The 111,603-nt window shown below is 71.1% G+C and carries 109 protein-coding genes and 3 pseudogenes (1 of these 112 running past the window's edge); 52 read left to right on the forward strand and 60 right to left on the reverse strand.

The genetic code is table 11. The features are described 5' to 3' along the window. Positions 1-218 precede the first annotated feature (218 nt). Both ACPXBU_RS17835 and ACPXBU_RS17840 read right to left on the reverse strand, forming a co-directional pair. Positions 219-3,224, reverse strand: a complete 3,006-nt coding sequence (locus tag ACPXBU_RS17835; RefSeq protein ID WP_425758875.1) for a UPF0182 family protein — start codon at positions 3,222-3,224, stop codon at positions 219-221. Positions 3,225-3,320: 96 nt separating this feature from the next. After that, on the reverse strand, positions 3,321-4,334 hold the full coding sequence (locus ACPXBU_RS17840; RefSeq protein WP_393372037.1) for a YlbL family protein: 1,014 nt from the start codon (positions 4,332-4,334) through the stop codon (positions 3,321-3,323). A 115-nt stretch (positions 4,335-4,449) separates the two neighbouring features. Here ACPXBU_RS17840 and ACPXBU_RS17845 point away from each other — a divergent pair, with 115 nt between their 5' ends. Next, complete coding sequence (locus tag ACPXBU_RS17845; protein ID WP_393372039.1) at positions 4,450-5,766, forward strand: zinc-dependent metalloprotease; 1,317 nt, start codon at positions 4,450-4,452, stop codon at positions 5,764-5,766. A gap of 134 nt (positions 5,767-5,900) precedes the next feature. Here ACPXBU_RS17845 and ACPXBU_RS17850 read toward each other — a convergent pair whose 3' ends face one another. Together ACPXBU_RS17850 and ACPXBU_RS17855 are read right to left on the reverse strand one after the other, a co-directional pair. Then, positions 5,901-6,509, reverse strand: a complete 609-nt coding sequence (locus ACPXBU_RS17850; protein WP_425758876.1) for a hypothetical protein — start codon at positions 6,507-6,509, stop codon at positions 5,901-5,903. A 340-nt stretch (positions 6,510-6,849) separates the two neighbouring features. Next, positions 6,850-7,380, reverse strand: a complete 531-nt coding sequence (locus ACPXBU_RS17855) for a M48 family metallopeptidase (protein ID WP_425758877.1) — start codon at positions 7,378-7,380, stop codon at positions 6,850-6,852. A 512-nt stretch (positions 7,381-7,892) separates the two neighbouring features. On the opposite strand from ACPXBU_RS17855, the gene ACPXBU_RS17860 reads away from it, so the two are divergent. The 3 genes from ACPXBU_RS17860 (at position 7,893) to ACPXBU_RS17870 (ending at position 10,734) form a co-directional block, all read left to right on the forward strand. Then, positions 7,893-8,063 carry a DUF5679 domain-containing protein gene (locus ACPXBU_RS17860; protein WP_167457767.1) on the forward strand — a complete coding sequence of 57 codons (171 nt, stop codon included), beginning with the start codon at positions 7,893-7,895 and terminating at the stop codon, positions 8,061-8,063. A gap of 215 nt (positions 8,064-8,278) precedes the next feature. Continuing rightward, on the forward strand, positions 8,279-9,391 hold the full coding sequence (locus ACPXBU_RS17865; RefSeq protein ID WP_393372045.1) for a TOMM precursor leader peptide-binding protein: 1,113 nt from the start codon (positions 8,279-8,281) through the stop codon (positions 9,389-9,391). Further along, positions 9,388-10,734 carry an ABC1 kinase family protein gene (locus tag ACPXBU_RS17870; RefSeq protein WP_425758878.1) on the forward strand — a complete coding sequence of 449 codons (1,347 nt, stop codon included), beginning with the start codon at positions 9,388-9,390 and terminating at the stop codon, positions 10,732-10,734. The genes ACPXBU_RS17865 and ACPXBU_RS17870 overlap by 4 nt, the downstream gene beginning before the upstream one ends. Positions 10,735-11,029: 295 nt before the next feature. Here ACPXBU_RS17870 and ACPXBU_RS17875 read toward each other — a convergent pair whose 3' ends face one another. From ACPXBU_RS17875 to ACPXBU_RS17885, 3 genes are all read right to left on the reverse strand, one after another. Then, a complete protein-coding gene (locus tag ACPXBU_RS17875; protein WP_328420094.1) occupies positions 11,030-11,395 on the reverse strand; it encodes a WhiB family transcriptional regulator in 366 nt (121 codons plus the stop codon). A 129-nt stretch (positions 11,396-11,524) separates the two neighbouring features. After that, positions 11,525-11,773 carry a hypothetical protein gene (locus ACPXBU_RS17880; protein WP_393372050.1) on the reverse strand — a complete coding sequence of 83 codons (249 nt, stop codon included), beginning with the start codon at positions 11,771-11,773 and terminating at the stop codon, positions 11,525-11,527. A 122-nt stretch (positions 11,774-11,895) separates the two neighbouring features. Continuing rightward, positions 11,896-14,058, reverse strand: coding sequence for an ATP-dependent DNA helicase UvrD2 (locus ACPXBU_RS17885; RefSeq protein WP_425758879.1), 2,163 nt, complete (start codon positions 14,056-14,058; stop codon positions 11,896-11,898). Between the two features lie 92 nt (positions 14,059-14,150). On the opposite strand from ACPXBU_RS17885, the gene ACPXBU_RS17890 reads away from it, so the two are divergent. Next, positions 14,151-14,393 (forward strand): mycoredoxin, encoded by a 243-nt coding sequence (locus ACPXBU_RS17890; RefSeq protein WP_357066605.1) that lies wholly within the window; start codon positions 14,151-14,153, stop codon positions 14,391-14,393. A gap of 66 nt (positions 14,394-14,459) precedes the next feature. Here the strand turns inward: ACPXBU_RS17890 and ACPXBU_RS17895 are convergent, their stop codons facing one another. Beyond that, positions 14,460-15,755 carry an MFS transporter gene (locus ACPXBU_RS17895; RefSeq protein ID WP_425758880.1) on the reverse strand — a complete coding sequence of 432 codons (1,296 nt, stop codon included), beginning with the start codon at positions 15,753-15,755 and terminating at the stop codon, positions 14,460-14,462. A gap of 217 nt (positions 15,756-15,972) precedes the next feature. Here ACPXBU_RS17895 and ACPXBU_RS17900 point away from each other — a divergent pair, with 217 nt between their 5' ends. The 3 genes from ACPXBU_RS17900 (at position 15,973) to ACPXBU_RS17910 (ending at position 17,752) form a co-directional block, all read left to right on the forward strand. Beyond that, the gene (locus tag ACPXBU_RS17900; protein WP_425758881.1) at positions 15,973-16,953 is read left to right on the forward strand and encodes a helix-turn-helix domain-containing protein; all 981 of its coding nucleotides are present in this window, start codon (positions 15,973-15,975) and stop codon (positions 16,951-16,953) included. Positions 16,954-17,027: 74 nt separating this feature from the next. Then, a complete protein-coding gene (locus tag ACPXBU_RS17905; protein WP_393372060.1) occupies positions 17,028-17,267 on the forward strand; it encodes a DUF397 domain-containing protein in 240 nt (79 codons plus the stop codon). A gap of 209 nt (positions 17,268-17,476) precedes the next feature. Next, positions 17,477-17,752, forward strand: coding sequence for a hypothetical protein (locus ACPXBU_RS17910; RefSeq protein ID WP_393372062.1), 276 nt, complete (start codon positions 17,477-17,479; stop codon positions 17,750-17,752). A 127-nt stretch (positions 17,753-17,879) separates the two neighbouring features. Here ACPXBU_RS17910 and nudC read toward each other — a convergent pair whose 3' ends face one another. The 4 genes from nudC to ACPXBU_RS17930 all read right to left on the reverse strand — a co-directional run bounded on the left by nudC (position 17,880) and on the right by ACPXBU_RS17930 (position 22,813). After that, complete coding sequence (nudC, locus tag ACPXBU_RS17915; RefSeq protein ID WP_425758882.1) at positions 17,880-18,839, reverse strand: NAD(+) diphosphatase; 960 nt, start codon at positions 18,837-18,839, stop codon at positions 17,880-17,882. Between the two features lie 132 nt (positions 18,840-18,971). Then, the gene (locus ACPXBU_RS17920) at positions 18,972-20,321 is read right to left on the reverse strand and encodes a M16 family metallopeptidase (protein ID WP_425758883.1); all 1,350 of its coding nucleotides are present in this window, start codon (positions 20,319-20,321) and stop codon (positions 18,972-18,974) included. Positions 20,322-20,376: 55 nt separating this feature from the next. Beyond that, positions 20,377-21,687: a M16 family metallopeptidase gene (locus tag ACPXBU_RS17925; RefSeq protein WP_393372070.1), complete on the reverse strand. Its 1,311-nt coding sequence runs from the start codon at positions 21,685-21,687 to the stop codon at positions 20,377-20,379. Between the two features lie 10 nt (positions 21,688-21,697). Next, a complete protein-coding gene (locus tag ACPXBU_RS17930) occupies positions 21,698-22,813 on the reverse strand; it encodes an LLM class flavin-dependent oxidoreductase (RefSeq protein WP_393372071.1) in 1,116 nt (371 codons plus the stop codon). Positions 22,814-22,984: 171 nt separating this feature from the next. Between ACPXBU_RS17930 and ACPXBU_RS17935 the strand changes: the two genes are divergently transcribed. From ACPXBU_RS17935 to ACPXBU_RS17950, 4 genes are read left to right on the forward strand one after another with little or no spacing between them, the layout of a single operon-like run. Further along, a complete protein-coding gene (locus ACPXBU_RS17935; protein ID WP_393372074.1) occupies positions 22,985-24,052 on the forward strand; it encodes an ABC transporter substrate-binding protein in 1,068 nt (355 codons plus the stop codon). Then, positions 24,049-24,828 (forward strand): ABC transporter ATP-binding protein, encoded by a 780-nt coding sequence (locus ACPXBU_RS17940; RefSeq protein ID WP_393372077.1) that lies wholly within the window; start codon positions 24,049-24,051, stop codon positions 24,826-24,828. Before ACPXBU_RS17935 ends, ACPXBU_RS17940 begins: the two co-directional genes overlap by 4 nt. Further along, positions 24,818-25,702, forward strand: a complete 885-nt coding sequence (locus tag ACPXBU_RS17945; protein ID WP_425758884.1) for an ABC transporter permease — start codon at positions 24,818-24,820, stop codon at positions 25,700-25,702. Before ACPXBU_RS17940 ends, ACPXBU_RS17945 begins: the two co-directional genes overlap by 11 nt. 3 nt (positions 25,703-25,705) lie before the next feature. Further along, positions 25,706-26,134 carry an RrF2 family transcriptional regulator gene (locus tag ACPXBU_RS17950; protein WP_393372080.1) on the forward strand — a complete coding sequence of 143 codons (429 nt, stop codon included), beginning with the start codon at positions 25,706-25,708 and terminating at the stop codon, positions 26,132-26,134. A gap of 81 nt (positions 26,135-26,215) precedes the next feature. Here ACPXBU_RS17950 and ACPXBU_RS17955 read toward each other — a convergent pair whose 3' ends face one another. The 7 genes from ACPXBU_RS17955 to ACPXBU_RS17985 form a co-directional block, all read right to left on the reverse strand. Then, the gene (locus ACPXBU_RS17955) at positions 26,216-26,416 is read right to left on the reverse strand and encodes a hypothetical protein (protein WP_425758885.1); all 201 of its coding nucleotides are present in this window, start codon (positions 26,414-26,416) and stop codon (positions 26,216-26,218) included. Positions 26,417-26,827: 411 nt separating this feature from the next. Continuing rightward, on the reverse strand, positions 26,828-28,141 hold the full coding sequence (locus ACPXBU_RS17960) for a DEAD/DEAH box helicase (RefSeq protein ID WP_393372085.1): 1,314 nt from the start codon (positions 28,139-28,141) through the stop codon (positions 26,828-26,830). A gap of 223 nt (positions 28,142-28,364) precedes the next feature. Next, entirely contained in the window at positions 28,365-28,568 is a 204-nt protein-coding gene (cspE, locus tag ACPXBU_RS17965) for a transcription antiterminator/RNA stability regulator CspE (RefSeq protein ID WP_007464836.1), read from the reverse strand. Between the two features lie 226 nt (positions 28,569-28,794). After that, positions 28,795-32,166 carry an ATP-dependent helicase gene (locus ACPXBU_RS17970; RefSeq protein ID WP_425758886.1) on the reverse strand — a complete coding sequence of 1,124 codons (3,372 nt, stop codon included), beginning with the start codon at positions 32,164-32,166 and terminating at the stop codon, positions 28,795-28,797. Positions 32,167-32,175: 9 nt separating this feature from the next. Next, positions 32,176-35,844: an ATP-dependent helicase gene (locus tag ACPXBU_RS17975; RefSeq protein ID WP_425758887.1), complete on the reverse strand. Its 3,669-nt coding sequence runs from the start codon at positions 35,842-35,844 to the stop codon at positions 32,176-32,178. Between the two features lie 198 nt (positions 35,845-36,042). Beyond that, the gene (locus tag ACPXBU_RS17980) at positions 36,043-36,588 is read right to left on the reverse strand and encodes a TIGR00730 family Rossman fold protein (protein WP_425758888.1); all 546 of its coding nucleotides are present in this window, start codon (positions 36,586-36,588) and stop codon (positions 36,043-36,045) included. Further along, entirely contained in the window at positions 36,588-37,454 is an 867-nt protein-coding gene (locus ACPXBU_RS17985; protein ID WP_393372094.1) for a TIGR00730 family Rossman fold protein, read from the reverse strand. Before ACPXBU_RS17985 ends, ACPXBU_RS17980 begins: the two co-directional genes overlap by 1 nt. A gap of 153 nt (positions 37,455-37,607) precedes the next feature. Here ACPXBU_RS17985 and ACPXBU_RS17990 point away from each other — a divergent pair, with 153 nt between their 5' ends. Further along, positions 37,608-37,784, forward strand: a complete 177-nt coding sequence (locus ACPXBU_RS17990; RefSeq protein ID WP_393372096.1) for a hypothetical protein — start codon at positions 37,608-37,610, stop codon at positions 37,782-37,784. 21 nt (positions 37,785-37,805) lie between these two features. Here the strand turns inward: ACPXBU_RS17990 and dapE are convergent, their stop codons facing one another. Next, positions 37,806-38,879 (reverse strand): succinyl-diaminopimelate desuccinylase, encoded by a 1,074-nt coding sequence (dapE, locus tag ACPXBU_RS17995; RefSeq protein WP_393372099.1) that lies wholly within the window; start codon positions 38,877-38,879, stop codon positions 37,806-37,808. A 78-nt stretch (positions 38,880-38,957) separates the two neighbouring features. Here dapE and dapD point away from each other — a divergent pair, with 78 nt between their 5' ends. Beyond that, positions 38,958-39,917, forward strand: coding sequence for a 2,3,4,5-tetrahydropyridine-2,6-dicarboxylate N-succinyltransferase (gene dapD / locus ACPXBU_RS18000; RefSeq protein ID WP_393372102.1), 960 nt, complete (start codon positions 38,958-38,960; stop codon positions 39,915-39,917). A 50-nt stretch (positions 39,918-39,967) separates the two neighbouring features. Here dapD and ACPXBU_RS18005 read toward each other — a convergent pair whose 3' ends face one another. Continuing rightward, positions 39,968-43,276, reverse strand: a complete 3,309-nt coding sequence (locus ACPXBU_RS18005) for a S8 family serine peptidase (RefSeq protein WP_425758889.1) — start codon at positions 43,274-43,276, stop codon at positions 39,968-39,970. Between the two features lie 160 nt (positions 43,277-43,436). Between ACPXBU_RS18005 and ACPXBU_RS18010 the strand changes: the two genes are divergently transcribed. Continuing rightward, complete coding sequence (locus ACPXBU_RS18010) at positions 43,437-43,994, forward strand: sugar O-acetyltransferase (RefSeq protein ID WP_425758891.1); 558 nt, start codon at positions 43,437-43,439, stop codon at positions 43,992-43,994. 70 nt (positions 43,995-44,064) lie between these two features. Here ACPXBU_RS18010 and ACPXBU_RS18015 read toward each other — a convergent pair whose 3' ends face one another. The 5 genes from ACPXBU_RS18015 to fdxA form a co-directional block, all read right to left on the reverse strand. Further along, positions 44,065-44,712, reverse strand: a complete 648-nt coding sequence (locus ACPXBU_RS18015; RefSeq protein WP_393372111.1) for a nucleoside/nucleotide kinase family protein — start codon at positions 44,710-44,712, stop codon at positions 44,065-44,067. After that, positions 44,712-45,362 (reverse strand): SIMPL domain-containing protein, encoded by a 651-nt coding sequence (locus ACPXBU_RS18020; protein WP_393372113.1) that lies wholly within the window; start codon positions 45,360-45,362, stop codon positions 44,712-44,714. Before ACPXBU_RS18020 ends, ACPXBU_RS18015 begins: the two co-directional genes overlap by 1 nt. 10 nt (positions 45,363-45,372) lie before the next feature. Then, positions 45,373-46,386, reverse strand: a complete 1,014-nt coding sequence (locus ACPXBU_RS18025) for a prephenate dehydrogenase (protein WP_425758893.1) — start codon at positions 46,384-46,386, stop codon at positions 45,373-45,375. 239 nt (positions 46,387-46,625) lie between these two features. Beyond that, positions 46,626-47,735 (reverse strand): succinyldiaminopimelate transaminase, encoded by a 1,110-nt coding sequence (dapC, locus tag ACPXBU_RS18030; RefSeq protein WP_393372431.1) that lies wholly within the window; start codon positions 47,733-47,735, stop codon positions 46,626-46,628. Beyond that, positions 47,732-48,058 carry a ferredoxin gene (gene fdxA, locus ACPXBU_RS18035; RefSeq protein WP_091422126.1) on the reverse strand — a complete coding sequence of 109 codons (327 nt, stop codon included), beginning with the start codon at positions 48,056-48,058 and terminating at the stop codon, positions 47,732-47,734. Before fdxA ends, dapC begins: the two co-directional genes overlap by 4 nt. A 79-nt stretch (positions 48,059-48,137) precedes the next feature. Here fdxA and ACPXBU_RS18040 point away from each other — a divergent pair, with 79 nt between their 5' ends. After that, positions 48,138-49,340, forward strand: a complete 1,203-nt coding sequence (locus ACPXBU_RS18040) for a GNAT family N-acetyltransferase (RefSeq protein WP_425758894.1) — start codon at positions 48,138-48,140, stop codon at positions 49,338-49,340. A 511-nt stretch (positions 49,341-49,851) separates the two neighbouring features. Here the strand turns inward: ACPXBU_RS18040 and ACPXBU_RS18045 are convergent. The 3 genes from ACPXBU_RS18045 to mshB form a co-directional block, all read right to left on the reverse strand. Then, positions 49,852-50,316 (reverse strand): hypothetical protein, encoded by a 465-nt coding sequence (locus ACPXBU_RS18045; RefSeq protein ID WP_425758895.1) that lies wholly within the window; start codon positions 50,314-50,316, stop codon positions 49,852-49,854. 65 nt (positions 50,317-50,381) lie between these two features. Beyond that, positions 50,382-50,831, reverse strand: a complete 450-nt coding sequence (locus ACPXBU_RS18050) for a hypothetical protein (protein ID WP_425758896.1) — start codon at positions 50,829-50,831, stop codon at positions 50,382-50,384. Positions 50,832-50,845: 14 nt separating this feature from the next. Then, on the reverse strand, positions 50,846-51,928 hold the full coding sequence (gene mshB, locus ACPXBU_RS18055) for an N-acetyl-1-D-myo-inositol-2-amino-2-deoxy-alpha-D-glucopyranoside deacetylase (RefSeq protein WP_425758897.1): 1,083 nt from the start codon (positions 51,926-51,928) through the stop codon (positions 50,846-50,848). 86 nt (positions 51,929-52,014) lie between these two features. On the opposite strand from mshB, the gene ACPXBU_RS18060 reads away from it, so the two are divergent. From ACPXBU_RS18060 to ACPXBU_RS18070, 3 genes are all read left to right on the forward strand, one after another. Then, on the forward strand, positions 52,015-54,159 hold the full coding sequence (locus tag ACPXBU_RS18060; protein ID WP_425758898.1) for a prolyl oligopeptidase family serine peptidase: 2,145 nt from the start codon (positions 52,015-52,017) through the stop codon (positions 54,157-54,159). A gap of 127 nt (positions 54,160-54,286) precedes the next feature. Then, positions 54,287-55,207 carry an alpha/beta fold hydrolase gene (locus ACPXBU_RS18065; RefSeq protein ID WP_425758899.1) on the forward strand — a complete coding sequence of 307 codons (921 nt, stop codon included), beginning with the start codon at positions 54,287-54,289 and terminating at the stop codon, positions 55,205-55,207. A gap of 51 nt (positions 55,208-55,258) precedes the next feature. Further along, positions 55,259-55,471: a DUF1737 domain-containing protein gene (locus ACPXBU_RS18070; protein WP_425758900.1), complete on the forward strand. Its 213-nt coding sequence runs from the start codon at positions 55,259-55,261 to the stop codon at positions 55,469-55,471. 23 nt (positions 55,472-55,494) lie between these two features. On the opposite strand, the pseudogene ACPXBU_RS18075 reads toward ACPXBU_RS18070, so the two are convergent. After that, positions 55,495-55,653 (reverse strand): annotated as a pseudogene (locus ACPXBU_RS18075) (nuclear transport factor 2 family protein); the annotation flags it as partial. Positions 55,654-55,680: 27 nt separating this feature from the next. Next, a complete protein-coding gene (locus ACPXBU_RS18080) occupies positions 55,681-56,520 on the reverse strand; it encodes an NAD(P)H-binding protein (protein ID WP_425758901.1) in 840 nt (279 codons plus the stop codon). Positions 56,521-56,628: 108 nt separating this feature from the next. Here ACPXBU_RS18080 and ACPXBU_RS18085 point away from each other — a divergent pair, with 108 nt between their 5' ends. Next, entirely contained in the window at positions 56,629-56,991 is a 363-nt protein-coding gene (locus ACPXBU_RS18085; RefSeq protein ID WP_425758903.1) for a winged helix-turn-helix transcriptional regulator, read from the forward strand. Positions 56,992-57,875: 884 nt separating this feature from the next. Then, positions 57,876-58,343 carry a nuclear transport factor 2 family protein gene (locus ACPXBU_RS18090; RefSeq protein WP_425758904.1) on the forward strand — a complete coding sequence of 156 codons (468 nt, stop codon included), beginning with the start codon at positions 57,876-57,878 and terminating at the stop codon, positions 58,341-58,343. Between the two features lie 11 nt (positions 58,344-58,354). On the opposite strand, the gene ACPXBU_RS18095 is transcribed toward ACPXBU_RS18090, so the two are convergent. The 11 genes and pseudogenes from ACPXBU_RS18095 to ACPXBU_RS18145 all read right to left on the reverse strand — a co-directional run bounded on the left by ACPXBU_RS18095 (position 58,355) and on the right by ACPXBU_RS18145 (position 67,760). Continuing rightward, positions 58,355-58,894, reverse strand: a complete 540-nt coding sequence (locus ACPXBU_RS18095) for a GNAT family N-acetyltransferase (protein WP_425758905.1) — start codon at positions 58,892-58,894, stop codon at positions 58,355-58,357. Positions 58,895-58,943: 49 nt separating this feature from the next. Next, on the reverse strand, positions 58,944-59,078 hold the full coding sequence (locus tag ACPXBU_RS18100) for a hypothetical protein (RefSeq protein ID WP_425758906.1): 135 nt from the start codon (positions 59,076-59,078) through the stop codon (positions 58,944-58,946). Positions 59,079-59,118: 40 nt separating this feature from the next. Next, positions 59,119-60,074 (reverse strand): annotated as a pseudogene (locus ACPXBU_RS18105) (helix-turn-helix domain-containing protein). A gap of 378 nt (positions 60,075-60,452) precedes the next feature. Then, complete coding sequence (locus ACPXBU_RS18110; RefSeq protein WP_425758907.1) at positions 60,453-60,833, reverse strand: VOC family protein; 381 nt, start codon at positions 60,831-60,833, stop codon at positions 60,453-60,455. Continuing rightward, positions 60,833-61,357 carry an SRPBCC domain-containing protein gene (locus tag ACPXBU_RS18115; protein ID WP_425758908.1) on the reverse strand — a complete coding sequence of 175 codons (525 nt, stop codon included), beginning with the start codon at positions 61,355-61,357 and terminating at the stop codon, positions 60,833-60,835. The genes ACPXBU_RS18110 and ACPXBU_RS18115 overlap by 1 nt, the downstream gene beginning before the upstream one ends. Next, positions 61,354-61,671, reverse strand: coding sequence for an ArsR/SmtB family transcription factor (locus tag ACPXBU_RS18120; protein ID WP_393372167.1), 318 nt, complete (start codon positions 61,669-61,671; stop codon positions 61,354-61,356). The genes ACPXBU_RS18115 and ACPXBU_RS18120 overlap by 4 nt, the downstream gene beginning before the upstream one ends. A gap of 139 nt (positions 61,672-61,810) precedes the next feature. After that, positions 61,811-63,553, reverse strand: coding sequence for an ABC transporter substrate-binding protein (locus ACPXBU_RS18125; RefSeq protein ID WP_425758909.1), 1,743 nt, complete (start codon positions 63,551-63,553; stop codon positions 61,811-61,813). Between the two features lie 155 nt (positions 63,554-63,708). Continuing rightward, on the reverse strand, positions 63,709-64,695 hold the full coding sequence (locus ACPXBU_RS18130; RefSeq protein ID WP_393372172.1) for an ABC transporter permease: 987 nt from the start codon (positions 64,693-64,695) through the stop codon (positions 63,709-63,711). 10 nt (positions 64,696-64,705) lie between these two features. Continuing rightward, positions 64,706-65,713 carry an ABC transporter permease gene (locus tag ACPXBU_RS18135; protein WP_393372174.1) on the reverse strand — a complete coding sequence of 336 codons (1,008 nt, stop codon included), beginning with the start codon at positions 65,711-65,713 and terminating at the stop codon, positions 64,706-64,708. Continuing rightward, a complete protein-coding gene (locus ACPXBU_RS18140; protein WP_425758910.1) occupies positions 65,710-66,720 on the reverse strand; it encodes an ABC transporter ATP-binding protein in 1,011 nt (336 codons plus the stop codon). The genes ACPXBU_RS18135 and ACPXBU_RS18140 overlap by 4 nt, the downstream gene beginning before the upstream one ends. Continuing rightward, positions 66,717-67,760: an ABC transporter ATP-binding protein gene (locus ACPXBU_RS18145; protein WP_393372178.1), complete on the reverse strand. Its 1,044-nt coding sequence runs from the start codon at positions 67,758-67,760 to the stop codon at positions 66,717-66,719. Before ACPXBU_RS18145 ends, ACPXBU_RS18140 begins: the two co-directional genes overlap by 4 nt. 518 nt (positions 67,761-68,278) lie before the next feature. Here ACPXBU_RS18145 and ACPXBU_RS18150 point away from each other — a divergent pair. The 6 genes from ACPXBU_RS18150 to ACPXBU_RS18175 all read left to right on the forward strand — a co-directional run bounded on the left by ACPXBU_RS18150 (position 68,279) and on the right by ACPXBU_RS18175 (position 75,876). Continuing rightward, complete coding sequence (locus tag ACPXBU_RS18150) at positions 68,279-68,866, forward strand: Uma2 family endonuclease (protein ID WP_425758911.1); 588 nt, start codon at positions 68,279-68,281, stop codon at positions 68,864-68,866. Further along, positions 68,863-70,299 (forward strand): TldD/PmbA family protein, encoded by a 1,437-nt coding sequence (locus ACPXBU_RS18155; protein WP_393372182.1) that lies wholly within the window; start codon positions 68,863-68,865, stop codon positions 70,297-70,299. Before ACPXBU_RS18150 ends, ACPXBU_RS18155 begins: the two co-directional genes overlap by 4 nt. 120 nt (positions 70,300-70,419) lie before the next feature. Beyond that, complete coding sequence (locus ACPXBU_RS18160; protein ID WP_393372183.1) at positions 70,420-71,826, forward strand: TldD/PmbA family protein; 1,407 nt, start codon at positions 70,420-70,422, stop codon at positions 71,824-71,826. 241 nt (positions 71,827-72,067) lie between these two features. Further along, on the forward strand, positions 72,068-72,874 hold the full coding sequence (locus ACPXBU_RS18165; protein WP_425758912.1) for a hypothetical protein: 807 nt from the start codon (positions 72,068-72,070) through the stop codon (positions 72,872-72,874). A gap of 12 nt (positions 72,875-72,886) precedes the next feature. After that, positions 72,887-74,815, forward strand: a complete 1,929-nt coding sequence (locus ACPXBU_RS18170; protein WP_393372189.1) for a fumarate reductase/succinate dehydrogenase flavoprotein subunit — start codon at positions 72,887-72,889, stop codon at positions 74,813-74,815. Next, positions 74,812-75,876 (forward strand): succinate dehydrogenase/fumarate reductase iron-sulfur subunit, encoded by a 1,065-nt coding sequence (locus tag ACPXBU_RS18175; RefSeq protein WP_393372191.1) that lies wholly within the window; start codon positions 74,812-74,814, stop codon positions 75,874-75,876. The genes ACPXBU_RS18170 and ACPXBU_RS18175 overlap by 4 nt, the downstream gene beginning before the upstream one ends. 139 nt (positions 75,877-76,015) lie before the next feature. Here the strand turns inward: ACPXBU_RS18175 and ACPXBU_RS18180 are convergent, their stop codons facing one another. Next, positions 76,016-76,456 (reverse strand): (deoxy)nucleoside triphosphate pyrophosphohydrolase, encoded by a 441-nt coding sequence (locus ACPXBU_RS18180; RefSeq protein WP_425758913.1) that lies wholly within the window; start codon positions 76,454-76,456, stop codon positions 76,016-76,018. Between the two features lie 183 nt (positions 76,457-76,639). Here ACPXBU_RS18180 and ACPXBU_RS18185 point away from each other — a divergent pair, with 183 nt between their 5' ends. The 4 genes from ACPXBU_RS18185 to ACPXBU_RS18200 all read left to right on the forward strand — a co-directional run bounded on the left by ACPXBU_RS18185 (position 76,640) and on the right by ACPXBU_RS18200 (position 79,758). Next, the gene (locus ACPXBU_RS18185) at positions 76,640-76,948 is read left to right on the forward strand and encodes a 4a-hydroxytetrahydrobiopterin dehydratase (protein WP_357246897.1); all 309 of its coding nucleotides are present in this window, start codon (positions 76,640-76,642) and stop codon (positions 76,946-76,948) included. A gap of 51 nt (positions 76,949-76,999) precedes the next feature. Then, a complete protein-coding gene (locus tag ACPXBU_RS18190; RefSeq protein ID WP_355050625.1) occupies positions 77,000-77,362 on the forward strand; it encodes a PH domain-containing protein in 363 nt (120 codons plus the stop codon). A 235-nt stretch (positions 77,363-77,597) separates the two neighbouring features. Further along, entirely contained in the window at positions 77,598-78,329 is a 732-nt protein-coding gene (locus ACPXBU_RS18195) for a class I SAM-dependent DNA methyltransferase (RefSeq protein ID WP_425758914.1), read from the forward strand. A 169-nt stretch (positions 78,330-78,498) separates the two neighbouring features. Next, positions 78,499-79,758 carry an MFS transporter gene (locus ACPXBU_RS18200; protein WP_425758916.1) on the forward strand — a complete coding sequence of 420 codons (1,260 nt, stop codon included), beginning with the start codon at positions 78,499-78,501 and terminating at the stop codon, positions 79,756-79,758. On the opposite strand, the gene ACPXBU_RS18205 is transcribed toward ACPXBU_RS18200, so the two are convergent. The 3 genes from ACPXBU_RS18205 to ACPXBU_RS18215 are packed head-to-tail and all read right to left on the reverse strand — an operon-like array spanning position 79,742 to position 80,993. Continuing rightward, positions 79,742-80,185 (reverse strand): SRPBCC family protein, encoded by a 444-nt coding sequence (locus ACPXBU_RS18205; RefSeq protein ID WP_425758917.1) that lies wholly within the window; start codon positions 80,183-80,185, stop codon positions 79,742-79,744. The genes ACPXBU_RS18200 and ACPXBU_RS18205 overlap by 17 nt on opposite strands. A 2-nt stretch (positions 80,186-80,187) precedes the next feature. Then, on the reverse strand, positions 80,188-80,538 hold the full coding sequence (locus tag ACPXBU_RS18210; protein WP_425758918.1) for an ArsR/SmtB family transcription factor: 351 nt from the start codon (positions 80,536-80,538) through the stop codon (positions 80,188-80,190). Beyond that, a complete protein-coding gene (locus ACPXBU_RS18215) occupies positions 80,535-80,993 on the reverse strand; it encodes an SRPBCC domain-containing protein (RefSeq protein WP_425758919.1) in 459 nt (152 codons plus the stop codon). The genes ACPXBU_RS18210 and ACPXBU_RS18215 overlap by 4 nt, the downstream gene beginning before the upstream one ends. 116 nt (positions 80,994-81,109) lie before the next feature. On the opposite strand from ACPXBU_RS18215, the gene ACPXBU_RS18220 reads away from it, so the two are divergent. After that, a complete protein-coding gene (locus ACPXBU_RS18220; protein WP_425758921.1) occupies positions 81,110-81,484 on the forward strand; it encodes a VOC family protein in 375 nt (124 codons plus the stop codon). A gap of 5 nt (positions 81,485-81,489) precedes the next feature. Here ACPXBU_RS18220 and ACPXBU_RS18225 read toward each other — a convergent pair whose 3' ends face one another. After that, positions 81,490-82,266, reverse strand: a complete 777-nt coding sequence (locus tag ACPXBU_RS18225) for an SDR family oxidoreductase (RefSeq protein WP_425758922.1) — start codon at positions 82,264-82,266, stop codon at positions 81,490-81,492. On the opposite strand from ACPXBU_RS18225, the gene ACPXBU_RS18230 reads away from it, so the two are divergent. Next, complete coding sequence (locus tag ACPXBU_RS18230; RefSeq protein ID WP_425758923.1) at positions 82,169-82,579, forward strand: winged helix-turn-helix transcriptional regulator; 411 nt, start codon at positions 82,169-82,171, stop codon at positions 82,577-82,579. The two genes, ACPXBU_RS18225 and ACPXBU_RS18230, sit on opposite strands and share 98 nt — an antisense overlap. Positions 82,580-82,590: 11 nt before the next feature. On the opposite strand, the gene ACPXBU_RS18235 is transcribed toward ACPXBU_RS18230, so the two are convergent. Beyond that, positions 82,591-83,781, reverse strand: a complete 1,191-nt coding sequence (locus tag ACPXBU_RS18235) for a helix-turn-helix domain-containing protein (protein ID WP_425758924.1) — start codon at positions 83,779-83,781, stop codon at positions 82,591-82,593. Then, on the reverse strand, positions 83,771-83,932 hold the full coding sequence (locus tag ACPXBU_RS18240) for a hypothetical protein (protein ID WP_393372216.1): 162 nt from the start codon (positions 83,930-83,932) through the stop codon (positions 83,771-83,773). The genes ACPXBU_RS18235 and ACPXBU_RS18240 overlap by 11 nt, the downstream gene beginning before the upstream one ends. Before the next feature lie 112 nt (positions 83,933-84,044). Here ACPXBU_RS18240 and ACPXBU_RS18245 point away from each other — a divergent pair, with 112 nt between their 5' ends. Both ACPXBU_RS18245 and ACPXBU_RS18250 read left to right on the forward strand, forming a co-directional pair. Continuing rightward, positions 84,045-85,124, forward strand: coding sequence for a helix-turn-helix domain-containing protein (locus ACPXBU_RS18245; RefSeq protein ID WP_425758925.1), 1,080 nt, complete (start codon positions 84,045-84,047; stop codon positions 85,122-85,124). Positions 85,125-85,180: 56 nt separating this feature from the next. Beyond that, entirely contained in the window at positions 85,181-85,987 is an 807-nt protein-coding gene (locus ACPXBU_RS18250) for a hypothetical protein (RefSeq protein WP_425758927.1), read from the forward strand. Positions 85,988-86,001: 14 nt separating this feature from the next. Here ACPXBU_RS18250 and ACPXBU_RS18255 read toward each other — a convergent pair whose 3' ends face one another. Both ACPXBU_RS18255 and ACPXBU_RS18260 read right to left on the reverse strand, forming a co-directional pair. Then, complete coding sequence (locus ACPXBU_RS18255; protein WP_425758928.1) at positions 86,002-86,382, reverse strand: hypothetical protein; 381 nt, start codon at positions 86,380-86,382, stop codon at positions 86,002-86,004. Between the two features lie 86 nt (positions 86,383-86,468). Then, a complete protein-coding gene (locus ACPXBU_RS18260) occupies positions 86,469-87,239 on the reverse strand; it encodes a class I SAM-dependent methyltransferase (protein ID WP_393372227.1) in 771 nt (256 codons plus the stop codon). A gap of 84 nt (positions 87,240-87,323) precedes the next feature. Here ACPXBU_RS18260 and ACPXBU_RS18265 point away from each other — a divergent pair, with 84 nt between their 5' ends. Together ACPXBU_RS18265 and ACPXBU_RS18270 are read left to right on the forward strand one after the other, a co-directional pair. Continuing rightward, positions 87,324-87,986, forward strand: coding sequence for a phosphotransferase (locus tag ACPXBU_RS18265; protein ID WP_425758929.1), 663 nt, complete (start codon positions 87,324-87,326; stop codon positions 87,984-87,986). Further along, positions 87,983-88,435: a hypothetical protein gene (locus tag ACPXBU_RS18270; protein WP_425758930.1), complete on the forward strand. Its 453-nt coding sequence runs from the start codon at positions 87,983-87,985 to the stop codon at positions 88,433-88,435. The genes ACPXBU_RS18265 and ACPXBU_RS18270 overlap by 4 nt, the downstream gene beginning before the upstream one ends. 22 nt (positions 88,436-88,457) lie before the next feature. Here the strand turns inward: ACPXBU_RS18270 and ACPXBU_RS18275 are convergent, their stop codons facing one another. Further along, positions 88,458-88,589: a hypothetical protein gene (locus tag ACPXBU_RS18275; protein WP_393372235.1), complete on the reverse strand. Its 132-nt coding sequence runs from the start codon at positions 88,587-88,589 to the stop codon at positions 88,458-88,460. Then, complete coding sequence (locus ACPXBU_RS18280; RefSeq protein WP_393372238.1) at positions 88,586-89,494, reverse strand: hypothetical protein; 909 nt, start codon at positions 89,492-89,494, stop codon at positions 88,586-88,588. The genes ACPXBU_RS18275 and ACPXBU_RS18280 overlap by 4 nt, the downstream gene beginning before the upstream one ends. Positions 89,495-89,638: 144 nt before the next feature. Here ACPXBU_RS18280 and ACPXBU_RS18285 point away from each other — a divergent pair, with 144 nt between their 5' ends. Beyond that, positions 89,639-90,823: a sensor histidine kinase gene (locus tag ACPXBU_RS18285; protein WP_425758931.1), complete on the forward strand. Its 1,185-nt coding sequence runs from the start codon at positions 89,639-89,641 to the stop codon at positions 90,821-90,823. Beyond that, the gene (locus ACPXBU_RS18290) at positions 90,807-91,466 is read left to right on the forward strand and encodes a response regulator (RefSeq protein WP_425758932.1); all 660 of its coding nucleotides are present in this window, start codon (positions 90,807-90,809) and stop codon (positions 91,464-91,466) included. The genes ACPXBU_RS18285 and ACPXBU_RS18290 overlap by 17 nt, the downstream gene beginning before the upstream one ends. 246 nt (positions 91,467-91,712) lie before the next feature. Here the strand turns inward: ACPXBU_RS18290 and ACPXBU_RS18295 are convergent, their stop codons facing one another. Beyond that, on the reverse strand, positions 91,713-91,937 hold the full coding sequence (locus ACPXBU_RS18295; protein WP_425758933.1) for a hypothetical protein: 225 nt from the start codon (positions 91,935-91,937) through the stop codon (positions 91,713-91,715). A 247-nt stretch (positions 91,938-92,184) separates the two neighbouring features. On the opposite strand from ACPXBU_RS18295, the gene ACPXBU_RS18300 reads away from it, so the two are divergent. After that, entirely contained in the window at positions 92,185-92,493 is a 309-nt protein-coding gene (locus tag ACPXBU_RS18300; RefSeq protein WP_425758934.1) for a hypothetical protein, read from the forward strand. Positions 92,494-93,123: 630 nt separating this feature from the next. Here ACPXBU_RS18300 and ACPXBU_RS18305 read toward each other — a convergent pair. Then, positions 93,124-93,447 (reverse strand): annotated as a pseudogene (locus ACPXBU_RS18305) (IS110 family transposase); the annotation flags it as partial. Positions 93,448-93,597: 150 nt separating this feature from the next. Here ACPXBU_RS18305 and ACPXBU_RS18310 point away from each other — a divergent pair. The 3 genes from ACPXBU_RS18310 to ACPXBU_RS18320 all read left to right on the forward strand — a co-directional run bounded on the left by ACPXBU_RS18310 (position 93,598) and on the right by ACPXBU_RS18320 (position 95,478). Continuing rightward, positions 93,598-93,939, forward strand: a complete 342-nt coding sequence (locus ACPXBU_RS18310) for a hypothetical protein (RefSeq protein WP_425758935.1) — start codon at positions 93,598-93,600, stop codon at positions 93,937-93,939. Between the two features lie 177 nt (positions 93,940-94,116). Then, on the forward strand, positions 94,117-94,653 hold the full coding sequence (locus ACPXBU_RS18315; RefSeq protein WP_425758936.1) for a hypothetical protein: 537 nt from the start codon (positions 94,117-94,119) through the stop codon (positions 94,651-94,653). Between the two features lie 249 nt (positions 94,654-94,902). After that, on the forward strand, positions 94,903-95,478 hold the full coding sequence (locus tag ACPXBU_RS18320) for an SLATT domain-containing protein (protein WP_425758937.1): 576 nt from the start codon (positions 94,903-94,905) through the stop codon (positions 95,476-95,478). A 103-nt stretch (positions 95,479-95,581) separates the two neighbouring features. On the opposite strand, the gene ychF is transcribed toward ACPXBU_RS18320, so the two are convergent. Further along, positions 95,582-96,667 carry a redox-regulated ATPase YchF gene (ychF, locus tag ACPXBU_RS18325; protein WP_393372250.1) on the reverse strand — a complete coding sequence of 362 codons (1,086 nt, stop codon included), beginning with the start codon at positions 96,665-96,667 and terminating at the stop codon, positions 95,582-95,584. A gap of 96 nt (positions 96,668-96,763) precedes the next feature. On the opposite strand from ychF, the gene ACPXBU_RS18330 reads away from it, so the two are divergent. Continuing rightward, positions 96,764-97,333: an exonuclease gene (locus ACPXBU_RS18330; RefSeq protein WP_425758938.1), complete on the forward strand. Its 570-nt coding sequence runs from the start codon at positions 96,764-96,766 to the stop codon at positions 97,331-97,333. Positions 97,334-97,391: 58 nt separating this feature from the next. On the opposite strand, the gene ACPXBU_RS18335 is transcribed toward ACPXBU_RS18330, so the two are convergent. Both ACPXBU_RS18335 and ACPXBU_RS18340 read right to left on the reverse strand, forming a co-directional pair. Then, positions 97,392-98,126, reverse strand: a complete 735-nt coding sequence (locus ACPXBU_RS18335; protein WP_425758939.1) for a Type 1 glutamine amidotransferase-like domain-containing protein — start codon at positions 98,124-98,126, stop codon at positions 97,392-97,394. Between the two features lie 93 nt (positions 98,127-98,219). Beyond that, positions 98,220-98,726, reverse strand: coding sequence for a hypothetical protein (locus ACPXBU_RS18340; protein ID WP_425758940.1), 507 nt, complete (start codon positions 98,724-98,726; stop codon positions 98,220-98,222). 140 nt (positions 98,727-98,866) lie between these two features. Here ACPXBU_RS18340 and ACPXBU_RS18345 point away from each other — a divergent pair, with 140 nt between their 5' ends. The 8 genes from ACPXBU_RS18345 (at position 98,867) to valS (ending at position 110,222) form a co-directional block, all read left to right on the forward strand. Beyond that, positions 98,867-99,376: a SigE family RNA polymerase sigma factor gene (locus ACPXBU_RS18345; RefSeq protein WP_425758941.1), complete on the forward strand. Its 510-nt coding sequence runs from the start codon at positions 98,867-98,869 to the stop codon at positions 99,374-99,376. Next, positions 99,373-99,912 (forward strand): hypothetical protein, encoded by a 540-nt coding sequence (locus tag ACPXBU_RS18350; RefSeq protein ID WP_425758942.1) that lies wholly within the window; start codon positions 99,373-99,375, stop codon positions 99,910-99,912. Before ACPXBU_RS18345 ends, ACPXBU_RS18350 begins: the two co-directional genes overlap by 4 nt. 310 nt (positions 99,913-100,222) lie before the next feature. Beyond that, the gene (locus tag ACPXBU_RS18355; protein ID WP_425758943.1) at positions 100,223-101,674 is read left to right on the forward strand and encodes an FAD-binding oxidoreductase; all 1,452 of its coding nucleotides are present in this window, start codon (positions 100,223-100,225) and stop codon (positions 101,672-101,674) included. A gap of 79 nt (positions 101,675-101,753) precedes the next feature. Continuing rightward, the gene (locus ACPXBU_RS18360) at positions 101,754-103,283 is read left to right on the forward strand and encodes a DNA-3-methyladenine glycosylase 2 family protein (RefSeq protein ID WP_425758945.1); all 1,530 of its coding nucleotides are present in this window, start codon (positions 101,754-101,756) and stop codon (positions 103,281-103,283) included. Beyond that, the gene (locus tag ACPXBU_RS18365) at positions 103,280-103,789 is read left to right on the forward strand and encodes a methylated-DNA--[protein]-cysteine S-methyltransferase (protein ID WP_425758946.1); all 510 of its coding nucleotides are present in this window, start codon (positions 103,280-103,282) and stop codon (positions 103,787-103,789) included. The genes ACPXBU_RS18360 and ACPXBU_RS18365 overlap by 4 nt, the downstream gene beginning before the upstream one ends. A 36-nt stretch (positions 103,790-103,825) precedes the next feature. After that, a complete protein-coding gene (locus ACPXBU_RS18370) occupies positions 103,826-105,682 on the forward strand; it encodes an ABC transporter ATP-binding protein (RefSeq protein WP_425758947.1) in 1,857 nt (618 codons plus the stop codon). After that, positions 105,679-107,559: an ABC transporter ATP-binding protein gene (locus ACPXBU_RS18375; protein ID WP_425758948.1), complete on the forward strand. Its 1,881-nt coding sequence runs from the start codon at positions 105,679-105,681 to the stop codon at positions 107,557-107,559. Before ACPXBU_RS18370 ends, ACPXBU_RS18375 begins: the two co-directional genes overlap by 4 nt. A 56-nt stretch (positions 107,560-107,615) precedes the next feature. Next, entirely contained in the window at positions 107,616-110,222 is a 2,607-nt protein-coding gene (gene valS, locus ACPXBU_RS18380) for a valine--tRNA ligase (RefSeq protein ID WP_425758949.1), read from the forward strand. 48 nt (positions 110,223-110,270) lie between these two features. Here valS and ACPXBU_RS18385 read toward each other — a convergent pair whose 3' ends face one another. Both ACPXBU_RS18385 and ACPXBU_RS18390 read right to left on the reverse strand, forming a co-directional pair. Further along, entirely contained in the window at positions 110,271-110,915 is a 645-nt protein-coding gene (locus ACPXBU_RS18385) for a hypothetical protein (RefSeq protein ID WP_393372280.1), read from the reverse strand. Positions 110,916-111,008: 93 nt separating this feature from the next. Further along, a protein-coding gene (locus tag ACPXBU_RS18390; protein ID WP_393372283.1) for an ABC transporter permease subunit crosses the window boundary here: on the reverse strand, positions 111,009-111,603 show its 3' portion. 116 nt of this gene lie beyond the right edge of the window; only the last 595 of its 711 coding nucleotides appear in the window; the start codon falls outside the window, past its right edge — the gene reads right to left on this strand; its stop codon occupies positions 111,009-111,011.

The raw sequence follows: 111,603 nt of genomic DNA on the forward strand, positions 1-111,603 counted from the left end.
GGCTCGCTAACCGTAGCGCACCACCCCCGCGCCCCGCAAAACGACATCCGAATCCGCCGGATCGCGGTCCGGCACATCGAGGTCAACCAGGCCATCCTTCGAGGCGGCAACCGCCCGGTGCCACTCGGGTAGCCGGCGGAACGACGGCGGAGCCCCCGTCGCCAGGACCGGGATGGTCCGACGACGGGGGCTCCGAGAGGCGCTCCGGGCGAGTGCGGTCAGCCGCCCGCGCTCGGGCTGCCACTCGGCGACGGCGGGGCGCTGCCACTGGGTGCTCCGGCGGCCTGCTGCGCCTGTTGGAACGCGGTAAGCGCCTCGTCGAGCGTCTTGAGCGCGCGGCCGTACCGCTCGAAGTCACCCGAGGTCTGCGCGGCCCGTACCTCGGTGATCGCGGTCTGCACCCGGTCCGCGGCGACGGCCAGGTCACCTGTCGGCGGCGGATTGCTCGGCGTCGGCGTCGGCGTGGCGGTCCCGCTGGGCCCCGGCGTCGGGGTTGTCGGCGTCGTCGGGTTACCCCCGGTCGTCGGGGGCGGCGACGTGCCCTGCCCGGCCTTCTTCCCCTGCTCGACCAGTTGCTTGATGCCGTCGTTGATGTTGTCGGCGAGCGCCACGAAGGAGCCACCGTCGCCGTAGGAGAGCAACACCTTCTGCAACAGCGGGTACGCGTCCTGCTGGTTGCTCTTCACGTAGACCGGCTCGACGTAGAGCATGCCGTCGGCGAAGGGCAGCGAGAGCAGGTTGCCGTACTGCACCTGCGCCTGGTTGCTGGAGAGCAGGTTGAGCTGCTGGCGGATGTTGGCGTTGTTCGTCATCTGCTGGTGCACCTGCACCGGGCCGGAGATCCGGGTCTGATCCGGCAACTCCAGCACCTCCAGCCGGGGCTGCCCGCCGACGTACGACCCGGAGATCAGCGCGGCCAGGTTCTGCCGGCCGTTCGGGGTGACCGCCGCGGTGAGCTGGAACCGGGGGCTCTCCTGCCCGGGGAACTGGGTGAACAGGTAGTACGGGGGCTGCTTCTGACCGCTGTCCGGAGCGTCCGGCACCGTCGGCACCTGCCAGAAGTCCTGTGCGGAGTAGAAGTCGCCCGGGTTCGTCACGTGGAACTTGGTGAGCAGGTTGCGCTGCACCTTGAACATGTCCGCCGGGTAGCGCAGGTGCTCGGTCAGCTCGACCGGGATGTCCGCCTTCGGCAGCACCAGGTCACCACCGAACGCCTTGTTCCAGGCCTTGAGCACCGGATCGGTGTCGTCGTACTCGTAGAGCTTCACGGTGCCGTCGTACGCGTCGACGGTGGCCTTCACCGAGTTGCGCATGTAGTTGACGTTCTCCCGGGCCAGCTGGAAGGTGCCCCGGTTGGTCAACTCGTCGGTGGTCTCGGTCTGCAGGTTGACCCGCTCGGCGTACGGGTAGGTGGCCGCCGTGGTGTAGCCGTCGACGATCCACTGCACCCGACCGTCGACCACCGCCGGGTACGGGTCGCCGTCCAGCGTCAGGAACGGCGCGACCTTCTCCACCCGGTCCCGCGGGTTACGCACGTAGAGCAGCCGGGAGTCCTTGTTGACCGCCTCGGAGAGCAGGAAGTTGGACTCCTGCTCCTTGATGGCGTACAGCAGCCGCCGGGTGAAGGACCCGATCTTGACGCCGCCCTCGCCGGTGTAGGTGTAGGACTCGCCGCCGCCCTCGCCGACCGGCCTGTCGAACTCGGCCTTCTTGTTCGGGTCGGCCTGACCGACGATCGCGTAGTCGTCGGCCGCCATCCGCTCGCCGTAGTAGATGCGCGGCTGCTTGGCCGGGATCTGCTCGGTCTGCGAGGAGCACGCCTCCTGCGTCTTCTCCCCGAGGAAGCCGGAGACGAAGAACGGCTGCCCACCACAGACCACCTGGTTGGCCGGGGCGGCGACCAGCCCGTACCCGTGGGTGTAGACGGTGTGCCGGTTGATCCAGGTGTTCTGCTGGTCGGTCAGCTCGCCGTAGTTGATCTCCCGGACGCCGACCACGTAGTCGGAGACCTTGCCGTTCACCCCGTACCTGTCGATGTCCAGCTTGGGGCCGAAGTCGTAGAAGCCACGCACCTGCTGAAGCTGGGTGTACGTCTCGCTGACCAACTGCGGGTCGAGCAACCGCACGTTCGACACCACCGAGGTGTCGGTGGCCAGGTTGCCCGGTGGGGTGAGGTTGTTCGCCGCGTACGGGGTCGTCTGGGTGGCCCCCAACCCGAACGCCGCCCGCGTCGCGTCGATACTGCGCTGGATGTACGGCGCTTCCTTGTCCTTGGCGCTCGGCTTGACCTCGAAGGTCTGCACCGCCCAGGGATAGATGCCGCCGATGGCCACCGCGGACACACCGAGCAGCGCCAGCGAGATCCCCGGCCAGACCAGGTTCCGCATCCAGGCGTTGGAGAACACGACGATCGCGATCGCCACCACGATCGAGATGTAGGCCAGGATCTCCTTCGCCGGCAGCAGCGCGTTGACGTCGGCGTAGCCGGCGCCGTACAACTTGGCGCCCTCGTTGTACTCCAGCAGCATGGCCCGCCGGTCCAGCACGTACGCGATGGCCTTCAACAGCACGAAGACCGCGACCAGGCTGCTCAGGTGCGCGCGGGCCGCGTTGCTCATCCGGTCCCCGACGCCCTGTAGGCGGACCCCGCCGAAGAGGTAGTGCACCGCCAGCGCGCCGATCACGGCCAGCACCACAGCGGTGAAGGCGACCCCGAGCAGGTAACGCCAGAACGGCAACTGGAAGACGTAGAAGCCGATGTCCACCCCGAACTCCGGGTCCTTGACCCCGAAGTCACCGCCGTTGCGGAAGAGCAGCCACTGGGTCCACCGGTTCTGTGCGGAGAGGCCGGCGAAGAGCCCGACCACCGCGGCGGTAAGCGCGATCCAGGTGCCCAGTCGCGGGCTGAGCGCCATCCGATAACGCTCGAGCGTCGCCTGCTCCACCGAGTGCGGACGCAGTCGCGGGCGCAACCGATGGGCAAGCCACAGGTTGCCACCGACGACCACCGCCATGCCGAGACCGACGGCGAGGAAGAGCAACAGTCGGGTCACCAGCACACCTGTGAAGACCTCGGTGTAGCGGACCTCGTCGAACCAGAGCCAGTCCGTCCATGCTTGGACACCCCAGCCGAGCAGGGTGAAGAGCACGAACACCCCGACCAGGACAGCGATGGTGACGCGCCCGCGCCGGCTCATCCTGGGAAGGGGGCTGCTGCTACGCATGACCACTGTTGGCTCCGCACGCTCGATGTGATCGGCTCCGACCAGGCACCCAGAGTACGGGGTGTTCCTGAGCGTGTCGGGGCACGGTCACACCGGTCAGCAACGGGTTGGCTGACCCCCTGCGCGCAACGTCTCCAACGCGGTCATCGCCTCGTCCAGGGAGCCCACCCGCAGCAGCGGCAAACCGGGCTGCGGATTGCGGACGGCCTCGGCGCAGTTGTCCGCCGGCACCAGAAAGACCTTCGCGCCGGCACGCTTCGCGCCGACCAACTTCTGGGCGATCCCGCCGATCGGGCCGACGGTGCCCTCGTCGTCGATGGTGCCGGTGCCGGCGATGATCTGGCCGCCGGTGAGATCGGCCGGGGTCAGCTTGTCGACGATCCCCAGGGCGAACATCAGACCGGCGCTCGGCCCACCGATGTCCCCCAGGTCGATGCCGAGGGTGAACGGGTGCGGCTGCTGCTGATCGATCTCCACACCGATCCGCGGTCGGCCGTCCTGCTCACGACTCGTCACCGTCGCCGTGGCCGGCGCGCCGTCGCGGGTGTAGGCGATCGCCAACGCCGTACCCGCCGGCTTGGCCCGGACCAGTTCGGTGACCTTCGCGGCCACCGGCACCGGCTGACCGTCGACGGAGGTGATCACGTCGCCGGCCTTCAGCGCCCCGGCCGCCGGACCGTCCCCCGCCACCGTCTTGATCACGACCTGCACCGGGAAGCCCAACTCCCGCAGCGCGGCCGTCTCCGCGCTCGTCTGCGACGCCTTGAAGTCCTCCGCGTTGCGCTGCTCGACCTGCTCGGTCGACTCCCCCGGCGGGTAGACAAGCTCTCGCGGCACCACCGCCTCGTCGTCGGAGAACCAGCCCGCGATCGCCCCCCGCAACCGCACCGTGGGCTGCACCCCCACCGTGGTCAGCCGCAACTGGCCGGCGGAGGTCGAGGTCTCCCGCCCGGAGACCTGGATGACCTCCTTGCCGTCGGCCGTGCCGAGGGTGTTGACCGTCGGACCGGGGCCGAGCACCACGTACGGGATCGGCACCCGCAGCACCCCGATGCTCAGCAGGGCGGTGAACAGGGCACCGAGCAGGACCGTCAGGCCACGACGTCTCATGCCGCAGAGCGTACCGACCGGCCGGACGCCTCCTGTCGGATGCGCCACGCGACTTCGCCCTCAGCGCAACGCCAGCGACGGCGACCTGGGGCGCGGTCCGCGTACCGTAGACGTCGTGCCTGATATTCCGTTCGGTTTCGCGCTCCCGGGTGGGCAACCACCAGACCCCAACGATCCCGCGCAGATGCAGCAGTTCATGTCGCAGTTGCAGCACCTGCTCTCCGCGCCGGGCAGCGGTCCGGTCAACTGGGACCTGGCCCGGCAGGTAGCGGCCAGCCAGCTCGCGGCCGCCGGCGACCCGGCGGTGTCACCGTTCGAGCGCAACGCGGTCGAGGAAGCGCTGCGCCTGGCCGACCTGTGGTTGGAGCCGGCCTCGTCCTGGCCGTCGGGCATCCAGTCACCGGTGGCCTGGAACCGCAACGAGTGGATCTTCAAGACACTCGACGTGTGGCGCAAGCTCTGCGACCCGGTCGCCAGCCGGATGGTCGGCGCCATGGGCGACCTGGTCCCACCGGAGGCGCGCGCCCAGCTCGGCCCGATGCAGTCGATGGTGGCCACCCTCGGCGGCGCGCTCTTCGGCGGCCAGCTCGGCCAGGCGCTCGGCTCGCTCGCCGCGGAGGTGCTCTCCGCCGGCGACATCGGGCTGCCGCTCGGCCCGGCCGGCACGGCCGCCCTCATCCCGGCCAACATCCGGGCGTACGGCGAGGGCCTGGAACTTCCCGAGGACGAGGTCCGCCTCTACGTGGCGCTGCGCGAGGCCGCCCACCAGCGGCTGTTCCAGCACGTCCCGTGGCTGCGCGGGCATGTGCTCAGCGCGGTCGAGATGTACGCCTCGGGCATCCGCGTCAACCGGGAGGCGATCGAGGAGGCCATGGGCCGGGTCGACCCGACCGACCCGGAGTCGATGCAGGCGATCGCCCTGGAGGGCATCTTCACCCCGGAGGACACTCCGGCACAGAAGGCCTCCCTGGCCCGACTGGAGACCGCACTCGCCCTGGTCGAGGGCTGGGTCTGCCACGTCGTGGACAGCGCCGCCAGCGACCGGCTGCCCAACGTCGTCCGGCTGGGCGAGGCGTTCCGCCGCCGCCGGGCCGCCGGTGGCCCCGCCGAGCAGACCTTCGCCGCACTCGTCGGCCTGGAGCTGCGCCCACGTCGACTCCGCGAGGCCGCCGCACTCTGGGCCGCGCTCACCGAGCACCGCGGCATCGAAGGCCGAGACGCCGTCTGGGGCCACCCGGACCTGCTCCCCTCGGACGACGACTTCGCCGACCCGGTCGCCTTCGCGATGAACGACATGGACCTGAGCGAGCTGGACACCTTCGACTTCACCGCTCCTGGTGGGGCCGAGGAGAAGGCCCCGGGTCAATTGGGCCAGTCAGGTCAGCCCGGTCCGTCCGACGAGACCGACGGCGAGGACGACGCCAAGTCCTGACGTCCACGCGACGACGGCTCACCCGGGATGCCCGCGAGATCGACAGCGGGCACCCGGGTGCCCGGCGCGGGTCTGGTGTCGGGGCAGACTGACGGTGTCGGGGCAGGCTGACGGTGTCAGGGCAGGCTGACGGTTCAGCCGGGTCGGCCCGACCCGGACAGGAGGGCGCGGGTCGCCTCCCACCCCTCGAAGGCGGGATCCAGCGTGGCCAGGTCAGCCGGGCCGCGCAGTCGGCGCCAGCCCGTGGTGACCGCCACGTCACCCGGGCGCGGGGCGTTGGCGCGCGCCTCGGCCGGCGTCGCCGTGTCCAGGCCCAGCGTCGGTAGCCAGCCCGGCGCGGGCAGTCGTACCGCGACCCCGAGCAGACCCGGACCGCCACCCTCGACCGGCGCCACCGCGACCGGCCGCGTGGTGAGTGGGCGGAGCAGCTTGCCGACGGTCAGTGCGGGCAGATCAGGCACGTCACTGACCAGCACGGCGGCCTGGTCGTACCCCTCCAGCGCGGCGAACACGGCGTTCGGCGTGGGCTCGGCCACCTCGTACACCGCCGTGCCGGGCCACACCAGCGCATCGGCCAGTGCCCGGTCGGCCGGGGTCACCGCGACCGCGACCTCCACCTCGTTGAGCGTGGCGAGCAGGTCGATGACGTCTTCCGCGAGAGCTGCTCGCCATTCGGCCAGGTCGACACCCGGCGGCGACCAGTGCACCGGCCCGAGCAACGCCACCACCACCCGTCGCGCCATGCCCCGACCCTAGCGCCCCGCGGCGCCGAGCTATCCGCCCGTCCCGCAGTGGCCGGCCGCCCCGCACGCCCGCCCGTCCCGCACGGCCGCCCGTCCCGCACGGCCACCCGTCCCGCACGGCCACCCGTCCCGCACGGCCACCCGTCCCGCAGTGGCCGGCCGCCCCGCACGCCCGCCCGTCCCGCACGGCCGGGCATTCCGCACGGCCACCCGTCCCGCACGGCCGGCCGTTCCGCACGGCCGCCCGTACCCGGCTCGATCGACTCGGCTTTGTGAAAAGCGCGGTGTCCGGGTGGCATCGACAGCGCGGGTTCCAGGAAGCCGAGTCGATCTAGGCCGGTCAGGTGGAGAGCGGGGCGCCGGAGGCGGCGGCGACACCTTCGAGGTAGCCGCGGGCGCGTTCGGCTTTGGGGTAGCGGCCGACCAACGACCAGAACCGGGCGTTGTGGCTGGGCACGATCAGGTGTGCCAGCTCGTGCAGCAGCACGTAGTCGATCACCCAGTCGGGCATCTCCTGGACGCGGTGCGAGATCCGGATGCTGCGGTCGGCTGGTGTGCACGAGCCCCATCGGCCGTTCTGGTTGGTGACCCATCGGACGCTCGCCGGCACGGCCTTCGTGCCGTACCCGGGGAGGTAGAGGTCGATGAGCCGGGTGGCGCGGGCCAGCAGCTCGGCGTCGGAGCGGGCCAGGCGCCCCTCCCGGGCGGCGAGCCGGGCGAGCATCCGGTCGACCCACTCGCTCTCCTCGGCCCGGGAGAACTGGTCCGGGATGAGAACGACGACTCGCTCACCGTCACGGTACGCGGACACCGTGCGTCGCCGACGCTGGCTGCGCCGCACCTCGACGACCGGCTTGCGCGTCCCCGCCATCACTGGCCCGCGCAGCCTCGGCTACGTGTCACGAAGGAAAGCTAATGCGTACTGACCAGGGGTCCGCAAGGGTCAACCACCCGACACACGCCCGGAAAGTGGTGATTGGTCGCTAGGCGTCCCGAAAATTTCTTGGCCGCGACGTCACCGCACCATCTCGTCACCCTTCGTGAACACCGATGGCGCCGGTACGCGGCACCTCCCCACCGTAGGTGATCACGATGCCGAATGCCCTCGCGGGGGCACTCGCACGGGTGTCTGTGGGGGTTTGGTCGGCGTGTCCCCGCCAAACTGACTTATCCGACCTATTTCGCCATGCACACTCTCGACGTCGACTAGCTCACAGTGTCGATGCACAGCTGACATGGAACCGCCCAGACCTGGGTAGGGTCCGCGGACCAGCGGTCACGAAGGTGGCCGTGGAGTGAGACCCAGCGCCGGCGCCCCGTGGGCCCGCCGCCGGGCACCCCGCCGGGACGGCATCGACCGGCGGACGAGACGAGGAGGGCACCGTGGCCGACCAGGCCCAGACGACCTACAACGGTTACTGCGTGAAGTGCAAGGAGAAGCGGGACTTCGAGGGGCACGTGGAGGTCTCGAAGACCGGAATGAACATGGCCAAGGGCAAGTGTCCGGTATGCGGAACAACAGTGAACCGCATCCTGGGCAAGGCCAAGGTCTGACCTGTACGAGTGGCGGGGGCGGAGTGGCCGGTGGCCACCCCGCCCCGTCGCCGCCTCCGAGGTAGGTGGGTCGCCGACGTGCTGTCGGGTGGCTGACAACCTCGTCGACAGGCTGTGGATAACCCAGCAAAGCCTGTGGACAACGCTGGACAGAGGCCTGCGCGCCTGTGGACAACGATCGACCGAGTGCGAAGATGTGGTCACGATTGGTGACCATGAGCCGCACTGTTCTGCCCCGCCCCACGCTGCTGCCCGGTCTCAACCGGCTCTGGCGTGACAGGCACACCCTCCAGCTCGGCGTCGGTCCCGGGCCGGCGGTGCTGCTGGAGCTGGCCAACCCGCGCGCCGCCCACCTGCTCGACCTGCTCGACGGCACCCACAGCGAGCGCGCCGTGCTGGCTCGGGCGGCCGCCGCCCAGGTCACCAGCGAGGACGCGCGTACCCTGCTCGACGCCCTGCGTGCGGCCGGGCTGCTGGTGCCCGCGCACAGCCTGCTCCCCCGTGACCTGGCCGGCCCCGCCCGCGCCCGGCTCACCGCGGAGGCCGGCGCGCTGGCTCTGGCCGCCGCCCGGCTGCCCGGCACCCCTGCCCAGGTCCTGCGTCGACGACGGGTCGCCCGAGTCGTGCTCACCGGCGCCGGGGCGCTCGGCGGGCCGCTGACGGTGGCGTTGGCGCAGGCCGGCGTCGGGCAGGTGGTCCCCCTCCTCACCGGCCCGGTGCGCCCCGTCGACCTGGTCGGCACCGGCATTCCCGCCACCGAGCTGGGCCATCCGCTGGCCCCGGCGGTGCGGGCCGCCGTCGAGCGCACCGCGCCGGGTACCGGCACCCAGCCGGTCCGGGCCGGCCGGGTGGACCTGGTGATCCAACTCGGCGCGGATCGGCCGCCCGCGCTGCTCGCCGCCGGTCTCGCTCAGCGCCGGCAGCCACACCTGCTGGTCACCCTGCGCGGGGGCGTACCGGTCATCGGGCCGTTGGTCTGCCCACCCGCCGGACCCTGCCTGCACTGCGTCGAGCTGCACCGGGCCGACCGCGACCCGGACTGGCCACGGCTCGCCGCCCAACTCGCCGCCGCGGACCCGGTGGCCGCCGGTGCGACCGGGACGCTGCTCGCGGCCATCGGGTACGCGCTGGCCGAGGCACTGACCCAGCTCGACGGCGGGCAGCCAGAGACGCTGGGCGCGGCCATGGAGATCATCGGCGCGGGCCGTTTTCGTCGTCGGGACTGGCCGCCACATCCGGCATGTGAGTGCTCGCGGGGGCGAGTGTCCGCACCAGCCCGGCCGCAGAGCAGCAGCGGGGCCCTCCGGTCGGTAACAATGACCGGGTGACCGACATCCCGCGCCGCGCCGTGTCCCGCACCGCCAAGCTCGCCGCCCTGCCGCTCGGCTTCGCCGGTCGGACCGTTCTCGGCATGGGAAAGCGCGTCACCGGAATCGCCTCCGACGTGATCTCCGCGGAGATCCAGCAGCGCACCGCCGAGCAGCTTTTCAGCGTGTTGGGCCAGCTCAAGGGCGGGGCGATGAAGTTCGGCCAGGCGTTGTCGGTCTTCGAGGCCGCGTTGCCGGAGGAGATCGCCGCGCCCTACCGCCAGGCGCTCACCAAGCTCCAGGAGGCGGCGCCCCCGCTGCCGGTCGCCAGCGTGCACAAGGTGCTTGCCGAGCAGCTCGGCCCGGACTGGCGGGACCGGTTCGTGGAGTTCAGCGACGTCCCGGCGGCCGCGGCCAGCATCGGCCAGGTGCACCGGGCACGGTGGCGCGAGCCGGGGCTCGACGAGTCGGGCTCGCCGAACGGCCGCGACGTGGCTGTCAAGATCCAGTATCCCGGGGCCGGAGAGGCGCTGCTCGCCGACCTGAAGCAGCTCTCCCGCCTGGGCGGGATGTTCCGGGCCATCCAGCCCGGCCTGGACGTCAAGCCACTCCTGGTCGAGTTGCGGGAGCGGATCACCGAGGAGCTGGACTACGAGTTGGAGGCCGAGTCGCAGCGCGCCTTCGCGGAGGCGTACGCCGACGACCCGGAGATCTACATCCCAAAGGTGATCAACGCGGCACCGCGGGTGCTGGTCACCGAGTGGGTGACGGGCACCCCGCTGGCCGACATCATCCGGGAGGGCACCGAGGAGGAGCGGGACGAGGCGGGCCGGTTGATGGCCACCCTGCACCTCTCCGCGCCGCAGCGGGCCGGGCTGCTGCACGCCGACCCGCACCCGGGAAACTTCCGGATGCTGCCCGACGGCCGACTCGGGGTGATCGACTTCGGTGCGGTGGCCCGGATGCCGGAGGGCACACCGGAGCCGATCGGCCGCATCGCCGCGATGGCCCTGCGTGGCAACGCCGACGAGGTGGTGGCCGGCCTGCGGTCAGAGGGCTTCATCGGCGCCACCGAGGAGATCGACGCCGAGGGGGTGCTGGACTTCATCCGTCCGATGCTGGAGCCCATCGCGGCGGACGGGTTCCGGTTCACCCGGGCCTGGCTGCGGGGCGAGGCGGGCCGACTCGCCAGCCCCCGCTCCCCCACCTACCAGCTGAGCAGGCAGCTCAACCTGCCGCCGTCGTACCTGCTGATCCACCGGGTGACGCTCGGCTCGATCGGGGTGCTCTGCCAGCTGGAGGCGAAGGCCCCGTACCGCAGCATCCTGGAACGCTGGCTGCCCGGTTTCGCCCCGGTCGCCTGACCACGTCGGAAAGGGCGGGCGCCGGTCGGCGCCCGCCCTTTCCGGATCGGAGTGGTACTAGAGAACGCCCAGGTCACGAGCCGTCTGGTGGCGGCTGTTCATAGCGACGGTACGGGCGGATCGGGTTGCCTCAGTGCTCGTGGTGGTACGACCGGCCTGAGGCCGACGCATTCGAGCCCGGGACAACGCTTCGTGGAGTAGTTGCATCTCGAACGCTCCGTTGGGGAGGTTGAACATCGTCTTCTCGCTCACTGCCGGTGTGCCACCGGCGTAGTTGGTACGGGTCGGGAACATGTCAGGCTGCCAGCCGGACCGCGCCACGCACCTCGGACAGCCCACTGGCCGCCAAGCGCGCCTCGGCCTCGACCCGAAGCTCGGCGTCACGCGCGACGTCCTCCTTACGTGGACGGCCACGGGGCCGCTTACGCGGAACAACCGCGCCACGCTCGAAGATCTCGCCGCCCCAGACGCCCCACGGCTCCGCTCGCTCCACCGCCCCGGCCAGGCACTCGACGCGCAGCGGGCAGTCCCCGCAGAGCGACTTGGCCAGCTCGAGCTCGGCAGGCGAGTCGGAGAACCACAGGTCGGGGTCGAACTTCCGGCAGGGCAGGTTCGCCTCCATCTCGACGCTCACGTCGAGGGGGGCCAACGCCAGACTCATCTCCCGGTCACCTCTCTCTCACTTCGATCTCGTGGATCGCATTCCGACGTACTACGGCGGGCAAAAAACTGAGGCCGCGGATCCCGGTAATCGGGTTCCGCGGCCTCGAGGTGAGCCGGTGTCTGATGGTCAGACCGGTTTACCTCGAGGCGGAACGCCGCGGACATCCGTGCGCTTCATGGCGACCGGGATGCCATTGCCAGTGGAGCCACTGGTCCCCTCGACTCCGGCTGGCGCGACGGTCAGGATCAGCTCGGCCTGAACCTGGTGCACCTGCGGAACCGACGGTCGTGCGGCCACAAGGGCCACCCGGACAGCCGACAACGGAGCGTGGACAGACGGCATCGCCGCCAGACGCTCATAGGTGAAGATCTTCACGGGTGCCACCTCCCTCACGTTCCTCGAATCGACTGGACCAACCCTCGTGAGCAGCCGGAATGGCGCCGCTCGCGTGGTGTGTCCTGAGGCTATTCCTCGCGCCGGGGCGAGGGCAAACGAATTTACGACTGGATTTCGAAAGTTTTCTCCGGGCAGACGTCGTCCACCCCCGCGCCGTCCACGAGGGCGAGCACCGACTCCCCATAGAGGCCCAGCTTGCGGGGGCCGATGCCGGCGATGGCGATCAACTCCTCGGGCCGGCCGGGCCGCCGCTCGGCCAACGCGACAAGTGTCGCGTCGGTGAAGACCACGTACGCCGGGACCTTCTGCGCACCGGCCACCCGCTGCCGCCACTCGCGCAGCCGCTCGTGCAGCTCGTCGTCGATGTCGGACGGGCAGGTGGGGCAGCGGCCGAGCTTGCGGTCCGGTCCGGCGAGCAGGGTGGCGCCGCAGATCCGGCAGGAGACGATCTGGGTGCGTCGTCGCTCGGGGCGGCGGGCCGGACCGGCGCCGGTCGCCCGTTCGGTGCCGCCGGAGCGGTCGAGCTGGGGCAGGAACCGCGAGGGCCGCCGGGCTCGTCCGCCCGGCGAGCGCGCGGCGGCGTACGACAGCCAGAGCCACTGCCGTGCGCGGGTGATGCCGACGTAGAGCAGCCGGCGTTCCTCCTCGACCTGTTCGACGCTCTTGGCGTACGTGGTGGGCAGGGTGCCCTCGGCGAGACCGACCAGGAAGACCGCATCCCACTCCAACCCCTTGGCCGAGTGCAGCGAGGCGAGGGTCACCCCGTCCACAGTCGGTACGTGCTGCTGGGCGGCGCGCCGGGCCAACTCCTCGGTGAAGTCGGAGAGGGTGACGGGGCGTTCCACCGACGCGGCCTCGCCGATCGGCACCACCTCGGGGGTGGCCGCGTACTCCTCGGCGAGCTGGACCAGCGCGGACAGCGCCTCCCACCGCTCGCGGGCGGCGCCGCCGGCCGGGGGCGCGTCCGGGGCCCAGCCGACCGCGGTGAGCGCCTCGACGACGGCGGCCGGCAGCGGTGTCTCCCCCGGAATTGACCGGGTGGCGGCGCGCAGCGCGACCATCGCCTGGCGCACCTCGGTCCGCTCGAAGAACCGCTCCGCGCCCTGCACGACGTAGGGCACGCCGACCTCGGTGAGCGCCTTCTCGTACGCCTCGGACTGCGCGTTGACCCGGAACAGCACGGCGATCTCCTTCGCCGGCGTACCCGTGTCGATCAGCGACCGGCAGCGCGCGGCCACCGCGTTGGCCTCGGCCGGCTCGTCGGTGAAGATCCGCAGGTCCGGCTCGGGGCCGGGTGGGCGTTGCCCGCTCAGCTCCAGCCGCAGCCGCGCCTCGGTGCCCCGGGCCTGGGCGATCACCGCGTTGGCCAGCCCGACCACCTGCGGGGTGGAGCGGTAGTCGCGGACCAGGCGGACCACCGTGGCGCCCCGGTGCCGGCGGGGAAAGTCGACAAGGTACGCCGAGGTCGCCCCGGTGAACGAGTAGATCGTCTGGCTGGCGTCGCCGACCACTGTCAGGTCGTTGCGGCCGGCCAGCCAGGCGTCGAGCAGCCGCTGCTGGAGGGGGTTGACGTCCTGGTACTCGTCGACGACGAAGTGCCGGTACTGGCCCCGGACCTGCTCGCCGACGTCCGAATGCTCCTCGATGCCCCACACCGCGGCCCGCAGCATGTCCTCGAAGTCGATCACCCCGTTCGAGCGCTTGAGCTGCTCGTACGCGGTGAACACGTCGGCGACCTTCGCCGGTTCGTGCGGTGTGTCGCGCAGTGCCCGGGCCGCCGACACCACGTAGTCGCTCGGCTCGACGAGCGACGACTTGGCCCACTCGATCTCACCGGCCAGGTCCCGGGCGGCGGCCCGGTCGGTGCGCAGGCCGACCCGGGCGGCGGCGAGGGTGACCAGCCGTACCTTGCTGTCCAGCAGCTCGGGCATGGCGCGGCCGGACAGCAGCCGGGGCGCGAAGTACCGCACCTGGCGCAATGCGGCGGAGTGAAAAGTCCGTGCCTGCACACCTGACGCCCCGATCAGAGCAAGACGGTGTCGCATCTCGGCGGCGGCCCGGGCCGTGAAGGTGACCGCGAGCACGTGTCGGGGGGAGATCTCACCGGAAAGCACCCGATGGGCGATCCGGGAGGTGATCGCCCGGGTCTTGCCGGTGCCGGCGCCGGCCAGGATGCAGACCGGGCCGGCGGGTGCGGTCACGGCGGAGCGTTGCTCCGGGTCCAGCCCGGCGAGCACCTGTTCCGACGCTGAGTGAACCGCCACAACCAGGAATCATCTCAGCTCCCCCTAACGTTGCAGCGAACAGCCTCGGCTTGATCCGCAAGCCGCGGCCGGAGGAGTTGGAGGATCCGAGGATGCTGACGATGTATTCCACCCCCTGGTGCGGCTACTGCCACCGGCTGAAGTCGCAGCTCGACCGGGAGGGCATCGGGTACGAGGTGGTCGACATCGAGCAGGACCCGAAGGCCGCGGAGTTCGTGATGAGCGTCAACGGCGGCAACCAGACGGTGCCGACGCTGCGCTTCGCCGACGGCAGCGCCCTGACGAACCCCTCGATCACCCAGGTCAAGCAACACCTGGAGACCCTCGACGCCTGATCGGCCGGGTCACTCTCGACGAGCGGTCGCCCCCTCGGGGCGGCCGCTCGTCGTGTCCGGTATCCGTCACCCGGGCGGCCGCCGATGGACGCCTGTCGACACCTGCCGCTCGGCGGGTCGCCGGGGCGCGGGGACTCTCCGGCCGGTCGGACGGGTCGACGGCGTGGGCGGAGGGGTGCCGGGCGGGGCGCTCAGGTGCCGGCCCCGCCAGAGGTAACTGCCGGCCGCCAGGGTGGCCATCCCCACCAGCGCGAACAGCATCCGGTAGTCCAGGAAACCGACAAGTAACGCGCCCGCCCCGATGGAGAGCGCCTGCGGCCCGCTGACGACCGCCTGGGTGGCCGCGGCGACCCGGCCGACAAGTGGCGGCGGGGTGCGGCGCTGGATCAGCGTGTGCAGCCCCACCATCGTCAGGGGGAGGGAGACGCCGGCCAGCAGCACCGCCACGAAGGCGAGCCGAAGATCGGGGTACGCGAGCGCGAGCGCGGCCGGGGAGAAGAAGGCGACACCTGCGGCAAGTGTGCCGACCTCTCCGAGCCGGCGGACCAGCGCCGGTGAGCAGAGCCCGCCGAGCAGCCCGCCGACGCCCTGCACGGTGACCAGCACACCCACGAACGCGGCGTCGCGGTTCAGCCCCTGGTCGACGTAGGCGAAGATGAGCGACTCGCTGAAGCCCATCACCAGTGACCCGAGCCCGTAGCCGAGCAGGGCCCGACGCAGGGCCGGCTCGCCGGCCAGGTGCCGGAGGCCGGCGCCCAACTCGGCCGGCCAGCGCAGTCGCGCGGTCGCCGGCACCTGTTGCGGGGTGGGTAGGGCGGTCACCACCGCCGCCGCGGTCAGAAATCCGACCATGCCGATCCCGGCCAGCGCCCACCCGCCGAGCGCCGCGTAGAGCGCCGCGCCGGCCAGCGGACCGACCAGCCGCATCCCCTGCCGTACGGTCTGCAGCACGCCGTTCGCCTCCGCGAGCAGCTCGACCGGCACCAACTCCCGGATGAGCCCGCTCAGCGCCGCGCCGAGCGTGATCGACGACAGCCCGTACAGGGCCGCCACCAGGTAGACGACCCAGACGTCACCCGCGTCCGCGACGGTGAACAGTGGGGTGAGCAGTGCCGCCGTGGCCACGTTCGCGGCGACGAAGAACGGTCGGCGTGGGTAGCGGTCGATGAACCAGCCGATCACCGGCGCCAGCGTCATCGGGGCGACGACGGCGAAGATCGTGCCGCCGGCGAGCCCGTTGGAGCCGGTCAGGTCCTTGACCCAGATGGCGAGCGCGAGCAGCAGAATCGACTCGGCGGTCATGCTGGCCAGCAGACCGCCGAAGAGCAGGCGGAAGTCGGGTCGGCGCAGGACGGTGCGCATGGGTCCCTCCGGCGGGGGTGGCGTGCCCGGGTGGGCGTGGTCAAGGGGGGCTGCGACCGTGGGTCCGTCGTCATCTGACATTCCCGTGGTCCCTTTTTCGCAAGACACGCCCCCGCCGGAACCTCCGACGCCGGTCGCGCCGTCCATACTGGCCGTGGGGGGCGAATTTCATACAGTTACCGTCGCGTCTGCGGCGGTCGACGGGAAAGAGGACACTGTGCCTCCTGCCGCACCCAGCCCGATCATGCGTCGACGACGGTTGGGCCTAGAGCTGCGCCGCCTGCGCGAGGCCGCGGGCCTCACCGGCGATCAGGTCATCGAGCGGATCGGTTGGGCGTCGGCGTCCAAACTGTCCCGCCTGGAAAACGGCCGCAGCCGACCCGACCCGCAGGACGTCGCCGTTCTGCTGGCCCTCTACGGGGCCGACGAGGCACTGCACACGGAGTTGCTCGGCATCGCCGGCGAGGCCGGCGACATGCGGGGTTGGTTGAAGAACTTCCCCGTGATGACGCAACAGCAGCGTAGCTGGGCCGAGCTGGAGGCGGGCTGCGTGGAGATCTCCGAGTACAACCCGGTGCTGGTGCCGGGCCTGTTGCAGACCCCCGGGTACGCGAAGATGCGGATCCTCTCGGCGCGCGAGGTGGGCGCGGGCGCCGGTGAACCGGAGCCCGGCGACGACATCGACACCGAGGTGCAGGCACGGATGGCCCGCCAGTCGCTGCTGAACCGGGAGGCGGACGCGCCGCGCTACACGGCGGTCCTGGAGGAGGCGGCCCTCGGTAATCGAGCCGGGCCGCCCGAGGTGCTGCACGAGCAACTGGTCCAGCTCTGTGAGCTGGCCCTCCTTCCCAACGTGACGCTGCACGTGCTGTTGCGGGACACCCCGGTCGGCAATTGGTACCTTCCGCCGACCGCGTTCTCCGTCTACCGGTTCGCCGATCCGCTCGATCCGGAGACATTGGCCATCGAAGGGGGGTTCACCGACGTCATGTCGACCGAGGTAATCCCGCTAAATAGCTATAAAGTGGTGTTCGAGTGGCTATGCACGGCGGCACTAACCGCCTCGGAAACCCTCTCCTGGCTGATCGAGTCGACGGGACGGCTGACCGAGGCGGTGCCCCCATCCACAGTGGCGTTCGGGCCGGCAACGGCGCCGACCCAACGCCGCCGGGATTCGGGGCGGCTGACGGAACGGTGATCCACGGGGGCCCATCCGTCGGGGCGTGCGACACCACTCGTCCCATCGGATCGGTTCACACCAGGAGCAGAACCATGAACGACATCCGCAACACGCCGTCCGTCTCCGCCCGCTCGTTGGCGGACGCCCCGTGGCGTACCAGCACACGCAGCCAGACCTCCAACTGCGTCGAGGTCGCCCCACTGGGCACCGGCCCGTCCGCCGTCGCGCTGCGCGACAGCAAGGACCGAGGCGGCCCGGTGCTGCTGTTCAATCGGGCCGGATGGCTCGGCTTCATCTCCGGAGCCAAGGGCGGCCAGTTCGATCTGAACTGACCCGGTGACCGGGGCGGGGCCGTCGGCATACTGCCGGCGGCCCCGTCTTTTTTGGGTGCAAGGCCGCTGAGCAGGCATCGGATGATCGGACGAGGCTCAGAACCGATAGGCGAGTTTGCGTTGCTGGGATGTTTACGCGGCGTAACATGGCCGACGGTACGTGGAACTTCCACACTGGCTCATCCGTCGCGGTTCATCCGGAGACCCTCATGCGGTTCCTGATCGTTCGCACCGACATTCGCGCCGTCGCCGACGGCGACATCGCCGCCGCCTGGGCGGACGGCCACCGACTCCGCGACGAGACGACCGCGCCCGAGCCGCGACGGCAGATCGTGCACGCCGAGGACCGGGACGCCGCGCTGCTGCTGGCTCGCGCCCTGGCCGCGGTCGGCGCGGTCCGCTCCGGCAGGCAACGGGTGAAGGTCCTGCCGTTGAACGAGCCCCGGCCCGCCTTCCGGAGCAGACCACGCCGCACCAGCACCTGATGTCACCCGACGTCCGTCGTGGTCGGACCGGCTCCCCCGCCGCGTTCCACGCACCCGCCGACCACGACGGCCCGTGTTCCCGGCCTGTGACCGCCGCGGCAACGGCGGCCACAGGCCGGGACCGTGCTCACCTGTCGGCGTCCACCCAACCGTCCAGCCAGCGGTGGATGAGGAACAGCGCGATCGACGACGGCGGGGGCAGGATCAGCCGAGCCCCGTCACCCACGTCGACCGTCTGCCCGGCCAGCGCCGCCCCGATCTCCCGGCGCGTGAACCACCGGGCGTACGCGATCTCGGACGGATCGACCCGCACCGGATCGGTCGGGTTCGCGGTGGCCAGGAAGCCCAACATCAGCGAGCCGGGGAACGGCCAGGCCTGGCTGCCCACGTACCCGATGCGCTCGATCCCGACGCCCACCTCCTCGCGGACCTCGCGCAGCACGGCGGCCTCGGCCGACTCGCCCGGCTCGACGTAGCCGGCCAGGCACGAGTAGCGCCGGCCGTCCGGGGTGCCCGCCCAACTGGCGTTGTTGCCGAGCAGGCAGCGCCCGTCCGGGCCGTCCACGCCGTCGTGCACCAGCACGATCATCGCCGGGTCGGTACGCGGCCAGACCCGCCCCCCGTTGCGGTCCACCCGGGACCAACCGGCCTCGTCCATGACGGTCGGCGCCCCGGTGCTGGACGAGTAACCGTGCCGGGTGTGCCAGTTGACCAGGGCCAACGCGGTGGTGAGGATGCCGGCCTCCCGGTCGGCGAGCAGGTGGCCCACCTCGCGCAGATGGACCGCCCGGGTCCCCCGCACCTCCGGCAGCGGCGCGTCGACCGCGAAGACCGGCACCCCGTCCGGCTCGACACCGAGGAACATCGCCGTCGACTCCGACCCGGCCGGCGCGTCGGCCGCGGAGAACAGCACCAGCGCCGGCGGCGACGTGTCGGCGCGGGCCAGCGTCCGGCCCTCGTCGGACGAGTCGAGCACCAGCACCCGGGCGTGCAGCCACGCCTCGGTCAACCACTGCGAGTCGCCCCGCCGGTGCGCCGCCCGATCCAGGGTGGACCGGGCCAACGGCGGCGCGGCCTCCCCGCTCACGCCGGCGCTCCGCTACGCTCCGCGCCGCCGCGAGACGGCCCGCTGCTGTGCCTCATGGTTCGCTCACTACGCTCGCTCACGCCGGCGCTCCGCTACGCTCCGCGCCGGCGCGAGACGGCCCGCTGCGTTCGCTCACGACACCGGCTCGGTATGGATCGTGGTGAGCGCGGCCAGCCCCGGCGTGACCCGCTCGGCGTCGCCGAGCACCACGATCGCCGCCCGCGCCGGCGCCAGGTAACGTGCCGCCGCCCGCGCGACGTCGTCGACGCTCGCCTTCGCCAACCTCGCGGCGTACTCGGCCAGGAAGTCCAGACGCAGCCCGTTGCCCGCGTACGCGCTCGTCAACGCGGCCAGCCCGGCCTGGGTGGACATGCCGAGCTGGAGGGTGCCCAGGGCGTACTGGCGGGCCTGTTCCAACTCCTCGGGCTTCGGCGGCAGCGACGCCAACCGACCCAGCTCGTACGTCGTCTCCAGCAACGCGGGGCCGGTGACCTCGGTGGCCACCTCGGCGGAGGCGACGAGCACCGACCCGGCCACGGAGTGCTCGATGCCCGAGTGCGGGCCGTACGTGTAGCCCTTGTCCTCGCGGATGTTCTCCACCCAACGGGAGGAGAAGTAGCCACCGAAGATCAGGTTGGCCAGTTGCAGCGGGGCGTGGTCCGGGTCGGTGCGCGACACCGCCGGAAGCGCGATCCGCAACGAGGACTGCACCGATCCGGGTCGGTCGACGAGCAGCAGCGGCCCCGGCTCCAGCGGCGGCGTCGCCGGCAGCTCCGCGACGCGCCCGGCGCCGGCCCAGCCGCCGAGCGCCCGCTCGGCCGCGTCCAGGGCCTTCTCCGGCTGGACGTCGCCAACCACCACCAGTTGCGCACCGGCCGGGTGCACCCGCTCGGAGTGCAGGGTGCGCAGCGCCGCCGGTCGGACGGCGCGGATCTGAGCGGGTTCCGGGGTCTGCGTCGCGTACGGGTGCCGGCCGTAGACCCGCTTCAGCAGCGCCTCCCGGGCCAGGTGCGCCGGTTGGCTCTGCGCCACCTGAATCCGGTCGACGAGCCGGTCCCGTTCGGTGGCCACCTCGTCGCCGGGGTAGTTGGCGTTGGTCAGCACCTCGGCCATCAGTTCCAGCATCCGGTCCAGGCCGGTGACCAGGCTGGCGCCGGAGAGCATCAGCCGGTCCGGGTCGACGCCCGCGGACAGCCCGCCGCCCACCTTCTGCAACTCGGCGGCGATCCGCACACTTGTCATCGACTCGGTGCCGGACAGCATCGTCTGGGAGAGCATCGCGCCGCGGGCCAGGTGGACCCGGCCGAACGGGACCCAGAGCCGCAGCTCGACGAGCGGCACGGCGGGCCGGCGTACGGCGATCACGGTGAGGCCGTTGGGCAGGGTGCGTTCGGCCTGCTTGGGCACCTTGAGCTTGCGGGTCGGGCCGAGCGGCGGCAGCGTACGCGGCCCGGTGGGAGCGGTGGTCGTCGTCGTGCTCACTGTGTCACCTTCGTTCGCGACTGCGGGGCTCGCAGGACCGGCTCACTCGTCGCGCTCACCGAACGCCTCCGGCAATGACCTCGATCGCGGCGCGCCGCTCCGGGCGCAGGGTGGCCGCGGCGGCCTGGACCTGCTCCTCGGTGACCTCGCCGACCAGCCGGGGCAACTCGTTGAGCAGGCCCGGTTCGCCGCGTTGCTGCTCCAGCACGGCCATGCGCAGCGCCCGGCCCAGCACCGCGTCGGTGTCGCGCAGCAGGTGGGTCGCCATCCGGGCCTGGGTGCGGGCCAGCTCACCGTCGGTCAGCCCGTCGGTGGCCAGCCGGTCCAGTTCCTCGTCGATGGTGCGCAGCACCTTGTCCACGTCGCCCCCGGGTGGCAGGTGGGCCTGCAACAGCAGCGCGGTGGGATCGCGGACGTCGAAGGGATCGCCCATGAAGCCGAGGTATCCACCGAGGCTGGTCACCGTGCGGTCCCGTTGCACCAGGCGCTCGACGAGCCGCGACGCGTCACCGTCGGTGAGCACCTCGGCCAGCACCACGTACGGCAGGTAGCCGGCGAAGTCGGTGATCGGGTCGGGCACCCGCCAGGCCCCGGCGACCGCCGGCAGCGGCGCCAGGGCATCGGTGTACGAGGTGCGCCGCTCGGCGGTCAGGTCAGGCTCGGTGAAGTCGGGCCGAACCGGCGCCGGTCGGGCCGGCACGTCGCCGAAGTGCCGGTTGACCAGCTCGGTCGCCTCCGCCACGTCGATGTCGCCGCTGACGGCGAGGACCGCGTTGCCGCTGGCGTAGTAGCGGCGGAAGAAGTCCGCGGCGTCGGCGACGGTCGCCGACTCCAGATCGTCGAAGGAGCCGTAACCGTCGTGCGCGTTCGGGAAGGTGTCGAACATGACCGGTGGCAGGGTCAGCCAGGGGAAGCCGCCGTACGGCCGGTTGAGCACGTTGACCCGGATCTCCTCCTTGACCACGTCGACCTGGTTGCGCAGGTTCTCCTCGGTCAGCCGGGGGCCGCGCATCCGGTCCGCCTCCAGGAACAGCGCGCGTTCCAGCGCGTTGCTCGGCAGCGTCTCGAAGTAGTCGGTGTAGTCCAGGTGGGTGGAGCCGTTGAACGTCCCACCCGCCCCCTGCACGTGCCGGAAGTGGGCCAGCTTCTCCAGGTTTTCCGAGCCCTGGAACATCAGGTGCTCGAAGAGGTGGGCGAAGCCGGTGCGTCCCTCCGGCTCCGAGCGGATGCCGACGTCGTAGACCACCGCCACCCCGATCACCGGGGCGCTGCGATCGGGGGTGAGCACCACCCGCAGGCCGTTGTCGAGGGTGAACCGCTCGACCGGATACTTCGTCGCTGGAATTCTGGATCTCCGCGCAGGCACGGAGTCGACCCTAGCGCGTCGGCACCCCCGCCACCCGCGACCTCAGCGGAGCCGCCGAAACCGGGACGGTGACGAGGGGCAGCACCTCGGCGCCGACCCGCTCGGCCTCCTCCCGGTGGGGCCAGCCGGAGAGGACGAACTCGTCGACGCCGAGCGCCGCGTACTCGTCGATCCGGGCCGCGACCTCGGCGTAGCTGCCGACAAGCGCGGTGCCGGCACCCTCGCGGACGAGGCCGACACCGGCCCACAGGTTCGGTCCGACGGTGAGCCCGTCGGTGCGGCCGGCGTTGAGCGCGGCCATCCGGGCCTGTCCGACGGAGTCCATCCGGCGGAATCTGGCCTGGGCGGCGACGATCCGCTCCGGGCTCATACCGGCCAGCAGCCGGTCGGCCTCCGCCCAGGCCTCGGCGCTCGTGGGCCGGGCGATGACGTGCAGCCGCAGGCCCGTGCGCAGGGTGCGGCCGTGTTCGGCGGCGAGCGCCCGGATGCGGGTGACCCGGGCCGCGATCGACGCCTGCGGCTCACCCCACATCAGGTAGACGTCCGCCTGTCGGGCGGCCACCGCCTCGGCGGCCGGGGACGCGCCGCCGAAGTAGACAGGTGGCGGCTCGGCGAGCGGGGTGGCCAGGCCGCCGCCGTCGACCCGGTAGTGCGTTCCGGTGTAGTCGAAGGGCCGTCCGGCCCAGGCGCGGCGGAGCACCTCGATGAACTCACCGGTGCGCGCGTAGCGGTCGTCGTGCCCGAGGAAGTCGCCGTACGCCCGCTGCTCGGCCGGGTCGCCGCCGGTCACGATGTTGAGCGACAGCCGGCCGCCGGAGACGGCCTGGAACGCCTCGGCCTGCTGGGCGATCAGGGTGGGCAACGCGAAGCCGGCCCGGACCGCGACAAGCATGCCGAGCCGCTCGGTGTGCTGGGCGATCGCCGCGCAGACGATCCACGGGTCGGGGCAGCCGGCGCCCACGGGCGTGAGGACGGCGGTGAAGCCGTGCGTCTCGGCAGCCCGGCCGACCTCGGCCAGGTACGCGACGGTGGCGGCCCGGTCGTGCCGGGCGGCGCCCGCCGTGACGGTGGCGGCGCCGACCTGGTCGCCGTCGCCGGAGGTGGGCAGGAACCAGTGGAAGCTCATCGCACAGTCGCCTCTCTGACAGTTGCCGAGCGCCGTACCCTAGCAAGCTGGTAGGAAATACCGACATAGGCGAGACGCACCTTCCCGGCATGTGGATGGGTCTTGACGCTGAACCCGGCCTGGCCCACTCTTCCTACCAACTAAGTAGGAATACTGCGGATTGGATGGACGATGAGACGGCTCCCCTTGCGCCGGTTGGTCACCCTGGCCACCCTTGCCGCCCTCGGGGCGGCGACCGTGGGCAGCGCCGCCGCGTGCGGCGACGACAGCGACGGCTCGGGCGGCGGCTCCGGCGGCCCGGTCACACTGCGTCTCGGCTACTTCCCCAACATCACCCACGCGCCGGCGGTCGTCGGCGTGGAGAAGGGCATCTTCGCCGAGAAGCTCGGCGCCGACGTCAAGCTTGACCCGAAGACCTTCAACGCCGGCCCGGCCGCCATCGAGGCGGTCTTCTCCGGCGCCCTGGACGCCACGTACATCGGTCCGAACCCGACGGTGAACGCCTTCTCCAAGTCCAAGGGCGAAGCGGTCCGGGTCATCTCCGGCGCGGCCTCCGGCGGCGTGGCGCTCGTGGTCAAGCCCGGCATCACCGGCGCGCAGGACCTGAAGGGCAAGAAGATCTCCACCCCGCAACTGGGCAACACCCAGGACGTGGCGATCCGTTACTGGCTCAAGCAGCAGGGCCTGACCACCACCAAGGAGGGTGGCGGCGACGTCAAGATCGTGCCACAGGAGAACGCCCAGACGGTCGAGACGTTCAACAGTGGCGCGATCGACGGCGCCTGGGTGCCCGAGCCGTTCGTCTCCCGCCTGGTGAACGCCGGCGGCAAGGTGCTCGTCGACGAGCGCGACCTGTGGCCGGACAAGAAGTTCGTCATCACCAACCTGCTGGTCAGCACGAAGTTCCTCAAGGCGCACCCGGACGTGGTGCAGAAGCTTGTCGACGGCCAGGTGGCCGCCAACGAGTTCGTCAACAGCAAGCCCGAGGAGGCCCAACAGGCCATCTCGGACGCGATCGGCAAGATCACCGGTAAGCCGCTGGACCTGAAGCTGATCAAGCAGGCGTGGCCGACGTTGGAGTTCACGAACGACCCGATCCCCTCCTCCCTGAAGGCGGGCCTCGACCACGCCGTCGAGGTCAAGCTGACCGACCCGGTCGACCTCAACGGCCTGTACGACCTGACGTACCTCAACAAGGCCCTCAAGGCGGCCGGCAAGCCCGAGGTCGTCCAGCCATGACGTCGACCACGACGACACCGAAGGGCGCGACCACCGCGGTCGCGCTCTCCGGCGTGACAAAGGTGTACGGGCGCGGGCCGAACGCCGTCCTGGCCCTCGACGGTGTGTCGCTGGACGTCGCGCCCGGCGAGTTCGTCTGCCTGGTCGGCGCGTCCGGCTGCGGCAAGAGCACCCTGCTCAACCTGGTCGCCGGGCTGGACCGGCCCAGCGGCGGGCAGATCAGGCTGGCCGGCGACGCCAACCCGGGGCTGATGTTCCAGGAGCCGGCGCTGTTTCCCTGGCTGACCGTCGACGGCAACGTGGAGGTGCCGCTGAAGCTGCGCCGGCTGCCCCGGGCCGAGCGCCGCGAACGGGTGGCCGAGTTGCTGCGCACGGTGCACCTGGCCGACTTCGGCCGCAAGCGCCCGCACGAGCTCTCCGGGGGCATGCGGCAGCGGGTCGCGCTGGCCCGCACGCTGGCCCTGGACACGCCGGTGCTGCTGATGGACGAACCGTTCGGCGCACTGGACGCGATGACCCGCGACATCCTGCACGACGAGCTGGAACGCATCTGGTCCGAGCGCAAGCTGTCGGTGCTCTTCGTGACGCACAACGTCCGCGAGGCCGCTCGACTGGCCGACCGGATCATCCTGCTCTCCAGCCGTCCCGGTCGGATCATCTACTCCACCGAGGTGAACATCCCGCGCCCTCGTCGGATCGACTCCCCCGAGGTCGCCGCCATCGCCGCCGAGGTCACCGAGCGGCTCCGTACGGAGGTGGGCCGCCATGGCCAGTGACACCCTCACCAGTTCGGCGCGTACCGACGCGGAGATCACCGGCCTGGACGCGCTGGACATCGCCGGCCGGGACAAGGAGGCCTCGCGGGGCACCCGGATCTGGGCGGCCACCTGGCCCAAGCTGGCGGCGCTTGCCATCGCCATCCTGGCCTGGCAGCTCGTGGTCTGGTCGGGCTGGAAGCCGCCGTACTCGCTGCCGGGGCCACTGGAGGTCGGTCGCGAGCTGGTCACCCAGGCCCAGGGCCCACAGCTCTGGGACGGCCTGGTGACCACGCTGCGCCGGGCCGCCCTCGGGTACGTCTTCTCGGTCGCCGTCGGCCTGCTGCTGGGCCTGGCGGTGGCTCGTTCCAAGGTGCTCCGGGCCGCCATCGGCTCGATGATCACGGCGTTGCAGACCATGCCGTCGATCGCCTGGTTCCCGCTGGCCATCCTGCTCTTCGAGCTGAGCGAGAAGGCGATCTTCTTCGTGGTGGTGCTCGGTGCCGCACCGTCGATCGCCAACGGCGTGATCTCCGGCGTGGACTACGTGCCGCCGCTGCTCAAGCGTGCCGGCCGCAACCTGGGTGCCCGGGGGCTCAACCTCTACCGGTACGTCATCGCGCCGGCCGCCCTGCCGGCGATCGTCGCCGGCCTCAAGCAGGGGTGGGCCTTCTCCTGGCGCAGCCTGATGGCAGGCGAACTGCTCGTGGTCGGCATCTCACAGACGTCGCTCGGGGCCCAGCTCACCTACTCGCGCGAGTTGTCCGACGCGCCCTGGCTGCTCGCCACGATGATCGTCATCCTGGTCGTCGGCCTGGTCGTGGACGCCGCGTTCGGCGCGGCGGACAAGGCGATCCGGCGCCGCTGGGGCGTGCTCGACCAGGCGGGCAACTGAACGGTGTACGTCTCCGCGCGCAGCGACTACGCGCTCCGGGCGATGCTCGCCGTCGCCGCCGGTGGCGGCGGCGAGTTGGTCAAGGCGGCCAGCCTGGCCGAGGTGCAGGACATCCCGCTCAGCTTCCTCCAGGGCATCCTGCTCGACCTGCGCCGGGCTGGTCTGCTGCACAGTCATCGCGGCGCTGACGGCGGGTACGCCCTGACCCGCCCGGCCGACGAGATCACCGTCGGCGACGTGTTGCGCGCGGTCGGCGGTTCGCTCACCACGGTGCGCGGTCTGCCGGCCGAGCGCGCCGGCTACCACGGGGTGGCCGCCGGGCTGACCGACGTCTGGCTGGCGGTGCACGGAGCGATCGCCACGGTGGTCGACAGCACCACACTGGCCAATCTGCTCACCCACAACTCGACCGACCACGCCCCCACCACCTGAGTATGGGAGGCGATGTGGTCGGGTCGGTGCCCCGCCGAACCCGGCCACACCGCTGGCCCGCGCCGGCCCACCGGCCACCGCTCAGCCCACGTGTGCGACCACCGGGCCGAGGCTCGGGTCGCCGGGGCTGCGCAGCTCCACCAGGCTGCCGGGAGCGTTACCCGCCGAGGTGGCGTGCCAGGGCACGAAGGCCGCGACCATGGCGAGCACCAGACCCGCGAGCGCGAGCGCGACCACCAGGATCAATTCGCGCACGGCACCCGAGCCGGCCTCGCCCGCCATGGTCACCCCTCCCCCGCCGGGCCCCCCGCCCGACTTCCCCCGCTGGCCAGCTTCGACCACCGACAGCCAGGGCACAATCGGCCAGCCGACCCAGCCAAGGCTGATTACCGACTGACCGGTGTGGTCGGCCGACCGATCGAGCGGCGTGGTCGGCCAACCGAATGAGCGGTGTCGGCGCGGGCCAGGAGGAGCGGAAACCCCGCTCGCCGCCTTTGCTCTGCACCCGCGGATGCGACGGCTACGGTCCGTGACCGGCGCCTATGCGGGTGCAGAGCAAAGGCAGTCCGGAGGTGTCGGTCGGGTCGCCCGCACCCGGCCCGGCCCCACGTGCGCCTGCCGCCGCGTCACTCGCCGCAGACAGACCGACCCGCCTCGCCGAAGCGGGGCGGGTCGGTCGAAGCGCGGAAGAGATCAGACGGTACGCGGGCGGCGCGGGCGGCGCGACCGACCCGACGCGCGGTGCGCCGGACGGGCGGCACCGTCAGTGGCCGTTCCGCCACCGGTGCGGACCCGGGCGGCGGGCGCCGGCGGGGCGACGATTGTCACCGGCACGCCGGACGGCTCGCGGGCACCTGTCACCCGGGCCAACGACCCGTCACCCGGACGTACCTGCACCGACTCGGGCCGGATGCCGGCAACCGCCATCAGTCGCGACACGTCCCGGCGCTGCTCGGGCAGGACCAGGGTGACCACGGAACCGGACTCACCGGCCCGCGCGGTCCGACCGCCCCGGTGCAGGTAGTCCTTCGCCTCGGTCGGCGGGTCCACGTTTACCACCATGTCCAGGCCGTCCACGTGGATGCCCCGGGCCGCCACGTCGGTGGCCACCAGAGCGGTCACCTGACCGTTGCGGAACTGCTCCAGGATCCGGGTGCGCTGCGGCTGGGACTTGCCACCGTGCAGCGCGGCCGCGCGTACTCCCTTGGAGAGCAACTGGCGGGCGAGCCGGTCGGCGCGGTGCTTGGTGCCCATGAACAGGATGGTGCGGCCCTCACGGGCGGCGATCCGGGTCAGCGCGTCGGGCTTGTCCACGGCGTCGACGTGCAGCACGTGGTGGGTCATCGCGGTGACCGTGGCGGTGCCCGGGTCGACCGAGTGGGTGACCGGGTGGCTCAGGAAGCGGCGGACCAGCCGGTCCACGCCGCCGTCCAGGGTGGCGGAGAAGAGCATCCGCTGCCCCTGCGGCGCGACCTGCTCCAGCAGCTTGGTGACCTGCGGCAGGAAGCCCATGTCGGCCATCTGGTCGGCCTCGTCCAGCACGGTGATCTCGACCTGGTCCAGCCGGGCGTCGCCGCGGTTGATCAGATCGTGCAGCCGGCCGGGGGTGGCGACGACCACCTCGGCGCCGGCACGCAGGGCGTCCGCCTGCCGCTGCAACGACAACCCGCCGACGACAGTGGCGCAGCGCAGCCCGACAGCGCGGGCGTACGGGGCCAGCGCGGTGGTGACCTGCTGGGCCAGCTCACGGGTCGGCACCAGCACCAGGGCCAGCGGGCGACCCGGCCGGGCCTTGCGGCCGGCGGTGCGGGACAGCAGCGGAAGCCCGAAGGCGAGCGTCTTGCCGGAGCCGGTACGACCCCGGCCCAGCACGTCCCGGCCGGCGAGCGAGTCGGGCAGCGTCGCCGTCTGGATCGGGAACGGCTCGGTGATGCCCTGCGCGGTCAGCGCGGTGAGCAGCGCCGGTGCCAGACCGGTATGAGCGAAAGAAGGAATAACTGTGGTCATGCGGAAGCCTTCCTCGACGCGGCACGTGTCGAGGGAGGGCGCCGAAGTCGGCGCTGTCACCGGCGGCACAGAGGCAGCCAGGACTCACAAGCACGAACCGATTGGAGTACGGGCCGGCCCGCCGCCGGGCCGCCGCCTGCGTGCGCAGGCGGCGGCGAGGCGGGCCGGTCCCGTCACCGTCACACCCGGAGGGCGCGACAGGTAATGCTGACCGATCCGAAGATCAGAGCGGGCGGATGTTCTCCGCCTGCGGGCCCTTCTGGCCCTGGGTGACCTCGAACTCGACCCGCTGGTTCTCGTCCAGGCTCCGGTAGCCGGAGGACTGGATCGCCGAGAAGTGGGCGAAGACGTCAGCGCCGCCGCCGTCCGGGGTGATGAAGCCGAAGCCCTTGTCAGCGTTGAACCACTTCACGGTGCCAATAGCCATGTGTTTCGTCTCCTTGACGGAACGTCGGACACGCACGTGTTGCGTGCCCGAAGAGGAGCGCTCCGCGCGGGGATGCGCGAATCGCCTGTCGCTTCTGGTCGCCCCGCCCGGAGAACTCCGGACACAACAAAGAGCGCCTGGGGCCACAATCCCGCCAGGCGCACACAGAGTCTCTGGTAACCAAAACTGCAACCCGGTCAACGTATCATGGTTTTCCCGCGAGCGGTCAACCTTGGGCAGAATCTTCGGGCAACTGGGCGATCATGGCGGTGAGCCCGGTCACATCCAGCAGATCGGCGGGCCGAACCGTCACCCCGTGCCGGACGTAGTGGAACGCCGCGCCCACCCGGTCCACCGGCACGCCGGCCAGATCCGCCCAGGCCAGCCGGTACACGGCCAACTGCACCGCGGCCACCTCCGCCGCCGGCCCGGCGGGCTGCGCGCCGGTCTTCCAGTCGACCACGTCGAACCGCCCACCCGGCCGGGCGAAGACCGCGTCCATCCGCCCCCGCACCACGACGCCGCCGATCACCGTCGCGAAGGGCACCTCCACCTCCACCGGCGACCGGTCGGCCCACTCGCTGGCCAGGAACCGCTCCTGAAGCTCCACCAGCGCCTCGTCGGGCGCCGCATCCGCGTCGGCCGCACCGGGCAGCTCGTCCAGGTCCAGCAGGCGGTCAGCACCGAAGCGCTGCTCCAACCAGGCGTGGAAGGCGGTGCCTCGACGGGCGTACGGGTTGGGCTCGGCCGGCACCGGACGGCGCAGCGTACGGGCCAGCGCCGCCGGGTCGCGCCGCAACGCCACCAGTTGGGTGACGCTCAACTGCCCGGGCAGGGCCACCTCGATCGCACCGGAGAGCCGGGTCAGCTCGGCCCGCTCGGCCAGCAGCAGATCCGCCTCGCGCTGCCAGCGCGCCACCTCCGGATCCACCTCCGGCTCGACCGGCCCGACAGCCACCGGAGCCGGACCGTCGGCCATCAGGCGGCGCACCAGCCCGGCCGCCTCGGCCAACTCCGGTCGGCGCCCACCCAGCGGGTCGGCCGGCCACTCCGCGCGGAGCACCACCTCGGCGGTGGGGTTCGTGGCATCCGGGGTCGGCTCCGGCGCCCAGGCGTCGATCAGGTGCCCCGGCCCACCGTCGAGGCAGACGTCGTACATCTCGCGCAGGAAGACCGACGGACCTCGCGGTCGCTTCGTGCCCTCCCCCCACCAGTAGCCGGAGCACAGCAGCAGCCGGCGCGGCCGGGTGACCGCCACGTACGTCAGGCGGCGTTCCTCCCGCTCGTCGTGTGCCCGCCAGGCGTCGGTGAAGTCGTTCACCGCCCGTGCCACCGCCCGCTGGTCGGCCGCCTCGTCGAGCGCCAGCTCGGGCAACCCGTCGGCGTCACCCCGCAGCGGGAACGGCAGCACCCCCAGCCCACCCAGCCAGTGATCGGAGTTACGCACCGGCCCCGGCCACGACCCACGGCACAGGCCGGCCACCGCCACCACGTCCCACTCCAGGCCCTTGGCGGAGTGCGCGGTGACCACCTGCACCGCGCCCTCCACCACCTCCACCTCACCCGGCGCCAGACCGCGCTCCTCGTCCTCGGCGGCGGCCAGGTAGGACAGGAACCCGGACAGGGTCGCGCCCGCCGTTTCCCCGCTGAAGCGGGCCGCCACGTCACCCAGGGCGTCCAGGTGACCCCGGGCCAGGCCGGCGTCGCCGGCACCGTCCCGGCCGGCCCGCACCGCGACCTCCACGTCCAGGCCGATGGTCCGCTCGATGTCCGCGATCAGATCGGGCAGCGCCTGGTCCAGCCGGTACCGCAACAGCGCCAACTCCATGCCGTACGCGCGCAGCCGCGCGAAGCCCTCCGCCGAGTACGCCTGCGCCGGGCCGAGATCGGCGAGCGCCTCCACCAGGGTCGCCTCGTCCAGCAGATCGGGGCTGATCTCCGCGGCCTCGTCGGCGGCCACCTGCCGCCGGGCGTTGGCGATGGCCCGGGCGCGCCTGTGCAACGCCACCAGGTCACGCGGGCCGATCCGCCAGCGGGCGCCGGTGAGCAACCGCAGCAGCGCGGCCCCGTCGGTCGGGTCGGCCAGCACCCGCAGCGTGCAGACCACGTCGCGTACCTCGGGGGTGTCCAGCAGGCCGCCGAGCCCCACCACCTCGACCGGGAGGCCGCGCTCACGCAGGGCCGACTCGATCGCCGGGATCTGACTGCGGACCCGGACCAGCACGGCGGTGGTCGGGCGCTGCGCCACCGGGATGTGTTCGGGGGCCGCGCCCGGCATCCGGGCAGCCCCCCGCCAGGCGGCCAGCACGCTGTCGGCGATCCAGTCCGCCTCGTCGGCGTACGTGGGCAGCAACGCGCAGTGCACCGTGCCGCCGGCAGTCCCCCCGGGGCTGCGGTGCGGGATCGGGTCCAGGACGGTCAGCGCGGAGCGCAGCTCCGGCACCCGGGCGCCGGCCGCCCGCAGCGGAGCCGACAACGCGTTCGCCACCCGGAGGATCTCCGGCCGGTTACGCCAACTGGTGGTGAGCCCGAGCGCCGGGGCGGGCCGACCGTCGGCGCGGGCGAACTCGGTGGGGAAACGGTCCAGTGTGCCGGCGCTGGCGCCCCGCCACCCGTAGATGGACTGGCAGGGGTCGCCCACCGCGGTCACCGGATGCCCGCCACCGAACAGCGCGTTGAGCAGCACCACCTGGGCGTGGCTGGTGTCCTGGTATTCGTCGAGCAGCACCGCCCGGAAGCGGCCCCGCTCGATCTCGCCGACCCCCGGGTGGTCCCGGGCGACCCGGGCCGCCCGGGCGAGCTGGTCGGCGAAGTCCATCGCCTCGAAGTCCTCCTTGCGCCGGGCGTACGCCCGCACCAGCGGCAGCAGGCGCAGCCTGGTCTGTTGCAGGGTGAGCGCCTTGCGTACGTCGGCGTACACCCGGCCCGGCCGGGACTGCACCTCGGCGAAGAACCGACCGGTCCAGGCCGCCAGTTGGTCCGGCGCGACCAGGTGCTCGTCCAACTCCCCGGCGAGCGCCAGCACCGCGTCGGTGATGGTGCTCGGCATCCGGTCCACCTCGGACATGTCGCCGTCGTAGTTGCGCACCAGCAGGTCGACCAACTGCCAGCGGGACGCCTCGGTGAGCAGCCGGGTCGACGGCTCGTAACCGGAGCGCAGCCCGTGTTCGGTGACGATCCGCCCCGCGTAGGAGTGGTACGTGGAAACTGTGGGTTCACCGGCGAGCGGGTCGTCCAGCGGGTCGCGGCCCTGCCGGCCCAGCCTGCGGATCAGTTGGTCGAGCCGGGTGCGGACCCGGTGGGCAAGCTCGCCGGCCGCCTTACGGGTGAACGTCAGCCCGAGGATCTGCTCCGGGCGTACGTACGAGTTGGCCACCAGCCAGACCACCCGCGCGGCCATCGTCTCGGTCTTGCCCGACCCGGCGCCCGCGACCACCAGCAGCGGCTCCACCGGGGCGGCGATGATCGCGGCCTGCTCCCGGGTGGGCGCCGGCAACCGCAGCAGCTTGGCCAGCTCCACAGGCGTGTACCGGGGGCCGGAGTCCGCCAGCCGGGGCGCCGGCGTGGGGCCCGCGCCGAACAGGGTGGGTTGGCTCACGGTGCCTTCTCACTCCTCGCCCTCACGGTTGCGTCGGACGGCCGGCGGCTCGACGACCTGACGCCCCTGCCCGGAGACCGGGCAGCTGGTGCGGACCGGGCAGACCCGGCACTTCGAGTTGGCCACCGCGGCGAACGTGGCGGCTGCCATCGTATCGGCGGTCCGCCGGACCAGCGCGGTCGCCCAACCGGCCGCCGGTCCCTCACCGGCCGCCGGCTGGTTCTGTTCCCGGGCATCCTTCGCCGAGGTGCCGAGTTGCACGAGCGCCGCGCCGCCGGACTCGTCACCGAACTCGGCGAACGCCCCCGCCTCCACGGCCGCCTGGTACGCGCCGAGCTGCGGGTGCTCGGCCAGGTCGGTGCCGGTGACGGCAGTGGATTTGCCGGTCTTCAGGTCGATCACCACAAGCCGCCCGGACTCGTCGACCTCCAGCCGGTCGACCCGGCCGGTCAGCTCGACGGGCCGATGCGGGTCGTCCAGCCGGACCGCGAACTCGTGCTCGATGGCGAGCAACCGACGTGGATTGGTGGCCAGCCAGCGCAGCAGCTTGTCGACCATCGCCTCGGCGCGTTCCCGCTCCGGCCCGGCCATCCACCGGGCCGCCAACTCGATGGCGTCGAACCGGGCGGCCACGTAGTCGAGCAGAGCACCCCGGTCGGCGCTGGCGTCCTCGGCGAGCATCGCGGCGGCGTGCACCAGGTTGCCCACCCCCTGCGCGGTGCTGGTCGGGCCGCTGCCGCCGTGCCGTTCCAGCAGCCACCGCAGGCTGCACCGCAGGGCGCTCTCCATGGCCGACGGGGTGACCCGCACCGGCTCCCCGTCGTCGACGAGCGGCCGGTCGTCGGAGAGCGCACGCAACCCCCACCAGTCGTCGGGGTGCGCACCGGGCACCCCCGCGGCGGCGAGCCGGGCCAGCTCGGCCGCCGCCGCGCGCCGCCGGCCCGCCGGCGCAGCCGGGTCGGTGATGGCGGTACGCAGCTCGGCCACCAACGCCGGCAGGGTGAGCGCCCGCGGCGGACGGGTGACCGGCAGTGCACCGGGACGGTCCGGCTCACCGTCATCGCCGGCCGCGCTGTTGTCTGCGGCGCCGGTCGTGTCGGTCGGCACTCCGTCGGCGGTGGACGTGGCATCCGGTGGGCTGGGGGCGAGGTCCCCGGCCCCGGGCCCGGTGCGCGGACCCGGTGGCGTCGGTGGGTCGACCGGCCCGGTGCCCGGCGGGGTGGGTGGCGGGGTGCCCGGCGGGGTGGGGCCCAGCTCGTGCAGGAACCGGCTCGGCTGCTCCTGGTGGTCGTCGCCGCCGACGGCGGCCGAGGCCACGGCGCTGACCAGCAGCCGGTGCCGGGCCCGGCTGATGGCGACGTGGAAGAGCCGGCGCTCCTCGTCGAGCAACGCCGAGGTCTGGCCCACCACGTGCGCCGCGGCGGCGCCGTCGACAGACCGGCCGGCCAGCACGTCGACCAGCCGCTCGGACCCGAGGAGGCTGCCACGCAACCGCAGGTCCGGCCAGATGCCCTCCTGCACGCCGGCCACCGCGACCAGGTCCCATTCCAGGCCCTTCGCGGCGTGCGCGGTGAGCAGGCGTACCGCCGCCCCCCGATCGGCGGTCGGCGCGATGGTGTCGGCCGGCAGGTCCTGGGCGAGCACGTGGTCGAGGAAGACCTCGGTGCGGGCACCGGGCAGCCGGTCGGTGAACCGGGCCGCCGCGTCGAACAGCACAAGCACGGCGTCGAGGTCGCGATCGGCCGCCTCGGCCCGCCGCCGCCGGGCCAGGTCTCCCTCGCCGGCCGAGGGCCGTCCCTGGTTGATCGCGCCCGCCCAGCGCTCGGCGAGACCGCTGGCACTCCACACGGCCCAGAGCACGTCCTCGGCCGTCGCACCCGGCCGGCCCGCGGCTTCGCGTGCGATGGCCAGCAGCCCGGCCACCGCCTGCGCCGGCTCCGCCCATCGCCGCTCGATGCCGGCCAACTCCTCCGGATCCTGCAACGCCTCGACGATCAGCTCCCCGGACGGGCGGCGGTCACCACCCGACAGCGCGAGGGCTCGCAGGCCCTGCCGCAGCCGCCGCTCGGCCAGCGGGTCGGCTCCGCCCAGCGACGAGTGCAGCAGCGCGACCGCCGCCTCCTCGTCCAGGCGCTCCGGCTCCAGCGCGCAGCGCAGCAGGAGCAGCAGCGGGGCGACCGCCGGTTGCAGGTGCAGGGGCAGGTCCTCGCCGTGCACCACGGTGGGGACGCCGGCGGCGTGCAGCGCCCGTCGCAGAGTGGGCAGTTGCAGCGCGGTGGACCGCACCACCACCGCCATCCGCGACCAGGGCACGCCGTCGAGCAGGTGGGCCGAGCGCAGCGCGTGGGCCAGCCAGGCGGCCTCACTTGTCGCCGACCGGAAGGTGTGCACCTCGACCGCCCCGGGTGGCGCGTCCGGCAGTGGGTGCAGCCGGCGGTGCGCGGCCGGGCCACGCAGCCGGCGGCCCAGCCGGGCCAGGGCGGCGAGCAGACCGGGCCCGGCCCGGTACGACGTGGTCAGCAGCACCTGCGCGGCGGGCGCTCCGGATGCGGTCCGGAAGCGGTGCGTGAACGTGGTCACCCCGGCCGGGTCGGCGCCGCGGAAGGCGTACGTGGAGGAATCCGGATCGGCGAACGCGACAAGCGACTTGCCACCGCCCGCGATGACCGAGAGCAGCTCCAGTTGGGCGGGGTCGGTGTCGGCCAACTCGTCGAGGTAGACGTGGGCGAGCCGACGGCGCTCGGCGGCCAGCAACTCCTCGTCGTCACGCAGCAGCCCGGTGGCCGCCCGGACCAGCTCCGCCGGGTCGTACGCGATGGAGCCCCGGTTGCTGACGTCACGCAGCGCGAGCACGGCGACGTACTCCCGCAGGAAGCGGGCGGCGGCCGGCCAGTCGGCGCGGCCGAGCTTGTCACCCAGCCGGGCCAGGTCGATCGGGCCCACGCCGCGCTCGGCGGCGCGCATGAGCAGGTCGCGCAGCTGACCGGCGAAGGCCCTGGTCCGCAGGGCCGGGCGCAGGTCGGTCGGCCAGCCGACCGGGTCGTCCTCGGGCTCCTCGCCCACCACGTCGAGCAGCTCGCGGATGATCAGATCCTGTTCCGGGCCGGTCAGCAGCCGGGGCGACGGCTCGCCCCGCTCGGCGGCGGCGCGGCGCAGCAACCCGAACGCGTACGCCGGGAAGGTGCGCACCAGCGGCTCACGCAGCACCCGGTGGCCGTCCTGCGCGACCCGGGCCTCGATGCGTTGACGCAGGGCGGTGGCCCCTCGACGGCCGAAGGTCAGCACCAGGATCCGTTCGGGGTCGACCCCCTCGCTGACCCGGGCGGCGACCGCCTCGACAAGCGTGCTGGTCTTGCCGGTGCCGGGGCCACCGAGCACGAGCATCGGCCCGGCGGTGTGCCCGACCACCTCGGCCTGCAGCGAATCGGCCCGCCAACCCCCGCCGCCAACGGTCAGCTCGGGCCCGCCCACGCGATCGGGCCCAGCCACGCGATCGGACCCAGCCACACGATCGGACCCAGCCACACGATCGGACCCACCCACGCGATCGGGCCCAGCCGACGCGCCGACACCGCCCCCGGACGTCCCGCCGCTGGCGGGCACGGAAGCGCTGTCAGGCGTCGCCCCGTCCCCCCGCGACGGCCCTCCGGACCGCCGCACCAACCGGTACGCCTGCATCAGCTCATCCCATCAGACCCATACGACACCCACCCAGTCCCCCACCCTCAACCCCACTCCACCGCAACCCCACCCCATCCACCTCCGTCGATCATGGAGTTATCGGCACGACACGCCGACAGCGGCACCGCTAACTCCATGATCACCGCGCGGGGGGCGGGCGGGCGGGGGTGCGGTGCGGTGCGGTGCGGGGGTGGGTCAGGTTAGGCGGGACTCTAGGGCGTTCAGGGCTTCGGGGACTGTGGTGGCCACTGTCAGGAGGTCGCGGCCTCCGGTCTTGAGGAAGTTCTGATCGGTCAGGCTGTCCAGCCAGTCCAGCAGGGGGCGATAGAAGCCGTCGGTGTCGATCAGCACCATCGGCTTGGCGTGCAGGGCGAGCGTCGCGGTCGTCCAGACCTCGAACAGCTCGTCCAGGGTGCCCAGCCCGCCGGGCAGGGTGAGGAACGCGTCCGACTTGTCGATCATCAGGGTCTTGCGGCCGGCCATCGAGTCGGTCACCAGCAGCTCGTCCGAGGCCAGGTCGGCGACCTCCAGATCGACCAACGACTGCGGGATCACCCCCAGGGTCCGCCCGCCGGCGGAGCGGGCGCCGTCCGCCAGCGCGCCCATCATGCCGACGCAGCCACCGCCGCTGACCAGCGTGTGGCCGCGCCGAGCCAGCTCCACGCCGGTCTCGGTGGCCAGGTCCAGCCAGCGCTGGTCAAGCGTGCGGGAGGAGGCGCAGAAGACGCAGATCGCTGCCATCACCTGTCCCGCGGCTGCTCGGCGGCCTGCGCGGCGGCGGCCTGCTGGTCCGCGCCGGTACGCGCGACCGCCTCGTCGCGGACCGCCTCCTGCTCGACGGAGAGCGCGGCCTCCGCCTCGACGATGTACCGCACCGCGGCGCCGACGTCGTCGGTGAGACAGATCAGGTCCAGGTCGACCGGCCCGATCTTGCCACCGGCGGCCATCGTGTCGCGCATCCAGGTGAGCAGGCCCTGCCAGTAGTCGACCCCCATCAGCACCACCGGGAACCGGGTGACCTTGCCGGTCTGCACCAGGGTGAGCGCCTCGAACAGCTCGTCCATGGTGCCGAACCCACCGGGCAGCACGACGAACGCCTGGGCGTACTTGACGAACATGGTCTTGCGGGCGAAGAAGTAGCGGAAGTCGATCGCCAGGTCGACCCACTCGTTGAGGCCCTGCTCGAACGGCAGCTCGATGCCGAGCCCGACGGAGAGGCCACCGGCCTCGCTGGCGCCGCGGTTGGCGGCCTCCATCACTCCCGGCCCGCCCCCGGTGATCACCGCGTAGCCGGCTCGGGCCAGCGCGCCGCCCACCTGCTCGGCCAGCCGGCACTCGGCGCTGTCCGGGCCGCTGCGGGCAGAGCCGAACACGCTGACCGCGGGCGGCAGATCGGCGAGGGTGTCGAAACCTTCGACGAACTCGGAGAGGATGCGCAGCGCGCGCCAGGCGTCCTTGGTCTTCCAGTCGCCCCGCCCACGCGAATCCAACAACCGTTGATCAGCGGTACTGCTCGGGATCGACCCCCTGCGCAGCGTGACCGCGCCGCGGTGTCGCTCCTGCCCCGGACCGCGACCGGCCTCCCGCCCGTTGTTGCTCTGGCTCATGGGGCAACCGTAGTGGAGCGGCACCTCGCAGGTGTGCGGGGCGGGGACGCCGAGAAATAGTTCGGGATCATGGGCAACTAATTCGCTTCCCCGTACGTCTTACTATTCACATACCGGGTATGCCCGGCGCGCGCCTTCGGGGGAGGAGACAGCGTGATCAGTAACAGCGAGATGATCCGGATCCGTCGCCAGATGCAGCGACGGATCCGAGACGTGGTGGCCGAACGCCGCCGCACCCGACTGCAGGACCCGCCCCTCGTCTCCCCCGCCGTCTCCGCGCCCACAGGAGCTGATCAAGAGGTCTGCGTCGCCGACAACGGGCCCGGCTGACGCAAACCTCTTGATCACTGGTCAGGCCGGGGCCAGCCAGCGGTGCAGGGTCGCCGCCCCGTCGCGGATCTTGCTGATCTCCACGTGCTCGTCCCGGTGGTGGGCCAGGTTGGGGTCGCCGGGGCCGAAGTTCAGCGCCGGGATCCCCATGGCCGCGAACCGGGCCACGTCCGTCCAGCCCAGCTTGCCGATCGGCGCCGCGCCCACCGCGGCGAGGAACTCCTTCGCCGGGGCCGCCTCCAGCCCGGGAGTCGCACCAGCCATCGCGTCGGTCACCACCACGTCGAAGCCGGCGAACACCTCCCGCAGGTGCGCCTCCGCACCCGCCGGGTCGCGATCCGGCGCGTACCGGTAGTTGACCTCGATCTCGCAGCGGTCGGGGATCACGTTGCCGGCGACACCGCCGATGATCCGTACCGCGTTCATGCCCTCGCGGTAGTCGCACCCCTCGATGGTGACCCGGCGTGCCTCGTACGTCTGGAGACGCCGCAGCACCTCGGTGGCCGCGTGGATGGCGTTCACCCCGTGCCAGGAGCGCGCCGCGTGCGCCCGCTCACCGGTCGTCGTCACGAGCGCCCGCATGGTGCCCTGGCAGCCCGCCTCGACGATGCCGTACGTCGGCTCCAGCAGCACCGCGAAGTCCGCCTCCAACCACTCCGGGTACGCCTGGGCGACCAGGTTGAGCCCGTTGTACCGCGACTCGATCTCCTCCGCCTCGTAGAAGAAGTACGTCACGTCGTAGCGCGGGTCGGGCAGGGTCACCGCCAGGTGCAGCGCGTACGCGGTGCCGGACTTCATGTCCGAGGTGCCGCAGCCGTACATCAGGTCGCCACGCATCGTCGACGGGAAGTTGTTGTTCAGCGGCACCGTGTCGAGGTGCCCGGCCAACACGACGCGCTGCGCCCGACCGAGGTCGGTACGCGCCATCACCGTGTTGCCGTGCCGGTGGGTGGTCAGGTGCGGTACGCCCCGCAGCACCTCTTCGACACAGTCGGCGATCGCCTTCTCGTTGAGGGATACGGACTCTATGTCGACCAGGGCGCGGGTCAGCTGTACCGGATCGGCGAGGACCTCGGGGGTCAGCGGGTTCTCCATGGTTCGCACGGTACCTTCAGGTCTGACCGCGCGAGGAGTGAGCTGAGGCCGGCCCGGCCACGACCGAGAGGTGCAACAGTGACGTCCGCAGATTCCGCCTGGGGCATTGGCCTGGCCACGATCACGGCAGACGAGCAGGTGCTCGACACCTGGTACCCGACCGGCAAGTTGGGCCTGGGTGAGCTGCCGCTGGTCGTCGGTGAGGACAAGTCGGACGTGCTCGACCTGCCGCCGGCGGCGCTCGGCGACCGGCCACTGCCCGGTCTGCGTACCGTCCAGGTGGTCACCGTGATCGGCTCGCTCGACGACCCGATCAAGGACGCCCCCGACGCGTACCTCCGTTTGCACCTGCTCTCGCACCGCCTGGTCCGCCCCAACCAGGTCAACCTCGACGGCATCTTCGGGAAGCTGGCGAACGTGGCCTGGACGTCCGCCGGGCCGTGCCCACCGGAGCGGGTGGACGAGCTGCGGGTGATCGAGCGCGCGGCCGGCCGCCACCTGGCGGTGTACGGGGTGGACAAGTTCCCCCGGATGACCGACTACGTGGTTCCCGCGGGGGTGCGGATCGCCGACGCCGACCGGGTCCGCCTCGGCGCGCACCTGGCCGCCGGCACCACGGTGATGCACGAGGGCTTCGTGAACTTCAACGCCGGCACCGTCGGCACCTCGATGGTCGAGGGGCGGATCGTGCAGGGCGTGCTGGTCGGCGACGGCTCCGACATCGGCGGTGGGGCCTCCATCATGGGCACCCTCTCCGGCGGTGGCACCGACAAGATCAGCATCGGGGAGCGGAGCCTGGTCGGCGCGAACGCCGGCGTCGGGATCTCGCTCGGCGACGACTGCGTGGTCGAGGCCGGCTGCTACATCACCGCCGCGTCGAAGGTCACCCTGCCGGACGGCCGGGTGGTCAAGGCCCGGGAGCTGTCCGGCGTCGACGGCCTGCTGTTCTGGCGCAACTCGGTGACCGGCGCGCTGGAGGCCCGGCCACGCACCGGCCGGGGCATCGAGCTGAACGCGGCCCTGCACGCCAACGACTGACGGACCCGTCGGGTCCGCGGCACTGCGCCGCGGACCCGACGGGGTACGCCTCAGCGCAACCGGTACGCCTGGATGATCCGCTCGGTGACAGTGCTGCCGGTGGCATCCCGGGCGGTGGCCCGCAGGGACGCGTAACCGGCGCCGGCGGGGTGTTTCACGGTGGCCGTCCAGCCGTGCCCACCGTTGCGCACCTGGGCGGTCTGCCAGGTCTTGCCGCCGTCGTAGGAGACGTCCACGGTCAGTTTGGTCAGCCGTGACCCGGCGGCGCCGGGTTGCCGCTTCACCTGCACCGGAATGACCAGGCTTCGGCCGGCCCGAGCGGTGTTGTCGGCATCCAACGGTGGCGTGAACCGGATGGCCGACACCGGCAGCCGCCGGTAGTCGTCACCGGGGACGTGCCGGGACCGGAAGGTCCACGCCGTGCTGACCTCGGTGCTGAGGTCGGTGAAGCTGCGCGTCGCCGACACCTCGAGCCGGTAGGCCGCCGCACCGGGCGGCACCGCGAACTCGCCGTAACCGGTGTCCGACGACTCGCCGACCAGCACGCCGTCGCGGTAGAGGGCGGTCCGGGCGGTGTCGACCGCCGAACCACCGGGGTGCCCCTCGGCGTCGCTGTGCAGCGGCACGTCCACCTGGATGGCGTCACCGAGTCGGGTGACTCCCTGACCCGGCCAGCGCGGCGCCGGGAAGGACGGGGCGTAGGGCGCGCTGCCCCAGCTCTCGCGGGTCTGTCGGCCAGCCCGGTACGCGCGCGGATCGGCCGTCAGCCCGGCCCGGAACTCGGTCCACCACTCCTCGACGGGCGCCCAGAACGACAGCTCCGAGGACCAGCGCACACCTCGGGTGTTGTAGTGCTCGACCCGCTGGCCGGGCACCACGGTGGGCACTCCGACCGCCCAACCGCCCACGTCCGACTCCAGGTGCGGATAGACCACCCGCTCCCCCTTCAGACCCGTGTAGCCGCCCTTGAACTGCTGCGTGACAGTGGCCAGCTCGGAGCTGCGGTAGGTCTTGTCGAAGCCGGTCGGCAGCCGGCCGGGGAAGCTCTCGCTGAGCGCGTACAGGTAGGGGCTGTGGGCCGCCTCCAGGTCCGCCCACTGGCTGCTGATGCTGCCGACGAACCGTTTGCCGGAGACGGTCCGGCCGAGCTGCCCGGTGGCCAGCCCGTTGAAGTCGAAGCTGAGAATCCCGAAGCCGGAGGGACCGTCGGCGGCCAGGAAGGTCGCGGCGATGTCCACGAGTGCCGGTTTGGCGGATCGATCGGGGACGGCGCTGCGTACCGGCCGCGCCTTGCGGGCGTCGAGGGTGACTGTGGTGTCGCCGTCGATCACCAACTCGGGCTGCGCCAGTTGGGCGAAGTCCTCGTCCCCGGTGGAGATGGAGCTGACCAGCCCGTAGCGACCCTTGGGCACCCGGATGTCGACGGTGCCGTCCGGGTCGTACAGGTCGAAGCTCTGCAGGTTGTCGAGCCGTACCAGCGAGGTGAAGTGATCCTCGGCGGCCGCGCCGGTGGCGTCGAGGTGCCGGACGGTGAGCTGGTAGCTCTCCACCTCCCGGTGGACCGCGACCGGGGTGACCGCCACGGCCGTGCCGGACCGGGCCACGATCCGTCCGGTCCAGTAGCCGTCCGCGCCAAGCCGGGTGTCCACGGTGGCCGTGGTGCCTGCGGTGCCGGCGGCGGGCACGGTGACCTGGCTGGCCGCGAGTGTGAACATGCCGGCCGGTGCCGGCTGACCGTCGGGTCCGGTCACGTCGAGGGTCAGGTCCAGGGTGATCGGGTCCGGGCCGTTGTTGCGCCACTCGACCTTGCGGGCGATCGGGGTGTCGTCGTCGTGCGGCCAGGCGGGCTGCCCGAAGGCGACACTCACCGGGTCGCTGACGACCGGCTGGGTGATCGCCCTGGCCACGTCGACCCGGCCGGCGCCCTGCTGGAACGCGGTCTGCTCCGGGTGCGGCTTCGCCGAGGCCATCAGGGTGGCCTTGAGCTGTGCACCCGCCCAGTCGGTGTGCTGCTGGGCGAGCAGCGCCACCGCGCCGGTGACGTGCGGCGCGGCCATCGAGGTGCCGGAGAGCGCCAGGTACTGCTCCCCCACCGGGTCGCCGAGCAGCGTGCCCTCGGCACGGGCGGCCACGATGTCCACCCCCGGAGCGGTGATGTCCGGCTTCAGCCCGCCGTCCCCGACCCGGGGGCCGCGGCTGGAGAAGTCGGCCAGGACGTCGTCGCGGTCCACCGCGCCGACCGACAGCGCGGATTCCGCGGTGCTCGGTGAGCCGACCGAGCCGTCGGTGCCGTCGTTGCCGGCGGAGATCACGAAGAGCGTGCCGGTCTGCGCGGTCAGCGACTCGACGGCCGCCTCCAGCAGGTCGACCTCGGGCGTGTCGGTACCGCCCAGACTCATGTTGATCACGTCGGCGTGCTGGTCGACGGCTGCCCACTGCATGCCGGCCAGGATCGCGGATTCCTGGCAGCCCTGTTCCTCGCAGACCTTGCCGTTGAGCAGCGTGGCGTCCGGCGCGACACCCCGGTACTTGCCGCCGGAGGCCGCCCCGCTGCCCGCGATGATCGAGGCGACGTGGGTGCCGTGGCCGACCGTGTCACCGGCATTGGTGGCCTCGGTGAAGTTGTGCGACTCGGCGACCCGCCCGGTCAGGTCGGGGTGGGCGGCGTCGATGCCGGTGTCCAGCACGGCGACCCGGACGCCCTGGCCGGTGAACCCCGCCTGGTGCGCGGCCGGCGCCCCGATCTGCGGCACGCTGTGGTCCAGGGTGACGTGTCGGCGGCCGTCGAGCCAGATCCGGTCGGCAACCCCCGCCGTGCCGACCCGGGCGTCTGCGCCGGTGAGTGCCGTCCAGACCTCCGTGACCCGCTCCTTGTCCGCTGTCGCGGCGACGCCACCGACGGCGGGAAGCTCGGTGGTGACGGTCAGCCCGGTGGGCGCCGCGGCGGCCCGCCGCCGCGCGCCCGCGTCGCCGGTGACCAGCACCGGCAGGTTGTCGCGGCGGGCGTCGTCGTAGCCGGCGGCGATCAGCCCGGTCACGTCGAACAGACGCCTGTCGACCCGGCCGGCGCGGATCAGCGGCAGGGCGTCCTCCGGCAGCACGGTGAGCTGACCGCGCTCACGGCTGGTGAGGAAGCGCAGATGAGCACGGTCGGGGCCGGGACGGACCGCGGCGGACCCGGACGCGGTGACGGTGACCCGGTCGCCGGTGAGCAGGGTGACGGTCTTCGCGGTGGCGGCGCCGCTCGCCGTACGCGGGGCGGCGTCGGGGACGGTGGGCTGTGGGCTGGCCCCGGCGATCGCCGGGGTGCCCAGGACGAGGGCGGCGATGGCGGTGACGGCGGTGACGGCGGTGGTCATTCTGCTGCGTCGATGCAACGGATCCTCCTCGGTGGAGCGTCTGTACCTGTGAGACGTGCATAGACCGTCGTCAGTATTGCATACTCGGTATGCAAAAAAGGGGTCGAAAATATGACGAACCTGCCAACCCACGGCGGGTTCGCCGGGCATCATCGACCGGGTGACCTCCATGAAGGATCGGATGCTCGCCGGTGAGCCGTACCTCGCCGACGACCCCGAGATCGTCGCGGACCTGGACCGGGCCGCCCGGCTGATGGAACGCTTCAACACAAGTCCCGCGGCGGACCCGCAGGCCCGGATCGCGGCACTGGGCGCACTCCTCGGCGAACTGGGCGAGGACACCTGGATCCGCCCACCGTTCTCCTGCGACTACGGCTGGCAGATCCGGATCGGGCCCCGCAGCTTCGTCAACTACAACGCCGTCTTCCTCGACGTCGCACCGATCACCATCGGCGCGGACGTCCAGATCGGACCGAACGTGCAGCTACTCACGCCGACCCACCCCGTGGAGCCCGGTCCGCGTCGCGACAAGTGGGAGGCCGCCAAGCCGATCACCCTCGGCGACAACGTCTGGCTCGGCGGCGGCGCGATCGTGCTGGCCGGAGTGTCGATCGGCGCGAACACAGTCGTCGGGGCGGGAGCGGTGGTGACCCGGGACCTGCCCGCCAACGTGGTCGCCGTCGGCAACCCCGCCCGGCCGGTACGCGAACTGGACTGACGGTCAGGCTGGCCTGGTCGGTCCACCGACGACTCGGACCGGCCGACCACGCCGCCCCCGGCCCGGCCGGTCAGACCGTCGGCGACTCGGACAGGCGAACCACCAGGTCGGCGCGGTCGGCGGACGGAGTGATCAGGGCCGCGTTGACCTCGTCACTGCCCAGCGCCCACTCGCGTGCCTGCTCCGGCGACCGCCCGAACGCCTCGTGGCGGGCGGTCAACCGGCGCTGGCGCAGATCGGCGTCCAGATCGAGGAACCACGCCTCGTGCAGCAACCCGCGCACCTCCTGCCACGGAAAATCCGGCAGCAGCAGGTAGTTGCCCTCGGTCACCACGAGCCGGACCGACGGCGGCACCTCGATCGCCCCGGCCACCGGCTCCTCCAACTCCCGGCGAAACTCCGGCGCGTACACCGAGGTGGGCTCCAGCCGACGCAGCCGGCGCAGCAACGAGACGAACCCGTTGGCGTCGAAGGTGTCCACCGCGCCCTTGCGGTCCGCGCGACCCAACCGGACCAGCTGGACCTGTGCCAGGTGGAAGCCGTCCATCGGCACCAGTCTGGCGGCCGACCCGACGGCGGCCACCACCTGCTCGGCAAGCGTCGACTTCCCCGCGCCCGGCGCGCCGGCGATGCCCAGCAGTTGCCGCGGGCCGGCCTCGGCCAGCGCCAGCGCGCGCTGCACCAACCCGTCGACCGACAGCACCCGAGCCGGTGGCATCAGTCGAGGACCGGCGTGCTGATCGTGAACCGCGCCTGCACGGCCGCCTGCACGGTCTGTGGCTGCGGGTCCAGCTCCAGCTCCGGCGGGCCACCACCCGCGCCGCCACCCCCGGCGAACGACGCGCGGGCGAACATCGGCCGGTCACCCGGCCCGGCGTCGGCCAGCTCGAGCAACGAGGTGACCTGGGCGCCGAGCGCCTCGGCGTACTCCCGGGCCCGGACCAGCGCGTCGCGGATCGCGGCGTGTCGGGCCTCGCGGTGCGCGGGGCTGTCCGGGCGAAGCTCCCACCAGGGCCCGGCCACCTCGACCTGATCCTGGTCGGCCAACCGGAGCATCAACTCGCCCAGGGCGGTGAAGTCGGTGACGGTGACCGTGGTGGTCACGCCGCCGTGCCAGGCGACCACCCGCTCGCCCGAGCGGCGGGTCTCCGGTCGCACCCGCAGATCGCCTGTCTCCCGCCGCGCCACCGCTGACCCGGAGCCGTCCAGCAGTACACGGATGGCAGCGGCACGCTCGGCCAGCCGGGTCAGGGTGGTCTCCCGATCCCGGTCCCGCGCTGTCGCGGTGACCGCGAAGCGGGCCAGCTCGGGCGGCACCTCCCGGTACGCCTCGCCGCGTACCTGCACCACCGGACCGTCCGCCACCATGCCCCTCAGCCTAGTCAGCCGCCGGCCGCCGCGCCGTGTAGGAGACGGTGTCGACGCCGACGTGCAGACCCAACAGGTGACCGCCGGCCACCCCCAGCTCGCGCAGCCAGGACACCTCCGCGGCGTGGTCGCCGCCGAGCGGGAACTGCCCGTCGTACGCGTCGAACCGGCGTTCGCGCAGCGCCGCGCGGGCGGCACCCGCCTCGTCGTACCGTGCCGTGAGCGCCGGTGCGTCGCCGGCGCGCAGCGCGGCGGTCAGGTCGTCCAGGAACGCGGTGACCTCGGCCAGCTCGCGCAGCACCCGCTGCCGGTTGCCGAGCAGCATGTTGGCGGTCCGACCGGCGGGGGTGCCGGCGACCCGGGTGCCGTCGGAGAAGCTGCCGGCGGCGAGCGCGAGTACCGCGTCGCGCAGCGGCGCGCGCTGCACGGCGCCGGCAAGCGCGCCGGCCAGCAGGTGCGGCACGTGGGAGGCGAGCGCGGCGGCCGAGTCGTGCTCCGCCGCCGACATCGGCACCACCCGGGCCCCGAAGAGGTCCACAAGCAGCTCGGCCAGCCAGCGGAACGCGGCCGTGGCCGGCCCGGGGGCGGGACAGAGCACCCAGGCGGCGCCGCTGAGCAGCTCCGGCCCGGCCGCCGGCAGACCCGCCCGGTCGGTGCCGGCCATCGGGTGCCCGGGTACGAACCGGTGCGTCAGCCCGTGCGCGGCGGCGAACGCCGCCACCTCCTCCTTGGTGCTACCCACGTCGGTCAGCACACAACGCTCGCCGGTCATCGCCGCCACGTCGAGCAGCGTCGCCGGCAGGGTGGGCAGCGGACCGCAGAGGAAGACCACGTCCCGGTCGGCCACCGCTTCGACCAGCCGGTCCGGAGCGGGTACGCCCATCCGGCGGGCCTCCCGCCGGGTGTGCTCGTCGGGATCCCAGCCGGTCACGTCGACGCCCGCGGCGTGCAGTCGGAGCAGCACCGAGCCACCGATCAGGCCGGTGCCGACCACCGCCGCCCGCACACCGAGCCGGTCCACCATCCGCGCACCTCGACGTTCCTGCTGGGGTGTGGGGCCGACGCGGCCCCGACCAGGTCGGGCCGAGGATATCGTCCGGGCCCCGCCCGGACGCCGGTCAGTCCTCGGCGGCGACGCGTCGTCCTCTCACCCCGTGACGATCCGCAAGATCGTAAATCTTGACGAGGCCGTCCGGAAGGGGCTTGTCCGCCTCAGATCAGCGTCGTACGGCCGCTCCGCCGCCCGACCGCCCGGACGTGCGGTCAGTCCCGCGCGAGGCGCGCCGCGACGCCGGCGATGTGCTCGTCGGACTCGGTGAGGGCCGCCCGTACGTGTTGTTGACCGCCGGGACCGTAGAAGGCGCCCGCGGCGACCAGGATGCCGCGCCGCGCCAACCAGTCGACGGTCTGCCAGCAGTCCTCACCTCGGGTCAGCCAGAGGTAGAGGCCCGCCTCGGAGTGCTCGACGGTGAACCCGGCGCCTGTGAACGCGGCGGCCAGCACCTCCCGGCGGGCGCGGTAGCGCTCCCGCTGCTCCTCGGCGTGTCGCTCGTCCTCAAGTGCCGCCACCATGGCCGCCTGCACCGGCGCGGGCACGATCATGCCCGCGTGCTTGCGCACCTTGAGCAGCTCGGCGACGAGCGCCGGGTCACCGGCGACGAACCCGGCCCGGTAGCCGGCGAGATTGGATCGCTTGGACAGCGAGTGCACGGCGAGGATCCCGGCATAGCTGCCCCCGCTGACCTGCGGCGACAGCACCGAAACCGGCTCGGCCGACCAGCCGAGCGGCAGATAGCACTCGTCGCTGGCGACCACCGCGCCGCGTTCCCGAGCCCAGTCGACCACCTTGCGCAGGTGCGCCGCGGGCAGCACCCGGCCGGTCGGGTTGCCAGGCGAGTTGACCCAGACCAACCGGACCCGCGAGGTCGGCCCGACCGCGGTGAGCGAGTCGGCGCGGACGACAGTCGCGCCGGCCAACCGGGCGCCGTCCTCGTAGGTGGGGTACGCGATCGACGGCACCACCACCACGTCACCCGGGCCGATGCCGAGCAGGGTCGGCAGCCAGGCGACCAGCTCCTTCGAGCCGATCGTCGGCAGCACGCCGAGACCGTCGACCCCGGCGCCACAGGCCCGGGACACCCACGCCGCGATCGCGGCCCGCAACGCGGGGGTGCCGGCGGTCAGCGGGTAACCGGGAGCATCGGACGCGTCAGCCAACGCCCGCCGGATCACCTCGGGCACCGGGTCGACAGGCGTACCCATGGAGAGGTTGATCAGGCCCTCCGGATGCGCCGCGGCCAGGGTGGCCGCGGCGTCCAGGGTGTCCCAGGTGAACTCGGGCAGCCGCGACGAGACCGGCGCGGGCCGGTTCAGTGGCCCTCGCCGCGCGGCGGCTGCGCGGCGACGAAGGTGGCGTCCTTCTCCACCTTGCCGATCTTCGAGGCACCGCCGGGCGAGCCCAGCTCCTCGAAGAACTCGTAGTTGGCGCCGGTGTAGTCCTTCCACTGCTCGGGGACGTCGTCCTCGTAGAAGATCGCCTCCACCGGGCAGACAGGCTCACAGGCACCACAGTCGACGCACTCGTCGGGGTGGATGTAGAGCATCCGATTGCCCTCGTAAATGCAGTCGACCGGGCACTCCTCGATGCATGCCTTGTCGAGCACATCCACGCACGGCTCGGCGATGATGTAGGTCACCGGTCTTCTCCTCCGCAAGACACGCCGCGATCACCCGCGACGGTAAGAGCCTAGTATCTCGCCGGGGAGGGGGTCGATCGTGCTCCGACAGCAGGATGTGGGACACCGAATCGTAGTCCGCCGGATTGTGGGGATTCGGGAGGGCCGCCCGCTCTTCTCCGACGCTCTCGGCGAGCTGGTCGAGCTGAGCGAGACTCATCTCACGCTCTCCACCGCGCAGGGCCACCTACGCGTACCGGTGGCGCAGGTCCACCGCGCCAAGCGGGTGCCACCCACCCGCCGGCCAACCGCCGCAGCGGTCGTGGCGTTGGAACGGGCCGCCGACGAGGCCTGGCCGGCACTCACACGGGGCCAGCTCGGCGACTGGCTGCTCCGCTCGGCGGAAGGCTGGAGCGGGCGGGCCAACTCGGCGCTGCCGATCGGCGACCCCGACCGACCGCTGCCCGCCGCCGTGGACGCGGTCGAACGCTGGTACGCCGAACAGGGCCAGCCTCCGATCATCAACACACCCCTGCCACTCGCCGCCCCGGTCGGGGCCGAGTTGGACGCCCGCGGCTGGGCCGCCCGCCCGCCGGTCCTGGTGCAGACCAGGCCGCTCCCGCTACGACCGCCAACGACCAACGGAGCCACGCCGACCAACACCGCACCGGTTACCCGACCAACCACCACCGACCAGACCGGCGCGGCTACCGACGGACTGGCCGGCGCGAATGCCGCCGACGGGCAGACCGGCGCGGCTGCCCCCGACGGACAGACCGGCGCGGTTGCCATCGACGGACAGACCGGCGCGGCTGCCGCCGACGGACAAGCCGGCGCGGTAGCCATCGACGGGCGGGCTGGTACGGGTGTCGTCGACGGACAGGCCGGCGCGTGGAGCAATGCGGTCGTTGAGCTGGCCAGCGCGCCGAGCGCGGGGTGGCTGGCCATCGCCGCTGGCCGCAAGGGCGGCCTGCCGGAGGCCGCCCGGCACGTGCTCACCGCCGTGGACCAGGTCCGTTTCGCCCACGTGTACGTCGACGGCACGCTGGTGGCGATCGGCCGGGGCACGGTGACCGGTCAGGGGCGCTGGTTGGGCCTCAGCCTCATTGAGGTGTTACCGGCGGCCCGCCGTCAAGGGCTGGCCGGCCGTGTGATCCACGAGTTGGCCGACTGGGGCGTATCCACTGGCGCGACGCACGCGTTCCTCCAGGTCGAGCAACACAACACGGCGGCGGTGGCGCTCTACCAGCGACTCGGCTTCACCACGCACCACACCTACCTGACCCGAGTCGCCCCAAACTGACCCGAACCGCCCAGCAGAGGCAAACCCGCCCACGAGCCCACGAGGCCACCCGCCCACGAGCCCACCCGGCCACCCGGCCACCCGGCCACCCGGCCACCCGGCCACCCGGCCACCCGGCCACCCGGCCACCCGGCCACCCGGCCACGACGATCATGAGGTTATTGCCGTCCAGCGCGGCGTGTCGCGCCGCTAACTCCATGATCACCGGGATCGGGGTTGCGCATGGCGAACCAGGCACGCGTGGCGCCGGGGCACGCGCGGCGGGTCGGGCACAGTGATCGACTCGCCTTCCGGGAAGTCGCGACCTCCGACTGCCCGGGACGGCCCAACTTCACGAAAGCCGAGTTGATCAACAGGAAATCGGGGTATCCGCACGCCCGGGACAGCCCGACTTCATGAAATCCGAGTTGATCAAGGCGCGAGCCCGGAACCGCGAACCGGACACCGCGAACCGGACACCGCCAACCCGACACCGCGAGCCCGAACCCGCGAGCCCGACAGCGTGAGCGGGTTAGCGACGGACGACGCGGCGGGGTTTGGCGGCTTTGACCTCGGCGTACCGCTTGAGTTGCCACGAGCGGTAGTCACGCCCCAGCGCGGTGAGCACCAGGTAGCCGATCAGCACCCCGGCGCCGGAGGCGAGCAGGTACAGCCAGAGCTGGGCGAAGAACGTCGGCGCGCCGCCAGCGAACGGGTTGTGGCCGATCAGCAGCGGCCCGACCAGGACTGTCAACAGCATCGCGGCCAGCACCACGAGGGCCATGTCGGCCGCCCAGTCCGCCAGTGGCCGGCGACGACCCCAGCGGAAGGCGACCACGGCCAGGGTCAGCCCGATCACCGCGAACATCGCCAACGACACCCGGTCGGCGGCGGTGTCGTCCTCCTCGAAGCCGAACCGGATGATCAGCCGGGCGACCACGTTGACCGCGAACAACGCTGCCACGAGCACCGCGATGTCGCGCCACCGTCTGTCCATCACCGGACCTCCTGCCGTACGCCCCGTCGCGGGGCTCATATCCCTGGCTGGAATATCTACCACCCTTACCTGGGTGGCGTCATCAGCCCGAGCGTGGCCGGCGGAGCGAGGATCTGTCGGAAGCCCATCACCGCGAAGGTCATCGCACCGGCCACGATCATGGCCAGGCCGACCCAGTTGTCGCCGGCCAGCAACAGGTCACCCTCGTTGGTACGGATCGCGGCCACCGCCATCAGCGCGAACCATGGCACCGCCGGCAGCGCCACCGCCCACCTGCGGCCGACCGCCTCGTGCGCGAACCAGCTCAGCACGATGTTGGCACCGACGGCGAGGAGCGCCGAGACACCGATCAGCTGCCCGCCGACGCGGACCGTGGCGAGCAGCAACTCCAGCACCCCGCTCAGCACTCCGGCGACCACCACGACGACCGCGCCGGCCAGCCGCAGGCCCAGGTCGAGCAGTCGCGGCGGTGGCCCCGCCGGGGGCGGGGCATCCTCGTCGTCCAGAACCGTCATCGACGCGGGCAGGGTCACCGAAGACCCGCCGCCGCGACCGAGGACCGGTCCGGCGCGGCCCCGACCGACGACCCGTCCGAAGCGGCCCCAACCGACGACCCGCCCGAGGCGACCCCGCCCGAGGCAACCCCGACCGAGGCAACACCGCCCGAAGCGACCCCAACCGAACCGACCCCAACCGAACCGACCCCGACCGACGACTGGTCCGAAGCGCTCTCCTCGGCAAGCCCGGCGAAGAGGTCGTCCTCCCAGCCATACGGCCCGGAACCCGGGCCCTTCTCGCCGACCGCGAGGGTGAAGAACTCCACGCCCATGAACTCGCCGCCGAAGTTGCCGGCGATCGAGTAGAGCCACGAGGTGGCCGGGATCTGGGTGGCGTGCGCCCGCATCGCGGCTTCCTTGGCCGTGTGCTGGTCGGTGCCGTCGATCCGGGCGGCGATCTGGGCGTCCGGGGTGCCGAAGGGCAGGTCGGCGATGTCGGCGATGCCGCCGAACGGGTTGTCGGAGGACTCGGCGAAATGCGCCATGCCGGCCTCCAGGACGCTGAGCGGCAAGGCGGTCCAGTACACCTTCAGCGGGGCGCAGCCCTCGGCGGCGGCCAGCTCGACAGCGCGCATCGCGACCCGGTGGGCCTGGATGTGGTCGGGGTGGCCGTAGAAGCCGTTCGGGTCGTACGTGATCAGCACCTGCGGGCGTACCTCCCGCATGATCTCCACCAGGTGCCCGGCGGCCTCGTCGAGGTCGGCCTGCCAGAAGGCGCGGGGGTGGTCGTTGGTGGCGAGACCCATCATCCCCGAGTCGCGGTAACGGCCGGCCCCGCCCAGGAAGCGGTGGTCACTGACGCCGAGCGCGGCGCACGCGGCGGCCAGCTCGGCGATCCGGTAACCGCCGAGTTGGTCGGCCTCGGCGGCGGCGAGCTGGGCCAGCGCCGGTACGTGGATCTCGCCCTCCTCACCGAGGGTGCAGGTCACAAGCGTGACGTGGGCCCCGTCGGCGGCGTAGTGGGCCATCGTCGAGCCGGTGCCGATCGACTCGTCGTCGGGGTGCGCGTGGACCAGCAGCAGGCGGCGGTCGGGCAGCATCGTCACGACGGTCACTCTAACCGGCGGTCAGGTCCCGCTGGCGTTGACGCGTCCGCCCAGGTCGGCCACATCACCCCCCGTACCGCTCTACGATTTGGTCTGTGGACTTTCCGGAGCTGGCCGCCCGCACCCGCCGGTTCAGCCACGGCGCGCCGCGCGCTGTCTCCGTGGCCGACGACGGCTCCCGGGTGATCTTCCTACGCTCGGCCGGGCCGGAGGATCCGGCGGATGCGCTCTGGCTGTTGGACGTGGCCACCGCCGAGGAGCGCCTGGTCGCGGACCCGGCGACCCTGCTGGGCGAGGGCGGGGACGTGCGGTCCCTCTCCCCTGGCGAACGCGCGCTGCGTGAGCGGTTACGGCTCAGCGCCGCGGGCATCGGCTCGTACGCGCTGGACGCCGCCGGGCGGATCGCGGTGTTCGCGCTGGCCGGGCGGTTGTTCCGGGCCGACCTGGTGCACGGCGACGTGGTGGAGGTGGCCACTGTCGGCCCGGTGCTGGATCCACGTCCGGACCCGACCGGGCAGCGGCTGGCGTACGTGACCGACGCGGGCGAGGGTGTGCGTCGGGGCGAGCTGCGGGTGATCGAGGCCGACGGCGCCGACACCCTGCTGGCCGGCGAGGACGCCGGGGTGAGCTGGGGGCTGGCCGAGCACATCGCGGCGGAGGAGTTCGGCAGGTTCCGGGGCTACTGGTGGGCGCCGGACGGGCGCTCGGTGCTCGCCGCCCGGGTCGACGAGTCCCGCCTGGACCGCTGGCACCTGCACGACCCGGCCGAGCCGGCCAGTCCGCCGACCGCCGTGGCGTACCCCCGGGCTGGTGGGCCGAACGCGGAGGTCAGCCTGCACCTGCTGGACCTCGACGACGGCTGGGTCGACGTGCACTGGGACCGGGAGACCTACCCGTACCTGACCGCGGTGAGCTGGGTCGAGGGCAGCCCGCTGATCACCGTCCTGCGCCGCTCGCAGCAGCACGGGCTGGTGCTCGCGGTGGACCCCCGCACGGGTGAGACGCAGGTGCACGCGGAGTTGGCCGATCCGCGCTGGGTCGAGCCGATCGCCGGCACCCCGGCGCACCTGCCGGACGGCCGGGTGCTGGTCGGCGGGGAGCTGGCACACGACGGGTACGACGCGCGGTGCCTGTTCGCGGACGGCACCCTGCTCACTCCGCCGTCGCTGTACGTACGGCGGGTCGTGGGTCGGCTGCCGGCCAGCTCCGGTCCGGCCGACCTGCTGGTCGAGGCCAGCGACGGTGAGCCGAGCGAGCGGCACCTGTTCCGGGTCCGCACCACGATCGGTGGTGGGGTGGACGCGCGCCGGATCACCACCGACTCGGGTTGGCACACCGCCGCCGTGGGCGGCGACGTGCTGGCCGTCGGGGTCGCGTCACTGGACCACGCGGGGGTGCGGTGGACGGTGCGGCGCGGCGACCAGGAGCTGGCCGAGTTGCGGTCGCTGGCCGCGACCCCTCCGTACTCTCCGCTGCCGTTGCTGGAGCGGGTGACCGATCGGCGGCTGCCGGCGGCGGTGCTCTACCCGGACCACCACGTGACGGGCCGGCGGCTGCCGGTGCTGCTGGACATCTACGGCGGGCCGGGGCACCAGGAGGTCGTGGCGGCGCGGGCGGCCTGGTTGGAACGGCAGTGGTGGGCCGATGCCGGGTTCGCGGTGGTCACCATCGACAACCGGGGTACGCCGGGAGTGGCACCGTCGTTCGAGAAGGCGATCCACCGGCGGATGGCCGACGTGACCCTGACCGACCAGATCGACGCCCTGACCGCGCTCGCCGGCAAGCACCCCGACCTGGACATGGGGCGGGTGGGGATTCGTGGCTGGTCGTTCGGCGGGTGGCTGGCCGGGTTGGCGGTGTTGCGTCACCCGGAGCTGTTCCGGTGCGGGATCGCGGGCGCGCCGGTGACCGACTGGACGCTGTACGACACCGCGTACACCGAGCGTTATCTGGGGTTGCCGGAGGACGGCATGGACGTCTACGCGCACCACTCACTTGTCGAGTTGGCCGCCGAGCCGGTCACCGGCCCCGACCAGGCCCGCCCGTTGCTGCTGGTGCACGGCCTGGCCGACGACAACGTGGTGGCCGCGCACACGCTGCGGCTCTCCGCGGCCCTGCTGAGCACCGGTCGCCCGCACGCGGTCCTGCCGCTGACCGGCGCCACCCACATGGCCGCGAACGGCACCGCCGAGCGACTGCTCCCCCTGGAACTCGACTTCCTCCGTACCCATCTGCTGTGAAAGCGCTGTTGGATAAGTGATTTCGGCACGTCGGGCACTCTGCCGATGCCATGCTGACCGAAGCGGGACCCGGCACGGAGATCGCCCGGGCGGCACCGTTTTCGCTTCATTCCGAAAGGACTCCACAATGGTGGGCATTGCGCAGAAACCCTCGGTCGCCGCCGTGCAGGAAGGCGAATTTCCGGTCACGCACTTTCGGACGGCGACAGTCAACGGGATCGATATCTTCTATCGGGAGGCCGGACCGGTAGACGGCCCAGCGGTCCTGCTGCTGCACGGATTTCCCACGGCGTCATCGCAGTTTCGTCATCTGATCCCCCTGCTCGCGGACCGGTACCGGGTGATCGCCCCGGATTTCCCGGGTTTCGGCCACAGCGCCAGTCCGGACCGGTCGTCGTTCGACTACACGTTCGCCAACTTCGCCAACCTCATGGAAGGCCTGCTCGGCCAACTCGGCGTGGATCGCTACGCGCTCTACTGCTTCGACTACGGCGCGCCGACCGGCTACCGGCTGGCCCTCAAGGGCCCCGACCGGGTCAGCGCGCTCATCGTGCAGAACGGCAACGCGTACGAGGAGGGCCTGAGTGCGTTCTGGGATCCGATCAAGGCCTACTGGGCGGAGAAGACCGACGAGCGCCGCCAGGCCATCGCGTTCATCCTCAGCTCCGACACGGTCAAGCAGCAGTACACGGCGGGGGTGCAGGACGTCAGTCGGCTCGACCCCGACCGGTGGGACCACGACGACATGCAGCTCGCTCGCCCCGGCAACGCGGACATCCAGCTGGATCTGTTCTACGACTACGGCAGCAACGTCACGTTGTACCCGGAGTTCCATGCCTTCTTCCGTGACCACCAGCCGCCGACGCTGATCGTCTGGGGCAAGAACGACCCGGTCTTCCCGGCCGCTGGCGCCCACCCCTATCGCAAGGACCTGCCGTCGGCCGAGTTCCACCTGCTCGACACCGGCCACTTCCTGCTGGAAGACAAGCTCGACGTCGCCGCGCCGATGATCCGCGACTTCCTCGACCGCTCCATCGGTCGTTCCTGAACGCGGGGACGGCTCGGCCAGCGCCGTCACCGGGGCGGGGACAATGCGGCAATGTCAGATTTTACGAAGCCCTTCGGTTACCGCCTGATCACCGGACCCGATGATGCCGAATTCTGCGCCCGTGTCAGCGCGCTTCTCGATCAGGGCTATCGACTGCATGGTTCACCGGCGCTGACCTTCGACGGCGACCGCGTCATCGCCGCGCAAGCGGTGGTGCTGCCGCACCCGGTCGATCCCGAGGCGGCCACGGACGACGCCAGGTAGGGGCGCGGTGGCACCAGCCACTGTCACCAACGCTCCACGAGGTGTTCCCGACCCTGCGGCGGATCGTACGGTTCAGGCCAGTAGTCGATGATCTTGTCAATCAGCCCCTGCTCGGACATCTCCAGCCAGACGCACGCGTCCTGTTGCTCGTCGCCGACGCGGACGTCGAGCAACAGGGCGGCGGACCGACGCCGCAAGGTCGTGTCGCGTCAGCGAAACGACTCGACGTTGCGCGCGGCCCAGGCGGCGAAGGGGCGTGGCGGTCGGCCCAGGACCTCCGACACGTCCGGGCTGATCCGCTGCTCCCGTGCGGTCGGCGCACCGATGATCGCCAGCGTTCCCTCGACCACCGGTGGTGGCATGAATCGCAGCAGCTGTTCGCGGGCCTCGTCGGGCGTCTGCTCGACGAAACTGATGGGTTCGCCGAGCGCGGTGGCGAGATCGGCAACCCGTTCCCGTGGCGTGCTCAGCGCCGGACCGGTCAGCTCATACGTGCGACCGACGTGGGCGCCGTCGCGGATGGCGACAGCCGCCACCTCGGCGATGTCGTCCGGATCGATCACCGGCAGACCGACCTCGCCGAACGGTGCGGCCACCGACCGTCCATCGCGGACTGATTCGGCCCAACCGAGGGCGTTGGAGGCGAAGCCGCCGGGGCGCAGGATCGTCCAGTCGAGGCCGGAGCGGCGTACCTGCTCCTCGATGGCGTGCAGGGGCGCGTGCGACGCCGTGCCGGGCCTGGTGCCGACCGCCTGCGAGGATTGCAGCACGATGCGCTTCACGCCGGCGTCCGTGGTGACCCGCAGGATCTCGGGCACGTCGAGATGCGCTCCGGCACCCTCCACGAGCAGGAACAACGCCTCGGCGCCAGCGAGCGCCGGCCGCAGGCTCTCCGGCCGCTCCAGGTCCGCGCGATGGTGGCGAACCCCGTCCGGTACGACGACCGGGCGTCGCGCGCGGGACACCGCCGTCGCCGCGGCACCCGACGCGGCGAGGATGGACAAGAGCGTCCGACCGACATTCCCGGTGGCGCCTGTCACGACGAACATGTCTGAACCTCCAAGTCGACCGCGCCGTCCACGCGGTTGGAGGAGACGTTAGTAGCGCCGATATAGTAGGTACCTAGAGGATAGGTACGGCTCTATGACGGAGGCCACATGCAACGGTCAGCCAACCCCGAGCTGGCCTGCCCGGTCGCGCCGGTGGTCGACATCGTGTTCAGTCGATGGACCACACCCATTCTGTGGGCCCTGCACGAGTACGGGCGGCAGCGCTTCGTGGAGCTGGAGCGCCGACTGACAAGCATCACACCGAAGGTGCTCACGCAACGGCTACGCCAACTCGAACGCGACGGGCTGGTGGCACGCACCTACTACGCCGAGGTGCCACCCCGGGTCGAATACGAGATCACCGAGCTGGGCGCCAGCCTCGGTCCGCTCTTCGCGCACCTGACCACCTGGGCCGACGCCCACCTCGGCGAGGTGGAGCGCGCACGGCACGCCTACGACGCCGACCGGTGAGGCACCACGCGTACACCGTCGACGGCAGTTGCTGAGCCGCCAGCCATCGGGCGAGGGTTCGTTCGGGGAAGTACCGTCGGGGCTCGCGGTATCCGGCTGTACGGCTGCCACATGTTCGGCTACCCACGCGTCCCGGTCGATCAGCTCAAGCTCCGAGAAGGAGAGGCTGGCCAGGTGCACCTGCGCGCCGGCGCGCCACAAGGCGAACGCCAGGGGTAGTCCCGCGTACACGTCGAAGCCCCCGCCCGCTCCGGCGATCAGGATGCTCCGCGCCGGAGCCAGCGCGGCAAACAGTGGCGGAACGGCCAGCGAGAACGCACCGGAGTCGGCCGACAGCGCGGCAGGGGTGATCACCGCACAATGATCACCGACGGCGGAGGCGTACCTCAACTTCTCTCCCGACAGGGGCCTTCCTTGGTGACTACCCGACCTCGAATCGACCGCGTTCTGGTCAGACGGCTGATCGTGACGCAGTTCCCACAGTGGGCCGGGCTGCCGCTGCACCTGGTCGAGCCGGGTGGGTCCGACCACGTCATCCATCGGCTCGGCGAGGCACTCGCGGTCCGGTTGCCCCGGCACGCTGGCGCCGTCAGTCAGGCCGAGAAGGAGTATCGGTGGCTGCCCCGGCTGGCCCCGCACCTTCCGCTGGCCATCCCGCAACCGGTCGCGGGTGGCCGCACAGACCACCCGGCAGATCGGGGAAGCGCTCATCGGTTGATGGGTTCGCGGCCGATCACACCGCACGTGATACGGCCGACGGGGCGCTTCGGGGCAGTCAGATCGGTGCTGAGGTCGGTAGGGTGCCGTCGATGGGGTGCCGGCCATTCCCGGACGCGGTCCTCGGCACGTCCAGGTGACCTCCACCAATTCGAAGGAAGCCCGGCATGAGTAGCCCCCGCGAAACCTTCCTCCGGCTGGTGAACGGCGTCTGCGACGGTCCGTACGACGACCTGGCTGACCTGTACGCCGAACAGACCCACGTCACGCATCCGTTCCACCCGCTCAACCCGCCTCCGCTGCGCAGCCGCGCTGAGCTGCACGAGCACTTCACCGCGCCGCCCCCGGTCGCCCGGACCCTGAACCGTAAACCGGTCGACGTGACGATTCATGAAACCGCCGACCCGGAGGTGATCGTCGCCGAGTTCGCCTATCAGGGGCGGGTCGACGAGACAGGTGAGGCGTTCACGGTGCCGTGCGTCTTCGTGATGCGCATCCGCGACGGGCTCATCATCGAGTCGCGCGACTACATCGACCACATCTCCAGTGCCCGGGCCTGGGGTCAACTCGACAGTCTGCTGACCGCGCTTCGTCCGCAGGAGAGCACCACAGTCGAAGGCGCAGCCCAGCCCTGAGCCACGGCCGGCTACGGCGTCCAGTCGCGCCGGAGCAGACCGTAGATCACCAGGTCTTTGAAGCCGTCGCCGTCGTACTCGCGCTCCCGCTGGGTGCCTTCGTGCGTGAAGCCGCAGGTCTCCGCGGTCCGCCGCATGGCGGTGTTGCTGGCCAGCGTCTCCAGTTCCAGGCGGCGGAGGTTGCGGTTGCGGAAGCCGTACCGGCAGAGCAGCCGGATCACCTCCGCCCCGTACCCCTGGCCACGGGCCTCGGCGACCAGCGAGATGCCGAGGTGGCCGTACTGATTGAACGGGTTGATCCCCCACAGCGCGCCGCCACCGAGGAACGTGCCGTCGGCCGTGGTTTCGGCAAGCAGCGACACCGGGGCCTGGCCGTCGGGCGGCTCGGTGACCTGCTTCTCCAGTCGCGCCCGGACCTGGCCGACGTGGCGCGGCAGGAACGGCTCGCCGTAGGTGATCAGGTGCATCTCGGGATCGCCGTACAGGCGGAGCATGTTCGGCGCGTCGTCTGGCGTGGGCGGGCGCAGTCGGACCCGGTCGGTGGCGAACATGCCGCGACGCTAACAGCCAGCCTGGAGATCCACGACCCGGTATACCTGCTCACAGCACCCCGAGGCCGATGGCGAGTTGGGTGATCATCGGCGGGGCGTCCGAGTCGCGGGCGACCTGGGCCACCACGTCCCGGGCGGCTGGCCGGTGGCGGATCTCGGCGGGCGCGATGCTCTCAGCCCGCAACAGGACCCGGGCAGCGTTGGCGGGGTCGTCCGCTATCGAGTCAGGGCCGGTACGCCTCGTACACCTCACGGAATGCTGCCGCTTCCGCCGTTCCGGTGTGCTCGACTCCTCGGAGCACCTCCCGCACCCGCCACCAGTTCGAGGACACCACCCGCCCCGACCGGACCGCGTCGGCGGCCACGGCACCGGCCTCATCCGGCTGGTCGGCAGCCAACAGCGCCATGGCGAGATCGAGACGGGCGGAAGCAGAGCGCCGTGGTCGATCCCCGCCATCGCCGCGCGGGTCCAACTCCGCCAAGACGGTCCGGGCGACCTGCTCGGCGGCCGGGTCGCCCGCCCACGACAGCGTGGTCGCCGTGTACGCCAACGCCTTCGTCGGGTCGTACCGGTAGTGGTGCTCGGCCCGCTCCGGCACCGGCAGGTTCGCCGTCAACCGATCCAAACGATCAAGCGCCTCACGGGTCCGCCGAACGTCGGCCAACCGCGCCCACACCCGCGCCTCCTGAGCGTCGCCCGCAGCACCGTCAGCCAACCACCGGCGACGACGAGCCGTCGGCGCTGCGCCAGTGTCCCGCGGCCGTCGAGCAGCCGCCCCACGTAGGCCAACTGGCGACGCACCAGCGGCAGCAGGTCAACCGGCCGCATGAGCGCGTACGCGCTTGCCAGGTCATCCACCCCCGCCTCGATCCGAGCGAGCGTGTCGGCGCTGACATCGCTGAGCCGCACCCGAGCCAGCAACTCCCCGGCCTCGGTGTCATGGTCGACGGGCTCGTCCACCAGACGGGCGAGCGTCCCGCCGGCCCGCAACACGTCGTCGAGGTGGCCCGCCGTTTCGGGGGTGGGGGCCTTCGCACCGGTCTCCAGATCGTGCAGGTGGCTCTTACCCCGGTGGGCGAGCTGACCCAGTGCCCGCAACGACAGCCCACGTTCGGCCCGAAGCGCACGCAGTTGGGCACCGAAGCGCGGATCGACATGCGACACGACGACGCCCCCAATCGAGAGGCAGGACGGTCAGACCGGATCCGCGGACCACTGCTACGGACAGTACATCGAGCAAACACGGCACCCATCCGGGCTGGACGCTCTCGTTGCCGCCGCCGCAAGTCGTTCGCGGGATGCTTCGACGTCCAAGGCCCCGGGAAGAATGGCCCTGGTCGCCCGAGCACTGCGCCACCACAGAGCACCACCAACAGCCAGCCGGCGAGCAGGCGCGTCGACACGGCCATCCTGGCCTGGTTCCCGGGACCGAGTCGGCGGTGTTCGTACAGCCGGGCGGCAACTACCGCCAGCACAGCCACCACATCAGCAGAATCGGCCCCACCGTGAACATCATCAGCCGCACCGATTGATCATGCCAGCGCGTTACGAGCTGAGTCAGACGCCGACTCTCGGGGTCCCCCACAGAGACAGGCAGAACGGATGCCCGGCCGGGTCGGCGTACACGTAGCAGTGGTCTGCGTTGGGCTGATGCGCGAATCGGGTAGCACCGGCCGCCAGCACACGCGCTCCGGTCGCCTCCAGGTCGTCGACGAAGAACTCGAGGTGCATCTGCATCCCCACCTCGCCATCCGGCCAGGTGGGTGTCCGGTAGTCGTCGACCTGCTGGAACCCGATGTCACCGTTCGGCCCTTCGACGAGCGCCCAGCACTCGTCACCATTCGCGACCCCGCCGGTGATCTCGGCGTAGAACCGTGCGAGCGCGATGGCGTCGGGCGCGTTGACGGTCGTCAGGCTGAGCCTGATCAGGTCCGACATCAGCCGATCCCAATCCGCTGGTACGTCGGCGTGAGTTCTTCCCAACGTTCCTTCCAGTCGGGCGCTTGGGCGTCGGAACCCCAGCCCTCGGGGTGGACCGGGCCGTCGACCTCCAGCGACCGACCGAGATCCTCCAGGTGGACCCGCCAACCAGAGGCGTGGAACGGGAGACTCCCAATCGGCAGGCCGCGCTCCTCAACCAGCAGCCGGGTCTTGGAGCCCTCCTCGGTCAGCCACGCCTCGATCTGCCCCTCGTCGTCCGTACCCGGCTTCGTCGTCAGCAGCAGGTGGTGGGGCGCGTCGCACACCTCGATGCGCGCCGGACCGGTCCAGCTGCTCGTGAAGACTGCCTGGATCGTGCCGCCGACCCGCATGTCGCCGTCGACCCGGGCCATCCAGCGGGCCAGCCGCTCGGGCGTCGTACACGCCTGCCAGAGGTCGCCGATATCCGTGTCGTAAAGGTTCTCGACCCGGACTGCTCCGCGGGTCTCGTCGAGCTTTCGCGTCGTCGCGGTCGTCGTCATCGTCGCGCCTTCTTTCCTCGTGCGACCTCGGTATGAAGAGCGTCGAGCCGGTTCTCCCAGAGCCGGCGGTACTCTCCCAGCCACTCGTCGACCTCGACGAGCGCCTCCGGGCGGAGCGTGTAGATCCGGCGTTGCGCGTCCTGGCGTACGTCGACCAGCCCGGCTTCCCGCAGAACCCGGAGATGCCGGGAGACGCCCGGGCGGGCGATCGGGAGAGCCTCGGCCAGCTCTCCCGCACTCGCCGGGCGCTCGCGGAGAATATCGAGAACCGTGCGTCGACTCTCGTCTGCCAGCGCATGCAACACGGCGTCCATGGCGTCAACGTAACCCGCCGGGTACGTATCCACAAGGTTACGTTCAATCCGTGAAGGGGTGTCTCGTCGTGTCCAGCAGAGACAGAAGGGTCCCCTCCCGACGACGCTGTCGGGAGGGGACCCTTGCCTGCGGTGCGGGTTACGGCTTGACGTACGCGTTCACGAACGACGGGTAGCCGAAGACGCTGGAGATGAAGATCCCGCCGGCCTTGGAGCCGTGCACGTTGTAGGCCACGTCGACGAAGAGCGGCACCACCGGCGCGTGCTCCTTCATGATCCGCTCGTCGAGCTTGGCCCACTCCGGGCCCTGGTCGGCGGCGGGCATGGCCTGGATGCGGTCCATCTCGGTGTTGATCGTCGGGTCGTTGAAGTAGGACTGGTTGCTGTTGCCCTCGGCCTTGATGGTGCGGCCGTCGTAGAGCACCGGCAGGATCGACGCCCCGCTCGGCCAATCCGCCGCCCAGTTACCGATGTAGAGGTCCCAGGGGTTGTCCTTCTTCTTGATCTCGTCGAGCTTCGCGTCGTCGGAGATGTTCCGCAGCGTGATCTTGAAGCCGGCGCGCTCCAGGTTGGCCTTGAGCTGCGCGCCCTGCTGCTGCTCGGTCGAGTTGTCGGCGACACCGAGGACCAGCTCCGGCGTCTTGCCGCCGAGCAGTTCCTTTGCCTTGTCGACGTTGCCGTTGGCCCCCGCCGGGTACGCGTCGTACGCCTTGTAGCCGATGGTGGCCGACGGCATCAGCGTGGTCAGCGGCGCGGCGACGGTCTGTCCGCCCATCGCCTTGATGAAGCCCTCGCGGTCGATGGCGTAGTTGAGCGCCTGGCGGACCTTCAGGTCGGTGACCCGCTGGTTGTTGATGACGAGCTGGTTGGCGCTCGGGGTCGGCGAGAGGATCGTCCGGGACTTGAGCGCGGTGTCCCCGGCCACCTTGGCGACAAGCGAGGCGGGCACGGTGTTGAAGGCGAGCGCGCTCTGGTCGGCGCCGTTGTCGGCGATCACCCGGTTGTTGGCGGCGTCCGCGGTCGGGCCGAAGCTCCAGACGAACTGGTCCGGGTACTGGTGCCGGACCGGGTCGGTCTTCGGGTCCCAGTTGGGGTTGCGGTCCAGGGTGAGCTGCACGCCGACCTGGTTCTTGGCGACCTTGTACGGTCCGGACGAGAACGGCTGCTTGTCCAGGTCGACGCCTGTGTCCTTGTCGGCGGGCAGCGGCGCGGTGGTCGGCAGCGAGACCGCGAACGGCAGGTCACAGCGGGGCTTGGCGAACTCGAAGCGCAGCGTCTTGGCGTCCGGCGTGCTCAGGCCGGGCGGCAGCGACGTCTTGTTCTTCTTGAAGTCCCACTTGGTGTCGAACTGCGGGGTGTCGGCCAGCCACTCCTGGATGTAGGTGGGGCCGCCGGAGAGGTCCGGGTCGAAGGACCTGGCGATGCCGTACGCGATCTCCTTGGCGGTGATCGGTCGGCCGTCCTCGAACTTCACCCCGTCCTTGACGGTGAATTCCCAGACCTTGCAGTCGTTGTTGACGTTCTTGCCCGGCGTCTCGGCCAGGTCGCCGACGAGGACCAGGCCGCCCTTGCCGTCGTCCTTCCAGGTGGTCAGGTAACGGGCGAAGAGCGGGTTGGTCATCAGACCGGCGAACGAGTACGTCCGCTGCGGGTCCAGGTGGGAGATCGGCGACTCCCGGATGATGGTGAAGGTGCCGCCCTTCGCGGCGCCGCTCACCTCGGCCGCCGGCCCCTGCGAGTCCTTGGGGTCGGTCGCGATGACCCCGGTCTGCTGCCGGTCGGTGTCCACGGTGGTGCCCTCGCCCGTGTTCTTCGAGCACGCACCCAATGCCACCACCAGAGCGATCGCGCCGCCCGCGGCGGCCACCACGCGTGGTCTCATGAATACCCCCTTCACCATGTGCCGTGCGTTTCGTCGGGGCGAGAACCGCCGACGTCCCGAGGATCGTAAGGAAGAAAAACTACAAGTTGTGTAACAGTTGTCGATAAATTTCGCCAGCAGCCACGCCCTGGACAGCGCCCTGGGCAGCGGCCGGGTCAGCGCAGCCGCACCCGGGGGTCGATGGCCGCGTAGAGCAGGTCCACGAGCACGTTCGCCAGCACCACGAAGACGGCCGCGATCAGCACGGTGGCCATGATGGTGGGCAGGTCGCCCGAGCGCACCGCGTCCACCGCCGTACGCCCCAACCCCTGGATGCCGAACGTCGTCTCGGTGATCACCGTGCCACCCAGCGCCCCGCCCACGTCCAGCCCCGCGATTGTCACCACCGGGGTGATCGCCGCGCGCAGCGCGTGCCTGCCGTACACAGTGGGTTTGGCCAGGCCCTTGGCCCGCGCGGTGCGGACGAAGTCCTCCGAGAGCGTCTCCAACATCTGCGCCCGGGACAGCCGGGCGTAGATGGCCGAGAAGAGGAAGGCCAGCGCCACCCAGGCGAGCACCAACCCGCTGGCCCACTTCGCCGGGTTGTCGAATATCGAGGTGTAACTGGGCACGGGCAGCAGCCGCAGGTTGTAGACGAAGACCAGCAACAGCACCGCGCCCACGAAGTAGAGCTGCAACGAGGCGCCGGTCAGCGAGAAGCCGATGGCCAGGCGGTCCAGCCAGGTGCCGCGCCGCAACGCGGAGACCATGCCGAGGCCGACCCCGAGCAGCAGCCAGAGGATCGCCGCCGGGATCACGATGCTCAGCGTCACCGGCAGCACCCGGGCGATGGTGTCCGAGACGGCCTCGTTGGTGACGTACGACCAGCCCAGGCAGGGCGCGTCACACCTGCCACCCTGGGCGCTGCCCAGGTCCCGACCGGTGACGATGCCCTTCATGTAACCGGCGTACTGGCTGATCAGGGGGTCGTTCAGGCCAAGGTCGTCGCGGACCCGCTCCAGCCGCTCCGGGTTGCAGTTCTTCGAGCAGATGCTGCTGACCGGGTCGCGCGGCAGGGCGAAGAACATCAGGAAGGTCAGCACGCTCACCGCGAACAGGGTCAGCGTGGCGGAGAAGAGCCGCTTGATCAGGAACCGTGACATGAGCCCACCCCTACCGGGACGACTTCGGGTCGAGCGCGTCCCGCAACGCGTCGCCGAAGAGGTTGAAGGCGAACACCAGCGCGAAGATCATGATGCCCGGGAAGAACACGTAGGCCGGGTCGGTCTGGAGGAAGTCCAGACTGTCGTAGATCATCCGGCCGAAGCTCGGCGTCTCGTCGCTGAGACCGACACCGATGAACGACAGCGCGGCCTCGCTGGTGATGAACTGCGGCACCGCCAGGGAGAACGACACCAGGATCGGCGCCCAGATGTTCGGCAGCAGTTGCCGGAAGAGCATGTGCCCCAGCCCGGCCCCGCTGGCCCGGGCCGCCTCCACGAACTCCCGCTCGCGCAGCGCGATCACCTGCCCGCGGACCAGCCGGGCCGTGCTGGTCCACCCGAAGATGGCGAACACCGCGATCAGCACGCCGATCCCGAAGGCGGACGACACCTGCCCCCGCTCACCGTAGAAGCGCAGCGTGACAGTGGGGGTGAGCGCCAGCGCGATGATCAGGAAGGGCATGGCCAGGGTCAGGTCGGTGATCCAGTTGATCACCGCGTCGAGCCAGCCGCCGAGGTAGCCGGCGAGCGCGCCCAGCACGACCCCGATCGTCGCGGTGATCAGCGCCGCCGCGAACGCGACGAACAGCGACGTCCGCAACCCGTAGATCAACCGGATGAAGATGTCCCGACCCAGGTTCGGCTCCAGGCCGAACCAGTGGTCCCCGGTGACGCCGCCGGCGTAGCCCAGTGGCATGCCGAAGCCGTCCAGCAGGTTCTGGAACTGCGTCCGCGGCCCGACGCCGTAGGCCATCTCGATCAGCGGGGCGGCCAACCCCAACAGCAGGAAGAAGACCAGGAGTACGCCGCTGACCACGGCCGTCCGGTCGCGACGCAGTCGCATCCAGGCGAGCTGACCGGGTGAGCGGCCGACGACGCCCTTCACGGCGGGCGTGTTCGCGTCCGGGTCGGACTCGATCTCGGCCAGCGCCACACCCTCCACCGGGGACAGGCTCACGGCGACACCTCCTCGACGACCTCCGCAGCCGACTCCGCCGACTCCGGAAAGTGACACGCGGTGGCCTGCCGGCCGCCGTCGCGCGGGACCAGCGCCGGCTCCTCGCTCGCGCAGATGTCCTGCGCCTTCCAGCAGCGGGTCCGGAAGCGGCAGCCCGACGGTGGATCGAGCGGGGTGGGCACGTCACCGGTCAGCCGAATCCGGCCCGCCGGCCCGAGCTGGGTGACGTCCGGGATCGCCGAGAGCAACGCCCGGGTGTACGGGTGCTGGGGGCGTTCGTAGATGTCCGCCCGGTCGCCGATCTCCACGATCCGACCCAGGTACATGACCGCGACCCGTTGGCTGAAGTGCCGGATCACGGCCAGGTCGTGCGCGATGAACACGAACGCCAGGCCCAGCTCCCGTTGCAGGTCACGCAGCAGGTTGACCACCTGCGCCTGGATCGAGACGTCAAGCGCACTCACCGGCTCGTCGGCGACGATCAGCTTGGGCCGCAGCGCCAGCGCGCGGGCGATGCCGATGCGCTGACGTTGACCGCCGGAGAACTCGTGCGGGTACCTGTTGTAGTGCTCCGGGTTCAACCCGACCAGTTCCAGCAACTCCCGCACCCGGGCCTTGATCCCACCCGGCGGCTTGATCCCGTTGACCTGCAACGGCATCGCCACGATCCGGCCGACGGTGTGCCGGGGGTTCAACGAGGCGTACGGGTCCTGGAAGATGATCTGGAGTTCCTGGCGCAGCGGGCGCAACTCCCGCCGGCCGGCGTGGGTGATGTCCCGCCCGGCGAACTCGATGCTGCCGCTCGTCGGCTCCAACAGCCGCACCAGCATCCGGCCGGTGGTGGTCTTGCCGCAACCGGACTCCCCCACCAGGCCGAGCGTCTCGCCGGGGCGCACGTCGAAGTCGAGCCCGTCCACCGCCCGCACCTGGCCGGTGGCGCGCAGCCCCTGGCGTACCGGGAAGTGCTTGGTCAGCCCGCGTACCCGCAGCAGTGGTTCGTCGGTCATCGGGCCACCCCCACGGATGCGACGTCCTCGGCGTAGAACGTGGTGCGCTCCTCGGCGCTCAGGTGGCAGGCGACCAGGTGGCCGTCGGCCCCGGCCGCCCGCAACTCCGGCACCTCACTGCGGGACCGGCTGCCGACCCGGTCCGCGTACCGGCAGCGGGGATGGAACGCGCAGCCGGACGGCAGGTTGATCAGGCTGGGCGGGTTGCCGGGGATCGGCACCAGGTCCGCGTCCGCGTCGCCGTGCAGCGACGGGACGCTGGAGAGCAACCCCCAGGTGTACGGATGCTGCGGCGCCCGGAGCACCTGCTCGACGCTGCCCCGCTCGACGGCACGCCCGCCGTACATGACCAACACGTCGTCGGCGACCTGGCCGACCACGCCGAGATCGTGGGTGATCAGGATGATCGCGGAGTGGAACTCGGCCTGAAGGTCGGCGAGCAGGTCCAGGATCTGCGCCTGCACGGTGACGTCCAGCGCGGTGGTCGGCTCGTCGGCGATCAGCAGCGCCGGGTCGTTGACCAGGGACATCGCGATCATCGCCCGTTGCCGCATGCCGCCGGAGAACTCGTGCGGGTACTGGTCGAAGCGGCGGGCCGGCTGCGGAATGCCGACCCGGTCCAGCATGTCCACCGCCCGCTGGCGGGCCTCGCGCCGGTTGGCCTTCGGGTGGTGCACCCGGTACGCCTCGGCGATCTGCCGGCCCACCGTGTAGTACGGGTGCAGCGCCGACAGTGGATCCTGGAAGATCATCGCCATGTCCCGGCCGCGCAGCCGGCGTACCTCCTCGTCCGGCAGGCCGACCAGCTCCCGGCCACCGACGGAGATCTCCCCGGTGATGGTGGCCCGTTTGGGGTCGTGCAGGCCGAGGATGGCCAGCGAGGTGACGCTCTTGCCGGAGCCCGACTCGCCCACGATGCCGAGGGTGCGGCCCCGCTCGACGGCGAACGACACCCCGTCGACCGCGCGCACCACGCCATCCTCGGTGTCGAACCGGACCCGCAGGTCACGCACCCGCAGGTAGGCGTCCGAACTGTCCACGGCCACCTCCCTCAGTGACGAAGAGAACTTACATGAAAGTCCTGAGGGTGAAAATAAGCTACAAAGCCGGCACGTGTCAGCGGGCCCGAGCGTAACGAGTCCGCATCGGCCCCGCACCCCCGTCACCTCGCCATCCACGCCCGTTCATGGCCGCACTCGCACGTCGGGGTCCCCGCGCCCCGCGCCCGCGCCCCGCGCCCCGCGCCAAGATCCGAGCAACTTCCCCGAAGTTGCTGCCTCAGGCGCGGCGGAGGCAGCAAAATCCCCGATACTGCGCGAATCTTGACGACGATCACCGCCCCCCAGGGACCGGAAGTGGAGTTGGGGCACCCTCCGCCGCCAAGGTCACGCTCGAACCAGGATCTAGTGGCATCGCCGAAGCGCCGATACCACTACATCCAAGATCTAGCGCGATCTTGCAGCTCAACCTTGCCGATCACACGTCTGACCGGGCATGTCATCTCGTGCTCGCACGTCGGGTGCGACCTCGGCAATCCGGAATGAGCTGCACTGGGCTGGTGATTCCCGCCGAGGTTCTTGACCACTCGCTGCCTTGGGCCGAGTCGGACCATCTCGCCCTCGGTGAGACGGCCCAGCGGATCGAACTCCTCGACGGTGGACTGCTCATCGGACCATCTCCGTCCGTCCGACACCAGGTGATCGTCGGTGGTCTGGTGGCAGCTTTGGAACCAGGCTGTGCTGCCGCGAATCGCACCCTGCTCCCGGTCATCAACCTGCGGCTGAACGCCACCCGGATCCTCAACCCCGACCTCGTGGTGACGGCGAAGCTGGATCTCACGGCGGACTGCGTGCCGGCGGATGCGGTCCTGCTGGTCGGTGAGGTCAGCGCACCGCCCGCCGCCACCATCGACCGGGTGCTCAAGCCGCACCTGTACGCCGCAGCCGGGATCGGATGGTATCTGCTCGTCGAGCAGGAAAGCCTGACCGTGAAGCTCCACCAGCTACACGGCGCCCACTACGTGGAGCGGTCGACGGCCAGGGCCGGCGAGGTGTTGGAGCTGACCGAGCCGGTGAAGGCCACCATCCGACCGGAGGAGCTGCTCCCCCGACGGGTGTCGGTCGGCTGGCCTAGGGTCGGTCCATGACCGAGTTCGACGCGGCCACCGCCGCCGTCCAGGCCGCCCTCGACGCGGGCGCCCGGTACGCCGACGCGCGGGTGATGCACCGCCGCTACGAGTCGATGACCGCGCGAAACGGTGACGTGGAGGAGTTGACCCAGGACGAGAGCATCGGGCTCGGTGTCCGGGCGCTCGTCGGTGCGAGTTGGGGCTTCCACGCCGTACCCGATCTCTCGGACGCCGCCGCCCGCGAGGCCGGCCGGCGCGCGACGCGGACCGCCATGGCGAGCGCGCGGGTTCCCGGCCCGCCCGTCGACCTGGTCCCGGCGCAGGCGGTCACCGCGAGCTGGGCCTCCGGCTGCGAGATCGACCCGCTCGGGGTGCCCCTGTCGGACAAGGGCGACCTGCTGGTCGGCGCGACCCGCACGATGGCCGAGCACGGCGCCGACCTGGCCGAGGGCCTTTACCAGATCTGGGACACCGCGAAATGGTTCGTCTCCAGCGAGGGTCACCGGATCGACCAGCGGATCCGCGAGTGCGGCGGCGGCATCTCCGCCACCTCGATCGGTGCGGGTGAGACGCAGCGCCGGTCCTGGCCCAGCTACCGGGGGCAGTACGGGACCACCGGCTGGGAGCTTGTCGAGTCGCTGGACCTGGCCGCGCACGCCGCGCAGATCGCCGAGGAGTCGCGGGCGCTGCTCACCGCGCCGCTCTGCCCGGCCGGCGAGACCGATCTGATCCTCGGCGGTGAGCAGTTGGCCCTTCAGATCCACGAGTCGGTCGGGCACGCCATCGAGCTGGACCGGATCCTCGGCTGGGAGGCGGCGTTCGCCGGCACGTCCTGGCTGGACCTGGCCCAGCTCGGTTCGCTGCGCTACGGCTCCGAGCTGATGAACATCACCATCGATCCGACCATCCCGGGCGCGCTGGGCAGCTTCGGCTTCGACGACGAGGGCTCCCCGGCGGTCAAGCGGGACGCGGTCCGCGACGGTCGCTGGGTGGGGGTGCTGGCCGGCCGGGACTCCGCGGCCATGGCAAGCCTCGACTACGGCGGCAGCGTACGCGCCGACGGGTGGGCCCGACTGCCGATGGTGCGGATGACGAACGTCGGTCTGGAACCCGGCCCGCACACCCTGGAAGAGATCATCGCGGCGACCGACGACGGTGTGCTGATGGACCTCAACCGCTCCTGGTCGATCGACGACAAGCGGCTCAACTTCCAGTTCGGCTGCGAGGTCGGCTGGGAGATCAAGAAGGGGCGGCGGGGGCGGATGCTGCGCAATCCCACGTACACCGGGATCGGCCCGCTCTTCTGGCGCTCGATGGACATGCTCTCCGGCGAGACGGTCTCCTGGGGCACGCCCAACTGCGGCAAGGGCCAGCCCGGCCAGATCGGGCACACCGGCCACCCGGCCGCGCCGGCCCGCTTCCGCAACGTCCGAGTGGGGGTGTCAGCGTGAGCGCGAGGAGTGAGCCGGTTTTGCGAGCCCCGCAGTCGCGAACGAAAGGCGGCCCAGCGTGAGCGCGAGGAGTGAGCCGGGTTTGCGAGCCCCGCAGTCGCGAACGAAAGGCGGCCCAGCGTGAGCGCGAGCAGCGAGGTGGAGCTGGCCGGGCAGGTCATCGAGCTGGTCCGCCGCCTTGGTGGGTCGGGGGCGCAGGCCGAGGTGGTGGTGACACGGGCGGACCTGGCGCTGACCCGTTTCGCCAACTCAGCCATCCACCAGAACGTCACGGAGTCGACTGTCGGGGTCCGGCTGCGGCTGCACGTCGACGGTCGGACCGCCGCCGGCAGCGGCAGCGTGGTCACCGCCGACGGGCTGAGCGCGCTTGTCGAGCGCACCCTGGTCGCGGCGCGGCTCTGCCCGCCCGACCCGGGCTGGCCAGGGCTGGCCCCGCCGGCGCCCACGCCGGACGCGCCGGCGGTCGACGAGGCCACCGCGCACGCCGAGCCGGATCAGCGGGCCGACCGGGTCGGCGCTTTCGTCGCCGCCGCCGGGGGCCTCAGCACGGCCGGCTACTGCCGTACCGCGCACCGCTCGTCGGCGTACGCCAACTCGGTCGGGCACACGGCCTCCGGCCGCTCGGCGGAGGCGGCGATGGACGGCATCGCGCGTCTCGACGGCGCGGACGGGGTGGCCCGACGCCACGCCGACCGACTCGCCGACCTCGACGGCGCCGAGCTGGGCGCGCAGGCGGCGGCGAAGGCCCAGGCGGCGGCCGACCCGGTCGAGCTGCCACCGGGGCGCTACGAGGTGGTGTTCGAGCCGGCCGCCGTGGCGGACCTGTTGCAGAACCTCTCCTGGTACGGCTTCAACGGCAAGCGGTACGCCGAGCGGCAGTCGTTCGCCGAGCCGGGCACGGCCCAGTTCGACCGGGCGGTGACCCTGGTGGACGACCCACTCGGCGCGTCGGGGCTGCCGTTCGACGCGGAGGGCACCGGTCGGCGGGCGCTGACCCTGGTCGAGGCGGGCACCACCCGGGCGGTGGCGCACGACCGGCGGACGGCCGACGCGGCGGGTGCGCAGTCCACCGGGCACGCGGTCGCGGGTGGAGCCACCTGGGGGCCGATGGCCCGCAACCTGCGGCTGTCCGGCGCGACGGCCGGCCCGGTCAGCGCGACGGGCCGGACGACCTCCGGTGGGGCGGCCGGCGCGGTGGTCGACGCGGACACCGCAGCACTTGTCGCCGGCGTACGCCGAGGGTTGCTGGTCACCGACCTGTGGTACACCCGGGTGCTCGACCCGAAGAGCCTCGTCGTCACCGGGCTGACCCGCAACGGTGTCTGGCTCGTCGAGGACGGCACTGTCGTACGGGCGGTCCGTGACCTGCGGTTCACCGAGTCCTACCCGCGCGCGCTCGGGCCCGGGGCGGTGCTCGGGCTGGGCGCGCGGGTGGTGCGTCAACCGGATCGGGTGGACGGTGCGTGGTGGGCGGCCCCCTCGCTGCGACTGGCGTCCTGGCACTTCACCGGGGGCGCCTCGGGATGATCGCGGCGACCCGCCGCCGGCCGGCGGCGCAGGGCTTTTCCGCAGGCCAGACACACGGGACACTCCCTTGCGCGGACGGCTCGCAGAGATCGGCGTAACGTGTGTCACTTAGCTGCGTCGGTCGATCCGGCGTGGTCGAAGGTGTGCGCAGAACGTGGCAGCGGGTGCGGGTTCGCCGGTCCGCGTGCCGACCGGAGATAGATCAGCCCGCCCGTACGGGCCCGTCGAGGAGACGACTCGAATGACTTCAACGGCAACGAAGCCGCGGGGAGCGCGGGCGCGCGCCGCGATCGCGGCGAAGACGTTGCGTACCGACCGCTGGTGGTTCGCCCCGCTGATCACCGTGATCGGGCTCAGCGCCTGGGTCGCGTACGCGACGGTCCGGGTCTTCATGCACAAGTGGTACTGGGTGGACCAGTTCCACTACCTGACCCCGTTCTACTCCCCGTGCGTGACCGACAGGTGCGTCGAGGAAGCCTCGCACTTCGGCCGGTTCCTGCCCGGCTGGTGGGTCATCCCGGACGCCGCGCTGACCCTGCCGTTCCTGCTCCTGTTCCGGCTCACCTGCTACTACTACCGCAAGGCCTACTACCGGTCGTTCTGGCTGTCGCCGCCGGCCTGCGCCGTCCCGGACGGCCACAAGGAGTACGCCGGTGAGACCCGCTTCCCGCTGCTCGGTCAGAACCTGCACCGCTACTTCTTCTACGCCGCCGCGATCATCTCGCTGATCAACACCTGGGACGCGATCCTCGCCTTCCACTCGCCCAAGGGCTTCGGCTTCGGGCTGGGCAACATCATCCTGCTGCTCAACGTGGTGATGCTCTGGGCGTACACGATCTCCTGCCACTCCTGCCGGCACATCATCGGCGGCCGGCTCAAGCACTTCTCCAAGCACCCGGTGCGGTACAAGGCCTGGACTGTCGTCTCGGCGTTGAACGTCCGACACATGCAGCTCGCCTGGATCACCCTCGGCACCCTGGCGCTCGCCGACTTCTACATCATGGCGCTCGCGGCCGACTGGTTCTCCGACCTGCGGTTCATCAACTAAAGGGCCCCTGACATGACCACTACCACTCGGATCGAACGACACCACTACGACGTCGTCGTCATCGGGGCCGGCGGCGCCGGTCTGCGCGCGGCGATCGAGGCCCGGCTCGCCGGCAAGAAGACCGCGATCATCTCCAAGTCGCTCTTCGGCAAGGCGCACACGGTGATGGCCGAGGGCGGCGCGGCAGCCGCCATGGGCAACGTGAACAGCCGGGACAACTGGCAGGTGCACTTCCGCGACACCATGCGCGGCGGCAAGTTCCTCAACAACTTCCGGATGGCCGAGCTGCACGCGAAGGAGTCGCCGCAGCGGATCTGGGAGCTGGAGACGTACGGCGCGCTCTTCGACCGCACCAAGGACGGCAAGATCTCGCAGCGCAACTTCGGTGGCCACGAGTACCCGCGCCTGGCGCACGTCGGTGACCGGACCGGCCTGGAGCTGATCCGGACCCTCCAGCAGAAGATCGTCTCGCTGCAGCAGGAGGACCAGCGGGAGTTCGGCTCGTACGACGCCCGGATCAAGGTGTTCTCCGAGACCACGATCACCGAGCTGCTGCTCGACGGTGACCGGGTCGCCGGCGCGTTCGGCTACTACCGCGAGTCCGGTGAGTTCATCCTCTTCGAGGCGCCGGCCGTGGTGCTCGCCACGGGTGGTGTCGGACGCTCCTACAAGGTCACCTCGAACTCCTGGGAGTACACCGGGGACGGGCACGCGTTGGCGCTGCGCGCCGGGGCGACGCTGATCAACATGGAGTTCCTCCAGTTCCACCCGACCGGCATGGTCTGGCCGCCCTCGGTGAAGGGCATCCTGGTCACCGAGTCGGTGCGTGGTGACGGTGGCGTCCTCAAGAACTCCGAGGGCAAGCGGTTCATGTTCGACTACGTCCCCGACGTCTTCCGCAAGCAGTACGCGGAGACCGAGGAGGAGGCGGACCGCTGGTACACCGACCCGGACAACAACAGGCGTCCGCCGGAGCTGCTGCCCCGCGACGAGGTGGCCCGCGCGATCAACAGTGAGGTCAAGGCCGGTCGGGGCTCCCCCGCCGGTGGCGTCTTCCTGGACATCGCGAGCCGGCGTTCGGCCGACGAGATCCGCCGGCGGCTGCCGTCGATGTACCACCAGTTCAAGGAGCTGGCCGACGTCGACATCACCGCCGAGCCGATGGAGGTCGGGCCAACCTGCCACTACGTGATGGGCGGCGTGGAGGTGGACCCGGACTCGGGTGCCGCCTTCGGCCACGTACGCGGACTGTTCGCCGCCGGCGAGGTCTCCGGCGGCATGCACGGCTCCAACCGGCTGGGCGGCAACTCCCTGTCCGACCTGCTGGTCTTCGGCAAGCGGGCGGGCGGGCACGCGGCCAGCTACGCCGACGGGCTCGCCGCCCGTCCGAAGGTGGCGGTGGACGCGGTCGAGGCCGCCGTGGAGACCGCCCTGGCCCCGCTGCAACGGGACACCGGCGAGAGCCCGTACACCCTTCAGCAGGACCTCCAGGTGGTCATGGGGGATCTGGTGGGCATCATCCGCCGCGAGGGCGAACTGGCCGACGCCCTGGCGCGGCTGGCCGAGCTGCGCGAGCGGGTCGCGAAGGTCAGCGCGTTCGGCGGCCGGCGCTACAACCCGGGCTGGCACCTCGCGCTGGACCTGCGCAACATGCTCGTGGTCTCGGAGTGCACCGCGAAGGCGGCGCTGGAGCGGCAGGAGTCGCGCGGCGGGCACACCCGGGAGGACTATCCGGCGATGGAGCCGAAGTGGCGGCAGGTCAACCTGGTCTGCTCGCTGGACGGCGACAGCGTACGGCTCACCCGTAAGCCGCTGCCGAAGATGCGGCCGGAGCTGATCGGCCTCTTCGACCGTGCGGAGCTGGCCAAGTACCTCACCGACGAGGAGCTGGCCGACTTCGACGCCCTCCTCGCCGACGCTGGAGAGGCGGACAACCGATGAGCGCGAAGCGTCAGTTCCGGATCTGGCGGGGCGACGAGACCGGCGGAGACCTGCAGGACTACATGGTGGAGGTGAACGAGGGCGAGGTGGTCCTCGACGTCATCCACCGCCTCCAGGCCACCGACGCGCCGGACCTGGCCTGCCGGTGGAACTGCAAGGCCGGCAAGTGCGGCTCCTGCTCCATGGAGATCAACGGCAAGCCGCGGTTGGGCTGCATGACCCGGATGTCGACGTTCGGCGACGAGGAGACCGTCACGGTCACCCCGCTGCGGACGTTCCCGGTCATCCGGGACCTGGTCACCGACGTCTCGTTCAACTACCAGAAGGCCCGGGAGACCCCGGCGTTCGCCCCGCCCGCGGACGTGGCCCCGGGTGACTACCGGATGCAGCAGGTCGACGTCGAGCGCTCGCAGGAGTTCCGCAAGTGCATCGAGTGCTTCCTGTGCCAGACGGTCTGCCACGTGATCCGTGATCACGACGAGAACAAGCAGGCGTTCTCCGGCCCCCGGTACTTCATCCGGGCAGCCGAGCTGGACATGCACCCGCTGGACACCCGGACCGACCGCAAGGAGTACGCGCAGGCCGAACAGGGCCTCGGTTTCTGCAACATCACCAAGTGCTGCACCGAGGTCTGCCCCGAGCACATCAAGATCACTGATAACGGGATCATCCCCATGAAGGAACGGGTCGTCGACCGCAGGTACGATCCCCTTGTGTGGCTTGGTAGCAAGATCTTCCGTCGGGGCGAGACTCCCCAGACCAGCGTGACCACCGCCCGTCAGGGCTCGACGACGTCGGGCTCGGCCCGGAGCGGGGTGCACTCGCACGCGGGTGGTTCCCACGACCCACGCGCCGAGGCGCAGGCGCAGAGTGGCGTGAACTGGGACCGGGAGGTGCCCCACCCGACCGCTCCGGCGGTGGACGACCGGGGCAAGCTGCCGCTGACCGAGCTCACGTTCGACCGGGCCGCCGCGCCGTCGCCCTTCGGTGACGACGTGACCTTCCCGCTGCCCCCGGAGCACCTCAACTTCGCACACCCCGACCAGGACAAGCACCACTAAAACCCGCAACGAAGACGGGGGCCGCGGCTATCGCCGCGGCCCCCGTCCCACTTCAAGCGTCGATCATGAGGTTGACGGGTCCCTCAGGCCTCAACCGACCCGTCAACCTCATGATCAACCGGCAAACGGAGGGGCCGGGTTAGGGGGTTTTGAGGAGTCGGCGGAGGGCGGCCACGATGGGGGTGTCGGCGGGGAGCCAGGTGACCGAGTCCAGCTCGTCGGCCGTGAGCCAGCGCAGCGCCTCGTGTTCCAGCGCCCGGGGCTCGTCGCCGTGGAGCAGGCGGGCCGCGTACACCTTGAGCACCGAACGGCCGTGCGCCATCCGTACGTTGCGGCCGACCCGATCGCCGATCTCAACGCGTACGGCCAGTTCCTCGGCGCACTCCCGGACCAGCGCGTCGGTCTCGGTCTCCCCCGGCTCGACCTTCCCGCCGGGAAACTCCCACATTCCGGCCACCTCGGGCGGGGCGGCACGCGCACAGGCGAGCACCCGCCCGTCCCGGATGATCGCCGCACCGACGATCACCTTCAGGTCCCGTCGTTCGGTCTGCCCGCCGCCATTCGCCCGTTCGGTCCGCACGGGCGTCCAGGGTGCCAGATCAATCGGCGGTTTGGGTACCGTAGCCGTCCGCTAGGCCAACAGAACACGGAAGTGTGGGCGTGGACACCTCTTCCGAGCGGCGACAGACTAGAGGACACCGACAAGACACGGGATGGCGACGATTTGGCCACGAGCCGACAACGGCGCTTGGGGGGTGCGGTGATGCGCGTGCTGTTCAACAGCAGGGCCAAGCAGGACTACCTCTCCGACGCGTTGACCCTGTTAGCTGGTTGGACGCGCGAGGGCGAGCAGATCCGACGGACGCTCGCGATCGACGATACCCAACACGCCGCCCTAACTGAACGGGTCAAGGTCGTCGCGGACGCGCTGCACCTGCGTCCCGAGATCAGCCGCCTGCCCGACAGGACCCAGATCCGGGTCGGGCACGGCAACGGCGAGCCGTTGACCGAGGGTGAGGTCCTGTTGGCCGCCCGCATCGAGGACGCGTACCGGGCGGTCACCGAATCCTGATGCCCCGTCGCCCTCGCCGGGCGCTGGCATCGGTTTTCTAGCCTTGGACACATGGCGAACATCGCGTACGACCGCAAGGAGCAGGTCCAGCAGATCGAGAGCGGCCTCCTCGACGGTGAGCAGATCATCGCCGTCTACGACGCCGTCGGCACCGGCACCGGGTTCATCGGGCTGACGGACCGTCGCGTGATCATCCAGGACCGCTCCTTCGTCGGGAAGCGGTACGCGATCACCAGCATCCCGTACTCGAAGATCACCAGCGTGAGCGTGGTCAGCAACAAGTCCTGGGGTGGCTCGTTCTTCTCCACCGGGGCGATCGCCATCCACGTGGGGACGCACACCTACGAGGTGGAGTTCCGTGGCGCGCAGAAGAGCCACCACGTGCACAACGTGATCCTGCACCACATCTCCTGACCGCCCGACCGTCGTCGGCCCGGCACGGCATATATGCCTTGCCGGGCCGCGGCCGTCTCTGGTCTGCTCGGTCCACCGCCGCGCGAGAGGAGCAGCCACCATGCCCGACACGACGAAGTCCCTCCGACCGAACGTCATCCGACCTGAGGAATCGAGGCTTCGTGAGCAGCTCTGCTCCGACTTCCGTGGCGCGGGAGCGCGCCACTGACCCCCTGACCAACCCCGGAGGCCGCTGATGTCGGTCTTCGACGATCCCGGCCTCTTCGGCCGGCTGTGGGCCGCCGGTTACGACAGCCCAGGCAACCCCGACCCGGTGCCAGCGGTGGACTTCCTGGCCGATCTGGCCGACGGTGGGCCGGTTCTCGAGCTGGCCATCGGCACCGGCCGGGTCGCGCTGCCGCTGGCCGAGCGCGGTCTCGACGTGCACGGTGTCGAGGCGTCCGAGGAGATGCTGGCGCAGATGCGGGCCAAGCCCGGCGGCGACCGGATCCCGGTGGTCGTCGCCGACATGGCGGACGTACCGGTGACGGGTGAGTTCCGGCTCGCGTACCTGGTCTTCAACACACTGTTCAACCTGGTGGACGCCGAGCGGCAGGCGGACTGTTTCCGCAACGTCGCCCGGGTGCTGTCGCCGGGCGGGGCGTTCGTCATCGAGACGTTCGTGCCCGACCCGCGCGACTTCGACGCCCACGAGCAGGTGCAGGTCTGGGGTGTCACCGAGGACTCCGCGACGATAAGACTGCATCGGTACGACCGGCGGGCGCAGTCCTTCATCCGGCAGACCATCACCTTCGACTCCGACGGTGTGCACCTGAAGCCGTTCGCCATGCGGTACGCCTGGCCGCACCAGATCGACGAGATGGCGCAGCGGGCGGGGCTCCGGCTCACCGAGCGGTACGCCGACTGGCACCGGCAGCCGTTCACCGCCGACAGCTCATCGCACATCTCCGTCTACCGGGCGGAGTAACAGCGGCTGGTCGACTCCGGTTCCGGGAATCCGGGGCGTCAAGGTCTCCTTGACCCCCCGACGTCAAAGAACCGGAGTCGATCTCCGCCGCCGAGCTTTCGCCCTGGGCTGATTCTGCTGTTGGCAGTCTTTGTTGGTAGGCGGTGCCATCGCCGGGTCAGCTAGCCAGATGACAACCCGTTCGCCGTACTGGCCGGTGGTCAGTCACCCGCAGCTCCGGCGCGTCCTGCCCGGGCTCGCCGTGTCCGCGTTGGGCGACGGCATGGCGGTGATGGCGGTGATCTGGCTCGCCAGCGACCTCGCCCCGCCCGGTCAGCGCGAGACCTCGATCGCGCTGGCCATGGCCGCGTACACCGTGCCGAGCGCGGTCGGGACTGTCGTCTTCGGCCGGCTGCTGCGCGGACGCGGCGGCGCCCAGCTCGCCGGGTGGGACGCGATCCTGCGGGCGTGCGCGCTCGCGGCGATCCCGCTCGCCCACCTCGCGGGCGTGCTCACCATCGGGCTGTACGTGACCCTGCTGGCCGCGTCGGCCCTGCTGCACTCGTGGGGCTCGGCCGGACGATTCACCCTGATCGCCGAGCTGCTGCCGCAGCGCCACCACCTGCCCGCCAACGCGGTGCTCGGCACCATCGCCGGGTTCGCCACGATCGTCGGCCCACCACTGGCGGGCATCCTGATCGGTTGGGCGGGACCGGTGTGGGTCATCGCCATCGACGCCGCCACCTTCGCCGCGCTGGCCCTCACGTACCGCCTCGCCCTTCCCGCCAGCGACGAAGCCCCGCGGGCCGAGCGCAGCGCCTCGCGGACCGCCGGCCTCGCGGTCATCCGCCGCAACCCCGCCCTGCTGGGCCTCCTGGTGTTGAGCCTCGGGTTCTTCTTCCTCTTCGGACCGGTGTACGTGGCCATGCCGATCCACATCAAAGACGACAGGCACGCCTCGGCGACGCTGCTCGGCATCTTCTTCACCGCCTTCGGCGTCGGCGGTCTCGTCGGCGGCCTGGTCGCCGGTTACCTCCGCCGCTGGCCGCTGCGGGTCACCACCATCGGCATCGTCGTCGGGTTCGGGATCGCCATGCTGCCGCTCGGCCTGGGCGCGCCGCTCGTCGTGTCGTTGCCGGCCTTCGCCCTGGCGGGACTGATCTGGGCGCCGTACATGTCCACCTCGATGGCGCTGTTCCAGCGCAGCACGTCGACCGAGCAGCTGCCGGCGGTGCTCGCCGCGAACGGCGCGATCCTCGTGCTGGCGGTGCCCCTGGGCACCATGCTGGGCGGGCCACTCGTGGCTGCCGTGGGCGCGCGCCCGACGATGCTGCTCTGCGCCGTGGCGATCGTGGCAATCGGCCTGGTCGCCGGGGGGTTCGCGATCTCGCGGTGGAGCGCGCGAACCCCCGGCGGGCCGACCGGCACCGAGGTCAGTGCCCGTCGCTGATCCGCACGTCGTCCGGCGCCGGCCGGCCGTGGCCCGTCTCCACGAGCGCCTTGAGGCTCAGCAGGAACGTCGCCCACTTGGTGCTGCACTGGTGCATCAGCTCGGTCGGCTCGCGCCAGCCCTCGTGGGTGAACTGGACGATCGTGAAATCGCCGCGTTCGTCGAGACGCCAGCCGATCTCGGTGCCGATCCATTCCGTCGGGCCGTCGGTGACCCGCCACCGCACCCGGCCGGCCGGGTCCAGCTCAAGGATCTCCAGGTCGAACCCGGGGTCGTCGCCGAACCGGACGGCCAACCGGCCGCCGACCTCGCTCTTGCCCGTCGTGTCGACCGACCACCAGCCGGCAACGCCCTCGGGAGATGCCACCGCCTGGTAGACGTCGTCGAGCGGGGCGACGACGCCGACCTGGTGCAGGATGTCGACCATTGTCATTCCCCTTCGTCGTCGTGGCGGTTGCGCTCGATCGCCTCGGCGATGCGCTTGATCCGGCGCAGCCGGGCGTCCCAGGTGGCGCCCACCGCCGACAACTGCGCGACGGCGCGGGCGAGCTGCGCCTCGTCGACCTGGTAATGACGCTCGCGACCGGCCGACTCGGCGTGGATCAGGCCGACCCGGTCCAGGACGGCCAGGTGCTTCGCGACGGCCTGCCGGGTGACGGGTAGCCGCCGGCTCAGCGACGTCGCGGTGCCCGGCCCGTCGGAGAGCAGAAGATCGATCATCGTGCGCCGGGTGGGGTCACCGATCGCCGACCACAGCTCGTCGTCGACAGCGGTGCTCACGGCGTGGCGACCAGCCGGGCGACGTACCCGCCCAGCCTGGGCAGGTAGTGGTCCCAACCGGTCTCGTGGTCCTGATACTGCGCCTCCAGGACGGCGACCTCCCAGCCCATCTCGCGAAACCCGGTCTCGGTCATCCGGATCTGCGTGCCCGTGCCGCTGGGCGTCAGGTCGAAGGTGACGAGCAGCGCCGGCCCACCGCGGTCCGGCTCGGTGAAGCACCACCGGAAGGAGAATCGCTTCGGCGGGTCGACCTCGACGACGGCGAGCGCGACGGTCGTCGTCTCGCCGGTGTCGGCGTTGCGCCACACCAGTTCGCCGGGTGCGCCGGCGACCGAGTCGAACCGCGCGTCGTCGGGCCACCACTCCCGCATGTGCTCGGGCCGACTGACCACCTCGAAGACCACCTCGGGTGACGCGTCGACGTGGATGTCGCGTTCGATCGTTCCCTGTTCCATGTGCCCCAACCTTTCGCAACCTTTGGTTGCACTTAACCTACGACAGCCCCACCCCCTCGCGCAACCTTTCGTTGCACGTTGGGGTCCCGTCGTACCCGGGGCGCACAATGCCGTGCATGTCTGAGCCATCGCCGCACCGGCACCACGCCATCGACTACGTCGAGTTCACGGTGACAAACCTCGCCGAGGCCAAGCGCTTCTACGCCGACGCGTTCGGCTGGCAGTTCAACGACTACGGTCCCGGGTACGCGGGCATCCGCAGCCCGCACGGCGACTCCGCCCCCGAGGTCGGCGGCCTCCGCCTGGACCAGGAAGTCCAGGCGGGCGGTCCCCTGGTGCTGCTCTACTCAGGCAACCTGGACCGGTCCGTGCAGGCCGTGAAGGAGGCCGGCGGCCAGGTGGTGAAGGGGCCGTACGAGTTTCCCGGTGGCCGCCGGTTCCACTTCACCGACCCCAGCGGCAACGAGCTGGGCGCCTGGGCCGAGCAGTAGGGGCGTCAGCGCAAGCCTCCAGAAGCGAGGATGACGTCCCCGGTGATCCAGCGCGCGTCGTCGGAAGCCAGGAAGGCCACAAGCGGGCCGTAGTCGTCAGGGCTGCCCGTACGGCCCAGGGGGGTGGCGGCAATCGCCTGCGCCTCGTGATCCGACCCGACATAACCCATGGCTCTGGTGCCGTCCGTGTCCGACGGTCCGGGCATGATCGCGTTGACACGGATGCCGCGCGGGCCCAGCTCCTTGGACGCCACGATGGTGAAGGCGTTGACGGCGCTCTTGGACGCGACGTAGAGCGAGGCGTACGGAGGGTGGCTGAGAGTGCCGGCCGTCGAGACGTTGATGATCGACGCCGCGTCGATGTCGTCCTGCGCGGCCAGGGCCTGCGTAGTCAGGATCGTGCCCAGCAGGTTCGTGGTCATCTCACGCTGGAATTCGTCCTCGGTGATGCTCGACAGTGGCGCGAACGTGCCGACGGCCGCATTGTTCACGAGCACGTCGACCGGGCCGAACACCTCGCGTGCCCGGTCGAAGAGGCGGCGCACATCGTCGCTGCTGGCCACGTCCGCCTGGACCGCGATCGCCCGGCCGTCCTTGGCGGTGATGCCCGCGACCACACGCTCGGCGCCCTGCGCATCCCCCCGGTAGTTCACCACGACGGCAGCGCCACTCTCGGCGAGAGCCGTGGCGATCCCCGCACCCAGGCCCTTCGACGCGCCCGTGACGATCGCCGTACGTCCGTTTGACACCTTCGACAACAAGTGCCTACTCAGACCGATCATGGATCAGACAACGAGCCGCTGGGCGACGCTGATCATGTCGGCGCTCATCGCCGGCCCGCATCGCTTCGCGCAGTTGCACGCGCGAGTTGGTGGCATCAGCCAGAAAATGCTGTCGCAGAACCTCAAAGCACTGGCCCGGGCCGGGCTTGTCGCCCGCCACGTGGCACCCACCAAGCCGCCCCAGGTCACCTACAGCCTGACGGAACTCGGTGTCAGCCTGGCCGGACCACTGACCGATCTCATCCGATGGTTCGGTCAACACGGAGACGAACTCCTCGCCGCCCAGAAGCACTACGACAGCCAGCAGGGATGACGCGGTGATGCTCAAACCACACCGAGCGTGCCGGCGAGTTCAGTGATCGTCGTCGGAGCGTCCCGGGCGCGGGCCGCCTGCGCGACCACGTCCCGAGCCGCCGGTCGATACCGCACCTCGGCGGGCGCGATCCTGTCGGCCCACACCAGAACGCGGGCCGCGTTGGCCGCATCGTCGGTCTGAAGGTAGGCGCGGGCCGCGTCGAGCAGATGTGCGGCTCGGTGTTCAACGGGCAGCCATCGCCAACCTTCCCGGGTGGTCGCCGTCTCGTGCAGAACGATCGCGTCGTGCCCGTTGCCCAGGTCTACGGCAGCGGCGACACGGGCCAACTCGACTGCCGTCGGTCCGAAGGCGGTCCGGTGATGGTCATGTCCGTCGCCCACCCGAGCAGCCATCTCGGCCGCCTCGTCAAGCAACGTCCCGGCGGCGCGGTCGTCGCCGGACCGTGCCGCCATCAACGCCGCCTGGATCGACAGCGACCCGCACAACGACAGCCTCTGCGGCGTGCCCCCAGCAGAATCATCTCCAACGATCCGACAGGCGGCGGCCTGCATTACCGACCTCGCCCGCGACGACGCCCGCAGCACCTGACCAAGCTGCACCGCCGCGGCAGCCACCAGCGTCCGCTCTCCCGTCGCAGCGGACATGGCACGGTCGGCTGCCAACCAGGCAAGGCTTGACTCGTTCAACTTCACCAGCACCGACGCCGTCAACCGGTACGTCTCCACCAACGCCGTCCGGCCAGCCCCCGAATCCTGGACATGCGCACGCTGAACATCGACCAACAGCCTCGGCAACAGGTCGACCACCTGCGGATACCGCGCATGCTGAAAGGTGGTCCAGGCGTGCTCCACCTGCCGGGCAAGACGATCAGTCGGCAGAACGTCACGGCCCGCCGCCGAAGGGCCAAGTGCCATCGCGTACGTCGACAGCGCCGCCCGGATCCGCACGACGCCCTCGGCCCGCCTGGTCGCGTCGACCGGTTGGGCATCCCGCCCGAGCAGCGCTGCGGCATCGACCCGCAGGACGGCGGCGATGTCCCGGATCGTTGAGACCCGCTCCAGCGACCGCACCCCGCGCTCCACCTTGTCGACCCAACTCTTCGACTTCCCGAGCCGGTCAGCGAAGGTCTGCTGCGACAGTCTCCGCCGGACGCGCAGGTAGGCGACCCGCCGCCCGATCGGCAGGTGGTCACCGCTCACGACTCCACCGCCGATCCGGCACCGCCCGAGTTGTCTCCTCGACCGGTATCCGCTCCGCCTCGGCCTGGGCGAGGAGTCTCTCCTTCGCCGCCTCCCGCTCGGCCGCCTCGGCCTGCTCACCACTGCCGTGGATTGGAACGTCGTCGCCCATTCCTACCTCCCAGTGTGCTTCCGCTACTGCAACGCCTGGGATCTACTCTGGTGACCGCGCGACTACGCTCGGAAGCATCTCAATGCTTTCAGGACCTTTCACAGGGGATCCGATGGATGACCTCGGCGCTCAATTGAGGCACGCTCGTGTTGAGGCAGGCGTGACGCTGGCCTCCATTGCGGTCCGCACCTGCTACTCAGCCTCGCACCTCAGCAACGTCGAGGCAGGACGCCGAACTGCAACGCCAGACATCGTGCTCGCCTACGCGCGAGCGTTGGGAGAAGCGGACGTGAGACGCAGAGACCTGCTCGCCGCCGCCACCATCGGCCCGATCGCCGCCAACGACCTCATTCGCAACGGCTTCACCGCCGCCCTCGCCGGCCACCGCGACAGCGCCGACCACTGGCGCGACCGCGTCGACCAGTACGGCCGCGACTACATGGAGATCGGGGCGGATGCCCTGCAAACCAGGCTCGCCAACGACCTCGTCGTCATGCAGCAGCAACTCGACAGTCCGACCATGTGGGCCACCGCGGCCCGTGCCCTGACCACCTATGGCAAGACGACCAAGGATCCCGCAGAGGCGATCAGTTGGTACGACACTGCCCGGATCGCCGCCGATCGCGGCGACGATCTCGCAGTCCGGATCTGGGTACGAGGGCGTGCCGCCATCGCCCTTGCCTACGAAGGCGCCGCACTTCCCGTTGCCCAGCGGTATGCCGAGGAGGCAATCGCCCTATCGGACCGCCCCTCGCTGGGTCGCCTCCAGGCTCTGATGGCCCGTGCGCACATCGCCGCCGGGCGAGGCGACGTTGCCGGAGCCGTCGCCGCCGACGAGGAGGCACAACGCGTCTTTGACCACAGCGCCTCAGCCGACAACGAGATCTCCGACGCGGCCGTACCGGCCTGGCGCATGGCCACCTTCCGCTCAATGCTCTACGCCCGACTCGGCATGGTCCGCCCCGGCGAGCTGGCCCAAACCGACGCCGACCGGCTCCGTCCCGCTGGGCTGACCCGCTTCGCTACCCACATTGAGCTGCACCGTGCACTCATGATGGCCAAAGCTGGCGATCGCTCCGGAGGGGTGGCCCATGCACGAGGAGCATGGGCAGCGCTACCAGCAGACCGGCGCTCACAAACCCTCGGACTCGTCGTACGCGAAGTCGAGAGGGCCGCGCGGCACCGCCTCTGAACTGACCCGCAGCGGACTACTCGCCGAAGATCACCTGCTGCGGCAGAGTGACCCCCATGGCTGGAAGAGGGTTGACCGTCGACGGATCGATCGGGCGGGAAGGTGCGCTGAGTCGGGTCCCACGCGCGTTCGGCGGTGTTGTCGACGCGGCGCGCACCCGGATAGTCGAGGCTTTCGGCGACGGCCGGATGCACAGCGCCTACCTCTACGGCAGCATCCCGCGTGGCACCGCCGTACCCGGAGTCTCCGATCTTGATCTGCTGCTCGCCCTGCACGCCGAGCCGACCGAGGCCGACCGGCGGGATACCACGCGGATCGAACATGCCCTCGACCAGTCCTTCGACGAGATCGACGGCGTGGGCATCCTGCTGTTCAGCGTACGCACACTGCTCAGCGAGCTTGAACGCCACGATCTCGGCTTCTTCGTCGCCTGCCTGTGCACTCCCCTGCTGGGCGACGACCTCGCCGACCAACTTCCCGGCTACCGGCCCACTCCCCTGCTCGCCCGCGAGACGAACGGCGACCTGTCGATGGCGCTTCCGGGCTGGCGTAGACAGGCGGACGAGGCGAGCACCGACAAGCACCGCAAGGGCCTCTGCCGGCTCGTCGCCCGTCGCATCGTCCGGACGGGATTCACTCTGGTCATGCCTCGCTGGGAAGGTTGGACAAGCGACCTCGTCGAGTCCGCCGAGGCGTTCGGTCTCTACTATCCGGAGCGCGCCGAGCAGATGCGCGCGGCTGCCCGGATCGGGCGTGCACCTTCGGCGGATCCGGCGGTACTACGCCACCTCATCGACGACCTGGGGCCATGGCTCGCGGCGGAGTACGCGGCCGTCCATGGTGAGAAGGCGCTTCGTCCCTGACGATGCGCCATGCCCTATCGAAAGTCCACGCCGCTCATGACCCGGCAGCCGAACAGGTCGCCGAGAATAGCCCGCTGGTGGTCGGTCAGGGGGTTCACGAAGACCGCGACGTCGACCCCACTCTGCCGGCAGGCATCGGCGACCTCACGGGCTTTGCCCGGGCTGAGCAGGGTGCGTCGCGAGAACGGCGCGGCCATCCTGTCCACCCCGCCGGAGGAGACGCCCCGCCGCTGAACGTGCCGACTCACCACGTGACCGCCGTGGCTTTCCACAGTGGTGGCCAGCAGATCGAGCTTGTGGGTGAACTCGTTGTCCTTCGCGGAGAACAGGCCCACAAGCGCCACGTCGGCGCCCGCCAGCACAGCGTACGGAGTCCCGGCCCTGCGTCGGCTCATCGGGCAATGATGCCAAGCGGGCAACCCGGACGGACAGGGTCGGCCTTCGCGAGATGAAGCGGTAGCTCAGGGTGAGTCGACGGCGGTCACCCGCGCTGGACGCGCAGCACGCCGGTCAACATCGGCAGGGTGAACTCGCCCTGCGCGGTCTCGGACCTGTTCCCAAGGAAGGCGCGAATGCGGCCGAGGGTGGCGTCCCGCTCCTTTTCCGCCATGACCAGCATCCCTGCCCGGGTCGCGAGTGTCGCAACGAGGGAGTCGGCGCTTCGGCGCTGGCCGTGCGGAAACTCGACCTGCTCCGGCGCGCCGAACCGGGTGTCCAGGCCAGCGCTCGTAACGAGCAGGTCAGCAGTCGCCGCGCGCCACCTGCTCAGCGTGTCGCGGGGACCGATGGCCGCACTTCCGCTGACTTGTTCGAGTGCGGAGACCCAGTCGATCCGGTCGTCCATGACGTTCCACAGCCCAGCCAGAATGCCACCGGGCGCGAGGACCCTGGCAATCTCCGCCCCCGCGACAGCCAGGTCGAACCAGTGCAGGGCGTTGCCAGCCAGGACAGCGTCGACGGATGCGTCCGGCAACGGAATCGACTCCGCGCTACCCGGCAGGGCACGGACGGCCGGCAGCGCACGGCGTAACTCGGTGAGCATCGCCGGGTCGGGTTCGACCGCGACGACGTCCGCACCCCGCTCGACAAGCGTGGCGGACAGCTTGCCGGTGCCGGCACCGAGGTCGAGCACGCGTGGGCCGGGCGCGGGTTCAAGCGCCCAGCGCACCGCCTCCTGCGCGTAGTCCGGGCGGTGCTCGGCGTACGCGGTCGCCGCCGCGCCGAACGATGATCGCAACAGTTCGTCGTCCATGTAGTGACCCTAGGCGGCTGCCAGGCGCGCCGACACGTGTCGGAGGCTTCGGCGACGGATGACTGCCCCGGTTACCGTCGGGGCGTGGTGGATCCGGTTCCGCTGGCGTCGGGGCGAGACGCCGACGTGTTCGCCATCGACGACCGGCGCGTCCTGCGCCGCTACCGCAACGGTGGAGACGTGGCCGCCGAGGCGGCCGTCATGGCGTACGTCGGAAGTCTGGGTTTTCCGGTGCCCACCGTGTACGAGGCGCGCGGGACCGATCTCGTCATGGAACGCCTGGACGGGCGCACCATGCTGGCGGCGCTCGTCGCGGGTGAGCTCGACGTGCTGGCGGCGGCCGACTGTCTGGCGGGCCTGCATCGCCGACTCCACGCGTTGCCGCCCCGGCTCGGCGCACCCGACGATGCCCGGGTCCTGCACCTCGACCTGCACCCGGACAACGTCATGCTGACGTCACGGGGGCCGGTCCTCATTGACTGGCGCAACGCCACCGAGGGACCGGCGGACCTCGATGTCGCGCTGTCCGCCGTGATCCTCGCCCAGGTGGCCGTGGATGGTGAGCATCCCCTGGCGGCGCCGGCCGCAACGCTGTTGGATGCCTTCCTGGACCGCGCCGGCGGCGGCCTGCTGACCGTGCTGGACGATGCCCTGACCCTACGGCGCAACGATCCGGCACTCACCACCAGTGAGCGGGAGTGCCTCGACGCCGCTGCCGACCTCATCACCGGGCGGTTCCCAGCGTGAACGACAGGTGGCAGATCAACGGGCTACCGTTGCCCGACCCGCTGATCGACCTGATCGAGTCCGGCCGCTGGCGACACCCCGGCGACGAGGTGCTCCGCCAGCTGATCCCCTGGCTCGACGACCCGCTGGACTTCATGACCACAATCGACGAGCTGCGTCTCCACAACCGTCTCATCGCCGAGCTGGGCACCGACACGCTGGAGTTCTTCCAGATCGGCCGCGGCAGCGCCGCCCGGCCGATCGTCATGCCCTGGCTCGACCTGGACCAGGCCGTCTTCATCGCCGAATGCCGCTACGCGGGCGACGACATCGCGGTCGCGCTGGACTATCGCACCAACCCGGCAGACCCCCGCGTACTGGCCACCGCCCTCCCCGCCGCGCGCCACTGCTCCTGGCGGCAGGTCACGCCGACGTTCACCCAGTTCGTCGACGCCCTGCGCCTGCGCTGACCATGAGCATGGCGGGGTCGGTTCAGGTGAGGTCACGACGCCGTCCGACGAGCATGGCGACGCCGACCGCGCCCGCGGCGTACAGCAGCAGTAGTCCGAATGCCACCGTGCCGCCCGGATGGGCGACTGTCGTGACGAGAACGACCCGGGTCATCGGCGGGAAGGGACGACGGTGCCGGCGGCGACCGGACGCGCGGCGACAACAGGTGCCGCGGCGCCCGGGGCGGTCGGACGCCCGTCCGTGCGGCGGCCCCACCGGGTACGCCCGCCGGGCTTGAAGACGGACAGGATCGTCGCGGTCCACAGCAGGGCGGCGAACAGTCCCATGGCGCCGATCAGCAGCATTCCGGTGGTACCGGTCTCGATCAGGCCGGCTGCGCTGCGGGCCTCCAGCTCCTCGATCCAGGGGCCTTCGAAGACCGCGAGGAACGGTAGGGTGAGCGCGATGACCAGCTTGGCCAGCACCCAGGTGTGCTTGAGCAGGCCCCACGGGGTGCCGAGCGAAACCACGACACCCGTGATGATCGTCAGGAAGACGCTCGGGATCGCCAGCAGCATTTCGAACCTGCTGAGCAACAGGTAGGCCCCGTGCTGCAACTCGTGGCTGTCGGCCGTCGCCCCGAGGATCGCCAGCAGGAGCATGCCCGTCGAGATGCCCAGCCAGCCGACCCCGATGCCGACGTGCAGCGTCAGCCACACTTTCCGCGGCATCCGCCCCAGCCGGGGAAAGCGCGGCCGCAGGCCACTCACGATCGCCGAGGACAACGCCATCCCGAGCCATGGCATGTCGTGGGCGAACAGGAACAGGAACTGCGCCGGCACGAAGAGCAGGTGGAAGATGATCAGCACCTGCCTGGTGCGGGCGGCGAGCGCGGGGCGCCCGAGCGCGAACCAGCCACCGAACGACAGCACTGCGGCGAGCGCATACGCGTACGTGCCGGCGGTCGTGAAGAGCGGGTGCGGCGGGTCGGGACGTAGCGCGACCAAGGTACCCGCGGTGACGGCGAAGACACCGAAGACGAGCTGCAGTAGTCGCGGACTGAGACGTGGTCTGGCCATGCACCCACCCTCGCCGGGGCGGGCCGCTCGGTGCGTCGGCGGATCCGATAGAACGGATCAGTCCATCGGCGATGATCAACGGGGGTGGCGTACAACTTTCGACCGACGCCTGCGCCTGTCGGTCGGCCCTACGCTGGCACCATCATGACGTCGCGTCTCCTGGTCCAGGCGGTGCGCTGGTCCCGCCACCGGCCGGTGATCGACGCGGTGGCGGCGTTCGCCATGGCGGTGTTCGTGGCGACCGGTGAGTTCGGGGTGGACTTCTTCGGCCCCACCATCGCCGGCTTCGGCCCGCGCCTTCCCCCGCTCCGGCTCGGCATCCCCCTCGGCCTCGCGGTCGGGCTGCTGACCTGGCGGCGGCGCCAGGCCCCGACGCTCCTGCTGGCCGGCTCCCTGGCGGCGACCTTCCTCGTGTCGGCCCAGGTGGCGGTCGTGCTCGCGCTCTACACGCTGGCCGAGCGCACCACGGCGTGGCCCAGGGTCGCCGCCAGCGTCCTGGTCTCGGTGGTCCTGATCGGCATCCCGATCTGGCGGTACGCGGGTGCCGACGGGGCGATCCCGGTCACCGTTGCGGTGTGCGTCGCGCCGGCGTTGCTCGGCCTCTACGTCGGCACCCGGCGCGAGCTTGTGGAACGCATGCGGGAACGGGCCGAGCGGCTCGAACGCGAGCAGCACCAGCGGGTGGCCCAGGCCCGCAGCGACGAACGGGCCCACATCGCCCGCGACATGCACGACGTCGTCGCCCACCGGGTGGCGCTGATCGTGCTGCAGGCCACCGCACTGGAGTCGGCCAGGGGCGGGGACGCGGTGGCCCGAGGGCGGCAGATCGGAGCGATCGGGCGGGAGGCGCTCGCCGAACTGCGCACCCTGGTGGGGATCCTCCGCGGGGATGACGACGCGCCGCTGGCCCCGCAGCCCGGCTTGGCCGATCTGGACGCGCTTGTCGAAGATTCCCGCCGGCTCGGCGTGCCGGTCACCCTGGAGGTGGAGAACGCGACAGGTGAACGCCTACCGCTGCTCATCGAGCACGCCGCCTACCGCATCGTGCAGGAGTCCCTGACCAACGTGCACAAGCACGCGCCAGGCGCCCGAACCCGGATACGCGTCCGGCAGACGCCGCAGTCGCTTCGGGTGACGATCAGCAATGGGCGCGGACGGCCGGCCACCGCCCCGCCCCTCCCCGTCGGCGGCCACGGGCTCCTCGGCCTGGCCGAACGCGTCCACCTGATCGGCGGGAAACTGACCTCCGGCCCCACACCCGACGGGGGATTCAGCCTGGTCGCCGAGGTACCGATCGCACCCGGGAAGGACAATGAGCGCACCGACTAGGACGTTGATCGTCGACGACGAGTGGATGGTGCGCTCGACGCTGCGCACCATCCTCGACGCGGCCCCGGACATCACGGTGGTCGGAGAGGCGTCCGACGGGACCCAGGCGGTCGAACTCGCCCGGACGCTCCGGCCCGACGTCGTCCTCATGGACATCCGCATGCCGCGAACCGACGGGCTGACCGCGACCGAGCAGATCACCCGACTCGACCGGCCGCCACACGTCGTCGTGCTCACCACGTTCGACCTCGACGAGTACGTGCACACGGCGCTTCGCCACGGGGCCGTCGGCTTCCTGCTGAAGGACGCCTCCGCCGAGGACATGATCAACGCGGTACGGAGCGCGGCGCGCGGTGACGCGATGATCTCCCCGCGGGTGACCCGCAGACTGCTCCGGCAGTTCTCCGGTCCGACACCCGACCGGCGCAGCAACGCCGAACAGCGACTCACGGTGCTCACCGAAAGAGAGCGAGAAGTCCTGGTCGCCGTCGGCGGCGGCCTGTCCAACACCGCGATCGCGGCCACGCTCTACATGAGCGAGGCGACGGTGAAGACCCACATCAGCCGGATACTGGCGAAGCTGGGCCTGACCAACCGCGTCCAGGCGGCGATTCTCGCCCACCAGGCCGGAGTGCTCGACTGAGTACGCGCAGCACTCTCGGACACCGCCGAAGAGCAGCACGTGGCGTCGCAGAGCCTGACCCAACCACCCGGCCTGCGGAAACAGACTGGATTCAGACGTTGAAGCGGAACTAAGAGCCGCGATTCCCTTACCAGCGGCGACACCGTCCGGCACCTGATCACACGGCGTCTTGGGCTCTCAGCGTTGTTCGTTAGTTGACGACGTTTCACGGTGCCTTGTGCCCCCTGTGTGCCCCAGAGCCCGGCGCTACCGCTTCCGACGCCATTCGAGGCGACCTCGATGCGCCGCCTCAACCGGGACGTCCCCTCGCTGGACGTACAGCACCTCGTCCTCAACCCACCAGACGTCGCCAACGCGAAGAAAGACCGGCAACTCCAACGTCAGGGCAAGAAGACAGCCGCCGGAACTGCCGGGCAGCCCTTCCAGGTCATCCACCAGTTCCATCCGGCCGGCGGTCACGGGCTCGGTCATCACGTCACCATCTTGCCGGTGTTTGGGCGGGCCGCGACGACTCCTTGACCCCCAGGCAACCAACACACACGCCTGACCTGCTCTGCTGCGGTATGAGACCTGCAAGAAACGTCCTTCGGCGGCCACGTCCGTCCGCAGAAGTCCGCCCCTGTCGTCACTCGGTCAGTCACCCACCCCGATAGCTGTCCGCGTCGACAACTATGCTCAGATCAAGTTATGCCAGGGGCCTGGGGGCGAGGGAACGGCAATGATGATCGTGGTCTTTGACGATGACCGAGAGTGGTACATCCAGGGCCGCGTCTTCGAAGACATTGTCAATTCAGTGCCCGCCGGGATGCTCCAGGACGATGATCTGCTTTTGCACCTGCGGCCCGCCCGAGCGATGGGTCTGCTAGACCTGCGCCGCAGGGAACCAGATCGAGCCGAGCGTATCGTCGCCGCTCTCACCGAGGGCGTCATCGAACGCATGCGGAAGATCGACCAAAGCGATAATACACTTGTCGAGTTTTACAAAGGTCTGTTGAAGATCGTTGCCAGGCGAGATGCAAACGACTGACGGCAGAACCTACGTCCCATCCCGAGGCTCTTAACTCAGGTCCGGACACTCGGGGTTGCTAGCACGGCAGGATGGACGCCGTAGCTTGCAGGGTCCGGCCCTTCTGATCAGGTACCAGTCACAGGTGCGCAAATTTCCGTTGCTCGATCGTCGGCCGCGTGGAACGCGGCCAGGTCGTCCTGCGCCTCCACCAGTTGTTGCAGTGTCACGGCGAGGTCCTGCCATGACCCCTCTCCACCAGCGGCGGCCTCCCCGGCAAGCTCCATCGCCCGCCTTAGCTCGGGTTCGGCCTGGACCACAGTCAGAGAGCCCTCCTCTAGCTCTATTGAAACCCGACCATGGATCGCACAGGCATCGCCTCCCATGTCGGAGGGGTGCCTGCCAATGGAACAGCTGGTCACGACCATTAACATCGAAACGGCAACCAGTGCCGTCCTACTCAGGGGGCCGGCTACTGTGCTACCACAAATGCGTCTCACCAGCACATTATGGTTGCCATCCCGATGCTCCTGTGGAGGTCAAGGGGCGAGGGCGGCGAAGTCGGCGCGTAGGGCGGTGTAGACGTCGCGGACGATGTAGCGCTTGAGGCAGCGCAGAATCTCCTGCTTGCTGAGGCCTTCGGTGATGCGGCGCGGTGCGGGCCTTGACCGCTCCTCGACGGGCGACCCGCAGGGCGCGGATCGCCTCGACCGGCCCAGTGCGGGCCTTCGGCGTGCCCATCGCGGTGCCAGCAAGGGTCGCCCGGGCGGCGGCGATCACGTCGATCGGATCGGACTTGCCCTGTGCGCGGCGGGCGCGGCGGTCCGGCCGGTCTACTTCCGTGACGACGATCTTCTTACTGGTCAAGTAGCGGGCGAGGCCGACCCCGTAGCTGCCGGTGCCCTCCACGCCCACGGCAGTTACCCGCCCGAAGGAGCGCATCCAGGCCAGCAGATCCGCGTAGCCGGCGGACGTCACCGACACCACCCTCACCGTCGAATGCGACGATGGCCCCCCGCACATTCCGGCGGACCAACGACCAACCAGTCCGCAGCATCGAAGCCCACCGGCCACGCAAGACCGACTATCTTCCCACCAGCGTCTGATCTTTTAAGAGGTGACGGTATGGACAGCTTCGAGGGCCGCTGCTGGCTGGACTGGTGGGCCAACACCTCGACCCTTCTCGGCAGTGTCGAAGTGGCCGTCGTCATCACCACCAGCGATGCCGGCTGGGATGCCCACGGCCGCCTGGACAGCGACACCGACGAGGACCGCGACGGCTTCGCGTTCCTCTGCGACCAAGATCCCGTCTTCACGCTGCGCTTCGAAGACGAAAGCACCGTCGCCGTCACCGTCCACCCCACCAACGACCACCGCCGGTTCACCCTCACCGAATACACCGGGCCAGCGCTTCGCCCGGTCGAGCATCACATCGATTTAACCCAATTCCAAACCCGTCTACGATGAACCGTCCGAATCTTTCCTAGGCCACTCCGTCAACCATCAGCCGGGACGGAAACATCAAGCCTCGGGTGGGACTCGACACGCGGCAGCCGCCTGGTCCTGTCACGGGAGATGCTTGACACCGCTGACTGAAAGCGTGTGAAGTCGATCCGACTTGTCAGTGCGACCCGGAGGTAATGCGTGGATCCCGGCCGGCTGGAGATCTGGCGCGAAGATCTGCGGAAGGCAGTCGCCTCCGCGTTGCTCGACTTCGAGGACCGCTACGGGTATCCACCGGACGAGAACGTCATCAGCGAGCCGGACCGGATCGCTGCCACGCTGATCGCCGCTGTCCGCCCCGTCATCCCAGCCGACCTCGTAGACCTGTACGCGACAGTAGGTGCCGTCGACCTACCGGACATCGGCAATGGGTTCTTCCTGCACAGTGCCTTCGACGTGGCCCACGCCCACGAGTCACGGGATCTCTGGCATGTAGGTGGCCGCCATGACGCCGACGTTGTCGTCTTCGCCAGTGATGGCGGTGGCAGCCAGTACGCGCTAGCCACGCCTGCCGGATCACCCGTCTATCGACTCCCGCCGGATCTCGTCCTCGATGGCATCTATACCTCAGAGGACCCGCGCTTCGATATGGCTGCCCCAGACCTGTGTGCCTTCCTCGACCGTTTGCTCCAGGCCGTGAAGACGTTCGCTGCATCGAGTACGCCGCCGAGCTTGTGATCGATCATCTGGCCCAAGCGTCATGCACTGGTGGGACCAGGCACACGCCGGCGGCCGGCTGTCCTGCGCCGGGTCCGGGTTGACGCCATGGTCGTTGAGGGGGCCACTTCATGATCGCCACGGCGACGCGATTCAGCGGCTTGGACAGGACGCTCGTCCTCGTGACCCCGGCATGACCTTCTGTTCCTCGACTGTCAGGTATCCGGCAGCCAACCCATCTGAACGCCCGGCATCCTCCTGAATTGAAGGATGACCCAGCAACGCGAGCGTGGCAATGAACAGCCGGCGGCTTCCAAGATGGTGGTTTCCGAGCAAGGGCTACTGGCCCTGGCTGGCCGTCGGACGGCCTTACCCTTAACGGAGGCTCTTACAACCTTCCGAGAGCTGGTTTCCGCCGACATGGAATGGGCGGATTCTCGAAAGACGCGTTTTCGTCGTCGTTCAACCTGGTCCAAGGGGCTATCACTCGGGTTGACCGCCTTGTCGACGGTGGTCCTAGGAATCCCGCAAATCCCGTTCAATGCATCGATTGCGTTGCCGATGGTCGCAGTGGTAACGCTGCTGGGGTCACTGGAATTTTTTCATAACTGGCGATCGCGGTGGATTTTGATGGAAGAGACGCGCTACCGCCTCAACCGCCTGCGCGACGAAATTGACTACCTGCTCGTAGCTAATCCACCGGACGGGTTAACCCGTGAGCACATAGATCGGTTTTTTGCCGATCAGCAACAGATCTGGGCGGACGTTAGCCGGCAGTGGGTGGAGTTTAGACGGCAGGGCGACGCCCAACAGCTTGGCCCGATTTCCCAAACAATTGCCGGTTAGCGTCTCGGTGCCGTAGACGGGCACGGCGGGCGATGGCCGGACCCGTACGACGGTTAGAGGAGGCGATTCCCGTCAACCTCAATCCGAGACCAGGAGGCCGGATTCAGACGTTGAAGCGGAACTCCACGACGTCGCCGTCCTGCATGACGTACTCCTTGCCCTCGATGCGGACCTTGCCCGCCGCCTTGGCCGCCGCCATCGAACCGTGCTCGACCAGGTCGTGGTAGGAGACCACCTCGGCCTTGATGAAGCCGCGCTGGAAGTCGCTGTGGATGACACCCGCGGCCTCCGGCGCGGTGGCGCCGACCGGGACGGTCCAGGCGCGTGCTTCCTTGGGGCCGGCCGTGAGGTACGTCTGCAGGCCGAGCGTGCGGAAGCCGACCCGGACGAGCTGGTTGAGGCCGGGCTCGTTCTGCCCGATCGACTCCAGCAGCTCGCGGGCCTCGTCCTCGGGGAGGTCCACCAGCTCGGATTCGATCTTCGCGTCCATGAAGACGGCCTCGGCGGGGGCGACCAGGGCCCGCAGTTCGTCGAGGAACGCCTCGTTGGCCAGCTCGGCCTCGTCGACGTTGAAGACGTACAGGAAGGGCTTGGTGGTGAGCAGGTGCAGCTCGCGCAGGTGCTCCAGCTCGATCTTGGCGGCGGCGGCCCCGGAGTAGAGGGTGGTGCCGCCGTCGAGCACCTCGATCGCGGCCTTCGCGGCGGCGACCGCGGCGAGCCGGTCCTTGCGGAGCTTGGCTTCCTTCTCCAACCGGGGCAGCGCCTTGTCCAGGGTCTGCAGGTCGGCGAGGATCAGCTCGGTGTTGATCGTCTCGATGTCGTCGGCCGGGGAGATCTTGCCGTCGACGTGGACCACGTTGGGGTCGGAGAAGGCCCGGACCACCTGGCAGATCGCCGAGGCGTCGCGGATGTTCGCCAGGAAGGCGTTGCCCCGACCCTGCCCCTTCGACGCGCCGCGGACCAGGCCGGCGATGTCGACGAACGACACCGGAGCAGGCAGCACCTTCTGCGAGGAGAAGATCTCGGCCAGCTTGCCCAGCCGCTCGTCCGGAAGCCCGACCACGCCGACGTTGGGCTCGATGGTGGCGAACGGGTAGTTCGCCGCCAGCACGTCGTTCTTGGTCAACGCGTTGAAAAGCGTGCTCTTGCCGACGTTGGGCAGGCCGACGATGCCGATGGAAAGACTCACGACCAGCCAGCTTACGCGGCGCGCGGTTTATGTCGCGACGCGACCCGGCAAGCGTTGTTACTCTGCCGAACTCGATGTCTCGCTGTGGGAGGTGGGATGACCTCGACGTTGCCCGAGCTGTACATCGCCGTCGATGTGGAGGCGGACGGGCCGATCCCCGGGCCGTACAGCATGATCTCGCTGGGTATGGCCGTGGCCGGACACCCGGACCTGTCCTTCTACACCGAGCTGCGCCCCATCTCCGACGACTTCGTGCCGGCGGCACTTGCCGTCTCCGGCCTGGACCGGGAGCGCCTGTTGCGGGAGGCGCCCACCGCGCAGGAGGCGATGACCGCGGCGGCGGCCTGGGTCAACGGGCTGCGCCGGATCGGCCGCCCGGTCTTCCTCGCCGCCCCCGCCGTCTGGGACGGCATGTTCGTGCACTGGTACTTCGTCCGCTTCGTCGGCCACAGCCCGTTCGGCGCCACCGGCTCGGGTGTCGACCTGCGCAGCTACTGGATGGGGCTGACCGGCAGCGAGTGGGTCCAGACCCGCAAGGGCAAGATCAAGCACGAGCTGGGCCTGCACGACGTGCCGCACACCCACCACGCCGGGGAGGACGCCGCCGAACTGGCGCAGGTCTTCGACGCGGTGCTCCGCCGCCGCCAATCCGACGAGCAGGCGTGACCGGCCCCGGGCGAGCAGGCGTGACAGGCCGGCGAGCAGACGTGATCGGCCTCGGCGCTCAGCCGAGCAGGCGCGGGGCGATCACCACCTCCTGGACGGTGCCGTCCGCGCCCCGGCTGACCTCGTACGCCGAGACGCCCTCGCGGTCCGCGATCGCCTCGGCCAACTGGGTGCCCCGGTAGACCAGGCCGACCCCGTCGTCGGTGCAGTGGCTGGTCGGCAGCGTCCCGTTGCCGACCAGCTCGTGCATGAGCGGGCGCCGCTGCCCCTCGCTGTCGTAGTGCACCCCGTTGCCGTACGGCAGCCAGGCCAGGCCGTCGGTGAAGCCGCGCAGCCGGGGGCCGAAGCTGTCGGTGGCACCGCCGACATGCCAGCAGATCGAGCCCGCCGAGACCCCGGCCAGCACCACGCCGGCCTGCCAGCACTCGCGCAGGATCTCGTCGAGCCCGTGCACCCGCCAGACGGCGACCAGGTTGGCCACGCTGCCGCCGTCGACCCAGATCACGTCCTGGGCGAGCAGGTGGGCGCGGACGTCCTCGATGTTCGGCATCGGGAACAGGGCGAGGTGCGACAGCCGGAACCGGGTCTTGGCGAAGGCGCCGTAGACGGCGCTCAACACGACGGGGTGGTCCCCGACGGCCTGCCCGAGGTAGCAGACCCGCGGCTGCGAACCCGCCTCGGCCAGCTCGGCCGCCAGCTCGAAGACCGGGCTGGGGCGCAGGTCGGTCGGGCCCCGGCTGCCCCGGAAGAAGCCCATGCTGGTGGCGAGGATGGTCGGTGTGCTGGCGGGCATCGGGCGTCCTTCCGTCGGGGGTGCGGCGTCCATCCTGCCGCAGCCGGCTGACGGCACACCGTCGAACCCGGCGAGGCCGGTCGGCCGACGAGGTCAGTTGCCGTGGCGCTGTCGGGGCACCCGGGCCTCGGGCCGGAGGCCCGGGGGCAGCTCGTCGAGCGGCCGGTCGGCCGGGGGCAGTTGGGCCGCGGCGGCGCGGGGCAGGGTGAACCGGTCGGCGGCGGCCGGACCGGCAGAGATCGACTCGCGCAGCATCCAGCGCACCTCGTCGGCCGTCCAGCCCAGCCCTGGCCGGGCGGCTATCTCGCGGACCAACCGCCGGCCGACCCGGGTGTCGTCGTCGTAGAAGCGCATGCACCAGTGGTGCGTCCACATGCCGAGCGCCCGCAGGCCGGCGTCGTCAAGGGAACCGACCAGCCGACCGCAGGCGGTGTCGGTGAAGGTCTGCTCGGGGTCGGTCGTCCGGTCCCGGTCGATGGCGCCGCGGGCGGCGGGCGCGACGGCCCGCATCCGGCGGTAGAAGGCCTGCGCCACCGCGCGGGGCAGTGGCGGAAATGTGCCAGGTGTCGACGCCGCCGCCCAACCCGCCACGCTCGTCATCCGCCGCACCCCTTCTTGAGTTGGTGGCCGGACGCTACCCGGCACGACCGACACTTCCGGGCCGGAAAAACCCCTCGGATCGCGGATAGCGACGATGACCTGGGGCGTCTGTATCTGTGACAACGAAACGGGGGTGGTGGGTGGACGAGGACGAGCGTGCTCGGCTGGCCGAGTTCGTCGGCAGCCGGACGCCGGCGCTGATGCGTGTCGCGTACCTGCTGACCGGCGACCGCAACGCCGCCGAGGACCTGTTCCAGTCGGCACTGGCACGGACCATCCCCAAGTGGGGATCGATCCGGCACGCCGATCCCGAGGGGTACCTCCGCGCGGTGATGTACCGCGAGCAGATCGGCTGGTGGCGACGACTGCGCCGATGGCGGGAGACGCCGCTCAATCCGGCGGACGAACCGGTCGGCGCCGACCCGAGCGGCGGCTCCGACGTGCGGTTGGCGATGCGCGCCGCACTGCGCCACCTACCACCGGCACAGCGGGCGGTGGTGGTCCTGCGCTACTACGAGGATCTGCCCGAAGCCCGGGTCGCCGAACTGCTCGGCTGTTCCGTGGGCACGGTACGCAGCCGTACCCACCGGGCGGTCACTCGTCTGCGCGAACTGCTGCCGGAGGTCGAAATGCTGGAGGTACGGCGATGACCGATCCCTTCGAGCACCTCATCCGCTCCACCCTCACCGACCTCGCCGAGGAGGCACCGATCGTGCATGACCAGTTGAACGGGGCGGAACGGCGGGTGCGCAACAGGCGCCGCGCCACGGTGACGATGGGGGCGGTCGGCACCCTCGCGGCGATCCTCATCGCCACTCCGCTCGCTCTCGCCTCGACCGGCTCGGACGAGGCTCCACCGGCCGCCCCCAGCCCGGCGGGCCCGGCGGCCGTGCCCGGTCCGCCCGCGCCCGACCAGTCCGCGCCGACGACCGTACCGAGTCCGGGCGGTGCGAAGCAGGACCCGCCGACGCGGCCGAGCGCGCCCGGCGAGCCCGCTGCACCCGGCGAGCCCGGTGCCCCCGGCGACGCCGCCGGTACGCCCGGTGCCCCTGGTGCGCCCGGTGCCCCCGCTGCTCCTGGGGTGCCCCGTGATCCATCCAAGCGTGACGTGCCTGGCGAGCCCTCGCCGGTGACCGCGCCCGGCGTACCGGGCCAGCCGATGACCGCCTCGACTGTGCCGCGCTGAGCAGGATCGGTCAGGTCGGCGGCCTCCTCGCCCCGGCCTGACCGGTCAACCGCGGCCGGCTCCGGCGGCCCACCGCTCGATCCTCTGGTCGCAGGACGAGGGCCAGCGCCGGTCAGCCGAGCGGCTGACGGCGATCCGGCCGCGGAGATGCCGGTCACGTCCACGCGGCCCCTCCCCGCACCGGCGAGCGCCGCGCGTCCCCGGAAACGGCGGGCGCCGGCCCACCGGGTTTGCCGAGGCCGGTGAGCCCGCCCATCCTTGGGCGCATGACCGATCCCGGACACCCGACGTGCCAGCCGCGGGGGCGACGATGAGCACCACGATGCCCCGGGTGCCCACCTCGCTGACCGGGCAGATCGTCACACCCGGCGACCGCCGGTACGCGCAGCTGCGCTCCACGTACACCGCCACGGCGTCGCCGGCCGCCGTCCTGCTGCCGAAGACCACCGCGCAGGTGATCGACGCGCTGCGCTACGCGCGGGAGCAGCGGCTGCCGATCTCCGTCCGCAGCGGCGGGCACGGCTTCTCCGGGACCTCCTCCAACAACGGTGGCGTGGTCATCGACCTGTCCATGCTCAACCGGGTGCAGGTGCTCGACGAGCGGGCCGGGCTGGTCCGGGTCGAGGCCGGGGCCCGCTGGGCGAACGTCGCGAAGGCGTTGGCGCCGTACGGCCTGGTGATCAGCTCGGGTGACTACGGCGGCGTCGGCGTCGGCGGCCTGGCCACCGGCGGCGGTGTGGGCTGGCTGGTCCGCGCCCACGGTCTCACCCTCGACCGCGTCCGCGCGGTCGAGGTGGTGCTCGCCGACGGGACGCTGGTCCGCGCGGACGCCACCCACGAACCGGACCTGTTCTGGCTGGTCCGGGGCGCCGGAGCCGGAGCCGGGATCGTGGTGGCCTTCGAGATCGAGGCGGTCGAGCAGCGCAACGTCGGCGTGACGCAACTGGTCGTCGAGGCGCATCCGGACGGGCGCACCATCCGGGAGTGGGTGGCCTACCTCGCGCAGGCCCCACGGGAGTTGTCCGCGGCGGCCGTGGTGTACGCCGAGGGGCGCTCGGCCCTCATGTCCATCACCGCCGTGGTGGCCGCCGAGAGCCTGCGCCGAGCCCGACCCGTGGTGGAGCCGCTGCTCGCCATCGGCAAGGTGCTCGAACACCGCACCGACCTGCTGCCCTACCCGACGCTGGTGCCGACCGCGCACCTGAGCCCCAACGTCGGGCAGCAGCGCGGCACGACCACTAACGGTCTGTTCACCGGGCTTGACGACGCCGGCGCGCGGGCCGTGCAGCGGGCGGTGACCGGGCCGGGGCGGGCCGTGGTCCAGCTCCGCTCGCTGGGGGGCGCGGTCAACGACGTGGCATCCGACGCGACCGCGTACGCCCACCGCCACCAGGACACGCTTGTCATCGCCTCGGTGTTCCCGCCGCGGGGTGGGCCGGCGTTGGACACCGCCTGGCGGACCGTCGGGGCGCGGGCCGACGGCGCGTACGTCAACTTCGAGGGTCGACCGGACCCGGCCGCGTTCGCCCGGATCTACCCGGGCGAGACCGGGATCCGGGTACGCCGGCTGTGGAAGCGGTACGACCCGGACGGCGTGTTCCGGTCGGCCCTGCTGACCGGTCAGCCCCACCGCGCCGCCCAGCCGCACCGCGCCGCCCAGCCGAGCCGCGCCGCCCAGCCCAGCCGTTCCGGCCAGCCCACCCGATCCGGCCAGCCCACCTCGGCCGGTCAACCGCATCGACGACGTCGCCGCCCCCGCTGACGGAGGCCCCTGCTCACCGGCACGCCGAGGTCCGATTCCCGCCAGCCGATGGCGGGTCGAGCGGGGCATCATCGGTGACATGGAGCTGGACTTCGAGCGGTGTTACCGGGCCGTGGACAGTCGTGACCAGCGGTTCGACGGCTGGTTCTACACCGGCGTGACGTCCACCGGCATCTACTGCCGGCCGTCCTGCCCGGCGATCACCCCCAAGCGGCAGAACGTCCGTTTCTTTCCGTCCGCCGCCGCCGCACAGGGTGTCGGGCTGCGCGCCTGCCGCCGCTGCCGACCGGACGCCGCGCCGGGCTCACCCCTGTGGGACGTCCGCGCGGACGTGGTCGGCCGGGCGATGCGGCTGATCGCCGACGGCGTGGTCGACCGGGACGGCGTACCCGGGTTGGCCTCTCGTCTGGGCTACACCGAGCGGCACCTGCACCGGATGCTGAGCGCCGAGATGGGCGCCGGGCCGCTCGCGCTGGCCCGGGCCCAGCGGGCACAGACCGCGCGGATCCTGATCGAGACCACCGACCTCGGGATGGCCGAGATCGCGTTCGCCGCCGGCTTCGGCAGCGTCCGGCAGTTCAACGACACGCTCCGCGAGGTGTACGCGAGTGCCCCGTCGGACCTGCGGACGGCGCGCGGCGGTCAGCGGACGCCGGCCGGTGCGGGGACCATCGCGCTGCGGCTGGCGTACCGTCCGCCGCTGCACGCCCAGGCGCTGCTGGACTTCTTCGCGACGCGGGCGCTGCCCGGTGTGGACGAGGTTCGCGACGGGACGTACCACAGGGGTCTGCGGTTGCCCCACGGCACCGGCGAGGTGGCGCTGACCCCGGCGGCCGGGCACGTGGCGGCGACGCTGCGGTTGACCGACCTGCGCGACCTGGCGCCCGCGGTGGCCCGGTGCCGCCGGCTGCTCGACCTGGACGCGGACCCGGCCGCCATCGACGCCACGCTGGCCGCCGACCCGGCGCTAGCCCCCGCGGTCGCCGCCGAACCAGGAATCCGCGTCCCCCGAGCGGTAGACGGCTTCGAAATGGCAGTCCGCGCCATCATCGGCCAACAGATCTCCCTGCCAGCCGCCCAAAAAACCCTAACCCGCCTCCTCACCGCCCACGCCCCCGATCACGTCGATCATGAGGTTGACCTGGCGATTGGAGATCGAACCCCAGGCCAACCTCATGATCAACGGGGCGCAGGGGGCGGGCGACGGGGCGCAGGGGGCGGGGCCGGGGGGCTCCGGGGGTTTCTGAGTCCGGAGGAGTTGTTGGCGGTGCCGGGTTCCGGGTTTGGGATGCCGGCCGGGCGGCGGGAGACCCTTCGGGGGTTGGCCCTCGCGGTTCTTGACGGGTCCGTCGACCTGGCGGCTTCGGTGGATCGGGTGTCGGCCACTCGGGGGTTGCTTGCCCTGCCTGGTGTCGGGCCGTGGACCGCCAACTACCTGGCCATGCGCGCCTTCGGCGACCCGGACATCCTGCTCAGCACCGACCTCGCGGTCCGGCGCGGCGCCGCCGCGCTCGGCCTGCCCGACAACCCGACAACCCTCGACGGGTACGCCGACCGATGGCGTCCCTGGCGGTCCTACGCAACGATGAGACTCTGGAGAGCGGCATGAGCATCGACAGCACCGTACTGAGCACACCGGCCGGCCCGTTGAGCATCCTCGCCGGCCCGGACGGCGACGTACGGGCAGCCGGCTTCACACCGGACCCGGCCGCGCTGCTGCCCCTGATCCACCCGACCCTGCGGGCGCCGGTGCGCCAACGGGTCGACCTCGGCCCGGTCACCGCGGCGGTCCACTCCTACCTGGACGGTGACCTCGACGCGATCGACGCGGTGCCGGTCCGCCAACGCACCGGCGGGGAGTTCATGGCGCACGCCTGGCAGGTGCTGCGCGAGGTGCCGCCCGGTGCCCCGGTCACCTACACCGGGTACGCCGCGCTGGCCGGTCGGCCACCGGCGGTGCGGGCCGCGGCGGCCGCCTGCGCCCGCAACGCGGCGGCACTGTTCGTGCCCTGCCACCGGGTGCTGCGCACCGACGGCACGCTCGGCGGATACCGCTGGGGGCTGGACGTGAAGAAGTGGCTTCTCGGTCATGAGCGGCGCCTGACAGCAAGCTGACACCGGCGTCGCCCGCCATTGACGCTACCGTCTGGTATGCCTCTGCGGAGCGACGGCGACCCGGCCACCCCGGTCGCCGCGCCCCGGCACCCGTTGCACAACCTCTGGCGGCTGCGCCCCTACCTGCGCCCGTACGCCGCCGAGTTCGCCTGGCTGCTCGTCGCGGGCCTCGCGGGCACGGCGGCCGGGATCGCCGTACCGCTCGTCGTGCAGCGGGTGGTGGACGGGCCGGTGGCCCGACACGAACCGGCCGGGCTGTTCCAGCTCGGCGGCCTGGCACTGCTGCTCGGTGTGGTCGAGGCGGTGCTCATCTTCATCCGCCGGTGGGTGCAGTCTTCCTCGGCGGTGGGCATGGAGGCGGCGCTGCGCGCCGACGTCTACGCCCACCTGCAACGGTTGGCGACAAGCTTCCACGACCGCTGGCAGTCCGGCCAGTTGCTGTCCAGGATCACCAGCGACCTGTCGGTGATCCGCCGGTTCCTCTCCTTCGGCGTGTTCTTCCTGGTGCTCAACCTGACCACCTACGTGGTCGTGGTCGTGCTCCTGGTCAACCTGCACCCGATGCTCGGTGCGCTGGTCGCGGCCAGCTCGGTGCCGCTGCTGCTGATCAGCCGCCGGTTCGGGCGGCACTACCACGCCGCGTCCCGGCGGATGCAGGACCAGCAGGGCGACGTGGCGACCCTGGTCGAGGAGACCGCGCAGGGCCTACGCACCATGAAGGCGTACGGCCGGGGGCCGGAACTGGCCGCCCGCTTCGGCGTCGGGGCGCAGCGGCTGCACGACACGGGCGTCGGCAAGGCGCGGCTGCTGGCCAACACCTCGGCGTTGCTCGACCTGGTGCCCAACGTGACACTGGGCGTGGTGCTGGTGGCCGGTGCGGCCGCCGCCGCGAAGGGCTCGCTCACCATCGGCGAGCTTGTCGCGTTCGTCAGCCTCCAACTGATGCTCATCTGGCCGGTGCAGTCGCTGGGTTGGATCATCGCCAACGGTCAGGAGGCCGCCACCGCCGCCGACCGGCTCCAGGAGGTGCTGGACACCCCACCCCAGATCGTGGACTCCCCCGGCGCGCTCGCGCTGCCCCGCGACGCGGTGCACGGGCGGCTCCGCATCGAGCGGGTCTCGTTCAGCTACCCGGGCGCCACCGCGCCGGTGCTGCGCGAGATCGACCTGGTCATCGAGCCGGGCGAGACGCTCGCCCTGGTCGGCGCCACCGGCTCCGGCAAGAGCACGCTGCTCTCGCTGGTGCCCCGGCTGCACGAGGTGACCGCGGGCCGGATCACCCTGGACGGTCACGACCTGCGTGAACTGCGGCTGGCCTCGCTGCGCCGACTGGTCGGGGTGGCGTTCGAGGAGCCCACGCTCTTCTCCATGTCGGTGCGGGAGAACCTCACCCTGGGGCACCCGGACGCCGGCGACGACGACGTCCGCGCGGCCCTCGCGCTGGCCCAGGCCGACTTCGCGTACGACCTGCCGTGGGGATTGGCCACCCGGGTCGGTGAGCAGGGGATCTCCCTCTCCGGCGGGCAGCGTCAGCGGCTCGCGTTGGCGCGGGCCGTGCTCGGCCGACCGGCGGTGCTGGTGCTCGACGACCCGCTGTCCGCTCTCGACGTGCACACCGAGGCGCTTGTGGAGGCGGCCCTGCGGCAGGTCCTGCGCAACAGCACCGCGCTGCTCGTGGTGCACCGGCCTTCGACGATCTCCCTGGCCGACCGGGTCGCGCTGCTCGAAGACGGGCGGATCACCGCCGTGGGCCGGCACTCCGACCTGCTGGCGACGGTTCCGGCGTACCGGGCGCTGCTGGCCGCCGAACCACCCACCGGGCAGCCGCCGGCGACGGAGACCGCCGGCCCGAGCCCGTTCCCCTCCGACGGTTGGGGGCTGGTGCGCTCGTGACAGTGCCGAAGCCTGCCGAACCACCGCCCGAGGAGCAACCGGAGCTGACCCGCTGGCGCGGGACCGCCACGGACCCGGAGGCGGACCGGAGCCGAGCCGAGGACACCGCACCCGAGGCGGTGGCCCGGCTGCGCCGGCTCAGCCGGGCCCTGCTCGCCGACCAGCTCCGACCACACCGGAGACGACTCGCCGCGGCGGTCGGCCTGCTGCTGACCCAGAACGCCGCCGCGATGGCCGGCCCGTACCTGGTCATGATCGGCATCGACCGGGCCATCACGCCGCTGCGCGCCGGCGACGCCGGCCCGCTGGTCGCCGTCGCCGGGGCGTTCGTGGTCGCCTCGCTCACCGAGTACGCGGCCCGGCGCGGGTTCCTCACCCTCTCCGCCCGGATCGGCCAGGCCGTCCTGCTCGACCTGCGGCAGCGGGTGTTCGGGCACTTCCTGCGGCTGTCCGTCGGCTTCCACGAGCGGTACACCTCCGGCCGGATGGTCTCCCGGCTCACGAGTGACCTGGACTCGATCGCCGAACTCGTCGACGGTGGCATCGACAACCTGGTGATGGCCGGGCTGTCGATGCTGTCGGTGGCCGCCATCCTGCTCTGGCTGGACCTGCCGCTGGCCGCCGTGACGCTGCTCGCCTTTCCGTTCCTGTTCGTGCTCTCCCGCTGGTTCGCCAGGTCGTCGGCGAGCGCGTACCGGCGGACCCGGGACGCGGTCGCGCTCGTCATCGTGCACTTCGTCGAGTCGATGCGGGGCATCCGGGCGGTGCAGGCGTTCCGCCGGGAGCCGCGCAACCAACGGATCTTCGTGGCGCTCGGCGACGACTACCGGCGGAGCAGCCTGCACACGTTCCGCCTGATCGCCACGTACTCCCCGGCGATCAAGCTGATCGGCAACGTCACCGTGGCGGCGGTGCTCTGCTACGGCGGGTGGCGGGTGCTCGACGGCCAGACCGAGGTCGGTGTGCTCGCCGCGTTCCTGCTCTACCTGCGTCGCTTCTTCGAGCCGATGCAGGAGCTGAGCCAGTTCTACAACTCCCTGCAGTCGGCCACCGCGGCGTTGGAGAAGCTGGCCGGGGTGCTCGACGAGCGGCCGGCCGTCGCCGAGCCGGCCCGGCCCACACCGCTGCCGACCGGGCCCGGTCGCGGCGAGGTGAGCTTCCGGGCGGTCTCCTTCGGATACCGGGCCGGCACCCCGATCCTCGGCGGGCTGGAGCTGACCGTGTCGGCCGGACAGACGGTGGCGCTGATCGGGCCGACCGGCGCGGGCAAGTCGACGATCGCCAAACTCGTCGCCCGTTTCCACGACCCGGACAGCGGCACGGTCCGGCTCGACGGGGTCGACCTGCGCGACGTCGGCGACACCGACCTGCGCCGCGCCGTGGTGTTGGTGACGCAGGAGAACCACCTCTTCAGTGGGACCGTCGCGGAGAACATCAGGTTCGGCCGCCCGAGCGCGGACGACGAGACGGTCCAGGCCGCCGCGCGGGCGATCGGCGCGCACGACTTCATCGCCGCCCTGCCCGAGGGGTACGCCACCCAGGTGCACCGGCGCGGCGGCCGGCTCTCCGCCGGGCAGCGCCAACTCGTCGCGTTCGCGCGGGCGTTCCTGGCCGACCCGACCGTGCTGATCCTGGACGAGGCGACGTCGTCGCTTGACGTACCGACCGAACGGCTGGTGCAGCGCGCACTCGGCACCATCCTGCGCGACCGCACCGCCCTGGTGATCGCGCACCGACTCTCCACGGTGGAGACCGCCGACCGGGTGCTCGTCCTCGACGGCGGGAAGATCGTCGAGGACGGCCCACCCGCCGTGCTGGCCGAGGCCGGCGGCCGGTACGCGGCCCTGCACCGGCAGTGGCGCGACTCGCTGATCTGAACCAGCGATCCCACAACTGCGTGGCTCGACCCCCCGGCGGTGCCTACGATCGCAGCATGACCGATACGGCGAGGACGGCCCGCGCCGGCGTCCCCGAGCGTCCGACCCTGGACGGGCTCGAGGAAAGCTGGGCACGCCACTGGCAAGAGAAGGGCACGTACGCGTTCGACCGCTCGAGGACAGCGACCGGCGCGGCGTCGGACGCGCCGAGCCGGAATGGTCGTAGTAAGGACGTGTACGCCATCGACACGCCACCGCCGACCGTATCGGGCGAGTTGCACATGGGGCACGTGTACTCGTACACGCACACCGACATCGTCGCGCGTTACCAGCGGATGCGCGGCAAGACCGTCTTCTACCCGATGGGCTGGGACGACAACGGCCTGCCCACCGAGCGTCGCGTGCAGAACGTCTACGGGGTGCGCTGCGATCCGGCACTGGCGTACGACCCGGTGTGGCGGCCACCGGCGACTCCTGTCGACGACGCGGCCCGCCGTGACCCCACCCCGCTCTCCCGGCGCAACTTCATCGAGCTGTGCGAACGGCTGACGGTCACCGACGAGCAGGCCTTCGAGTCGCTGTGGCGACGGCTCGGGCTCTCGGTGGACTGGTCGTTGACCTACACCACGATCGGTCGGATCGCCCGGACCACAAGTCAGCGGGCGTTCGTGCGTAACCTGCTGCGCGGCGAGGCGTACCAGTCGGAGGCGCCGACGCTCTGGGACGTCGGCTTCGCCACCGCCGTCGCCCAGGCCGAGTTGGAGGACCGGGAGCGCCCCGGCGCCTACCACCGGCTGCGGTTCGCCGGGCCGGGCGGGCGGGAGGTGCAGATCGACACCACCCGGCCGGAGCTGTTGCCCGCCTGCGTGGCGTTGGTCTGTCATCCCGACGACGAGCGGTACGCCGACCTGGTGGGCACGACCGTGCGCAGCCCGCTGTTCGGCGTCGAGGTGCCGGTGCGCGCCCACCCGCTCGCCGAACCGAGCAAGGGCACCGGCATCGCGATGGTCTGCACGTTCGGCGACCTGAGCGACGTGACCTGGTGGCGGGATCTCGACCTCGACACCCGGGTGGTCATCGGCCGCGACGGCCGGCTGCTTCCGGAGCCGCCGGACGGGGTGCCGGCTCCGCCGTACGCGGCGTTGGCCGGGCAGACCGTCAACGGCGCCCGCCGGGAGATCGTCGGGATGCTTGCCGACGCGGGCGACCTGGTCGGCGAGCCCCGTCCGATCACCCATCCGGTCAAGTTCTACGAGCGCGGTGACCGCCCACTGGAGATCGTCTCGACTCGACAGTGGTATCTGCGCAACGGCGGCCGGGACGCCGACCTGCGGGCCACACTGCTGGCCCGGGGCGAGGAGTTGCACTGGGTGCCGGCGCACATGAAGCACCGCTACGACAACTGGGTGGGTGGCCTGACCGGCGACTGGCTGGTCAGTCGGCAGCGCTTCTTCGGGGTGCCGGTGCCGGTGTGGTACCGGCTCGACAACACTGGCGAGCCGGACTGGTCCCACCCTCTCACGCCGGACGAGTCGGCGCTGCCGGTCGACCCATCCAGTGACCCGGCGCCCGGCTACGACGAGTCGCAGCGCGGCCGACCCGGCGGTTTCATCGGTGATCCGGACGTGCTGGACACCTGGGCCACCTCGTCGCTGACCCCGCAGATCGTCGGTGGCTGGGAGACCGACCCGGAGCTGTTCGCGCAGGTCTTTCCGATGGACCTCCGTCCGCAGGGGCAGGAGATCATCCGGACCTGGCTGTTCGACACCGTGGTCCGTTCGCACTTCGAGCACGGGGTGTTGCCCTGGCGGGACACCGTGCTGTCGGGCTGGATCCTCGACCCGGACCGCAAGAAGATGGCCAAGTCCAAGGGCAACGTGGTCACCCCGCTGGCCCTGTTGGAGCAGCACGGCTCGGACGCGGTGCGCTACTGGGCGGCCAGTGGCAAACCCGGCACGGACCTGGCCTTCGACCCGGCGCAGATCAAGATCGGCCGCCGACTGGCCACCAAGCTGCTGAACGCGTCCAAGTTCGCGCTCGGGCTGGGGGCGGCGGACGCGCTGCGCGCCCCCGTGACCACGCCACTGGACCGGGCCATGCTCGCCGAGCTGACCACCGTGGTCACCGCCGCGAGCACCGCCCTCGACGCGTACGACCACACGGCCGCGTTGCAGGCGGCCGAGGCGTTCTTCTGGCGGTTCTGCGACGACTACATCGAGTTGGTCAAGGAGCGGGCGTACGCCACCGGCGCGGCCGGCGACTCGGCGCGGGCGGCGCTGGCCTCGGCGCTCTCGGTGCAGCTACGACTGTTCGCCCCGGTGCTGCCCTACGTGACCGAGGAGGTCTGGTCGTGGTGGCGGTACGGGTCGGTGCACCGCGCGACGTGGCCCACCACCTACGAGGTGGCCCGGTCGATCGAGGGGTCGGGTGATCCGGCGCTGTTGCGGCTCGCCGGCGACGCGTTGAGCCAGGTGCGGCGGGCCAAGTCGGAGCGGAAGCTGTCGATGAAGGCGGAGGTGCCGCTGGCCGAGGCGCTCGGCCCGGCGGCCCTCCTGGAGCAGCTCACCCTCGTCGCCGACGACCTCCGGGCGGCCGGCCGGATCGACAAACTCGACCTGCTCCCCGACCGCACCCCGGAGCTGGTCATCGCCTGCGCGTTCTGACCGGCGTCCGCCGCCGCCACCCCCCCTTCGGCGGCGGCGGACCGGCCATCACCAGCCGCGCAGGAAGCGCAGCCCGAGCAGGAACGCGACAACCGCGGGACCGACGAGCAGGGTGATCGCCTGCAGGCGGTACGGCATCCGGTGCCGGGTCAGCTCGCCCGCGTTGCCCAGCACGATGGCCCCGGCCAGCATCAGGAACGCCCCCCACCAGCCGGTCTCCAACTCGATCAGGTCGACCCGGATCAGTTGCAGGGTCACCCCGAGCAGCGCGCCGGTGAGCGCGAGCAGGGCCACCGCCCGGTGCAGGCCCCGGGCCAGCGGGTGGGCCGCCCGCCAACCGTAGGTGCCGGCGACCGCCAGGCAGGGCAGCACCACCATCAGCGGCCAACCCCGCCCCATGACGCCGAACATCAGCAGCGCGCCCACCGCGAACACCAGGGTGCCGACGCAGGCGAGCATGTAACCGCCGAAGGCCCGGCCACCGCCCCGGGCCAGCAACGGGCCGCCGCTGGCCGCGATCAACGCGGCCGGGATCAGGATGAACACGGCCCACCAGTGGAACTGGCCGCTGCCCTGGGCAGCCGTGGCGACCGTGGCGCAGGCCAGCCCGGCAACAGCCAGGCTGGTCAGCCACGGCCGACTGCTCCGGGAGTACGGCTCAGCCAACGACGTCCGCTCCGCTTCGACGCTCACACCCAACAGCCTGGCCCGACAGGGCCCAGCCGGTCCATCCGGCCAGCCCTACCGCCGAGGGGTGGCTGGCCGGAACACCCCCTCGTACCGCTCTCAGCTCGTCTCGCCGGCCACGCTGAACGAACGCAGGCGATCGATGGCCAGCACGGTGAAGCCGACGCTTACCAGCGCGGTCATCACCGAGGCCACCGGCACCGACACGGTGGTCTCCAACAGCCCGGTCGGGGCGATCCGGTCGGCGAGGGCGATCACGTACTGCTGGATGGAGAGCACCTTGGTGCCGCTGACGAAGTTGCCCAGCAGCCCCTCCCAGATCAGCACGTAGACCAGGCCGAGCAGCACCGGCCGCCTGGTGACCAGGCTGAGGGCGAGGAACAACGCCGAGTACGCCAGCGCGCCGAGCGCCGCCGCGACGGCCAACGCCAGTCCGAGGCGTACCGAGTCGGCGAGCACGCCCGCGACGTAGAGCGGCAGCGCGACGGTGGCCGCGCTGACCCCGGCGGCCACCGCGAGCTTCGGCAGCACGATCTGCCAGCGCGGCAGCGGCTTGGTCAGGATGTGCACGACGGTGCCGTCGTCGATCTCGGCGCCCAACACGCCCGTGCCGATGATCAGCGCAACCACCGGCAGCACCACGGCCAGCCCCAGACCGACGAGCACCGGCGGCCCCCACTCGCCCGGGTCCACC

This window comes from Micromonospora sp. DT231 (assembly GCF_049847025.1).
In the GTDB taxonomy this organism is placed as follows: Bacteria; Actinomycetota; Actinomycetes; order Mycobacteriales; family Micromonosporaceae; genus Micromonospora.

Excerpts from the sequence above, each read along its gene's own strand:
- ACPXBU_RS18070 (WP_425758900.1), top strand. The coding sequence starts at position 55,259 with ATGTCAGATTTTACGAAGCCCTTCGGTTACCGCCTGATCACCGGACCC.
- ACPXBU_RS17850 (WP_425758876.1), bottom strand. The coding sequence starts at position 6,509 with ATGGCGCGACGGGTGGTGGTGGCGTTGCTCGGGCCGGTGCACTGGTCG.
- ACPXBU_RS18360 (WP_425758945.1), top strand. The coding sequence starts at position 101,754 with ATGGAGCTGGACTTCGAGCGGTGTTACCGGGCCGTGGACAGTCGTGAC.
- ACPXBU_RS18015 (WP_393372111.1), bottom strand. The coding sequence starts at position 44,712 with ATGCCACCGGCTCGGGTGCTGTCGGTCGACGGGTTGGTGCAGCGCGCG.
- ACPXBU_RS17910 (WP_393372062.1), top strand. The coding sequence starts at position 17,477 with ATGCGGTTCCTGATCGTTCGCACCGACATTCGCGCCGTCGCCGACGGC.
- ACPXBU_RS17940 (WP_393372077.1), top strand. The coding sequence starts at position 24,049 with ATGACGTCGACCACGACGACACCGAAGGGCGCGACCACCGCGGTCGCG.
- ACPXBU_RS17975 (WP_425758887.1), bottom strand. The coding sequence starts at position 35,844 with ATGCAGGCGTACCGGTTGGTGCGGCGGTCCGGAGGGCCGTCGCGGGGG.
- ACPXBU_RS18005 (WP_425758889.1), bottom strand. The coding sequence starts at position 43,276 with ATGACCACCGCCGTCACCGCCGTCACCGCCATCGCCGCCCTCGTCCTG.
- ACPXBU_RS17875 (WP_328420094.1), bottom strand. The coding sequence starts at position 11,395 with ATGAGTCTGGCGTTGGCCCCCCTCGACGTGAGCGTCGAGATGGAGGCG.
- ACPXBU_RS18350 (WP_425758942.1), top strand. The coding sequence starts at position 99,373 with ATGACCGATCCCTTCGAGCACCTCATCCGCTCCACCCTCACCGACCTC.
- ACPXBU_RS18045 (WP_425758895.1), bottom strand. The coding sequence starts at position 50,316 with ATGGACAGACGGTGGCGCGACATCGCGGTGCTCGTGGCAGCGTTGTTC.
- ACPXBU_RS18200 (WP_425758916.1), top strand. The coding sequence starts at position 78,499 with ATGACAACCCGTTCGCCGTACTGGCCGGTGGTCAGTCACCCGCAGCTC.
- ACPXBU_RS17955 (WP_425758885.1), bottom strand. The coding sequence starts at position 26,416 with ATGGCGGGCGAGGCCGGCTCGGGTGCCGTGCGCGAATTGATCCTGGTG.
- ACPXBU_RS18080 (WP_425758901.1), bottom strand. The coding sequence starts at position 56,520 with ATGTTCGTCGTGACAGGCGCCACCGGGAATGTCGGTCGGACGCTCTTG.
- ACPXBU_RS18195 (WP_425758914.1), top strand. The coding sequence starts at position 77,598 with ATGTCGGTCTTCGACGATCCCGGCCTCTTCGGCCGGCTGTGGGCCGCC.
- ACPXBU_RS18085 (WP_425758903.1), top strand. The coding sequence starts at position 56,629 with ATGCAACGGTCAGCCAACCCCGAGCTGGCCTGCCCGGTCGCGCCGGTG.
- ACPXBU_RS18220 (WP_425758921.1), top strand. The coding sequence starts at position 81,110 with ATGTCTGAGCCATCGCCGCACCGGCACCACGCCATCGACTACGTCGAG.
- ACPXBU_RS18090 (WP_425758904.1), top strand. The coding sequence starts at position 57,876 with ATGAGTAGCCCCCGCGAAACCTTCCTCCGGCTGGTGAACGGCGTCTGC.
- ACPXBU_RS18365 (WP_425758946.1), top strand. The coding sequence starts at position 103,280 with ATGAGCATCGACAGCACCGTACTGAGCACACCGGCCGGCCCGTTGAGC.
- valS (WP_425758949.1), top strand. The coding sequence starts at position 107,616 with ATGACCGATACGGCGAGGACGGCCCGCGCCGGCGTCCCCGAGCGTCCG.
- ACPXBU_RS18095 (WP_425758905.1), bottom strand. The coding sequence starts at position 58,894 with ATGTTCGCCACCGACCGGGTCCGACTGCGCCCGCCCACGCCAGACGAC.
- ACPXBU_RS18240 (WP_393372216.1), bottom strand. The coding sequence starts at position 83,932 with ATGGGCGACGACGTTCCAATCCACGGCAGTGGTGAGCAGGCCGAGGCG.
- ACPXBU_RS18300 (WP_425758934.1), top strand. The coding sequence starts at position 92,185 with ATGATGATCGTGGTCTTTGACGATGACCGAGAGTGGTACATCCAGGGC.
- ACPXBU_RS17865 (WP_393372045.1), top strand. The coding sequence starts at position 8,279 with ATGAGCCGCACTGTTCTGCCCCGCCCCACGCTGCTGCCCGGTCTCAAC.
- ACPXBU_RS18330 (WP_425758938.1), top strand. The coding sequence starts at position 96,764 with ATGACCTCGACGTTGCCCGAGCTGTACATCGCCGTCGATGTGGAGGCG.
- dapE (WP_393372099.1), bottom strand. The coding sequence starts at position 38,879 with ATGGAGAACCCGCTGACCCCCGAGGTCCTCGCCGATCCGGTACAGCTG.
- ACPXBU_RS17890 (WP_357066605.1), top strand. The coding sequence starts at position 14,151 with ATGCTGACGATGTATTCCACCCCCTGGTGCGGCTACTGCCACCGGCTG.
- ACPXBU_RS17855 (WP_425758877.1), bottom strand. The coding sequence starts at position 7,380 with ATGGCGGGGACGCGCAAGCCGGTCGTCGAGGTGCGGCGCAGCCAGCGT.
- ACPXBU_RS18065 (WP_425758899.1), top strand. The coding sequence starts at position 54,287 with ATGGTGGGCATTGCGCAGAAACCCTCGGTCGCCGCCGTGCAGGAAGGC.
- ACPXBU_RS18225 (WP_425758922.1), bottom strand. The coding sequence starts at position 82,266 with ATGATCGGTCTGAGTAGGCACTTGTTGTCGAAGGTGTCAAACGGACGT.
- ACPXBU_RS17930 (WP_393372071.1), bottom strand. The coding sequence starts at position 22,813 with ATGAGCTTCCACTGGTTCCTGCCCACCTCCGGCGACGGCGACCAGGTC.
- ACPXBU_RS17980 (WP_425758888.1), bottom strand. The coding sequence starts at position 36,588 with ATGGCAGCGATCTGCGTCTTCTGCGCCTCCTCCCGCACGCTTGACCAG.
- ACPXBU_RS18320 (WP_425758937.1), top strand. The coding sequence starts at position 94,903 with ATGACCCAGCAACGCGAGCGTGGCAATGAACAGCCGGCGGCTTCCAAG.
- ACPXBU_RS18215 (WP_425758919.1), bottom strand. The coding sequence starts at position 80,993 with ATGGAACAGGGAACGATCGAACGCGACATCCACGTCGACGCGTCACCC.
- ACPXBU_RS18245 (WP_425758925.1), top strand. The coding sequence starts at position 84,045 with ATGGATGACCTCGGCGCTCAATTGAGGCACGCTCGTGTTGAGGCAGGC.
- ACPXBU_RS18290 (WP_425758932.1), top strand. The coding sequence starts at position 90,807 with ATGAGCGCACCGACTAGGACGTTGATCGTCGACGACGAGTGGATGGTG.
- ACPXBU_RS18340 (WP_425758940.1), bottom strand. The coding sequence starts at position 98,726 with ATGACGAGCGTGGCGGGTTGGGCGGCGGCGTCGACACCTGGCACATTT.
- ACPXBU_RS18155 (WP_393372182.1), top strand. The coding sequence starts at position 68,863 with ATGACCGAGTTCGACGCGGCCACCGCCGCCGTCCAGGCCGCCCTCGAC.
- ACPXBU_RS18170 (WP_393372189.1), top strand. The coding sequence starts at position 72,887 with ATGACCACTACCACTCGGATCGAACGACACCACTACGACGTCGTCGTC.
- ACPXBU_RS18120 (WP_393372167.1), bottom strand. The coding sequence starts at position 61,671 with ATGGACGCCGTGTTGCATGCGCTGGCAGACGAGAGTCGACGCACGGTT.
- cspE (WP_007464836.1), bottom strand. The coding sequence starts at position 28,568 with ATGGCTATTGGCACCGTGAAGTGGTTCAACGCTGACAAGGGCTTCGGC.
- ACPXBU_RS18175 (WP_393372191.1), top strand. The coding sequence starts at position 74,812 with ATGAGCGCGAAGCGTCAGTTCCGGATCTGGCGGGGCGACGAGACCGGC.
- ACPXBU_RS18190 (WP_355050625.1), top strand. The coding sequence starts at position 77,000 with ATGGCGAACATCGCGTACGACCGCAAGGAGCAGGTCCAGCAGATCGAG.
- ACPXBU_RS18310 (WP_425758935.1), top strand. The coding sequence starts at position 93,598 with ATGGACAGCTTCGAGGGCCGCTGCTGGCTGGACTGGTGGGCCAACACC.
- ACPXBU_RS18115 (WP_425758908.1), bottom strand. The coding sequence starts at position 61,357 with ATGACGACGACCGCGACGACGCGAAAGCTCGACGAGACCCGCGGAGCA.
- ACPXBU_RS18370 (WP_425758947.1), top strand. The coding sequence starts at position 103,826 with ATGCCTCTGCGGAGCGACGGCGACCCGGCCACCCCGGTCGCCGCGCCC.
- ACPXBU_RS18140 (WP_425758910.1), bottom strand. The coding sequence starts at position 66,720 with ATGACCGACGAACCACTGCTGCGGGTACGCGGGCTGACCAAGCACTTC.
- ACPXBU_RS18185 (WP_357246897.1), top strand. The coding sequence starts at position 76,640 with ATGCGCGTGCTGTTCAACAGCAGGGCCAAGCAGGACTACCTCTCCGAC.
- ACPXBU_RS18355 (WP_425758943.1), top strand. The coding sequence starts at position 100,223 with ATGAGCACCACGATGCCCCGGGTGCCCACCTCGCTGACCGGGCAGATC.
- ACPXBU_RS18280 (WP_393372238.1), bottom strand. The coding sequence starts at position 89,494 with ATGGCCAGACCACGTCTCAGTCCGCGACTACTGCAGCTCGTCTTCGGT.
- ACPXBU_RS17935 (WP_393372074.1), top strand. The coding sequence starts at position 22,985 with ATGAGACGGCTCCCCTTGCGCCGGTTGGTCACCCTGGCCACCCTTGCC.
- ACPXBU_RS18125 (WP_425758909.1), bottom strand. The coding sequence starts at position 63,553 with ATGAGACCACGCGTGGTGGCCGCCGCGGGCGGCGCGATCGCTCTGGTG.
- ACPXBU_RS18025 (WP_425758893.1), bottom strand. The coding sequence starts at position 46,386 with ATGGTGGACCGGCTCGGTGTGCGGGCGGCGGTGGTCGGCACCGGCCTG.
- ACPXBU_RS18050 (WP_425758896.1), bottom strand. The coding sequence starts at position 50,831 with ATGACGGTTCTGGACGACGAGGATGCCCCGCCCCCGGCGGGGCCACCG.
- ACPXBU_RS17985 (WP_393372094.1), bottom strand. The coding sequence starts at position 37,454 with ATGAGCCAGAGCAACAACGGGCGGGAGGCCGGTCGCGGTCCGGGGCAG.
- ACPXBU_RS18295 (WP_425758933.1), bottom strand. The coding sequence starts at position 91,937 with ATGACCGAGCCCGTGACCGCCGGCCGGATGGAACTGGTGGATGACCTG.
- ACPXBU_RS18020 (WP_393372113.1), bottom strand. The coding sequence starts at position 45,362 with ATGGTGGCGGACGGTCCGGTGGTGCAGGTACGCGGCGAGGCGTACCGG.
- ACPXBU_RS17945 (WP_425758884.1), top strand. The coding sequence starts at position 24,818 with ATGGCCAGTGACACCCTCACCAGTTCGGCGCGTACCGACGCGGAGATC.
- ACPXBU_RS18335 (WP_425758939.1), bottom strand. The coding sequence starts at position 98,126 with ATGCCCGCCAGCACACCGACCATCCTCGCCACCAGCATGGGCTTCTTC.
- ACPXBU_RS17905 (WP_393372060.1), top strand. The coding sequence starts at position 17,028 with ATGAACGACATCCGCAACACGCCGTCCGTCTCCGCCCGCTCGTTGGCG.
- ACPXBU_RS18165 (WP_425758912.1), top strand. The coding sequence starts at position 72,068 with ATGACTTCAACGGCAACGAAGCCGCGGGGAGCGCGGGCGCGCGCCGCG.
- ACPXBU_RS18130 (WP_393372172.1), bottom strand. The coding sequence starts at position 64,695 with ATGTCACGGTTCCTGATCAAGCGGCTCTTCTCCGCCACGCTGACCCTG.
- ACPXBU_RS17895 (WP_425758880.1), bottom strand. The coding sequence starts at position 15,755 with ATGCGCACCGTCCTGCGCCGACCCGACTTCCGCCTGCTCTTCGGCGGT.
- ACPXBU_RS18110 (WP_425758907.1), bottom strand. The coding sequence starts at position 60,833 with ATGTCGGACCTGATCAGGCTCAGCCTGACGACCGTCAACGCGCCCGAC.
- ACPXBU_RS17835 (WP_425758875.1), bottom strand. The coding sequence starts at position 3,224 with ATGCGTAGCAGCAGCCCCCTTCCCAGGATGAGCCGGCGCGGGCGCGTC.
- ACPXBU_RS17840 (WP_393372037.1), bottom strand. The coding sequence starts at position 4,334 with ATGAGACGTCGTGGCCTGACGGTCCTGCTCGGTGCCCTGTTCACCGCC.
- ACPXBU_RS18205 (WP_425758917.1), bottom strand. The coding sequence starts at position 80,185 with ATGGTCGACATCCTGCACCAGGTCGGCGTCGTCGCCCCGCTCGACGAC.
- ACPXBU_RS18250 (WP_425758927.1), top strand. The coding sequence starts at position 85,181 with ATGGCTGGAAGAGGGTTGACCGTCGACGGATCGATCGGGCGGGAAGGT.
- ACPXBU_RS18285 (WP_425758931.1), top strand. The coding sequence starts at position 89,639 with ATGACGTCGCGTCTCCTGGTCCAGGCGGTGCGCTGGTCCCGCCACCGG.
- ACPXBU_RS18255 (WP_425758928.1), bottom strand. The coding sequence starts at position 86,382 with ATGAGCCGACGCAGGGCCGGGACTCCGTACGCTGTGCTGGCGGGCGCC.
- ACPXBU_RS17960 (WP_393372085.1), bottom strand. The coding sequence starts at position 28,141 with ATGACCACAGTTATTCCTTCTTTCGCTCATACCGGTCTGGCACCGGCG.
- ACPXBU_RS18260 (WP_393372227.1), bottom strand. The coding sequence starts at position 87,239 with ATGGACGACGAACTGTTGCGATCATCGTTCGGCGCGGCGGCGACCGCG.
- ACPXBU_RS18275 (WP_393372235.1), bottom strand. The coding sequence starts at position 88,589 with ATGACCCGGGTCGTTCTCGTCACGACAGTCGCCCATCCGGGCGGCACG.